At 65.4% G+C, this 115,343-nt stretch carries 86 protein-coding genes; 37 read left to right on the top strand and 49 right to left on the bottom strand.

The window, feature by feature from the left end:
• Positions 1–69: 69 nt before the first annotated feature.
• The 7 genes from C8J47_RS06560 to C8J47_RS06530 all read right to left on the bottom strand — a co-directional run bounded on the left by C8J47_RS06560 (position 70) and on the right by C8J47_RS06530 (position 11,999).
• Entirely contained in the window at positions 70–1,008 is a 939-nt protein-coding gene (locus C8J47_RS06560; RefSeq protein WP_259467409.1) for a glycoside hydrolase family 43 protein, read from the bottom strand.
• 77 nt (positions 1,009–1,085) lie between these two features.
• The gene (locus C8J47_RS06555; protein ID WP_121884974.1) at positions 1,086–2,450 is read right to left on the bottom strand and encodes a family 43 glycosylhydrolase; all 1,365 of its coding nucleotides are present in this window, start codon (positions 2,448–2,450) and stop codon (positions 1,086–1,088) included.
• Positions 2,447–3,556: a glycoside hydrolase family 43 protein gene (locus C8J47_RS06550; protein ID WP_220683353.1), complete on the bottom strand. Its 1,110-nt coding sequence runs from the start codon at positions 3,554–3,556 to the stop codon at positions 2,447–2,449. Before C8J47_RS06550 ends, C8J47_RS06555 begins: the two co-directional genes overlap by 4 nt.
• Entirely contained in the window at positions 3,557–6,757 is a 3,201-nt protein-coding gene (locus C8J47_RS06545; protein WP_121885369.1) for a glycoside hydrolase family 2 TIM barrel-domain containing protein, read from the bottom strand.
• Between the two features lie 84 nt (positions 6,758–6,841).
• A complete protein-coding gene (locus C8J47_RS06540; RefSeq protein WP_121884972.1) occupies positions 6,842–8,365 on the bottom strand; it encodes a tryptophan halogenase family protein in 1,524 nt (507 codons plus the stop codon).
• Positions 8,362–9,084 (bottom strand): DUF6445 family protein, encoded by a 723-nt coding sequence (locus C8J47_RS06535; protein WP_147454293.1) that lies wholly within the window; start codon positions 9,082–9,084, stop codon positions 8,362–8,364. The genes C8J47_RS06540 and C8J47_RS06535 overlap by 4 nt, the downstream gene beginning before the upstream one ends.
• A gap of 71 nt (positions 9,085–9,155) precedes the next feature.
• Complete coding sequence (locus tag C8J47_RS06530; RefSeq protein WP_259467408.1) at positions 9,156–11,999, bottom strand: TonB-dependent receptor; 2,844 nt, start codon at positions 11,997–11,999, stop codon at positions 9,156–9,158.
• A gap of 203 nt (positions 12,000–12,202) precedes the next feature.
• On the opposite strand from C8J47_RS06530, the gene C8J47_RS06525 reads away from it, so the two are divergent.
• The 5 genes from C8J47_RS06525 to C8J47_RS06505 all read left to right on the top strand — a co-directional run bounded on the left by C8J47_RS06525 (position 12,203) and on the right by C8J47_RS06505 (position 19,543).
• Positions 12,203–12,910, top strand: a complete 708-nt coding sequence (locus tag C8J47_RS06525; protein WP_056050470.1) for a FadR/GntR family transcriptional regulator — start codon at positions 12,203–12,205, stop codon at positions 12,908–12,910.
• Between the two features lie 168 nt (positions 12,911–13,078).
• The gene (locus C8J47_RS06520) at positions 13,079–14,425 is read left to right on the top strand and encodes a glycoside hydrolase family 27 protein (protein ID WP_121884970.1); all 1,347 of its coding nucleotides are present in this window, start codon (positions 13,079–13,081) and stop codon (positions 14,423–14,425) included.
• Positions 14,422–15,906, top strand: a complete 1,485-nt coding sequence (locus C8J47_RS06515) for a glycoside hydrolase (protein ID WP_121884969.1) — start codon at positions 14,422–14,424, stop codon at positions 15,904–15,906. Before C8J47_RS06520 ends, C8J47_RS06515 begins: the two co-directional genes overlap by 4 nt.
• 355 nt (positions 15,907–16,261) lie before the next feature.
• Positions 16,262–18,655 (top strand): TonB-dependent receptor, encoded by a 2,394-nt coding sequence (locus C8J47_RS06510; RefSeq protein WP_183129040.1) that lies wholly within the window; start codon positions 16,262–16,264, stop codon positions 18,653–18,655.
• A gap of 231 nt (positions 18,656–18,886) precedes the next feature.
• Positions 18,887–19,543, top strand: a complete 657-nt coding sequence (locus C8J47_RS06505) for a hypothetical protein (RefSeq protein ID WP_121884968.1) — start codon at positions 18,887–18,889, stop codon at positions 19,541–19,543.
• 13 nt (positions 19,544–19,556) lie between these two features.
• Here C8J47_RS06505 and C8J47_RS06500 read toward each other — a convergent pair whose 3' ends face one another.
• Genes C8J47_RS06500 through C8J47_RS06490 form a run of 3 tightly spaced genes read right to left on the bottom strand, consistent with a single transcriptional unit; the run spans position 19,557 to position 25,422 of the window.
• On the bottom strand, positions 19,557–20,978 hold the full coding sequence (locus C8J47_RS06500) for an efflux transporter outer membrane subunit (RefSeq protein ID WP_121884967.1): 1,422 nt from the start codon (positions 20,976–20,978) through the stop codon (positions 19,557–19,559).
• On the bottom strand, positions 20,975–24,163 hold the full coding sequence (locus tag C8J47_RS06495) for an efflux RND transporter permease subunit (RefSeq protein WP_121884966.1): 3,189 nt from the start codon (positions 24,161–24,163) through the stop codon (positions 20,975–20,977). The genes C8J47_RS06500 and C8J47_RS06495 overlap by 4 nt, the downstream gene beginning before the upstream one ends.
• Positions 24,160–25,422, bottom strand: a complete 1,263-nt coding sequence (locus C8J47_RS06490; RefSeq protein WP_121884965.1) for an efflux RND transporter periplasmic adaptor subunit — start codon at positions 25,420–25,422, stop codon at positions 24,160–24,162. The genes C8J47_RS06495 and C8J47_RS06490 overlap by 4 nt, the downstream gene beginning before the upstream one ends.
• A gap of 116 nt (positions 25,423–25,538) precedes the next feature.
• Between C8J47_RS06490 and C8J47_RS06485 the strand changes: the two genes are divergently transcribed.
• Positions 25,539–26,213, top strand: a complete 675-nt coding sequence (locus tag C8J47_RS06485) for a response regulator (RefSeq protein WP_121884964.1) — start codon at positions 25,539–25,541, stop codon at positions 26,211–26,213.
• Between the two features lie 35 nt (positions 26,214–26,248).
• A complete protein-coding gene (locus C8J47_RS06480; protein ID WP_259467407.1) occupies positions 26,249–27,556 on the top strand; it encodes a cell wall metabolism sensor histidine kinase WalK in 1,308 nt (435 codons plus the stop codon).
• Positions 27,557–27,733: 177 nt separating this feature from the next.
• Here C8J47_RS06480 and C8J47_RS06475 read toward each other — a convergent pair whose 3' ends face one another.
• The 4 genes from C8J47_RS06475 to C8J47_RS06460 form a co-directional block, all read right to left on the bottom strand.
• Positions 27,734–29,932 (bottom strand): TonB-dependent receptor, encoded by a 2,199-nt coding sequence (locus C8J47_RS06475; RefSeq protein WP_121884962.1) that lies wholly within the window; start codon positions 29,930–29,932, stop codon positions 27,734–27,736.
• A 100-nt stretch (positions 29,933–30,032) separates the two neighbouring features.
• A complete protein-coding gene (locus C8J47_RS06470; RefSeq protein ID WP_121884961.1) occupies positions 30,033–30,455 on the bottom strand; it encodes a DUF2946 family protein in 423 nt (140 codons plus the stop codon).
• 257 nt (positions 30,456–30,712) lie between these two features.
• Positions 30,713–31,957, bottom strand: a complete 1,245-nt coding sequence (locus C8J47_RS06465) for a histidine-type phosphatase (RefSeq protein WP_121884960.1) — start codon at positions 31,955–31,957, stop codon at positions 30,713–30,715.
• A gap of 9 nt (positions 31,958–31,966) precedes the next feature.
• A complete protein-coding gene (locus tag C8J47_RS06460; RefSeq protein WP_121884959.1) occupies positions 31,967–34,552 on the bottom strand; it encodes a TonB-dependent receptor in 2,586 nt (861 codons plus the stop codon).
• Positions 34,553–34,786: 234 nt separating this feature from the next.
• Here C8J47_RS06460 and C8J47_RS19715 point away from each other — a divergent pair, with 234 nt between their 5' ends.
• Together C8J47_RS19715 and C8J47_RS06450 are read left to right on the top strand one after the other, a co-directional pair.
• Positions 34,787–35,959, top strand: coding sequence for a methyl-accepting chemotaxis protein (locus C8J47_RS19715; protein ID WP_121884958.1), 1,173 nt, complete (start codon positions 34,787–34,789; stop codon positions 35,957–35,959).
• A 108-nt stretch (positions 35,960–36,067) separates the two neighbouring features.
• Complete coding sequence (locus C8J47_RS06450; protein ID WP_231420445.1) at positions 36,068–36,448, top strand: hypothetical protein; 381 nt, start codon at positions 36,068–36,070, stop codon at positions 36,446–36,448.
• 150 nt (positions 36,449–36,598) lie between these two features.
• Here C8J47_RS06450 and C8J47_RS06445 read toward each other — a convergent pair whose 3' ends face one another.
• Both C8J47_RS06445 and C8J47_RS19155 read right to left on the bottom strand, forming a co-directional pair.
• Complete coding sequence (locus C8J47_RS06445) at positions 36,599–38,686, bottom strand: catalase (RefSeq protein ID WP_121884957.1); 2,088 nt, start codon at positions 38,684–38,686, stop codon at positions 36,599–36,601.
• A 76-nt stretch (positions 38,687–38,762) separates the two neighbouring features.
• On the bottom strand, positions 38,763–38,918 hold the full coding sequence (locus C8J47_RS19155) for a hypothetical protein (protein ID WP_183129039.1): 156 nt from the start codon (positions 38,916–38,918) through the stop codon (positions 38,763–38,765).
• Between the two features lie 384 nt (positions 38,919–39,302).
• On the opposite strand from C8J47_RS19155, the gene C8J47_RS06440 reads away from it, so the two are divergent.
• A complete protein-coding gene (locus C8J47_RS06440) occupies positions 39,303–40,031 on the top strand; it encodes a hypothetical protein (RefSeq protein ID WP_121884956.1) in 729 nt (242 codons plus the stop codon).
• A gap of 43 nt (positions 40,032–40,074) precedes the next feature.
• Here C8J47_RS06440 and C8J47_RS06435 read toward each other — a convergent pair whose 3' ends face one another.
• Positions 40,075–40,863 carry a DeoR/GlpR family DNA-binding transcription regulator gene (locus C8J47_RS06435; protein WP_121884955.1) on the bottom strand — a complete coding sequence of 263 codons (789 nt, stop codon included), beginning with the start codon at positions 40,861–40,863 and terminating at the stop codon, positions 40,075–40,077.
• Positions 40,860–42,374 (bottom strand): glycerol-3-phosphate dehydrogenase, encoded by a 1,515-nt coding sequence (locus C8J47_RS06430; RefSeq protein ID WP_121884954.1) that lies wholly within the window; start codon positions 42,372–42,374, stop codon positions 40,860–40,862. The genes C8J47_RS06435 and C8J47_RS06430 overlap by 4 nt, the downstream gene beginning before the upstream one ends.
• Before the next feature lie 112 nt (positions 42,375–42,486).
• On the opposite strand from C8J47_RS06430, the gene glpK reads away from it, so the two are divergent.
• Entirely contained in the window at positions 42,487–43,971 is a 1,485-nt protein-coding gene (gene glpK / locus C8J47_RS06425) for a glycerol kinase GlpK (RefSeq protein WP_121884953.1), read from the top strand.
• A 448-nt stretch (positions 43,972–44,419) separates the two neighbouring features.
• On the opposite strand, the gene C8J47_RS06420 is transcribed toward glpK, so the two are convergent.
• From C8J47_RS06420 to C8J47_RS06405, 4 genes are all read right to left on the bottom strand, one after another.
• The gene (locus tag C8J47_RS06420; RefSeq protein ID WP_060525355.1) at positions 44,420–44,704 is read right to left on the bottom strand and encodes a CsbD family protein; all 285 of its coding nucleotides are present in this window, start codon (positions 44,702–44,704) and stop codon (positions 44,420–44,422) included.
• Positions 44,705–44,830: 126 nt separating this feature from the next.
• Complete coding sequence (locus C8J47_RS06415; protein WP_259467406.1) at positions 44,831–45,199, bottom strand: hypothetical protein; 369 nt, start codon at positions 45,197–45,199, stop codon at positions 44,831–44,833.
• Positions 45,200–45,382: 183 nt separating this feature from the next.
• Positions 45,383–45,604 carry a hypothetical protein gene (locus C8J47_RS06410; protein ID WP_060525353.1) on the bottom strand — a complete coding sequence of 74 codons (222 nt, stop codon included), beginning with the start codon at positions 45,602–45,604 and terminating at the stop codon, positions 45,383–45,385.
• A 200-nt stretch (positions 45,605–45,804) separates the two neighbouring features.
• The gene (locus C8J47_RS06405) at positions 45,805–48,492 is read right to left on the bottom strand and encodes a TonB-dependent receptor domain-containing protein (protein WP_220683352.1); all 2,688 of its coding nucleotides are present in this window, start codon (positions 48,490–48,492) and stop codon (positions 45,805–45,807) included.
• Between the two features lie 184 nt (positions 48,493–48,676).
• Between C8J47_RS06405 and C8J47_RS06400 the strand changes: the two genes are divergently transcribed.
• Positions 48,677–49,702 (top strand): LacI family DNA-binding transcriptional regulator, encoded by a 1,026-nt coding sequence (locus C8J47_RS06400; protein ID WP_121884952.1) that lies wholly within the window; start codon positions 48,677–48,679, stop codon positions 49,700–49,702.
• Here the strand turns inward: C8J47_RS06400 and C8J47_RS06395 are convergent.
• The 3 genes from C8J47_RS06395 to C8J47_RS06385 are packed head-to-tail and all read right to left on the bottom strand — an operon-like array spanning position 49,627 to position 54,307.
• Complete coding sequence (locus C8J47_RS06395; protein WP_121884951.1) at positions 49,627–50,805, bottom strand: glycoside hydrolase family 68 protein; 1,179 nt, start codon at positions 50,803–50,805, stop codon at positions 49,627–49,629. The genes C8J47_RS06400 and C8J47_RS06395 overlap by 76 nt on opposite strands.
• Before the next feature lie 48 nt (positions 50,806–50,853).
• The gene (locus tag C8J47_RS06390) at positions 50,854–52,971 is read right to left on the bottom strand and encodes an alpha-galactosidase (RefSeq protein ID WP_259467405.1); all 2,118 of its coding nucleotides are present in this window, start codon (positions 52,969–52,971) and stop codon (positions 50,854–50,856) included.
• Positions 52,964–54,307: an MFS transporter gene (locus C8J47_RS06385; protein ID WP_121884949.1), complete on the bottom strand. Its 1,344-nt coding sequence runs from the start codon at positions 54,305–54,307 to the stop codon at positions 52,964–52,966. Before C8J47_RS06385 ends, C8J47_RS06390 begins: the two co-directional genes overlap by 8 nt.
• 467 nt (positions 54,308–54,774) lie before the next feature.
• On the opposite strand from C8J47_RS06385, the gene C8J47_RS06380 reads away from it, so the two are divergent.
• Together C8J47_RS06380 and C8J47_RS06375 are read left to right on the top strand one after the other, a co-directional pair.
• On the top strand, positions 54,775–57,432 hold the full coding sequence (locus C8J47_RS06380; protein WP_121884948.1) for a TonB-dependent siderophore receptor: 2,658 nt from the start codon (positions 54,775–54,777) through the stop codon (positions 57,430–57,432).
• Positions 57,433–57,556: 124 nt separating this feature from the next.
• Complete coding sequence (locus C8J47_RS06375) at positions 57,557–58,234, top strand: nitroreductase (protein ID WP_121884947.1); 678 nt, start codon at positions 57,557–57,559, stop codon at positions 58,232–58,234.
• A gap of 220 nt (positions 58,235–58,454) precedes the next feature.
• On the opposite strand, the gene C8J47_RS06370 is transcribed toward C8J47_RS06375, so the two are convergent.
• Genes C8J47_RS06370 through C8J47_RS06350 form a run of 5 tightly spaced genes read right to left on the bottom strand, consistent with a single transcriptional unit; the run spans position 58,455 to position 64,375 of the window.
• A complete protein-coding gene (locus C8J47_RS06370) occupies positions 58,455–60,887 on the bottom strand; it encodes a TonB-dependent siderophore receptor (RefSeq protein WP_121884946.1) in 2,433 nt (810 codons plus the stop codon).
• A gap of 55 nt (positions 60,888–60,942) precedes the next feature.
• Positions 60,943–61,713 carry a gamma-glutamyl-gamma-aminobutyrate hydrolase family protein gene (locus tag C8J47_RS06365; RefSeq protein WP_183129038.1) on the bottom strand — a complete coding sequence of 257 codons (771 nt, stop codon included), beginning with the start codon at positions 61,711–61,713 and terminating at the stop codon, positions 60,943–60,945.
• Positions 61,710–62,657 (bottom strand): serine O-acetyltransferase EpsC, encoded by a 948-nt coding sequence (gene epsC, locus C8J47_RS06360; RefSeq protein WP_121884945.1) that lies wholly within the window; start codon positions 62,655–62,657, stop codon positions 61,710–61,712. The genes C8J47_RS06365 and epsC overlap by 4 nt, the downstream gene beginning before the upstream one ends.
• 15 nt (positions 62,658–62,672) lie before the next feature.
• Positions 62,673–63,485, bottom strand: coding sequence for a phosphate/phosphite/phosphonate ABC transporter substrate-binding protein (locus tag C8J47_RS06355; RefSeq protein ID WP_121884944.1), 813 nt, complete (start codon positions 63,483–63,485; stop codon positions 62,673–62,675).
• On the bottom strand, positions 63,482–64,375 hold the full coding sequence (locus C8J47_RS06350) for a fatty acid desaturase (protein WP_121884943.1): 894 nt from the start codon (positions 64,373–64,375) through the stop codon (positions 63,482–63,484). The genes C8J47_RS06355 and C8J47_RS06350 overlap by 4 nt, the downstream gene beginning before the upstream one ends.
• A 254-nt stretch (positions 64,376–64,629) precedes the next feature.
• On the opposite strand from C8J47_RS06350, the gene C8J47_RS06345 reads away from it, so the two are divergent.
• The 3 genes from C8J47_RS06345 to C8J47_RS06335 all read left to right on the top strand — a co-directional run bounded on the left by C8J47_RS06345 (position 64,630) and on the right by C8J47_RS06335 (position 70,240).
• The gene (locus C8J47_RS06345; protein WP_183129037.1) at positions 64,630–67,062 is read left to right on the top strand and encodes a TonB-dependent receptor; all 2,433 of its coding nucleotides are present in this window, start codon (positions 64,630–64,632) and stop codon (positions 67,060–67,062) included.
• 129 nt (positions 67,063–67,191) lie between these two features.
• The gene (locus tag C8J47_RS06340) at positions 67,192–68,784 is read left to right on the top strand and encodes a glycosyltransferase family 39 protein (RefSeq protein ID WP_121884942.1); all 1,593 of its coding nucleotides are present in this window, start codon (positions 67,192–67,194) and stop codon (positions 68,782–68,784) included.
• A gap of 190 nt (positions 68,785–68,974) precedes the next feature.
• Positions 68,975–70,240 (top strand): MFS transporter, encoded by a 1,266-nt coding sequence (locus tag C8J47_RS06335; protein ID WP_259467404.1) that lies wholly within the window; start codon positions 68,975–68,977, stop codon positions 70,238–70,240.
• Between the two features lie 17 nt (positions 70,241–70,257).
• Here the strand turns inward: C8J47_RS06335 and C8J47_RS06330 are convergent, their stop codons facing one another.
• Genes C8J47_RS06330 through C8J47_RS06320 form a run of 3 tightly spaced genes read right to left on the bottom strand, consistent with a single transcriptional unit; the run spans position 70,258 to position 74,074 of the window.
• Positions 70,258–72,591 carry a xanthine dehydrogenase family protein molybdopterin-binding subunit gene (locus tag C8J47_RS06330; protein ID WP_121884940.1) on the bottom strand — a complete coding sequence of 778 codons (2,334 nt, stop codon included), beginning with the start codon at positions 72,589–72,591 and terminating at the stop codon, positions 70,258–70,260.
• The gene (locus tag C8J47_RS06325; RefSeq protein WP_121884939.1) at positions 72,588–73,571 is read right to left on the bottom strand and encodes a xanthine dehydrogenase family protein subunit M; all 984 of its coding nucleotides are present in this window, start codon (positions 73,569–73,571) and stop codon (positions 72,588–72,590) included. Before C8J47_RS06325 ends, C8J47_RS06330 begins: the two co-directional genes overlap by 4 nt.
• On the bottom strand, positions 73,568–74,074 hold the full coding sequence (locus C8J47_RS06320) for a 2Fe-2S iron-sulfur cluster-binding protein (protein ID WP_121884938.1): 507 nt from the start codon (positions 74,072–74,074) through the stop codon (positions 73,568–73,570). The genes C8J47_RS06325 and C8J47_RS06320 overlap by 4 nt, the downstream gene beginning before the upstream one ends.
• 211 nt (positions 74,075–74,285) lie before the next feature.
• Between C8J47_RS06320 and C8J47_RS06315 the strand changes: the two genes are divergently transcribed.
• Positions 74,286–74,648: a hypothetical protein gene (locus C8J47_RS06315; protein WP_121884937.1), complete on the top strand. Its 363-nt coding sequence runs from the start codon at positions 74,286–74,288 to the stop codon at positions 74,646–74,648.
• Between the two features lie 16 nt (positions 74,649–74,664).
• Here C8J47_RS06315 and poxB read toward each other — a convergent pair whose 3' ends face one another.
• The gene (gene poxB / locus C8J47_RS06310; protein WP_121884936.1) at positions 74,665–76,413 is read right to left on the bottom strand and encodes a ubiquinone-dependent pyruvate dehydrogenase; all 1,749 of its coding nucleotides are present in this window, start codon (positions 76,411–76,413) and stop codon (positions 74,665–74,667) included.
• Positions 76,414–76,598: 185 nt separating this feature from the next.
• Between poxB and C8J47_RS06305 the strand changes: the two genes are divergently transcribed.
• The 5 genes from C8J47_RS06305 (at position 76,599) to C8J47_RS06285 (ending at position 79,162) form a co-directional block, all read left to right on the top strand.
• Entirely contained in the window at positions 76,599–76,940 is a 342-nt protein-coding gene (locus C8J47_RS06305) for a hypothetical protein (protein ID WP_121884935.1), read from the top strand.
• Between the two features lie 3 nt (positions 76,941–76,943).
• Positions 76,944–77,279, top strand: coding sequence for a hypothetical protein (locus C8J47_RS06300; protein WP_121884934.1), 336 nt, complete (start codon positions 76,944–76,946; stop codon positions 77,277–77,279).
• A 284-nt stretch (positions 77,280–77,563) separates the two neighbouring features.
• Positions 77,564–77,875 carry a hypothetical protein gene (locus C8J47_RS06295; protein ID WP_259467403.1) on the top strand — a complete coding sequence of 104 codons (312 nt, stop codon included), beginning with the start codon at positions 77,564–77,566 and terminating at the stop codon, positions 77,873–77,875.
• A gap of 317 nt (positions 77,876–78,192) precedes the next feature.
• A complete protein-coding gene (locus C8J47_RS06290) occupies positions 78,193–78,783 on the top strand; it encodes a L,D-transpeptidase (protein WP_259467402.1) in 591 nt (196 codons plus the stop codon).
• A gap of 34 nt (positions 78,784–78,817) precedes the next feature.
• Entirely contained in the window at positions 78,818–79,162 is a 345-nt protein-coding gene (locus tag C8J47_RS06285; protein WP_121884932.1) for a Rap1a/Tai family immunity protein, read from the top strand.
• Between the two features lie 5 nt (positions 79,163–79,167).
• On the opposite strand, the gene C8J47_RS06280 is transcribed toward C8J47_RS06285, so the two are convergent.
• Positions 79,168–79,413, bottom strand: a complete 246-nt coding sequence (locus C8J47_RS06280) for a hypothetical protein (RefSeq protein ID WP_259467401.1) — start codon at positions 79,411–79,413, stop codon at positions 79,168–79,170.
• 58 nt (positions 79,414–79,471) lie between these two features.
• Positions 79,472–80,467 carry a ribosome small subunit-dependent GTPase A gene (gene rsgA, locus C8J47_RS06275; RefSeq protein WP_121884931.1) on the bottom strand — a complete coding sequence of 332 codons (996 nt, stop codon included), beginning with the start codon at positions 80,465–80,467 and terminating at the stop codon, positions 79,472–79,474.
• A gap of 225 nt (positions 80,468–80,692) precedes the next feature.
• Between rsgA and C8J47_RS06270 the strand changes: the two genes are divergently transcribed.
• Positions 80,693–83,515, top strand: coding sequence for a TonB-dependent receptor (locus tag C8J47_RS06270; RefSeq protein WP_121884930.1), 2,823 nt, complete (start codon positions 80,693–80,695; stop codon positions 83,513–83,515).
• A gap of 341 nt (positions 83,516–83,856) precedes the next feature.
• Here C8J47_RS06270 and C8J47_RS06265 read toward each other — a convergent pair whose 3' ends face one another.
• Positions 83,857–85,026: a CehA/McbA family metallohydrolase gene (locus C8J47_RS06265; RefSeq protein WP_121884929.1), complete on the bottom strand. Its 1,170-nt coding sequence runs from the start codon at positions 85,024–85,026 to the stop codon at positions 83,857–83,859.
• Between the two features lie 17 nt (positions 85,027–85,043).
• A complete protein-coding gene (locus C8J47_RS06260) occupies positions 85,044–87,551 on the bottom strand; it encodes a TonB-dependent receptor (RefSeq protein WP_121884928.1) in 2,508 nt (835 codons plus the stop codon).
• A gap of 269 nt (positions 87,552–87,820) precedes the next feature.
• Here C8J47_RS06260 and C8J47_RS06255 point away from each other — a divergent pair, with 269 nt between their 5' ends.
• From C8J47_RS06255 to C8J47_RS06240, 4 genes are all read left to right on the top strand, one after another.
• Complete coding sequence (locus C8J47_RS06255; protein WP_121884927.1) at positions 87,821–88,378, top strand: sterol desaturase family protein; 558 nt, start codon at positions 87,821–87,823, stop codon at positions 88,376–88,378.
• Complete coding sequence (locus tag C8J47_RS06250; protein ID WP_259467400.1) at positions 88,375–89,172, top strand: fatty acid desaturase; 798 nt, start codon at positions 88,375–88,377, stop codon at positions 89,170–89,172. The genes C8J47_RS06255 and C8J47_RS06250 overlap by 4 nt, the downstream gene beginning before the upstream one ends.
• The gene (locus C8J47_RS06245; protein WP_121884926.1) at positions 89,169–89,981 is read left to right on the top strand and encodes a sterol desaturase family protein; all 813 of its coding nucleotides are present in this window, start codon (positions 89,169–89,171) and stop codon (positions 89,979–89,981) included. The genes C8J47_RS06250 and C8J47_RS06245 overlap by 4 nt, the downstream gene beginning before the upstream one ends.
• Before the next feature lie 107 nt (positions 89,982–90,088).
• On the top strand, positions 90,089–90,319 hold the full coding sequence (locus C8J47_RS06240; protein ID WP_060525327.1) for a hypothetical protein: 231 nt from the start codon (positions 90,089–90,091) through the stop codon (positions 90,317–90,319).
• 132 nt (positions 90,320–90,451) lie between these two features.
• Here the strand turns inward: C8J47_RS06240 and C8J47_RS06235 are convergent, their stop codons facing one another.
• From C8J47_RS06235 to C8J47_RS06225, 3 genes are all read right to left on the bottom strand, one after another.
• Positions 90,452–93,508 carry a TonB-dependent receptor domain-containing protein gene (locus C8J47_RS06235; protein ID WP_121884925.1) on the bottom strand — a complete coding sequence of 1,019 codons (3,057 nt, stop codon included), beginning with the start codon at positions 93,506–93,508 and terminating at the stop codon, positions 90,452–90,454.
• 480 nt (positions 93,509–93,988) lie between these two features.
• On the bottom strand, positions 93,989–94,801 hold the full coding sequence (locus C8J47_RS06230; RefSeq protein ID WP_121884924.1) for a phosphatase PAP2 family protein: 813 nt from the start codon (positions 94,799–94,801) through the stop codon (positions 93,989–93,991).
• A 74-nt stretch (positions 94,802–94,875) separates the two neighbouring features.
• The gene (locus C8J47_RS06225; RefSeq protein WP_121884923.1) at positions 94,876–97,689 is read right to left on the bottom strand and encodes a TonB-dependent receptor; all 2,814 of its coding nucleotides are present in this window, start codon (positions 97,687–97,689) and stop codon (positions 94,876–94,878) included.
• A 232-nt stretch (positions 97,690–97,921) separates the two neighbouring features.
• On the opposite strand from C8J47_RS06225, the gene C8J47_RS06220 reads away from it, so the two are divergent.
• Positions 97,922–98,764, top strand: a complete 843-nt coding sequence (locus C8J47_RS06220) for an endonuclease/exonuclease/phosphatase family protein (protein WP_259467399.1) — start codon at positions 97,922–97,924, stop codon at positions 98,762–98,764.
• Positions 98,765–98,782: 18 nt separating this feature from the next.
• Here C8J47_RS06220 and C8J47_RS06215 read toward each other — a convergent pair whose 3' ends face one another.
• From C8J47_RS06215 to C8J47_RS06200, 4 genes are all read right to left on the bottom strand, one after another.
• Positions 98,783–100,273, bottom strand: a complete 1,491-nt coding sequence (locus C8J47_RS06215; RefSeq protein WP_121884921.1) for a hypothetical protein — start codon at positions 100,271–100,273, stop codon at positions 98,783–98,785.
• Positions 100,273–101,271 carry an iron-containing redox enzyme family protein gene (locus C8J47_RS06210; protein ID WP_121884920.1) on the bottom strand — a complete coding sequence of 333 codons (999 nt, stop codon included), beginning with the start codon at positions 101,269–101,271 and terminating at the stop codon, positions 100,273–100,275. Before C8J47_RS06210 ends, C8J47_RS06215 begins: the two co-directional genes overlap by 1 nt.
• A 12-nt stretch (positions 101,272–101,283) precedes the next feature.
• A complete protein-coding gene (locus C8J47_RS06205; RefSeq protein ID WP_220683351.1) occupies positions 101,284–102,273 on the bottom strand; it encodes an iron-containing redox enzyme family protein in 990 nt (329 codons plus the stop codon).
• Positions 102,274–102,353: 80 nt separating this feature from the next.
• Complete coding sequence (locus C8J47_RS06200; protein ID WP_220683350.1) at positions 102,354–102,587, bottom strand: hypothetical protein; 234 nt, start codon at positions 102,585–102,587, stop codon at positions 102,354–102,356.
• Between the two features lie 172 nt (positions 102,588–102,759).
• On the opposite strand from C8J47_RS06200, the gene C8J47_RS19150 reads away from it, so the two are divergent.
• A complete protein-coding gene (locus C8J47_RS19150; RefSeq protein WP_183129036.1) occupies positions 102,760–102,936 on the top strand; it encodes a hypothetical protein in 177 nt (58 codons plus the stop codon).
• Positions 102,937–103,041: 105 nt separating this feature from the next.
• On the opposite strand, the gene yghU is transcribed toward C8J47_RS19150, so the two are convergent.
• Together yghU and C8J47_RS06190 are read right to left on the bottom strand one after the other, a co-directional pair.
• Positions 103,042–103,935: a glutathione-dependent disulfide-bond oxidoreductase gene (gene yghU, locus C8J47_RS06195; protein ID WP_121884919.1), complete on the bottom strand. Its 894-nt coding sequence runs from the start codon at positions 103,933–103,935 to the stop codon at positions 103,042–103,044.
• Positions 103,936–104,114: 179 nt separating this feature from the next.
• Positions 104,115–104,972, bottom strand: coding sequence for a serine hydrolase (locus tag C8J47_RS06190; RefSeq protein ID WP_121884918.1), 858 nt, complete (start codon positions 104,970–104,972; stop codon positions 104,115–104,117).
• 453 nt (positions 104,973–105,425) lie between these two features.
• Here C8J47_RS06190 and hpnA point away from each other — a divergent pair, with 453 nt between their 5' ends.
• Genes hpnA through C8J47_RS06155 form a run of 7 tightly spaced genes read left to right on the top strand, consistent with a single transcriptional unit; the run spans position 105,426 to position 113,071 of the window.
• Positions 105,426–106,427, top strand: a complete 1,002-nt coding sequence (gene hpnA / locus C8J47_RS06185) for a hopanoid-associated sugar epimerase (protein WP_259467398.1) — start codon at positions 105,426–105,428, stop codon at positions 106,425–106,427.
• A complete protein-coding gene (locus tag C8J47_RS06180; RefSeq protein WP_121884917.1) occupies positions 106,424–107,551 on the top strand; it encodes a glycosyltransferase in 1,128 nt (375 codons plus the stop codon). Before hpnA ends, C8J47_RS06180 begins: the two co-directional genes overlap by 4 nt.
• The gene (gene hpnC, locus C8J47_RS06175) at positions 107,548–108,408 is read left to right on the top strand and encodes a squalene synthase HpnC (protein ID WP_404969250.1); all 861 of its coding nucleotides are present in this window, start codon (positions 107,548–107,550) and stop codon (positions 108,406–108,408) included. The genes C8J47_RS06180 and hpnC overlap by 4 nt, the downstream gene beginning before the upstream one ends.
• On the top strand, positions 108,405–109,244 hold the full coding sequence (hpnD, locus tag C8J47_RS06170) for a presqualene diphosphate synthase HpnD (protein WP_121884915.1): 840 nt from the start codon (positions 108,405–108,407) through the stop codon (positions 109,242–109,244). Before hpnC ends, hpnD begins: the two co-directional genes overlap by 4 nt.
• A gap of 11 nt (positions 109,245–109,255) precedes the next feature.
• Positions 109,256–110,491, top strand: a complete 1,236-nt coding sequence (gene hpnE / locus C8J47_RS06165; RefSeq protein ID WP_259467397.1) for a hydroxysqualene dehydroxylase HpnE — start codon at positions 109,256–109,258, stop codon at positions 110,489–110,491.
• On the top strand, positions 110,484–112,421 hold the full coding sequence (gene shc / locus C8J47_RS06160) for a squalene--hopene cyclase (protein ID WP_121884913.1): 1,938 nt from the start codon (positions 110,484–110,486) through the stop codon (positions 112,419–112,421). Before hpnE ends, shc begins: the two co-directional genes overlap by 8 nt.
• Positions 112,418–113,071, top strand: a complete 654-nt coding sequence (locus C8J47_RS06155) for a phosphorylase (RefSeq protein ID WP_183129035.1) — start codon at positions 112,418–112,420, stop codon at positions 113,069–113,071. The genes shc and C8J47_RS06155 overlap by 4 nt, the downstream gene beginning before the upstream one ends.
• On the opposite strand, the gene hpnH is transcribed toward C8J47_RS06155, so the two are convergent.
• Together hpnH and ispH are read right to left on the bottom strand one after the other, a co-directional pair.
• Entirely contained in the window at positions 112,994–114,139 is a 1,146-nt protein-coding gene (gene hpnH, locus C8J47_RS06150; RefSeq protein WP_121884912.1) for an adenosyl-hopene transferase HpnH, read from the bottom strand. The two genes, C8J47_RS06155 and hpnH, sit on opposite strands and share 78 nt — an antisense overlap.
• 8 nt (positions 114,140–114,147) lie before the next feature.
• Positions 114,148–115,110: a 4-hydroxy-3-methylbut-2-enyl diphosphate reductase gene (ispH, locus tag C8J47_RS06145; protein ID WP_259467396.1), complete on the bottom strand. Its 963-nt coding sequence runs from the start codon at positions 115,108–115,110 to the stop codon at positions 114,148–114,150.
• Between the last annotated feature and the right edge of the window lie 233 nt (positions 115,111–115,343).

The raw sequence follows: 115,343 nt of genomic DNA, 5'->3' as shown, positions 1-115,343 counted from the left end.
CGCGGCGCGAAAGCATCCGGGATCTATTCCGTCGACGTAGCGCCCGTTGGTCCTGAAACGGCGACCGGCTCAGCGGTGCGTCGGAGCGGTCTCGCCATCGAGATCGGTGGCCTCGCGGACGATCGCCACGCGGTCGCCGGTGTCGCGCATGACGTAGAGCTTGCCGCGCGCGTTCTTGAACGGGCGGTGCAGCACCATCATCAGCGTCCCGTCGAACCGACGGAAGAGCATCCCGTGGCCGCTGTCGCGCCGGACCAGAGGTTCGAGTTGCTGCCACGGCCCCGCCAGCGTCCCGCTGCGCGATCGGGCGAGCCCTTGGACATAGCCGGTGCGGTCGTAGCTCGACCACAGCATCAACAGGCGCCCGGTGCGCGTACGGAACAGTTCGGGCCCATCGGTGACGCGGATCACATCGCCCTCGGCCTGCGGCTTGCCGTCCGCCCAAGGCGCCGCCGACGCGTGGAACAGCACGCGTGGCGGTCCGCTGGCGGCGAGCCGATCGTTCAGCGGCACCGCCTCGATCGTGCCGTCTCCGGTCTGCACCCACTCGTGCGCGTAGACCAGCCACGGACGCTTCGCAGGGTCGACGTACAGCGTGCCGTCGAGCGTCATCGTCTCGGGATCGACCACCGGCTCGGCATCGCGAACCGGCAGGAACGGGCCGTCGAGCCGGTCCGCCACTGCCAGCGTCGTGCCGCGGCGATGCAGCTTGCGCACGCCCTGCGTCTTCAGCGCGGCGGACTCATTGTGGTAGGTCGCGAACAGATACCAGCGCCCGCGCCACCAATGCACCTCGGGCGCCCACGCGCCATCGTTCGCCCAGCCGCCGGGCGGGATCACCGACACGATACGCGGCCGCGACCAGTCGCGCAGGTTGCGGCTGGTATAGGCCATGATGCCGATCCGCGGGTCGCCCGACATCTTCGGCTCATTGCGCGTATAGAGATGATAGGTCCGCGTCGCCCGATCCGCGACGATCCACGGATCGTGGAGCGGCATATCGGGCATCCGCAGCATCGTCGGCTGTGCCCTAGCGAGGGGTGCGCTCGATGCGAGTGCGGGCAACGCGAGCGCGAGAACCAGCGCTAATGGCCGGTATCTCGTAATCGAATCGTCCACTCCCAGACGCCCGCACCGGTTGGCACGGTCAGCCGCAGATAGCGGGTCGGTGCGGCGTGGTGGAGCACGATCGGCGATCCGCTTGCCGTCGCCTGCGCCACGCGGCGCCAGGTCCGCCCATCCGCGGAGGCCTCGATCGACAGCGCGTAGCGACGGATCGGATATTCCATCCGCACCAGGCTCTCGCGCACCGTCCGCACCGACCCGAGATCGGCGACCAGCGTCGCGGGCGCACCCGGCTTGGCGCGCCACAGCGTCGCGTAATTGTCGTCTGCCGCGCGCGCCGGACCGTGCAGCGCATCGGCCCCCTCGCCGCCCGCGGTCCAGTGCAGCCCCGCATCGCGACGTGCCGCGAACCCCTCGACGATCCCGCCGTGGCTCGGCACGACGGTCGCGATCGTCCCGTCGTCGCGGATCGTCAGCGGATCGACCGCGACCTGCCGCAATACCGCGTCGCCGGGTGGCGGGAACGGCAGGCCCTGGCGGTGATACAGGATGTACGCTTGGCCGCCCGACCGGAAGATCGCATGATGCCCCGGACTGATCACGTCGCGCGCGCGATCGGTCGACAGGATCGGGCTGTTGGCGGCCTCGCGGAACGGCCCGAACGGCGTGTCGCCGATCGCGTACCGCACCTTGTACGTGTCCTCGGTCGTCTTCCCGTCGCTATAGGTCAGCGCATAATGTTTCCCCGCGCGGACCATGAACGGGGCTTCGAAATAATGCGGCGGCGTCACGTCCTTCGGCGTGCCGTCGAACGTCACCATGTCGGGCTTGAGCTTGACGACGAAGCAATGCCCGTTGGTCCAGTTCCACCCCGATCCCCAATAGAGATAGGCCTGGCCGTCGTCGTCGACGAACGCTTCGGCATCGATCATGTGGTACCGGGGGTCGAACGCCTTGGCGATCAGCGGCTTGCCGCCGTGCGCGTCGCGCCACGGTCCGGCCGGCGACGGCGCGGTACCGACCCAGACTTCGCTGCCGACCGAGACGTACATGAACCAGCGGCCATCGCGCGTCTTCACCACCGACGGCGCCCAGACCTTCGAGTCCCCCGAACTCGGGCTCGTCGCCGCGGCCTTGGTCGGCCAGGCGGGGGTCGAGAAGGTCCAGTCGCGACCGTTGGTCGAGGTCCAGAGCGCGAGCCGGTCGTCGCCCCACGGGTCGATCGTCGCGAAGATGTACCAGCGGCCCTTGTCGTGGACGATCGAGGGATCCGCGAAATAGCCGGGCAGCAAGGGATTGCGGTCGCCGGCCGTGTCCCAGCACGGCGGCGGCGCATCGGCCGCGACGAGCAGCGCGGCGGCAGCGAGCAGAGCGATCCGGATCATAAATCCTCCAGTGTCCAGCGATCGCGCCAGCGCAGGATCGGCCGGTCGCCCTCCCACTCGATCGGCAGCCAGACATAGCGACCGTCGATCGCGTTCTTCGGACGCCAGATATCCGCCATGAACACGAACCGCTCACGCCCGCTCCTGCCGGTGAGCGGCAGGACGAAGGTACTTTGCCCGCCGAATGTCGTCGCGACCTGCTCGGGTGTGCCACGCACGGGGTTACCGAGCGAGGTCCACGGTCCCTCGATCCGGTCGGCGACGAACGACCGGGCGGGATTTGGTGCCCAACCGGTCAGTCCCGAGGTGATCATGTAATAGCGCCCGCGCGCGCGAAAAATCGTCGGCGCCTCGTTCGCGCCGCCGGGCAGCAACCGCCAATGGCGTCCGTCATGCGCGGTCAGGTCGGGTCGCAGCCGCGCCGCCTGCAGGGTGCGGTTTTCCTCCGACGCATAGACGTGCCACGCGGTGCCCTCGGCGTCGACGAACAGCGTCATGTCGCGCGCCATCTGCCCGCCAGGCCGATCGCGGACGAGATGGCTGTCGGTGTCCGCCTTGTCCGCCGCAGTGACGTTGACCGGCCACTGCCCCGGATCGACGCGGCCCGAACGCAGGAAGCGATACGGCCCGGTCACACGGTCGGCGACCGCGACGCCGGCGCGCGCGGCGGCATAGCCCTGCCCCTTGAGTTCGAGGTGGAACCACATCACGAACCGCCCCGACACCGGATCGCGCAACACCTTGGGCCGCTCGATCACGCAACCGCGGACGATATCGCTCTTCGGATCGTCCGAGACGGCGAGCGCGATACCCTCGTCGCGCCAGTCGTAGAGGTTCGCCGAACTGTAGACGTGAACGCCGACCTGCGCGACGTTGCCGCCTTCGCCCGCCGTCTTGTGTTCGCCGAACCAGTACCAGCGATCACCCTGCCGCAGCAGTCCGCCGCCATGCGCGTTGATGTGGACGCCGCGGTTGTCCGGCCACAGCGCGCCCGGCGTGAACGCGTGCCCGCGCGCGCGCGCTAAGGCCGGAACCGAGGCCGCTACCAGCGTGGCGGCCCCGCCAACGATCAAACTACGCCGGGTCGGCTCCATCCTGGTCCTCACCTATTCCTCAGAAGTCGCGGTGGCGGGGCGCGCCTTGGCGGGCGTCGTCCCCTCGCCGGCAAACGGCGCAAGGCGGAAGGCGACGCGCGTCGGCGCCAGCGGCAGGCGGTATTTGGGCAGCGGCTTGCCGACCTCGCTCCACTGCGTATCGCCGCCGACGCCCCATTGCGCGCCATCGATCAGCAGAGTCACCTGACCATGCGGGACGACGTCGGTGCTCTTCCACGTCCCCGGCACGTGACGATCGAGATCGGCATAGGGGAAGGCGAGCGCATTGATCATCAACGGCGTTTCGCCGCTGACGCGAAGCCCGCGCCCCGCGCCGCTCAGTTCCATCCAGCGGACGTCGACCTTGTTGCCGGTCTCCTGCGGGCGGATATAGTCGTGGTTCTGCGCCGCGATCGCACCGCGCCACAGCCCGATCGGCGCCGAGGTCTTGCGGTCGACATAGCTCTCGTGTGGCCCCCGCCCATACCATTCGACGGTCTTGATGTCGGTCGGCATCGCGAACGCCAGCCCGACTCGAAACGGCGGCGGCAGGTCGGTCTTGATCGGGGTAAGCTGGCCCTCGACCGAGACGCTGCCATCGCGCGCCATCGCATAGGTCGTCACGAACCCGGCCGCGCCGTCGCCCAGGCCATACTCGATCCGCACCGTGGCGGCACCATCCGCAGCCTTGCCGCGCGTGACGCTGTGCACCGTCCGCGTCTCGCTCATGCTCTTCCAGACCGCCAGCTGCTTGTCGGTGCCGATGCCGATATCGTTGTCGGTTACCGCGCGCCAGAAATGCGGCGCGCCCCCGCTCGCGAGCAGGACGCCGTCGCGCGCGTAGCTGCGGACGAGGCCGGTCTTGCGGTCGATCGCGAGCGTGGCGCTCCCCGCCGAAAGCGTGATCGCGCCGCCTGCGTCCTTCACCCCGACGTCGGAGCCTGCGGCCGGTGCAGCGGCAATTACGGCCGCACCGCCGATCGGAAACTGCTCCCAGCTTACCACATGCCCGGCCGGCACGAGCGGGACCGCATCCGGCTTTGCCGTCGCGCGCACCGTCACGAAATATTCCGAGCCCGGCTTGCGCACGATCGTCCCGAGCGGGAGCGCGACTGCCTGCGTCGCATGCGCCGCGGTGGTCATCGGCGGCAGCGCACCGTGCGCGATCGGCACGCCGTCCTCCTCGACCTCCCAGTCGAACGCGAAGCCCGACAGGTCGCGGAAGTCATGCCGGTTGCGCACCGTGACCGTCCCGGTCGCAGCGTCGAACGCCTCGAACCGGATCGGCGCGTATACCTTGTCGATCTCGTAGAGCGCCGGGTTGGGCGTCCGATCGGACTGGAGCAGGCCGTCGCCGAACTCGATCTCGCCGCCGGGGTTCGGGCCATATTCGCTGCCGTCGCCCCAATAGCGGCGACCGTCCTTGGTATGCCGGTACATCGACTGATCGACCCAGTCCCACACGAACCCGCCCTGCAGCTTGTCGGGATGCGCGTAGATCGTGTCCCAATATTCGGCGAGATCGCCGCCCGAATTGCCCATCATGTGCCCGTATTCGCACTGGATCATCGGCTGTTTGAAGTTCCAGTTGGTCGCGTAATCGGCCATCTTCTCGGCGCTGTCGTACATCGGCGCATAGATGTCGGCGTACCAGTTGGGGCGGTGGTCGCTGACCCCGTCCCAGGTGCCCCAACCGAGATAGCTGATCAGCCGGCCCGGATCGCGCGTCTTCGCGGCGGTCGCGGCGGCGGCGAAGTTGGGCCCGATCCCGGCCTCGTTGCCCATCGACCAGAAGATGATCGACGGATGGTTCTTGTCGCGCTCGACCATGTTGGCGACGCGGCTGACATGCGCGTCCTTCCACGCCGGATCGAACCCGACCTGCATCGCGGCGCGCTGTTCAGGATGCTTGTTCGCGTAATCCATGTACGCGTGGCTCTCGATATTGGCCTCGTCCATCACGTACAGGCCGTATTCGTCCGCCAGCGCATACCAGCGCGGATCGTTCGGATAATGCGACGTCCGCACCGCGTTGATGTTGTTGCGCTTCATCAGTTCGATATCGCGGCGCATCGACGCTTCGGAGATCACGTGGAACGTCTCGGGATCGTGCTCGTGGCGGTTGACGCCGCGAATGATGATCGGCTTGCCGTTGACGCTGACCAGCCCGTTCTTCATCTCGACCGTGCGGAAACCGATCCGCTGCGGCGTCGCCTGGACGACCTTGCCGTCGGCACCGACCAGTTCGACCAGCAGCGTGTAGAGATTGGGCGTCTCCGCCGACCACGGCTTTACGCCCGGTATCGTCCCACCCAGCGTCACGGTCCGTTCCGTCGTCCCCGGCGCGACCCGCACGGCCTTTGTCAGCAGCGTGCGATTGCCGTCCATCAGCGTCATCCGCGCGGTCAGTGCGGTCGTCGCGGGCGTGACCGCGATCTCGGTCGACAGCACGCCGTCGCGGTACGCCGCATCGAGCCCGGCATGGACGAACAGGTCGCGGATGCGCGCCTTGGGCGCCGCCATCAGATAGACCTCGCGCTCGATCCCCGACACGCGCCAGAAATCCTGATCCTCCAGATAGGACCCGTCGGACCAGCGATGAATCTGGATCGCGACGACGTTGCGGCCCGCGGTCATGAATTTCGTGACGTCGAACTCGCTCGGCAGCTTCGAATCCTCCGAATAGCCGACCTTCTTGCCGTTCACCCACACGTCGTACGCCGAGCCCGCCGCGCCGATGTGAAGGATCACGTCCTGCCCCGCCCAGCCCGCGGGCAGCGTCACGTCGCGCCGGTACGACCCGACCGGGTTGGTCGCGTGCGGGATCAGCGGGCGATTGGCCGGAAACGGATAGGTGATGTTGAAATACCGTGCCTGATCATGGCCCTCGGCCTGCCAGTCCGCCGGCACCTTGATATCGACCCAGCGCGACACGTCGTAGGTCGGTTGTTCGAACCCGGCAGGCACGGCATCCGACGATGGCGACAGCGCGAACTTCCACAGTCCGTCGAGGCTCAGGAACCGCGCGGATTTAGCCGGATCGCCCGCCATTGCCGCCGCACGCGTCTCGAACGGAAAGCTGGTGGCGGACGCGGGCATCTTGTTGCGCGCGAACACGGCGGGATTTTCCCAGTCGGGACGCGCCGGATCGATCTGCACCGGCTGGACCCGCGGCGCATCCTGCGCGGCGACACCGGCGGTCAACGCCAGCATGCTCGCGCCGATCACTATGCTCGAAACCTTCACCCGTTCCTCCTGTATGATGCGTTCGCACCTTATTTGTCGGACATTATCGCTTTACGTCCGCGACGCAATCGCGCCGGCGCAATGACGCGCGATAAAGTGTGCGTGCGGCGGCATCCGCGCCGCCGCCGCCGCGGTCACCGCGGCGATCCGCGCCAGTCGGGCCTGTGCGTCGTCGATCGACAGGCTCGCCGCGAGCGGATCGAACCCCTCGGCGCGCAGCCCCTGCCCGTCCATCACCGCCAACCAGCTCGTCTTGCTGAACAGGTCGTCGGACTCGCGGAACACGCGTCCGGTCGCCTGGTAGATCCGGATACGTTCGGCGAGCGTCTCCGGGACCGCCATCGTCCGGACGTGATCCCAATAGGGCGTGTCGGCACGCTCGGTCGCGTGGAAATGGAGGATGATGAAGTCGCGGATGCTGTCATATTCCGCGGTCATCAGCCGGTTGTAACGGCGGATGTCGGCCGCCTCGAAATCGCGGTTCGGCAGCATCTCCAGCAACCGCGCGATCCCAGCCTGGATCAGATGGATGCTGGTCGATTCGAGCGGCTCGAGGAACCCGCTCGACAGGCCGAGCCCGACGCAGTTCTTGACCCAGAACGCATCGCGCCGCCCGGTGCGAAACCGCAGCGTCCGCGGATCGGCAAGCGGTTCGCCGTCGAGGCTGGCGAGCAAGGTCGCGGTCGCCTCGTCCTCCGACAGATGATCGCTGGAGAACACATAGCCATTGCCGGTGCGGTGTTGCAGCGGGATCCGCCACTGCCAGCCCGCGGCGCGCGCGGTCGACCGGGTAAACGGCGTCGGTGGCCCGTTCGACGCGGTCGGCACGGCGATGGCGCGATCGTTGGGCAGCCAGTGCGACCAGTCCTCGAAGCCGGTGCCGAGCGTCTCGCCCAACAGCAGCGATCGAAACCCCGAGCAGTCGACGAACAGGTCCGCCTCGATCCGCTCGCCCGACGCCAGCGTGACGGCCTCGATGAATCCGTCGACCGCCCTGAGCGCGACGTCGACGACGCGCCCTTCGCGCCGCACGACGCCGGCCGCTTCGGCATGCGTGCGGAGAAACCGCGCATACAGCGACGCGTCGAAGTGGAATGCATAGCCGATCCGGTGCAGCGGCGTGTTCCCGCCATCGGTCAGCGGCCGCATGAACCGCCCGTCCTTCGCCGCCTGTGCGCAGATCGAGTACGCCTCCAGCGGATCGGCCAGGCCTTGCGCGCGCAGCCGGTGCCACAATCCCTCGAACGGCACCGCGCCGATATCGGTGCCGTAGACGCCGAACGGATGAAAATAGCGCGTGCCCGGCCGCAGCCAGTCGACGAACTCGATCCCGAGCTTGAAGCTGCCCATCGTCGCCTTGACGAAGGCATCCTCGTCGATCCCGAGCAGCGCGTTGAACGCCTGGATCGGCGGGATCGTCGCCTCGCCGACCCCGACGGTGCCGATCTCCTCGGATTCGACCAGCGTGACCGCGACATTGTGCGTGCCAAGCACCCGCGCCACCGCTGCCGCCGCCATCCATCCCGCGGTACCGCCCCCGATGATCGCGATGCTGCGCAAGGCCCGATCGCTCATGCCGCGGTCCGGCCCGTGAGAAAGAGATTGCCGGTGAGGCGCCCGCGTCGCGGATCCGCCGCGGCGGCATCGACCGTGTCGATCAGCCCCGAATGCAGCAACGCGGCGCGGTAGAGGATCAGCCGGTCTGGCATTGCCGCGACTTCGTGGATCCGCGCGAACAACGGATCGTCGATCGCGCCGGGATAGCCGGTGGGGAGGTTGGCCGGGTCGGTCATCTCGTCGTCGAGCGCGGCCTGATACCCCGCCGCCCGCGCCGCATCGACGGTTTCGAACCCAGTGGCGCGGTGGCGAAAGAAGCCCGTACCGCCGTGCCGTTCGCCGCACAGATAATGCACCGTCGCGAACTGAAGCCGGTCGACAGCATCGACGTGCGGCACGCGCTGGTCCGGCGTCAACGCGGTCGGATCGGTCGTCACGAGCGAGAAATTGCCGCGCGCCCGCACCGGCATCACAGCGCCGACAGCGAAATACTCCGCGATCAACGGTAGTACGAGGCGGACCATCCGATCGATATAGTCGGCGGGCGCTGGCCCGAGCAGCCCCGGATAGCCGATACCGACCGACGCCGCGCCCGCGAATGTCGAGCGTGTCGCGGCATAATCGACCATGCCGTCGACGTTTCCCAACGCGCGATCGACGACGACCACGGGTTCGCGCTCGTTTCCGATATACTGGACCGACACATTGTGGTCCGCGGTCCTTTGCTGGATCGTCATGACCGAATTCATATCCGAAAAAATACCGGCGTGGCAGGGGAACGCCACGCCGGCAGAGGAGGACGGGAAGGTCAGTAGGTGGCGCGCAACGAGAAGCCGAAGCGGCGATCGTTGAGCGTGTACTGCAGCGGTTGGCTGGTCGTGCCGATATATGTCACGTTCATCCGGTTGGTCAGGTTCACTGCATCCACCGAGAAGGCGAAATGTTCGTTGATGTTGTAGCTGATCGAGCTGTCGAGCGAGGCATAGGGCTTCTGATACTGCGGGATACCGTTCGCGCCGCTGCCCGACGTCGTGTCAAGATACTTGCCGCGCCAGCTCCACGCCAGACGCGCAGTGATCGGACCCTTTTCGTACAGTCCGACCAGATTGTAGCTGTGCTTCGACAGCTTCTCGAGCGGCACCTGCGTCGGGATCGCCGACCCGGTGGTTGCGAACGGGTTCGAAACGCTGCTGTCGACGAAGGTGTAGTTGGCCTGGATTCCGAGGCCCTTCAACGCGCCCGGCAGGAAGTCGAAGAACTGCTGATAGGCGGTCTCGAAGCCCTTAATGTTACCCTTGCCCGTGTTGACCGTCGTGCCGATGTCGTAGGCGGTGCCGTTGAACGTCTGGACGACCGTACCGCCCGCCAGGAACCCGTCGACCTTCTTGTAGAACGCCCCGAACGTGAACGAGCCGGTCGGCGCGAAATACCATTCGAGCGTGCCGTCGAAATTGGTCGAGGTGATCGGCTTCAGATACGGATTGCCCGAGCCACCGCTGGGTCGGCCCGTGATCGGGCTCACGACCGTCGCCGCGTTGAGCGTGACGTTGGTCGACAGCTGATCGAAATTCGGCCGCGCGAACGATTTGCTGAACGCGAAGCGCGCCTGAAGCTTCTCGGTCAGATGCGCGCGCAAATTGAAGCTCGGCAGCGCCTTGGTGTATTGGCGGTTCACTTCGAGCGGCGCGAGCGTCCCGTCGCTGTTGAAGACCGTCCCCTGCGATCCGGTCTTGGTCTGCACCACACGCACACCTGCCGTGCCGTCGATCTTGAGCCCGGCGATCGCGGTCTCGTAGTCCGCCATCACGTAACCGGCGACGGTGCGCTCGGTCTGGTGATTGAGGTCGCCCGGGGTGAACGCGGTCTTCGACGTGCCGCCGAACAGCGCTTCGGTCTTGGTGATACTGTCGAACAATCCGCTGCCCGCGGCAAAGCTCGGATAGACGATCCCACCCGGCAGCGTCTTGCCATCGAAGAAGTTTTTCGAAGGCCCGCCCATCGTCAGTTCGGGATGCGCGGAAACCGGAACGAAGGGAATGCCAGCAGCTGACGAGCAGCTTGGATTGGGACCGGTCGGCAGCAGGCAATAGGCATTCCACGTGCCACGCAGATCGACGGTGCTGTCGGCATACCGCGCACCGATGCGCAGCTTTTGCAGTACGCTGCCTTCGACATCATATTCGAGGTCGTATTGCAGCGCGAGTTGGTCCGCATCGTTCCGCGTGATCGAATCCGCGATGTAGGTGAAGGCATAGTTGTTCGGATCCGCCAGCAGGCCCGGGTTGCGCACGTTCCACACCGGACGAGATCCGCGCAGATCGAAATCGACGATGCTCTGGTTCTTGGCCGAATACGGGGTCTGCCCGGTCTGGTCGTACAGCGAGACGACGAAGCCATTGCGATCGGCATCATAGGACGACTTCAGATACTGCGCATCGAACTTCATGTGCAGCCGGTCGGTGACATCCCACTTCGCATTCAGCGTATAGTTACCCGTCGTGTTCGTCAGATCCTGATCGTACCGCGCGGATTCGAACACTTGGTTCGACAGCGAACCCGACGTCGCATAGCCGGCCGAATCGAACGTGAACGCCGCGCCGTCGGTCGGCGTCGTTGCCGCGTTGCCGTTGTTGTTGAAGTAATAATATTTGCCCTGACGGGCGAACTTGTACCGCGAATAGAGCGCCTGCGCCGTCAACAGGAAGTTGGGCGCGGCCTGCCACTGGAACGCGCCGGCGATGCCCAGTCGATTGCGGTTGCCGCCATCGTCGTAGATCTGCTCGCCGAACGGCACCTGCGCATTGGCGGGGGCGCCGGGAATATTGCTGGTCTTCGGGGCGGGGCCGAACTGGCCGATCAGCAACGCGTCCTGGCGATAGGCGCTCTTTGCGTAACTGGCGTTGAGCAGGATGCCCATCTCGCCGACGCCGGTCTGGAAGCGGTTGCTGTATAGCGCCGATCCCGACCCGCCGAACTTGTCTGCACGGTCGTAATAATTGCCCTTCAGCGTGGCGCTGACCAACTGGCCCGGCGAATCGAACGGCAGGCGCGTGCGGATGTTGACGACACCCGCGACGTCACCCTCGATCGTCGACGAGGGCGGGTTCTTGAACACGTCGATACCCGACAGCAATTCGGGCGGCACCGCTTCGAGATCGAGCGTGCGACCGCCCGACGCGGAGATGGCAGCGCGACCATCGATGAAGTTGCTGACCTGGGTCAGGCCGCGGACGGTGATCGCCGGTTGCGTCCGGTGATCGAAATCGGTCGCGCCTTCGCCGTAGCGGCGCTGGATCTGGACGCCCGTGATCCGCTGCAACGCCTCGACCGTGTTGGCATCGGGAAGCTTGCCGATATCCTGCGCGTTGACCGAGTCGACGATCTGGTCGGATTTGCGCTTGATCGCCTGCGCGGACCGAAGGCTCTCGCGAACGCCGGTCACGACGATGTCGTCGTTCGAGACGCCCTGCGCGGCGGCCTGGTCGGCATTCAGCGTGCCACGCTGCTGGTCGGGGGAGGTCTGCGCGGGAACCGGCGGCGGCACGGGCGAAGGGGCAGTCTGCGCGAACGCCGGCGTGGCGGCAGGCATCGCGATGCCCGCGATTACGACCAGTGATCCGCCAATCAGCATGCGCGTACGAAACGGAACCATGTACGATCCTCCCCATCAATATACTGCCGTCACGTCGAGGGCCGAAACCCTGCTTGTCGGTCTGTTGTCTGACTTATTACCAACTTGGTATTGTAGGACAAGTGCTATTTTTTGTACGATGCGTGATCGCAGTTGCGGCACGGTACCAACGGTGGCTGTGTCGTGACGAAGCGTGCGACACAGCGTAACGGGGATGGATGGACATGGTTGACGCACCACGGGGACGGCCCTCGCACACGCAATTGGCGCGCGAGCTCGGCATTGCGATCGTCACCGGCGTGCACCCGGTCGGGTCGGTGCTTCCCGGCGAGCACGAGATCGCGATACAGCGCGGCGTCTCGCGCAGCCTCGTCCGCGAGGCGTTGCGGATGCTCAGCGCCAAGGGCCTGCTCGAAAGCAAGCCGAAGGCCGGCACCCGGATCCGCGAGCGTGCCTCGTGGAATCTGCTCGATCCCGACGTGCTCGCCTGGATGTTCGAGGGCGAGCCCGCGGTCGGCTTCGTCCACAGCCTGTTCCAGCTCCGCCTGATCGTCGAACCCGCCGCAGCCGAGTTCGCCGCCGCGCTGCGGACCTCGCGCCACGTATCTCGGATGGGGCACGCGTTGGAGCAGATGCAGGAACACGGTCTCGCCAGCCCGATCGGCCAGGCGGCGGACCAGACCTTCCACCACGTCATCCTCGAGGCGACGCAGAACGAACTGCTGGTCAGTCTGGCGGGCAGTATCGGCGCCGCCGTGCGGTGGACGACGATCTTCAAGCATCGCCAGACCCGCAAGCCAAGCGACTCGATGCCGCAGCACCGTGCGCTGTTCGACGCCATCGCCGAAAGCGATCCCGCGGGCGCGCGTGCCGCAACGATGGCACTGATCGCCCAGGCCCAAGCGGATACAGAATTGTCTTTGCGCAGCTGACTCCGTGCGAGTCGCCTGAAGAGCCATTCCCAGCTTCAGACCTGCCTCAAGCCCTGGCCCTCCATATACGCGCGACCACGTTGACCTTCCCGATCGACGCACTAGTCTGACAAGTCATGAAAAGGATCGCAGCCTCGAGCGCGCGACCTGCGAACGGGAGACGAGAGCATGACGATTACGCGCCGCACGATGCTGTCCGGCAGCGCTGGACTTGGACTCGCCTCGCTCGCTCCAGCCCCCATCGCCGCCAGGACCGCAGGGCCGACGCTCGCGCCGACCCCGCCGATGGGCTGGAACAGCTGGAACAGTTTCGCGACCACGATCACCGAGGCACAGGCGATCGAGACGGCGCGGATCATGGCGCGAACCCTGCTCCCGTCCGGCTACGACATCTTCACCGTCGACATCCAGTGGTACGAGCCCGACGCCAAGAGCTACACGTACAACGCCGCCCCAAAACCAAGCCTCGACGCCTATGGCCGCCTGATCCCCGCCCCCAACCGCTTTCCGTCGAGTGCCGACGGCACGGGGTTCCGCAAACTTGCCGACACGGTGCACACGCTGGGACTGCGGTTCGGCGTCCACCTGATGCGCGGCATTCCCCGCCTGGCAGTCGAGCGCGACCTGCCCGTACTCGGCACGAAGACCACCGCGCGCGCGATCGCCGACACGTCGAGCACCTGCCCGTGGAACCCCGACATGTACGGCGTCGACATGACCAGGCCTGGCGCGCAGGCCTACTACGACAGCGTGTTCGCGCTGTTCGCATCCTGGGGCGTCGATTTCGTCAAGATGGATGACATGAGCCGCCCCTATGATGCACACGCCCCCGAAATCGAGGCCGCCGCCGCCGCGATCCGCAAGACCGGCCGTCCGATCATACTCAGCCTGTCGCCCGGCGAAACCCCCGTACCGCGCGCCGATCACGTCGCCCGACATGCCCAGATGTGGCGGATATCGGACGATTTCTGGGACAGCTGGCCGATGCTGGAAGCGCAGTTCACCCGGCTCGAAAACTGGAACGCGCACCGGCGGATCGGCGGCTGGCCAGATGCCGACATGCTGCCGCTCGGTCGTCTGTCGCTCGGCGAACGCGATACCAAGTTCACGCCCGACGAACAGCGGACGCTGATGACGCTCTGGTCGATCGCCCGCTCGCCGCTGATCATGGGCGGCGATCTGCGTCATCTCGACGCGCCCACCCTCGCGTTGCTGACCAATCCCGAAGTGATCGCGGTGAATCAGGCGAGCCGCGACAACCAGCCGCATTTCGTCGCGGACGACACGCGCGTCTGGTCGGCGCGTCCTACCGCCGGTGCGGGCACCTATCTCGCGCTGTTCAATACCGGCAAGGCCGCACGCGACGTCTCGGTCGATCTCACGATGCTCGGGATCGACGGCGCCGCCAAGGTCCGCGATCTCTGGACCCGCACGGATACGGGTGTCGCCAAAACGCGCATCACGCGACGACTGCCGTCCCACGGTGCCGGGCTGTACCGGTTGACCGCGGCATGATCCGCCACCTGATCGCAAGCCTCGCGCTGGTCGCGACGCCTCTTGCCGCCCAAACCGTATCGTCCCCACCATCCGCCGAGCCGAGCGTCGCGCTGACGATCCGGCCGGCGGTCGATCGTCCCGGCACCGTGTTCGAAGGCTGGGGCACCGCGCTCGCCTGGTTCGCCAACGTCACCGGCGGCTATCCCGATGCAACGCGCGCGCGGCTTGCCGACCTGTTCTACGGCAAGGACGGCCTCGGCTGGACGATCGCACGCTACAACATCGGTGGCGGCGGTGCCGCAACAACTACGCCCTATCTCCGCACTGGCGCGGCAGTGCCGGGGTTCTGGCGCCAACCGGCAGGCGCGGTCGGGGCCGACTGGTGGCGACCCGACGATCCGGCGATGTGGAACTGGTCCGCGGATGCCAACCAGCGCTGGTGGCTCGACGCGATCCGCCGCCGCGTGCGGTCGCCGATCTTCGAGGCGTTCTCCAACTCGCCCCCCTGGTTCATGACCGTCAGCGGCAAAGTCTCCGGCGCAGTCAAAGGCACCGACGACAACCTCCGCGCCGGACAGGAGCGCCCGTTCGCCCAGTATCTCGCGCGCGTCGTCGGCGAGCTCGAGCGGCGCCATCACATCCGCTTCCGGACGCTGTCGCCGGTCAACGAGCCCAACACCGACTATTGGTTCGCGGCGAACACGCAGGAGGGCGCGCACTGGTCGCCCGCGCGCCAGGCGGCGATGATCGATGCCTCCGACGACGCGCTGAAGGCGGCGGGGTTGAAGACCCGGATCGCCGCCCCGGACGAGACCAATTCGCACCTCTTCGTGACCGATTGGGCCGGATATCCAGCCGCAACCCGCGCCCGGATCGGCCAACTCAACGTCCACAGCTACGGCACCGTCCACCAGACCGCGGTGCGCGATATCGCCCGCGCGTCGGGTATCCGGTTGTGGATGAGCGAAGACGACACACCGCTCGACAAGGACCCCGAATCCTTCTCCGACATGGCCTCGGCTCTGGCCTTTGCCGAGCATGTCGTCGGCGATCTCAAACGACTGGAGCCCGCGGCCTGGGTGTTCTGGCAGGCGGTCGAAAATCTCAGTGCGAAGGACGGCAAGCCCGGGTCGAACTGGGGGCTCGTCAAGATGGACCTCGCGGCCGCACCGTCCGCGCCGCATCCGATCCGGATCTCGCCAAAATACTGGGCGATGGCCTCGTTCAGCCGCTACATCCGGCCCGGCTATCGTCTGGTTCCGGTCGACGATCCCGATACGGTCGGCGCGATGTCGGCAGACGGGCGCAAGATCGTGCTCGTGCATGTGAATGGCGGATCAATCATGCGGCGTTTGTCCGTCGCGCTTCCGCACGCGACCCTGCGTGACATCGTCGTCACCGACGCGCGCCATCAGGCGGTCAGCGTCGGCGTTCCCCGCGACGGCAGGATCGATGCAGCGCCGAGATCGGTGACGACCCTGCTGTTCGACGCCGGCTGATCGAGCACGGATCGAGCTTCGGTTCGGACCGCTAAAATCCGCTCTGTTCTCCGTCATGCCGGACGGCTTCGACGACTATCCCTTTCGAGCAAGCAAGACGTGTGTCCCCGCGAAGGCGGGGATCCAGCCTGGACTCCCGCCTTCGCGGGAGAACAAGGAAGGGCATTGGCATGACGAAGAAAAGTGCTCTCAAACTGAACGTCGATCCGAACTAGGCGCCGCCGACACCCCCCGCCGCGGCCCTTCCAGGATAAAATACGATTGTCGCCGAAGCGTCATCGAAGCGTCGCGAGCCCGTAACGTCCGACGGCAATGGCGAACGCGAAGCTGCACTAGAGCGGCTTGGGGACACACCATGAACCGTCTTTCCAGCCTGCTCGCGGGCGCCGCCCCATATGCCGTCGCAGCGTGTGCGTTCGCCGCACCACTCTCGGCACAGACCGCCACCGATCCATCGGCCACGCTGGCGACCGACGCGTCGGCGACGGCAACGGCACCTGGAACGGACGGCGCGGGTGGCGACATCGTCGTGCTCGGGTTCGGCCAGAGCCGCCAGGTCCAGAGCGTCAGCGCCGCCGACATCGCGCGCCTGACGCCGGGATCTAGCCCACTGAAGGCGATCGAGAAGCTTCCCGGCGTCAATTTGCAGGCGTCCGACCCGTTCGGCGCGTATGAATGGGCGGTCCGCATCTCGTTGCGCGGGTTCAACCAGAACCAGCTCGGCTTCACGCTCGACGGCGTGCCGCTCGGCGACATGAGCTACGGCAACGTCAACGGCCTGCACATCAGCCGCGCGATCATCTCCGAGAACGTCGCGCGGACCGACGTCGCACAGGGTGCCGGCGCTCTCGGCACCGCCTCGACCAGCAATCTCGGCGGCACGATCGAGTTCTTCAGCGACAAGCCGCGCGACGTCATGAACGTCACCGGCGGCGGCACCTATGGGTCGGACAACACCTACCGCGCGTTCGCCCGGGTCGACAGCGGTGATCTCGGCGGCGGGCTCAAGGGCTATCTGAGCTACGGCTTTCTCTCGACCGACAAGTGGAAGGGCGACGGCGTCCAGCGTCAGCATCAGGCTAACGGCAAGATCGTCAAGGATCTGGGCAGCCTCGGCTCGCTGACGGCGTTCCTGAACTTCTCGGATCGCCGCGAGCAGGATTATCAGGATCTCAGCCTCGACATCATCCGCCGCCGCGGGCTGCGCAACGACAACATCGCCGACAACTACCCGTTGGCGCTGCAGATCGCGAAGGTCGCACAGAACCAGGCGGCAGTCGCAGGGGGCACCGCGCAACCCTGGGCTGGCGTCGGCACCACCTTCCCGGCCGGCTTCGGTACGGTCGATGATGCCTATTACGATGCCGGCGGTCTGCGCCGCGATTATCTCGGCGGCGTCACGTTCGACGCCAACCTGACGCCCGAACTCACGCTGACCACGACCGGCTATTATCACGACAACAAGGGTCAGGGGTCGTGGATCACGCCCTATTCGCCGACCCCCGCGGGCGCGGCGAACGCCGACGGCACGCCGATCACCGCAGCCAGCCCGCTCGGCTTCCGCACCACCGAATATGCGATGAAGCGCGGCGGTGCGCTCACCAACCTCGCCTACGTCCACGGCGCCAACACGCTCGAACTGGGCGGCTGGTATGAGACGAACACCTTTACGCAGGCGCGCCGGTTCTACGGGATGACCGACAGCGCCACGCCGAACCGCGATACGCTGGAGTTCCAGAGCAACCCGTATGCCACGCAGTGGGACGGCAAATACACCACCGACACGATCCAGTATCATGTCGGCGACACGATCCGACTTGCCGACGACCGTCTGGTCCTCAACGCCGGCTGGAAAGGGTTCTACGTCACCAATCGCGCGATCATGCTGCCCGCAACCGCCTCGCCACTGGCGGTCGGCAAGATCAGTGCGAAGGACTGGTTCCAGCCACAGGCCGGGATCCTGTTCAAGCTGACCCCGGGTGCCGAGCTGTTCGCGGACTATAAGGAGAACGTCCGCGCCTATGTCTCGTCAGCGACGACCGGTCCGTTCTCGACGACTCAGGCCGGGTTCGACGCGATCCGGGGCCAGCTGAAGCCCGAGCGGTCGAAGACGGCCGAGGGCGGGCTTCGCTTCCGCGAAGGCCCGTTCCAGGCGTCGGCGGTCGGCTATTACATCGACTTCTCGAACCGCCTGCTCGGCTTCTCCAACGGCGCCGGGATCATCGGCAATCCGGCGACGCTGAACAACGTCGGCAGCGTCCACACCTATGGCGCCGAGGTCGCGGTCAACTACCGCATCTTCACGCCACTCTCGCTGTTCGCCAGCTACTCGTACAACAAGTCGAAATACGCCGACGACGTGCTGTCGGCGAGCGGCGCGGTCCTCGTCGCGACCGATGGCAAGATGGCGGTCGACAGCCCCGAGCACATGCTCAAGGGCGAGATCGTCGTCGAACAGTCCGGCTTCACCGGTCGGGTCGGCGCGGATTACATGAGCAAGCGCTACTTCACCTATCTCAACGATCAGTCGGTGCCGGGCCGCGTGCTGGTCGATGCCAGCATCGGCTACCGCTTCGAGGGTGAGGGTGCGCTACACGGCGTGTCGATCCTCGGCAGCGTCACCAACCTGACCGACAAGAAGTATATCTCGACGGTCGGCACGAACGGGTTCACCGCCAGCGGCGACAACCAGACGCTGCTGGCCGGCACGCCGCGTCAGGTGTTCATCTCGTTGAAGAAGGGCTTCTGAGAACCGGGCGGATCACGTGTTCGCCGCGTGATCCGCCCGCTTTTATGGTAGGATGATAGGACGTTCGCGCGCCGCGTAAGGCGCTTGTAAGACGATCGCGGCATCGGGTGGCATCGTCGCGACGCGTCGTCGTCTGGCTCCTCGGCAAACCGGGATCCAACCGGCGGCGTATCCTCTTCGGAAGGCGAAAGACCTCGCCCCGTCGCGACATCCGTACCGAGGATGTTGTCCATGCCCGTCTGGCATACTCTGCAATCCGACCAGATCCTGGTCACGCAATCGGGTCTTCACGTCGCCGCGATGGTCCGGACGATCGCCGTGAAGGCCGTCCTAGATCCCGATGCCGCGACGACCATGATCGCCGAGCCGCTCGCCAAGCGTCTGCCGCATATGCCCGATCACGCCGCGCGGACCGCGACGACCGACGCGCTCCCGTTGCGCCCCACCATCGACGTCAAGCTGCGCGCGACGTATCGGCCGATCTCGCAGGCGAAGTTCGGCGCGGTCGCACCGGACGGCACGATGCTGGACGTCGGCCGCGATGTGCTGACGCAGGAAATGCTGCGGCTCGATTTTGGTACGGGCCGGATCGCTGCGGTAGGCAAATCCGACATGGCGTCGCTGGGCAACCGCTCCGTTCCACTCCGCCTCACGCTCACGACCGACGGCTACAGTGCGGCATGGGGTGATAGCCCGATCCCGTTCCATGCGGACGCGGCGCGCCAACCCTCGAGCGTCGTTCGTACCGTGACATACGGCGCGCTGACGCTTCCCGTCCATGACGATGGTCGAGGCGGGCGCTGGATCGGCTGGGATGCGTTTGCCGGCAAGCGGATCGTTCTCGACCTGCCGCACGCCACGATCTGGATCGAAAAGCCGGGCGGCTGACGAAGACGGGCGATCATCCGCCGACTACGCCGCCCCCGGCCGCTTGAAACAACGCCACCGTATCGGAGAGCCGGGCGGCACGTGCCTGCACCGCCTGCGATCGCGCCTGCGCGTCGGTCGCGGTCGCGTTGAGCAAGGCGGGCGTACCGACGTCGCCGAGCGCCAGCTGACGCCGCACGAAACCAAGCGCACGACCCGACGCATCGGTCGCGCGCGTCGCGGAGTCGAGCGCATCGGCATCGGTCCGCAGCCCGGTCAGCGCATCGGCCACGTCGCCGAACGCATCGAGCACCGCCGCCCGATACTGCGCCTTCGCCCCCTCCAGCGCCGCTTCGGCAGCACGCTGTTGATGACGAAGCGCGCCCGCATGAAAGATCGGCTGCGTAATTCCGCCGATCAGAGTCCAGAACGGGTTGCCACTCTTGAACATGTCGCCGAACCGTTCCGACGTCCCGCCCGCCGATCCGCTGAGCGAGATCGCCGGCAGGCGCGCGGCGATCGCGGTGCCGACGTCGGCCCCTGCCCCTTCGAGCTGCGCGCGTGCCGCCAGCACGTCGGGCCGACGCGCGACGAGATCGGAGGGCACGACCATCGGCAGGTCACGCGGCAGGGTCAACGAAGCTAGCGTCGGCAACGGCGGCAAGTCCGATCCCGCCGAGCGTCCGATCAACGTGCCGATCACCACACGCTGATGCGCTTCGGCGCGCACCAGCGGTGGCAGCGCACCCTCCGCGGTCGCCAGTGCGGCCTGCTGCGTCGAGACGTCGGCGGCACCGACGGCGCCGAGTTGCTGGCGCCTGACCAACGTCTGCAGGATGTCGCGATTGACCGCGATCCCGGTCTGCGCCGCGGCGATCTGATCGGCGAGCGAGGCGCGCTGGATCACCGCCTCAACCAGATTGGCGATGACCGTCGTCTTCGCCGCCGCCAGCCGCTGGCGCTGCGTCTCGGTCGCGGCGCGCGCGGAACGGATCTTCGAGCGGGTACCGCCGAACAGGTCGGGCGCGTAGCTCACCGTCACCTGCGCGGTATGCAGCGTGTAGAGCTGCTGGTTCTGGTCCGCGACCGCGGGCGACAGCGCGTTCGAGATCCGCGTGCGCTCCGCCTGATAGTTCACGTCGGCCTGAGGCAGCGCCGAGCCCGCCGTGGCGGAACCCTGCTCGCGGTACTGGCGGAGCGTGGCTTCGGCCACGGCGATATCGGTCGCATGCGCCTGCGCCTCGCTCACCAGCGTGTCGAGCTGCGCGCTGCCGAAGGTTCGCCACCACTCAGCCGGCACTGCCGCGAGCGTAGTAGCCTGCGCCGCGCCGCTGGACGGTGCGAAGGTCTGTGCGGCGAGGGTCGGCGGCACGCTGGCATGCGCGTCGAGATTGCGCGGGCCCATCGTGCAGGCGCTGGTGACGCCCGCAAGCAGGAGAATAGCGAAGCGCTTCATGCCGTGGCCTCCGTATGGCCGTCAGTATTGGGATGGTGCCCAACATCGCGCCCGTGTGCGCCACGATCCTCGGGCGGCACGCGTTTCGAAAAGCGCGCGATCAGCACCGGCAGCACCAGCAGGATCAGGATCGGCGCGAGCGTCATGCCCCCGACAACGACCAGCGCGAGCGGCTTCTGCACCTGGCTGCCGATCCCGCTCGACAGCGCGGCGGGGAGCAGGCCGATCGCCGCCACCAGGCACGTCATCACCACCGGGCGAAGGCTGTGGCGCACCGTGGTCGCGAGCGCATTCTCACGCGCGAACCCTTCGTCGACGGCGTGGTTATAGGTCGTGACCACCAGGATTCCGTCCATCACCGCGATCCCGAACAGCGCGACGAAGCCGATCGCCGACGAGATGCTGAACGCGGTCCCGGTCAGCGCGAGTGCGAGCACGCCGCCGATGATCGCCATTGGGATCGCCGAGAACGCCAGCAGGCTGTCGCGGATCGAGCCGAAGTTCGCATAGAGCAGCAGCAGGATCACCAGCAGGCTGATCGGCACCACCACTTCCAATCGCGCGACCGCGTTGTTGAGGTTGTCGAGCTCGCCCGCCCATTCGAGGTGATAGCCGGGTGGCAGGTGCACGGTCTGGCTGATCCGCGCATGCGCCTCGTCGACCGCACCGCCGAGATCGCGACCGCGGACCGAGAACTTGATCGGGATGTAGCGCTCCTGATGCTCGCGGTAGATGAACGAGGCACCCGTCGTCAGCTTGACCTCGGCGACTTCAGACAGCGGCACCTGGATCGTGCCCGCGCCATCGGGCGACGGCGCACCGATCGTGATCCGGCGGATCGCGTCGATCGTATCGCGCTGTTCGGGTTTCAGGCGGACGACGATCGGGAAGTGGCGATCGGTGCCCTTCTCGTACAAATCGACGTTCGACTGCCCGCCGATCGCCGCGGCGACGGTCGCGTTGATGTCGTCGGGGGTCAGGCCGTAGCGTGAGGCACGCGCGCGATCGACGTCGATCCGCACGGTAGGTTGGCCAAGCGACTGGAACACGCCAAGGTCCTCGATCCCGCGGACCTTGCCCATCTGAGCCTTGATCTGGTTGGCATATTTCTCGAGCGTGGTCAGGTCGGGGCCGAACAGCTTGATCGAGTTCGCGCCCTTCACGCCCGACGCCGCCTCCTCGACGTTATCCTCGATGATCTGCGAGAACGAGAAGTCGACGCCCGGATATTTGGCGCTAAGCCGCTTCGACAGTTCCTCGGTCAGCGTTTCCTTGGTGACGCCGCTCGGCCAGGTGTCGAACGGCTTTAGTGGCACGAAGAACTCGGCGTTGAAGAACCCGGTGGAGTCGGTCCCGTCGTCGGGGCGGCCATGCGCGGACAGGACCGCCTGCACCTCGGGATATTGCGTCAGGATGCGGCGGACGCCGTTGACCACCGGCTGCCCCGCCTCGAGGCTGACCGACGCGGGCAGCGTCGCGCGGATATACATGTTGCCCTCTTCGAGATGCGGCAGGAACTCGATCCCGAGCGAACGCACGCCCACCATAGCAACCAGCATCAACAGCAGCGCGCCACCGATCGCGACGACCCGGTTGCCCAGCGCGAACGCCGCCGCCGGCTCGTAGACGCGGCGCAGCTTGCCGACGATCCACGTTTCCACTTCCGACAATTTGTCGGGCAGCAGCATCGTCGCCAGCACTGGCGCAACCGTGAAGGTCGCGATCAGGCCGCCGGTGATCGCATAGGCATAGGTCTTCGCCATCGGCCCGAAGATGTGGCCCTCGACACCGGTGAGCGTGAACAGCGGCAGGAAGCTGGCGATGATGATCGCGGCGGCGAAGAAGATCCCGCGGCTGACCTCCGAGCTGGCGCCCAGCACCGCCGAAAAGCGGTTGGCCAAGGTATAATGGCCCTTGCCGCTTTCGACATGCGCGGACCGCTCGACCATGTGGCGGAAGATGTTCTCGACCATGATCACGCAGGCATCGACCACGAGCCCGAAATCGAGCGCGCCGACCGAAAGCAGGTTCGCGCTTTCCCCCTGTAACACCAGGATCAGGATCGCGAAGGCGAGTGCGAACGGGATCGTCGCCGAGACGATGATCGCGCTGCGCAGATTGCCCAGGAATATCCACTGGAGCGCGAAGATCAGCAGGATGCCGACCACCATGTTCTCCAGCACGGTGTGGATCGTCAGGTGAATCAGGTCGGAGCGATCGTAGATCCGGTCGAGATGCACGCCTGGCGGCAGGATTCCCGACGCGTTGATGTCGGACACTTCCTTCTGCACGGCGAGGATCGTCGGCATCGACTGCGCGCCACGCTGCATCAGGACGATGCCCTGGACGATGTCGTCCTGGTCGTTGTAGCCGGCGATGCCGAGCCGTGGCGCGTTGCCGATGCGGACGTGCGCGACGTCCTTCAACAACACCGGCTGGCCGCCGCCGGTGCCGACGAGCACGTTCTCGATGCCGCCGACCGACTGGATCAGGCCGATGCCGCGGACGATCGCCGCCTGCGCACCGAAGTTGATCGTCTGGCCGCCGACATTGCCGTCGCTCTTGGCGAGCGCCGCCAGCACCTGCGACACGGTCACGTTGTGCGCGGCAAGGCGATCATTGTCGATCACCACGTCGTAGGTGCGCAGCTTGCCGCCCCAGCCGGTGACGTCGATCACGCCCGGGATCCGCTTGAACCGGCGCTGGAGGACCCAGTCCTGCAACGTCTTGAGGTCCATCACCGAATAGCCCTTGGGCGCGGTGATCTTGTAGCGGAAGATCTCGCCGACCGGGCTGGTCGGGGACAAAGTTGGCTGTGCACCACCCTGCAGCGGAGGTAGCTGCGAGAGGCGGTTGATGACCTGCTGCTTGGCCTGATCGTTGGTCAGGTCGTAGCTGAACTGGATCTTGATGTCCGACAGCCCGAACAGCGAGATCGCGCGGATCGCGGTCAGATGCGGGATGCCCGCCATGCCGACCTCGATCGGGATGGTGACGTTGCGCTCCATCTCCTCGGCCGACAGACCCTGGGTCTGGGTGATGATTTCGACCATCGGCGGGACCGGGTCGGGATACGCCTCGATGTTGAGATTGTAGAAGCCGACGCCTCCCGCCACCAGCACGGCGACGAAGATGCCGACGATCAGCAGCCGCTGACGCAGCGCGAATTCGACGATCCGGTTCATTCGCCGAGACCGGCTTCGTTGACGAACAGCGCGCCAGCGGTGACGATACGCTCACCGGACTTAAGGCCCGCAGTGATCGTGACCTTGCCATCCTGCTCCTCGCCCGCGGTGACTTTCCGCGCAACCAGCAAGCCGTCGGGCCGGACCACCCACACGCGCGCATCGTCGCCTTCATGGATCACGGCCGCCGCAGGTACCAGCAACGCGTCGCCGCTGTGCGGGCGCTGGATCGAGAAGCTCGCGAACATCTGTGGTTTCAGCGCGCCGTCCGGGTTGGCGATGGTCGCGCGCACCGGTAGGCGGTGGCTCTGCGGATCGAGCGCGGCGCCGACCAGATCGATCGTCGCGTGGAAGCTGCGCCCCGGCAACGCGGGCGTCGTCACCGTGACGCTGTCGCCGAGATGCACAGCGCTGGCATCGCCCTCGGCGAGCTGCGCGATCAGCCAGACGCGCGACGGATCGGTGATCGTCATCACCGGCTTGTCGCCGCCCTGCGACAGATACTGCCCCGCCGATACGTCGCGCGACGCGATCAGACCGGAGATCGGTGCATGCAGCGTCGTCACGTCGTGGATGCCCGAAACTTCGCCAACATTCTCCAGGCGCGCGATCTCGCCCTGCGACTTGCCGAGGATCGCCAACTTGTCGCGGGCGGCACCGAGCGACGCGGCGGCCGTGCGTGCGGTCGCCTGCGCGGCGGCGAGATCGGTCTTGGCCTGCTGATAATCCTTCAGCGCGCCGCCCGCTGTCTCGTAGATCTGCCGCTGGCGGTCCGCGGTACGCTCCGCAGTGGCGAGTTGCGCCTGCGCGTTCTGCGCGGCGGCACGCGCCGCGAACAACCCGCTGCGTGCATCGACAAAATCGCTCGTCTTCACCAGCATCAGCGGCTGGCCTTGCGTCACGCGCTGCCCGGCATCCGCGAGCACGCGCACCACCTGCCCCGAATAGGGCATCAAAACCGGCGTGCTGCGATCGCCATCGACCGTGATCGCGCCGCTCGCCAACGTCCGCGCATCGGATGCGCCATAGCCGACGCGCATCGTCGTCAGCCCGGCCATCTGATCCTTGGTCGGCCGGAACGTGCCGGCAGGCGACACGGGCGCAGGCGCCGGCTCGTGATGCGTAAGCTTGCCGATCAGCACGACGATCAACACTAGCCCGACGATCACGCCGGCCGCGATCCCCAGCCAGCGCATCTGCGCGGATCGCGAGAGCGAGCGAGTCGGGGGGAGCGTTTCAGGTGTCGTCGATGCGTGCATAATCAGCCCCTTGGGGATTAGACTGGAGCCGGTAGCGTCGCTGGCTTACAGCGCGCTTACGGATGCTGCACTGCACCGAAACAGGCGCGACATGGGCACCGGACAGGGGGGCATCGATGCGGATATTGCTGATCGAGGACGACCGCGCGCTCGCCGACGCCCTCACGGCCGCGTTGTGTCCGCGCGGCCTGTCGGTCGATCTGGCCCGCAGCGCCGACGAAGCCGACGCCTTTCTGCAACAAGCCGATTATGCCGCAATCCTGCTCGACCTCGGCCTGCCGGACGAGGATGGGCTGGCGCTACTCCACCGGATGCGCGCACGAGGCGATACCCGCCCGGTGCTGATCCTCACCGCACGTGGCACGATAGACGCACGGATCCGCGGGTTGAACGAGGGCGCCGACGACTATCTGGTCAAACCATTCGACGTTGACGAATTGCATGCCCGTCTGCTCGCCGTGCTGCGCCGCCAGGGTGGGTATCTCGGCCGGTCGCTGACGTGCGGACGGCTGACGTTCGATCTCGAAATCCGTGTCGCGCATGTCGAAGGCACAACGATCGCGCTATCGGTGCGCGAGACCGAGTTGCTCGAACTGCTGCTGCGGCGCGCGGGCAACGTCGTGCCCAAGCGGATCGCCGAGGACCATCTGTTCGGGCTCGGCGGAGACCTCGGCTCGAATGCGGTCGAAGTCTATGTTCACCGCCTGCGGAAAAAGCTCGACGAGGCGGCGAGCGGCACGCTGATCGAGACGGTGCGCGGCGTCGGCTACATCATCGTCGCCAAGCCATGAGCCTGCGCCTGCCGCGATCAATGCCCCACTCGCTTTTGGGCCAGTTCATAGCGCTCCACATCGTCACCGCGCTGGTGGCGACGATCGCGCTGTCGCTCGGTGTCGCGATGCTGCTCCACAGCACCGCCGACCATTACCAGCGGCGGCTGCTCCGCCAGCAGGCCGCGATCGTCGCGAACGCGCTGCCCGCGTCCACCGCCCTGCGCAGCGATGCCCTGACCGACGGCATGGCGGTCGCGCTCATCGACCGCAATCGCGCGGTCATCATGGCCAAGGGGCCCGCCCGTCCGCGGATCATCGCGGCGGCACCGATGGACCACGGCGCGCATTTCTTCCGCCGCGGCGTGATCAAGGCGTACAGCGTGCCGATCGCCGGGGGGCGCTGGATCGTCGCGTCGCAGGACGGCGCGGCACCCGAGGTCATTACCGACGATATCGTCAGCGCCTTCCTCAAACGCTTTGCGCTCCTGGTGCTGCCGATCGCCGCGCTGGTGCCGTTGATCGGCGCGCTGCTGACCCGACGCCTGACGCGACGCATGGCGGCGGTATCGGCCACCGCCGCGGCGATCGGTCCACGGACCTTGGGGACACGGTTGCCGCTTGGAACGCTGCCATCCGAAGTCGAACCGCTAGCCGCGGCGACCAACGAGGCACTCGATCGCCTGGAACAGGGCTTCAAGGCACAGACCGCGTTTGCAGCGGACGTCGCGCACGAACTTCGCACGCCGCTGGCGATCGTCAGGCTGCGCGCGGATGCGATCGATGACGATGCCATCAGAGGCGGCATCCTTGCCTCGGTCGATCGCGCGGCGCGGGTCGTCGGCCAGCTTCTTGCGCTGGCGGATCTCGAACGGCCGATCGAGGACAGCGGCGAACCGCTCGATCTGGCTGCGTTGGCCATCGCCGTCGTCACCGACCGCGCCGCCGCGATCATCGCCGGCGGCCGCAGCATCGCGCTCGACGATCGCTGGACGGGTAGTACGACCCGCATGTTCGGCTATCCCGGCGCGGTCACGCTCGCGCTCGAAAACCTCGTCGACAACGCCGCGCGCCACACGCCGATCGGCACGACCATCACCGTGCGTATCGGACCAGATCGGTGTCTGTGCGTGTCGGATGACGGCGACGGCGTGCCGCCCGAGCACCTCGCGCGATTGAAGGACCGGTTCTGGCGCGCTGATGGCGCTCTTGCGGAAGGCTCCGGCATCGGCCTTTCGATCGTCGATAGGGTCGCGCGCGCGCACTGCGGCGTATTTGAAATTTCGCCCGGACACTGTGGCAAAGGGCTGAGTTTCGCGATGATTTTCGATCGACCAGGCTTACCGAAAGACGCCGACGCCTGACTGGTAGGCGGTCAGCACTACCCGTGCCTATCGTGCCGCCGCCGCCAATTCATGCCGTGCGACGTCGATAGTTTCCTCGCGGTAATGGTGGCTACCGACGACCGGGATTCGTCGAACCCCGGTCGTCGAGCGCCAGGTCGGCGACACGGTCCACATGGAACCGTATCGCCGCGGGTATCAGAAGCTCTTGCGAATGCCTCCGAAGAAGCCCCGCCGCGCGCCATATTGCGGGGCACCGACCCCGACCCCCGATCCGTCGCGCAGCAGATAGGTCTTGTCGGCGATGTTGGTGACGTTGAAGCTGATCGCGACGCCCTTCAGCACACCCGGCCCGTCGATGTTCTGCGTGATGCCGAAATCTGCCGTGAAATACGACGGAAGCTTGCCGCCATTGGGCACGATCCCGGCCGGGTCGTCCGCGCGCAGGCCGTCGCCGTAGAGCATCGTCACCGACGGGACGAGCTTGCCGAGGCCATCCTGGATCGACACGCTGCCGCCCGCCGAGCCGGTCCAGCGCTGCGAATGGTCGGTGAAGATATAGTGATTGGCGATGTAGGCGATTTCGTCGGGCTGGAAGAAATACTGGCTGGAGACGATGTTCCGGCCCTTCTCCTGCCCGCGCGCGACGTTGGCATACAGGTCGAGCGGCCCTTTGGTGTAGCTGGCCGTAACCTCGGTCCCCCACGCATAGCCCTTGGCGTAGTTGAACGGCGACAGCACCAGCGACGGCCCGAACTGGCCCTCATCGAGCAGGTTGCGCTTGATCTTGTAATAGGCGTCGACGCCGAGCTTGAACGCCGACCCGAAGGTGTGCTGGACCCCACCGTCGAAATAATGCTCGCGTTCGGCGCGCACCGGGTCCGCCGTCGTGATTGCGGTCGCCTTGGTCGTGCCGGTGAACAGCGCGAGCGTAGGCGACGCGATCAGCTCCTGCGGTGGTGGCGTGAAGTTACGCGCATAGCCGACATGGAACACGGTGCTGCCGTCCGCCTTCCACACTAGATTGGCGCGCGGGCTCAGCTGCTGCTCGTCGGAATAGGCGCGAACCGCGTCGAACCGCGCGCCATAGTTGAGAGTCAGCGTCGGGGTCAGCGACCATTCGTCCTGCAGATACACGCCGTAGAGCTGCCCGGTCCGGCCGCCGCGATCGTTGATCGTCAGCGGCACGTCCGACGTCTGGGCCCCGGAGTCATCGACCGTGAAGACCCGCGAGGTGACGTTCGATCGCGTCCGCTCGTTCTGGAAGAACAGGCCGAAGCGCAGGGTATGGCTGTCGGACAGCTTGTAGCTGCCGTCGGCCTGCACGCCCGCCGTCAGGCTCGACAGACGCGACGTGTCCGCAACCCCCGCAAGGATCAGGTCGCCACCCTGCGGATCGGGGGTGAACCGGGTCTGCGAATAGCGAATGAATGGCGCGATTTGGAAATTGAACGCATCGCCGGCATATTGATAGGCCAGCACGCCATAATGCGTGATCTCGCGCTGGTTCTGGTCGAGCTTGGCGGAGTCGTACGTCGACTGACCGTTGAGCGTGTACGCCGGCGCCTGCCCCGGATTGTTGGGAATCTGGAAATACCCGATCGACGTGCCGCCGAACGCGGTCAGCCGGCTCGTTTCGGACAGGATGTCGGACACATAGCCGAACCCACGATACTGGCGCGTATGATCGTGGATCGCATCGCGCGAAGCGGTCGGGTTCTCGACGCCGAGGTCGTTCTCGAGATAACTGCCCGACGCGAAATAATTGAGCCCGCCGCTCGATCCGTGGACACTTGCAGTCGGCTGGACCGTACCGCGACTGCCGCCGTAGAAACCGAGATCGCCACCATTCTCGAACGCGCCGTTCTCGGTCTTCAGATCGATCACGCCCGATGTCCGATAGCCGTATTGCGCGGGCAGCGTGCCGGTCAGCAGGTCGATCGACTTGGCGATGTGCGGATCGAACGTCGAGCCGAAGCCCGAGATGCTCTCCGGCACGATCACGCCGTTCAGCCGGTATTGGAGATTGGCGTGCTCGTTGCGGACGTGGATCGCCCCGTAGCTGTCGAGCGTCACGCCCGGTGCCTGGAGGAGAACCTGCGCCAGGCTGCGATTGAGCCCGCCCGGCTGGCGCTCAAGGAGCGCGCGATCGAGCGTATAGTCGCTCGACCCCAGCGAGGGAAGGATTGCGTCGCGGGCGGCATCGAGCCGCCGCGCGGTCACGACGATATCGCCGCCGACAGCCGGAGCAGGAGTCGCATCGGCGGGCGGGACCGGGGTATCGGCCTGCGGTGCGGCGGTCGTGTCGGCGGACGCGGTCTGTGCCGACACGCTGGCGGGAACGAGCAGGGCGAAAGGCGCAGCCGTGGCCACGCCCAGCAGAAGAAGATGTCGCATTTTTGAAGAGCTCCAAGAACCTAGAGCGACGGATCGCGCTTGCGCGACGCCGACGCAGTACGGACCGGCGTTCGTCGACGCCGCACCCGCGAAAACAGTGTCAGGCTTGGAGGGGGAGCGGTGGCGCGCGGCTGCGCCAGGCGTGGGAGCGCACGTTGCGGACGGATACCGATTGCAACAGCGCGGCGAGCCAGATCTTGCTGGTCACGGGGGGGAGAAAAACAGTGTCTTCGGGCAGAAGGAAGGCGTCGGCGTGCGCCTGCTCCCAGCATAACGGGCAATCCGAGTCGTCCTGCTGCGTCGAGCCGTCATCGGCTGCACCGGTAATGGCCTGCGCCCCGGCGGCGTGGACGATCGGCGCCATGTTCCGGTGAACATGCGTATGCGCCTGGATGACGAGACCCTGGACGAGGATCGCAAACAGCGCAGCGACGAGCATGGCGATGCGGAACACGCGACTGTTCGCCTGCCGAAGCAGCGTGCCCTCAGGCCGCTGCCCGATCTCGCATCCGCCCGCCGTCACGGTCAGTGCGTACGTGTGATGTTGTAGTGTAACATTCGAGCGGCCCGTATACGCCAATCCGCTGGTCCGCAAGCGCGCTCGCGGATCTGGAGTGTCGGGCCCCTAAACCGATATTGCGTTGCGGTACAGGATCGATGCGGCAGGGTGGCGATTAGCTGGCCCAGCGGATCATCACTGGCGCCCGCTACTCTTCCTCCATGCCGGAAATGGAGGTGGAAGGGCCAACAGGATTTCGCGCCGTTCCGAGTCTGCCCGCCTTACCCGACCTGCCCGACCAGCCGCTCGTTCATCAGCGTCTCGAAGGCCGCCAGCGTACAGAGCCCGCGAACCCCGCGCGCGGAACAGCCGACGATCGGCATCACGGTGCGATACGGTTTCGCCGCACTACCCAAAGGCGTGAGGTTGCGGATCTGATCGAGCGTCTGCGAGCGATAGACCGCACGGACGTAAAGCTTTCCCCGCTGATCGGCGAGCCGCTCGAATAGGATCGCACCACCCGGCGAAGGATCGTCAGCGGCCAGCCCCGGCACACGCCAGTGCAGGTCGAGCAGACCGCCCAGATTGGAGACATTGGTGTCATGACCCGACAGCATCGTGATCGCCGGCGCATCCTTGCGCGGATCGCTGATCGCCTGCCGCATCAGACCGCCGATCCCCGACAACCCCCGCGCAGCAACATATTGCGGTCTGGCGACCAGGCGGAATTCGACCGCGTGCAATTCGGACGCGCGGGCGATGTCGGCAGCGGTGGCACGCCCCCAGCCGACCTCGCGCATCGGCTTGCCGTCCGCATATTCGAGCAACAGGATCTGAGCGACGGTCGAGGCGCGGTCGAGCGCCCCGGTGAGCTTCGGCCGTGCGCCGGACTTGAGTGGCGCCAGCGTCGACGGCTCGCGGGTGACGCCGCACGCCGATTTCGCCGCGCCGCATAGGATCGCATCGATCCGCGACAACACCGGCCGCAGGCGACGCTCCTCGCCCGCGATACCCGCCGGGCCGATATCGTCGAGCACCGCCGCGCGCGCCTGCGCCGCATCGAACGGCACCGCGCCTTCGTCGATCGGCGAGAACACGGGATCGCCGACATCTTGTGGGCGATGCGCGATATCGAGCGTGCATCCGGGCGCGAACGCGGCGCCCCAAGTTTGGGCGGTCGCGATCGTCCGCTGGTCGCTGTCCGCGATGATCCGCATCGTGCCACATCCGGTCCGCGAGAGCACACCGTCTGCGATAAAGGCGGCGCGATCGGCGGCCGCCAGCAGGCGCAATGCGTCGGCGCCGTGCGGGGTCAGATAGCCCGGCTCGACCGGCCAGGCGGGCCACGCTTCGGCGGCCGTCCCCGCGGGCATCGGCGGCGACTTGGTCGGCGGACGAACCCCGTGACGCATCAGCATCACGACCCGGTCGACATGCAACCCGGCGGGCACCGCCGCCTGCGCAAACGCGGCAGATCCGGTCGAAGCCAGCAGGATCGCCGCGGCGGCGGAAAGGATCGATCGCATGGCAGAATCCTAGAAGTGGAGTTGCGCGCCCCAGCGGACCGACATGTCGTAGCGCTCGCGCTCGACCAGTAACGCCTTGCTGCCAATATAGCGACGCCACGGCGCGTCGGTCAGGTTCGTCGCGCTCGCGAAGAAGGTGAGTTCCGGCGAGACCTGATAGCTGGCGTTGACGTCGAGCTGGCCGTTATTGTCGGTATATTGGTCGAGCGCGGCGGTCGCGCCGAGCGTATCGAGATAGGCCGAGCGATAGGAATAGGCCGCGCGTACCGCGAACCCGTATTTCTCGTAGAAGATCTGCGCGGTGCCGACATGCTTCGACTGCTGGAACAGCGGGATATCGCCGGTCCGCGACGGCGCGCCGAGGATCGTGCCGTTCCCATTGCCCCAGATCCGCGTGTAGTTCGCCGCCACACCAAAACCATCGAGCGGCGACGGCAGGAAGGTGAAGCGCGTCTGCAGATTGGCCTCGATACCGTAGACCTTGGCCTTGTCGATGTTGAGCGGCGTCGTGACGGCCGCGTTGGTCAGCGCCTGCCCGGCGAAACTGCCTGTCTGGCCGAGGAGCGACTGGGCGTAGATCGGATCATCGAGCTTCTTGTAGAAGCCGCCGAGCGAGATCAGCCCATGCCCCGGCAAATAATATTCGACCGCGCCGTCGAAATTGAGCGCCTTGTACGGCTTCAGGTTCGGATTGCCTTGCGCGACCGAGTTGGGCGACGTCGTCTGATCGACCGAGACATAGGGGGCGAGCTGCGCATAGTTCGGCCGGCCGATCGCGGTCGTCACCGCGCCGCGCACGACGAGCGCGTCGGTCAGGTCGTAGCGCGCGTTAAGACCGGGAAACACGTCGGTATATTGCTTCGATCCGAAGCTGTTATACCCCGAGGTCAGCGACGAGGTGGCAGTGATCAGCTTGGCCTGGCTACGATCGCGGGTCTGTTCGACGCGGACGCCGGGCACGAGCGTCAGCTTGTCGAACTTCAGCGTCGCCATCGCATAGCCCGCGATGATCCGCTCCTTCACGTCGTAATCGTTCGCCAGGCTGTTGGCGATCGACCCCGCGGTGTTGAGCGTGACCGTACCGGGGTTGGCGGCGAGGTACGCCTGCGCGGTGTTGTAATCGATCCGCGGACCATAGGTGTAGTCGCTCCCGTAGAAGCTGGTGTCGCCGAGATACGAGACGTTGGCGAGCGTGAACGTCCGCCCGCTGGCAAGCCCATAGGTGACGTAGTTGCGGTTGTTGGTCTTGTGCCGGTCGAGATATTTCGCGCCGATCTTGACGACCGATTCGGACCCGATCCCCAGCGGGATCGCATAGTCGATCCGGCCCTGCGCTAGCTTCTCGACGGCGAGGCGCTGGTCGTAGTTGACGCTGTTGAGCGCATAGGCGGTCTGCGCCAAAGTGCTGGTCGGCACGAAATCATACGGCGTATCGGCGACGTCGTAATCGACCGTCAGCGCAGTACCCCCGGTCCGGAAGTTATATTCCGAGCGGAGCGGATCGCGCTTTTCGGCCCGCGCATAGCCTCCCGACAGCGACAAATGACCCGGTCCGAGATCGAACTCGCCCCCGCCCTGCACCGACTTGGTATTGTCCTTCTCCTCGCGCCGCCGGACGCGGACGCTGCCGCGGCCGCGGAAGCGTCCGGTGGTTGCGGTCTGGTTGGAGAAGGCGGACTCGTTGTCGATAATGAACTGGTCGCGCGTCTCGTTGTCGTCGAACGCCGAATACGTCCCGCGCAGGAAGAATTTGGTCGTGTCGCTCGGCCGCCAGTCGAGATTGAGCACCGCGCCCTTGCGCGTCCGCGTCAGGTTATAGTCGCGCAGACCATACTGATCGGGCACGACGAACCCGTTCGCCGCCACCGGCACGCGCCAGTTGGTCGAGCCCTGGAAATTCTCGGATTCGATCGGCCGCTTCGAATAGTTGACCGACAGGACCGCGCCGAACTGGCGGTCGGGGCCGAACAGCCCGCCGACCTGGATATCACCCTCATACGGATGCTTGCCGTTGAGCCGCGACCAGCCATAGGCGGCGCGCGCATCGGCGAAATAGGGCTTGTTCCGATCGAACGCCGACAGCGTCCGGACATCGACCGACCCACCGATCGCATTGGCATCCTGATCCGCGGTCAGCGACTTGGTGACGACCACCGCGCTGATGAGCGCTGAGGGAATGTCGTCGAGCTTGACCTGCCGACCCTCGGGCTCGGGCGCGGGCAAGGTCATGCCGTTCAACGTGACGTTGACGAGATCCGGGTTGATCCCGCGAACGATGACGTAGCGCCCCTCGCCCTGATCGTTGGCGACCGACACGCCCGGCAGCCGGCGGACCGCTTCGGCGACGTTCTGGTCGGGCAGCTTGCCGACATCGTTCGCGAACACCGCCTCGACGAAATTGTTCGCGGTGCGCTTTTCCTCGATCGCCTTGCGTTCGCCGGCGCGGGTGCCAGTCACGACGATGTCGTCGGACGGGGTGTCCTGCTTGGGGGCTGCCGGGGGCGCGACCGGGGCAGTCTGCGCTTGGAGCGGTCCCGTCAGGATCGCGCACAGCGACGCGCTCGCTGCCAGCGCAGCTTTCGAAAACCCGTTCATCTGCAATCGTCCCCGGCCCAATTGGGGATCGCCTACCGGTCGCCTGCGACAGTTCCGCGACGATATCGTGACAGACCCAAGTCACCCAGCGGGGCTGCTCGTCGATGAGCTCCGACGGTTAGCTTGCAGCGCAACCATAAGAAACTGCTCGTTCCCAAAAAGGCTCTATTTGTGCGTTGGTTAACACCATTTTGACTGTATCGTGCGAGGCAGGCGCCGCGAAACGAGGCCGAGATGACGATCACCAAGACTTCAAATTTCAACGAGGACGACGTTCGGGACCTTCGTCTGGCCTTCGATCCCGACGGAACCCTCGAAAGCGATCTGCGTGAAATCTGGACGGTCATCAAGGACGGCGTCGATGAGGACGTGCGCCGGTTCTGGCGGCCGTTCGCCGGTGACGCCACGCCGTATCATCTGGGGCAGGACCGGATCGACGACCTCGTTCGTCGCGACATCGACTACACCGAACTCAAATTCACCGGCGGCCTGAGCCAGAAGCTGGTCGGCAAGATGGTCCGTCGTGGTCGGGCGAGCAGCATGGACCGGGCGACGGAAATAGCCTTCTCGGCCGGTCTGCTTCGCAGCTATCACGCGCGTCATGCCCGTCTGTCGGCGGCGCTGACGGGCGATCCGGCGACGCTGAGCCGGCTGACGCATTCGCTCTATACACTCTATGCGCTTGAGACCTCGGTCCTGTTGAACGGGGCTTCGCTGCAAAGGGCCGACCAGGAGCTCGCCGACAGCGCCGAACATCGCAGCAAGCTGGAGGCGATCGACCGGTCGCAATGCTGGCTCGAGATGACGATTGACGGGACGATCGTGACTGCAAACCGCAACCTCCTGTCGCTCATGGGCTACACCATGACCGAAGTGGCAGGGCGTCATCACAGCATGTTGTGCTCGCCGGAAGACCGAGCGTCCCAGGATTATTTGGATTTGTGGGCCAACCTGCGTGCTGGACGGTTCGTGCAACGCGAATATCGCCGGCGGACCAAAGGCGGCGCCTACGTCCATTTGCAGGCAACCTACAATCCGATCTTCGATCAGCACGGTAGCGTGGTGAAGATCGTCAAATGGGCGACCGACGTGACTGCGATGCGTCAAGCGGAGCAGACAGAATCGGCACGCGCGCAACAATTCCACCAGGAAGCCGAGACGCGTCGCAAGGCGCACGAAGACACGCTGTCGAAACTGGCGGAGATCGTCGATGACATCGGTGCGGTCACGCGGCAGACGTCGATGCTGGCGCTCAACGCCTCGATCGAGGCCGCGCGTGCCGGCGAGCGCGGCAAGAGTTTTGCAGTGGTGGCGAACGAAGTGAAACTCCTCTCCAGTCGAATCAGGGACGCTACCGCCACGGCGGCAAATGTCCTGACCTATGGCCAGCAATCGATCCGTCTCTGAGCCGGTAAAAATCCGCCGATACTGATCTAGATTACTGCAATAAAACGGACATTTCCCCGGACTCGCTTCGTTCTCAATTCGCCAAATCATGGCTTCGGAGAGCGAAACATGGCCGTTAAATTTGCAGGAACGATGAACGCGATCAATCGCGGACTCGACGCCACCAAGCCGACCAAGGGTGCCGACATGGTGGAGGACTGGGAGTCGGCGCTCGCCGAGATCGACACGCCGGGCGCCAAAGGAATCTTGCGGGATCTTGCCGCGCTGCGCAAGCAGCTCGAGAAGGGTGAGCCCGATGCCGATCGCATCCACGCGCTGCTGCACCGTCTCGGTACGGCGACGACCAAGATCGCCGACAAGGCCGACAAGTCGCAGGAGAAGCTGAAGGCGCTCGGCGAGGCACTGACCGAAGCCGGCGAGGATTCGCCCGACGAAGCCGAGGACGTCGAAGCCGCCGCGAGCCCCAAGCGCGCGCGCAAGAAGAGCTGACTTACAACCGGGCCGGTCCGCCGGCCCAGTATTATCGACGACGTAAAAAAACCACGCTTGGCCAAGCCGAGCGTGGTTTTTTACTGTCTACCGAATGCCGAAATCGCGGCGCCGCTTCGACCCGAGAGATCGAAACGGCGCCTGGACTGATTACGCCAGCGTACGAACGTTGGCCTCGCGATCCCAATAGCGCTTCTTGGCCGCGTCGACGAACGCACCTAGTTCGACGACACCGTCATCCGCCTCGACCCCGGCCTTGTCGAGCAACGGCTTGGCCGCGGCGTTGTGGCCGATAGCCTTGAGATGCCCGAACGCATCCATGACCCACTGTACCGCCGCGCCTTCCTTGACGAGCTTCGCACAGGCGTCCTTGCTCAGGATGACCGCGCACGCGTCGACCGTCACCGACGGCTGACCGAACAGCTGCGCATCCGCCGCGATCGACGATCCGTCCGACAGCGGGACCTTGCCGACCTTGGGCGCGATCGTCTTCGCCTGGCCACCGGCCTTCTTGATCCCGTCCTTCAGCGTGTTCAGCTCGCCGGCATCGGTGCCGTCGGCGATCAGGATGCCGACCGTACGACCTTCCAGCGTATGCTTCTCCAGCGGGCCGCGAATGATCCGCAGCGCTGGCGACAGGTCCATGTCGAGCACCGGTGCCGCGGTCGGCGATGCCTCGGGCAGGTCCATGGCGAGGCCGGCAGCGACGCGCTTGGCCAGATCCTCGTCGACGTTGCGCAGGTTCGCCATCATCTGGATGCGGATGTGATCGAGCGAAACCTTCGACAGCTCGAACACGATCGCCGACGCGATATGCGCCTGCTCGGCCGGGTCCATCGAGCGGAAGAACAGCCGCGCCTGGCTGTAATGGTCGGCAAAGCTCTCCGGACGGATCCGCAGCTTCTGGCCTTCTTCGTCCGACGGGAAGGTCTTGTAGCCCTTGTCCGGATCCTCGCGCGCGCCAGCTTCCTCACCTGCCTTGGCGAGGCTGTTGGGCTCGTAGCTGGCGCGGCCCTTCGGCACCGCCATCTGCATGTGACCGTCACGCTGCTGATTGTTGAACGGGCTGCCAGCCGCGGCAGCACGACCCTTGGCGGCATTGATCGGCAACTGGTGAAAGTTGACCGACCCGAGACGCGACAACTGCGTGTCGGTGTAGCTGAACAACCGCCCCTGCAGCAGCGGATCGTTCGAAAAGCCGATGCCGGGAACGACATGGCTGGGAACGAATGCAGCCTGCTCGGTCTCGGCGAAGAAATTGTCGGGATACCGGTCGAGCACCATCCGACCGACGATCTTCACCGGCAGGACTTCTTCCGGAATGATCTTGGTTGAATCGAGCACGTCGTACGGCTGGCTGTTGGCGAATTCCTCGTCGAACAGCTGGAGACCCAGCTCCCACTCGGGATAATCGCCGCGCTCGATCCGCTCGAACAGGTCGCGACGCTGGAAGTCGGGATCGGCACCCGCGATCTTGACGGTCTCGTCCCAGATCGTCGACGCGAGCCCGGCCTTGGGCTTCCAGTGGAACTTCACGAAGGTCGACTTGCCGTCCTTGTTGATCAGGCGGAAAGTGTGGACCCCGAACCCTTCCATGTTCGCGAAAGTGCGCGGCAACGTGCGGTCCGACATCGCCCACATGATCATGTGGGTGGATTCGGGCATCAGGCTGATGAAGTCCCAGAACGTGTCGTGCGCGGTCGCCGCCTGCGGGTAACCGCGATCGGCCTCCATCTTGGCGGCATGGATCAGGTCTGGGAACTTGATCGCGTCCTGGATGAAGAACACCGGGATGTTGTTGCCGACCAGATCCCAGTTGCCTTCGCGCGTGTAAAACTTGACCGCGAAGCCGCGCACGTCGCGCGGCGTATCAATCGAACCCGCGCCGCCGGCCACGGTCGAGAAGCGCGTGAACACCTCGGTGCGCTGTCCCTTCTTCTGGAACATATCGGCGACGGTGATGTCCGACAGGCTCTCGGTGCACTCGAAATAGCCATGCGCTGCGCTGCCGCGCGCATGGACGATCCGCTCGGGGATACGCTCATGGTCGAAGTGGTTGATCTTCTCGCGGTAGCTCTCGTCCTCTAGGAGGACGGGCCCGCGCGCACCAACCTTGAGCTGGTTCTGGTTGTCGGAAATCGGCGTACCGTGGTTGGTCGTCAGTACCGGATGATCGGCATCGGTGACCTGATGCGTCTCGCCGCCGGCCCCTGCATTGAGATCTGAAAAGTCGGTCATGGGAATCCTCGTGTCATGCCGACGGGGAACGGTTCGGAAACCATAAAGGTTGCGCGTCCGTGCTACGCGACAGCGGTTAAAAAGCTGCAATTTCAACATCGATCAGCCCAGCGTTCAAATCGCCGCTGCCAACGCTCATGACGAAAACGGCCTGATACGAGGCATCGACCATATAAAATCGCATAAACGCGGCGTGTTCCAGCGGCCCTGCCAGTCTGGCGAGATCGAACATTGATCTTGCTCAGTGTCTTTATCTTTGCCGTATCTCCATCGAAGGTTTGAATTTATTTTCGTTTAGATCCGAACTGGTTCTATAAGATTCTTCTGCGTTACTTATCGTCTGGGTGCTCGATCGATATACCTTGATAAAAGCACGTTTCAGCTGGTAGCGGCCTTCTGGTAGATGTGTGGAAAATCTCAGGAGGAGATCACCCCTATCTATTTGGGAGAGTGCTTTGACCGGACTATCAATCGAGGCCGGTGTTGCCGCGTTCACTGCGATCGATTCGCACGCGGGAGTGAGAAAAATATGTTCGGTGCGGGGAAGACTATCCGAGTCGAGCAATCGCGACTGGAATATTATACGAAATTGCTTTCGTGATCCGGCGTCGCGGCTGTGAGCAACAGTCGGCTTTCGTCGATCTGGCTGATCGGCGTCGCGATACCGGCGGGTCTGCTGTTGGCGCCGTCGATCAAGGCCGATCCACAGATCGAGAGCCGATCAGGGCCGGTCCTGACGCTGGACGGGCATCGCTTTCGCGATCTGAACCGCAATGGCAGGCTTGATGCGTATGAGGATTGGCGGCTTTCACCAGAGCGACGGACGGACGACTTGCTCGGTCGCATGACCCTGACGGAAAAGGCGGGGACGATGCTGCACGTGGCGCTGCCGACGATCGAGACCGCTGCCCGCCGAGGGATCGGCGGGACCTTCGAGCGCTATGACGCGGCGCGCGTTACGACAATGGTGCGACTGCATGGCATCACAAGCTTCGGCAGCCGGATCGCTCTTTCCCCGCGACACTTAGCCGAGCAGAACGCTGCGCTCCAGGCGATCGGCGAGACATCGCGGCTCGGGATACCGATCACCATCACCACCGATCCGGACAAGGCAATGCGCGTGGCCCCCCGAGGCCAAACGAACGGTCGTGGCCGGATCGACGATGGCGACACGCCGGCACCGATCATCGCCGCAGGACGCGCCAGCCGCGTTGCGCAGGCAAGGATCGACGCGTCGGTCCGGCCGATCATGATCGCCAAGTTCGTCAGCGGGCTTTTCGAGAACCCCTACGCCGCTCCGGTCGCGGCGCAGGCAACCCGCTGCCGTTCGAACTGCGGCACGTGATGGCGGCGGTGACGCAACGTCCAACAGTTCGCCAAGCTTCGGATCAGTCGCCGGGCGCGGCCTCCACCACCTCGGCATTCGCCGATCGGCAGGCCGCGAGGATGGCGGGATCGCCAAGACGGTCAGTCACGAAATAATCGATCGCATCGAGGCTGGTGATCCGGATCGGAGCAGGCCGATGGAGCTTGGAGCGATCGGCGACGAGGATCACTTTCCGCGCCTGCGCGATGATCGTCTGCGACACGCGGACCTCGTCGACATCGAAATCGAGCAACGTACCGTCGCGATCGATCCCGGACGCACCGACGATCGCGAAATCGGTCTTGAAACCACGGATGAAATCCATCGCCAGCGCGCCGACGACCGCCCGGTCTGCGGCACGGACGCGGCCGCCTGCGGTCAGAATCTCGATCGACGGCGAGCCGCGCAGGATGTCGACAACGTTGAGGTTGTTGGTGATCACCAGCAGGTTGCGATGGCCGGTCAGCGCCCGAGCGACCGCCTCAGTGGTCGTGCCGATATTGATGAACAGGCTGGCACCATCGGGGATAAGCCGCGCCGCCGCCGCGCCGATCGCGGCCTTCGCATCCGACGCAACCGCTCGTCGCGCGCCGTGATCGAGGTTATCGACGCCCGACGTCGTCACCGCACCGCCATGCACGCGCGACACCATCGCCGTTTTCGACAGTTGGTTCAGATCCTTGCGGATCGTCTGCGACGAGACGCCGAACTCCGCCGCCAGCGCTTCGACGGTGACGCTGCCGGTCTGGCGCGCGAGCTCGAGGATCCGACGGTGGCGGAGCACGGCGTGTTCGAGCGGCGCCGGGGTCATGCTCGGGTCAACGGTCGGGCTTCGAGATAGGCGGTCAGTCGGTCGGCGGTTCCCGACGGGACGTGGAGTCCGAGCTTGCTGCGTCGGTACAGGATGTCGTCGGAAGTTTGCGCCCATTCGCGCGCGATCAGATAGTCGACCTCGCGCTTGGTCAACCCGCCGCCGAAATCCTCGCCGAGCGCCGCAATATCGACGGCATCGCCGAGCAACACATCGACATCGGTACCATAGGCACGCGCCAGTCGACGGAGCAACTCCGAAGGCAGTCCGGGCCGCGCGGCCGTCAGCCTGCCAAGGAACCGATCGAAATCCGCCTCCGGCATATCGCCGCCCGGCAGCGCGACGCCGGCGGTCCAGGCCGGGCCGATCCCGGGCATCACCTTCGCCAGTTCGGCCATCGCGTGTTCGGCGAGCTTGCGATAGGTGGTGATCTTGCCGCCGAAGATACTGAGCATCGGCGCCTTGTCCTCGCCCGCGTCCAGGTCGAGCACGTAATCACGCGTCACGGCGGAGGCGTTTCCGGCATGATCGTCATGCAAAGGACGGATCCCGGCATAGCTCCACGCGACATCGTGCGGCGTCAGTTTGCGCGTGAAATAGCGGTTTACCGTCGCGATGAGGTACGCCGTTTCCGCGTCGCTGATGACGGGCGTGCCGGGCGCGGCGTCCCATGGCTGGTCGGTTGTGCCGATCAGCGTGAACTTGCCCTCATAGGGGATCGCGAAGACGATCCGGCGGTCTTCGTTCTGCAGCATGAAAGCATGCGCGCCCTCGTAGAGTTGCGGCACGACGATATGGCTGCCCTTGACGAGCCGCACCTTGCTCTCGCTGCGGATACCCTCCGCGCGACCGATCACGTCGCTGACCCACGGGCCCGCGGCATTCACCAGCGCTTTTGCGCGTATCCGATGCTCGCCCGTCGCATCGACGATCGTCGCCGTCCATTCACCACCCTCCCGGCGGGCGTCGAGCAGCCGGGTGCGCGTGCGTATCTCGGCCCCGCGATCGGCGGCATCGCGCGCGTTCAACACGACGAGGCGGCTATCTTCGACCCAGCAGTCCGAATAGACGAACGCCCTGCCCTGCCGATCCGCAAGCCCGTTGCCGACCGGCGATCGATCGAGCGCGATCGTTTCGGTCCCCGGCAGCCGCTTCCGCCCGCCAAGATGGTCGTAGAGAAACAGGCCGAGCCGCACCATCCAGGCGGGACGCGGCGATTGCGTTTGCGGCAGCACGAAGCGCAGCGGCCAGATGATATGCGGCGCCATGCCCCACAGCCGCTCGCGCTCGATCAACGATTCCCGCACCAGCCTGAACTCGCCATATTCGAGATAGCGCAGCCCGCCATGGATGAGCTTGGTCGAGGCGGACGATGTGTGGCTGGCGAGATCGTCCTGCTCGACCAACAGCACGCGCAGGCCGCGTCCCGCCGCATCGCGCGCGATCCCCGCGCCGTTGATGCCACCACCGACGATCAGCAGGTCGTAGTCTGGAGCCGATGATGCACGCACGGGATAGCCTTCCGCTTTCGGTTGCGCTCGCTTTAGCGAAGTTCGAAGCCAAACGAAAGGATTGACCGTCGTTTCAAAGCGGCACAAGTCACGCGCAAGCGGAGAGGATCACATGACCGGCAAGCACATCCTCGCGATCGACCAGGGGACCACGTCGACGCGAAGCATCGTCTTCGATTCCAAAGCCAAGCGTGTCGCGACGGCGCAGGTCGAGTTCGCGCAGCATTATCCGGCGCCGGGATGGGTGGAGCATGACCCCGAAGACATCTGGCGCGATGTCCTGTCGACGGCGCGCGAGGCGATCGCCAGGAGCGGCGTCGCCGCACGCGACATCGCGGCGATCGGCATCACCAATCAACGCGAGACGACGGTTGTCTGGGATCGCGCGACGGGCACCCCGATCCATCCCGCGATCGTGTGGCAGGATCGCCGGACTGCGGCCCGCTGCGCCGAACTGCGCGCGGCGGGCGCCGAGGACGAGGTTCGCGAGCGCACCGGGTTGCTGCTCGATCCCTATTTCTCGGGAACCAAGGTCGCGTGGATTCTCGATCATGTCGAAGGCGCCCGCGATCGTGCCGAGCGCGGCCTGCTCGCATTCGGGACGATCGACAGCTTCCTGTTGTGGCGGCTGACCGGTGGCACCGTCCACGCGACCGACGTCACCAACGCGTCGCGCACGCTGCTCTGGAACATCCGCGAAGACCGCTGGGACACCGCGATGTGCGACCTGTTCGGCGTACCGATCGCGATGCTGCCCGAGGTCCACGACAACGCCCATCACTACGGCGTGACCGCCCTCGGTCTGTTCGATGCGCAGATCCCCGTCGCGGGCATCGCCGGCGATCAGCAGGCAGCGCTGTTCGGTCAGGCGTGCTTCGCGCGCGGCATGACCAAGTCGACCTATGGTACGGGCTGCTTCATGCTGCTCAACACCGGGGCCGAGGCGATCCGCTCGAAACATCGGCTGCTGACGACTCCCGCCTACCGACTGGCGGGAAAAACCACCTTTGCGCTGGAGGGATCGATCTTCGTGGCGGGCGCGGCGGTGAAGTGGCTGCGCGACGGGATCGGGGTCATCACGCATGCGCGCGACACCGACGACATGGCAACACAGGTGCCCGACAATCACGGCGTCTACATGGTGCCCGCGTTCGTCGGGCTGGGCGCGCCGCACTGGGATGCCGACGCACGCGCCGCGATCTTCGGGCTGACGCTGGGCGCGACACAGGCGCATCTTGCGCGCGCGGCACTGGAGGCGGTCGGCTACCAGACGCTCGACCTCGTGGCGGCGATGATCGCGGACGGCGGCGGAAGGCCCGCCAGCGTGCGCGTCGATGGTGGCATGGCGGCCAATGACTGGCTTTGCGGCTTCCTCGCCGACCTTCTCGAAGTTCCGATCGAACGCCCGGAGAATTTGGAGACGACCGCACGGGGAGCGGCCTTTCACGCGGGGCTCGCAACCGGTGTGTGGTCGGGTCTAGACGAGCTGGAAACGCTTTGGTCGCGTGACCGCTGTTTCGAGCCCGCCATGCCAGACGATCGACGCAATACGTTGGTCGCCGGTTGGCACGATGCGCTGCAACGGACGCTCAGGTAGTGGCAACCCGACACGCCGGAATTCGAGAAGGCGGGAAACCGTCTGTCGGGTGCTCTGCTTAACGCGGTGGCGGCATCCGGACATGGATGTCGGCCGCGGACGGTACGAACCGCTTTACGGGTGTCGAGACGCGACGCCATCCGCGTTGAACGACAAGCAACGCGACGACGGCTCCCAAAGCGCCGATACAGAGTTCAACCATACGACCGGAACGGGCGCCGTGGTCGTTGGCATGCCACAACCCCTCCCACTCTTCGTCCGACCGAATTTTCCTGGGGGCGTGATTATGTCGCGTATCGTACCGGGCATTGAAGTCGGTGTGGCCCGTCATATCAGGCTGCTTCCACTAAGTGTGTCGCCACCGGCAAGGCTTGAGTTCACCGGACGCGAGGTCGTTCGTCATGGTTCGAGATTACGGCGGGGGCGACTGGCGCCCCCGCCGGACAGCTTACTTGCCGCGCAGCGTGTTGATCAGCGCGATGCCCAGAACGCCGGCTACGGCAGCAGCGGTGAACGGACGCTCCTTGGAGAACTGGCGGACATAGTCGATCACCGGACGAATATTGTCTTCCACGGCGTCCTTGGCCTGGCCATAGGTCTTCTGGACCGTGCCACTCAGCTGGTCGGCGGCACCTTCGGTCTGCAGCGACTTGTCGCCGATCGCGTTGCCGAGGCCTTCCTTGAGCTTGCCGCCAAGATCCGAGGTCGTGCCGGTGATGGTGTCGCTGTTCATGATGTATCTCCTTGGTTGTGTGTAAGAATGAACCGGATGCGAAACGTCTGAAAATCGGTCCGTATCCCGACCATATGATTTGGCGATGATCGCGCCCGCGTATCCGCCGCGCCAATGACGGAAGGCTTAAAGCGGGGACGCCGGGTCTGTCATAAGCCTGCAAGCCGCAGCGGCCTTGCCGACTTCGAGCGGCACCTTCGCATCCTTCACCTGCCCCGACACGCGAACGAAATCATCGATCGTCAAGCGACCGGGCGTCGTGTCGCCCTGGCGCGATGCCTTGGCGGCGCGGCCGAGTTGCTGGAGCTGCCCGATCGACAGATTGGCTTCGAGGCGGTCGCCGACGCACTGCGATTGCGCAGGCTGAAAACCATAGCCCTCGAGCGACGTGGCGATCTTGGCCGAGGGATTGACGCATGCGGCCAGCAAAAGTGCGCCGGTGCTAACGTTCGCGAGGCGAAATGTCGTCCGGAAATCGATCATGATAAGCCCCATGTTGTGGGGATATGACGCTCAAACTCCGCCGAGACTGAAGCACATACTCCCTGGACATGAACTCACAGGGCCGAAGATATATTCAGGTATTTCGATACTATAACCTGTGTTTTATGCACCCGCCGCGTGCGGGGGATACGCTTCGCTGAACGGCGAGTCGTCAGCGAAGCGTAGCGGCGGGGTTCAGCCGTGCGTGCGCGCCGCCGCCTTCTGGGCACGGGCCTGCTTGGCGTAGTGATGGTGCGCGATCACGCAGCCGGCGGCGGCACCCATCACGGCATGGCCCTTGCCGACGAAGTGTCCGCCGACGCCGCCAGCCGCCGCGCCGCGGATGCAACCCTTGGCCAGCGCGGGCGAGACCGACAGCATCATCATAGGCAGAATGAACAGAGCACTGCGACGCATACGGACTTCCTTTTCGTTGAAACAGACCCGCAAAATACCGATGAAGATTGCGCAACGTTCCATGTGATTTTTGTCACATTCCCCGTCATCTGTTCGCGCGTACTTCGTAGAGTCGTGCCACGACACCCGGCAGCATTCCGCCGCCGACCTCGCAGCCGGCGGCGGTGATAGTTCGCTCGGTCAGACCCGGGGTTCGACGATCAGAACGCGTAGCTCGCCGACAGCGAGAAGGTCCGCCCGAAGCCCGCACGGTTGGTCCCGGCATAGGCGACGCCGTACAGCGAACCCGTCGTGGCAAGGTCGCCGACCGAGGCCTGATCGAGACGGCCGGACTGATCCCAGCTGTTGAACAGATTGGCGACGTTCAGGCTGATCGTCAGCGGCTCGACCGGCTTGACGTACACGAACGCGTTGAAGATCCCCTGCCCGCGCTGCTTCAGCAGATTGCTCGAGTCCGTATAGGTCTTGGTCTGACCGAGATACGTGAAGCCGATCGAGCCGAGCGGCAGGTTGAACGACGGCGAGATCGTGAACATGAAGTCCGGCGTCGCCGCTGGCGTGTTACCCGAATTGTTGCCGATCAGATCCTGCGCGATCCGCGAATGCGTGTAGACGATGTTCGCGTTGAGCGCGAAATGCTCGTACGACATCTGCGATTCCAGCTCGGCGCCGTAGGTCTTGTAGCGCTGGAAGATCTGCCGCTGGCCCACCGGGCGCGTGAGGTCGTAATTGTATTCGGTCGCCTGGCTGCGGAAGCCGGTCAGGAACGCACCGTAGCTGAACCCGCCGACATTGCCGCGCTGCTTGATACCCAGTTCCTGCTGAGTCACCGGATTGACCGCGACCGAACGGCCGATGTCGGTCAGCCTACCCGCCGCGGTGAACGCGCCGGGGAAGTCCGAGACGATCCGGTCGGCATTGGCGCGGTGGCCCTGGCTGACGCGGATGAACGCGCTGGTGTTGCCGTTGAACCGATAGTTCGCACCGAGCGACCAGTTGAAGTAATCGACGCTGTAATCGATCTTCTGCGCCACGCCGCTGTTCAGATACGTGTTCTGCTCGGCGACCGACAGCGCGCCGTCGCCATTGACGTCGAGCGCGGACTTGGTCGCCGCGGTCTGGAAGAAATCGCCCGATGCGTGGAGGAACTCATACCGCCCGCTCGCGTCCAGGCTGACATGGTCGTCCTCATAGTTCAGCGTCGCATAGGGCGCGTTGCCGGCATAGTTCAGGTCGTAATGGCGATTGAACGCGCCGAAGCCGGTATTGTAGCCGGTGATGCCGTTGTCGGTCAGGCGCACGCCTGCCGCATTGTACAGGTCGATCATCGCCGGGTCGTTCGCGGTCGCGGCGGTCAGGCTGCCGTTCCACTGCCAGTCCATGTTGATCGTCTGGTTGTAATGGTAATAGGCGGCGCGCGCGGTGACCTTCCCGGCGCCGACGTCGAACTTGCCGGTCACGCCGAAGTCGTTGGCCCAATGGTTCATGTTGTTCATCGCCGTGCGCAGCGTCGGGTTGCCGTTGACGACCGCGTTGCCCGCGACGGTCTGCCCCGCGTTGGGCCCATTGGCATAGCGCGCGCTGGCGGCGGTGTAGGTCGTGCCGTTCGCGGTGGTGACGGTGTAGGGATTGGCGCCCGAGGTGAGCGCGCTGACGTTGGTCAGGCTGCCGAAGAACGGCACCGAGAAGACACCGTTGTTCCAGGTATAGGCGAAGCGGTTGTCTATCGCGAGATTCTTGCCGAAGTCGTAGTGGAGTTCGCCACCCGCGGTGGTCGAGCGGACCGAGATGCCATCCTTGTTGTTGCCCTGCGACACCGAGCCATCAGAATTGACGACCGGGAAGGTCAGGTTGTTCTTCGAGAACGACGTGTCCTTGCGCGCATCATAACCGTCGAGCGGGTAATAGCCGGTGATCGTGTCGCCCTTGACGCGGACGCCGAACGGCATCGATGTGTAGGTCGGCGCACGATCGTCGAGCCGCTTGAAGTTGAGGCGGATATAGCCGGCGTTGTTGTCGAACGACTTGGTGACGTTGGCCTTCACCTGATAGCCGTTCTCCGCGGTATAGCTGAGATCGCGCGGGCCTTCGCCGTTGCGGTAGAAGCCGCCGACGTTGAAGCGCAGCGTATCGCTGATCGGCGCACCGTAATCGAAGTCGACCCGCTTGTCGTTGTAGCCGAGGCCGGTCGACACGCCGACGCGCCCGCCCGCGGTCTCGCCGGTCTTGGACACATAGTTGATGACCGCGCCTGGGGCCTGCGATGCGCCGGTCGACGAGGTGCCGCCACGGACCGCCTGCAACCGGTCGACGGTATAGTCGTAGCGCTGCCAGAAGTCGTTGTTGCCGAACGCGATGTCGCCGAACTCAACGTTCGGCAGGCCATCTTCCTGCAGCTGGACGTACTTCGAGCCACCCGATGCGAGCGGCAGGCCGCGTACGGTGATGTTCGAGTTGCCACCTGCGCCCGCCGTCGATTCGACGCGGATGCCGGGGATGAGGTGGAGGACATCGGCTTCGGAGCGCGGCGTGAACTGCGTGATCTGTGCGGCGGTGACGTCGCTGACCGAGGTCGAGCTGCGGAACTTGGTCTGGCCCTGGCGCGAACCGGTCACGACGATGTCGTTGAGAAACTGGCCCGATGCGCCGCTGTCATCCGCGGTCGTCGCTGCCGCCACGGGCGAACCGTCGATCGCGGTGTTGGTGGTCGCGGTCGCCGAGTTGTTCGCGGCCTGGCCGGGCTGCGGCGTGGTCGCCTGCACCGAAGGCGCGCCGGGCTGACCAGACGCTGGCGTCGGGACCGTTGCGATCTGGGCGAACGAGGGCGTGGCCCCCAAGGCTACGGCGAGTGCAGCAAGCGAAACCAGTGACGTCGATGGCAGGCGCATGATCGGTCCCCTCCTTGGGATAATGACGCGACCTTCTCCGAGCCGCTCGATAATCGCCCTCTAAAACCAATTACAATCGATTGCAACAGTCATTCCGCAATCGATTGTTGAGGTTTTTGGGATGATGTTGACGGAACATGGTACGCGCCCGACAAGGCACGCGATCAATCGAGCGGAACTAGCGATGGACGAGGGACTGGGCAGGACCGGACGGCGGGTGCGCAACATTGCCGAACTTGCGAAGTTGGCGGGTGTATCGGCGGGGACGGTATCGCGCGCGCTGGCGGGCAAATCACTGGTCAATGCCGAGACGCGGGCACGGATCCAGGCGCTGGCCGCGGAACACGACTTCCGTCCGAACCAGATGGCGCGCCGCCTCAGGACTCAGCGAACCGGCGTGATCGGCGTGGTCGTCCCGCTCGGCCACGAACGTCGCCAGCACATCTCCGACCCATTCTTCATGACGATGCTCGGCCATCTCGCCGATGCGCTGACCGAAAACGGCTATGACGTGATGCTGTCGCGGATCATTCCGGATGCCGAGGACTGGCTGGAGGCGATCGTCGATTCCGGGATGCTCGACGGCGTTCTGGTGATCGGTCAGTCGACGCAGTTCGACGCGATCGAGCGCGTAGCCGGGCAATATCGCCCGCTGGTCGCGTGGGGCAGCCACTGGGACGGTCAGGTGCACTGCGCGATCGGCACCGACAATGTCGGCGGCGGGCGCATGGCAGGCGAGCATCTGATCGCGCGCGGCAAACGTCGCCTCGCGTTCCTCGGTGAAGTGCGCACGCCTGAAATTCGTCAGCGCTATGAGGGTGTCGTTGCCGCGACCGCCGCCGCCGGGCTGCCCCCTCCCCTCCAACTCGACACGCATCTCGCTTCGGACGTGATGGAGCACGAGATCGCCGCGCATGTCGCGCGGATCGGCCGCGATATCGACGGGCTGGCCTGCGCGTCGGACGTGATCGCGATGAACGCGTTGCGCGTGCTCGCCGATCACGGCCTGTCGGTCCCCGACGCGATCGGCGTGGTCGGCTTCGACGACCTGCCGCTCGCGGGGCAGACGGTGCCTCGGCTGACGACGATCCGTCAGGACATCGCTGCCGGCGCGAAGGCGATGGTCGCCGCGCTCTATGCCCGGCTTGCGGGCGAGGACTCGCCATCGGTCGAGATGGTCCCGGTGCTCGTGGAGCGCGACTCTACCTGAACAGATGCATGGTCGCCGTCGAGCAGGAGGCGGAACCACGGCGCGGCGGTGCCGCCGAAATGCGCGCGGCGACGCTCGGGCGTGTCCGGCGCGTCGCCGTCGAGTCCCCAGAAATCGACGAAGCTGATGACGTCGAGCTCGCCCGTCACCCACCAGCAATACGCCTGGAACGGCTCGGCTGCCGGGTTTGCTGCGACCAGTCCCGATCCGTTGAGCGGACGCCACGGCCCAGCCATCGTGTCGGCGACCATGCCATACAGCCCGGTCGGCGCGGCGATGCCTGGCGCGAACCGCTTCGCCTGAGTCGACCAGAACAGGTAATAGCGGCCGTCATGCAGAACGATATGCGGTCGCTCGAGTTCGCTGTTCATGCCGATCGATTCGACCAGCGGCGGAGCGATCACCCAGTGCGCATCACCGGCGGGGCGCACCGCCACCCCGATCACGCCGTCGTCGACCGCATCGACCCAGCCTGCCGAACCAGCGAATAGCAGATATTCGGTACCGTCGACGGGATCGCGGAAATAGCCCGGGTCGCGAAAGCCCTTGATCCGGCCGTCGACGCCTTCGACCTGATCGGCGCGCAGATAGTGGGTGCCATCGGCGGCGACGGATTCGACCGGTTCGCTCCAGTCGAGCGTCCTGCCGTCGACGAACCGACCCTGCGTTTCGAACAGGCGCTGCTCGAAAGTGCGCGGACCGCCGCGTCGCCCGGACGCGGTGAAATACATCGTCAGCGTCGTGTCGTCGTCGCCGAGCACCGCCGATCCCGACCATTCGCGACTGCCGGGCGTAAACCCGTCCGGAAACGTCTCGCCGTGATCGCGCCAGCCGTCGGCGCCGTAGCTGGTCAGGCGGATCCGCGCCGCGTCATGGCGATCGTCGGGATCGTCGAACTTCGGCGTCGCGAGGAAGAACCACCAGCTGCGGCCGTCGCTCATCGCGGTGCGGCCATCGGCATAGGCGATCTGCCACATGTCCCAGACGTCGTGATCGGCGACCACCGGTACGACGTCGGCCGGGGTGATGACGGGAAGCTCGGCGTCGAACTGGTCGGCGATCCGACCGAGCATCTCGGCGGACCAATGGGTGATGGCGGGCATGGCTATCCTGGAGTCAGAGACGGAAAAGGGGAGGAATTCTTGGGAGACTCACGCGGGCTCGATCCGGAACAGCGCGGCGCTTTCGGCCTTCATCGCCGGCGTCGGCAGTCCGGCCTGGGCGAGCCAGTCGCCCGAATAGACCACGCCGCCGTCGCGCATCGCGGCGAACACAGGCGCATCGGGCGCGGGATGCCCTGCCTCGGTCGCGACGTCGAGCAGGTGGACGCGGAGCGCACCACGCCCGGCGAGCATCGGCAAGACGATCGCAGGCGGTCGGCGCACGGTGGTCGGCTCGACGCGCGTGACCTGAAGGATCAGATCGTCGGGCTTGCCGTGCGCCTGCCAGACGAGGCCGTCCGGCCCCTCCCCCAGCCAGACGCGACCGTGGTGGAGCCGATCGCGTAACGCCTTGTACCGCGCAATCCCACCCGCAAGCGTAGCAGCGTCCGTCTCCGCCATCGTCGCGGGATCGAGCTCGACGCCAAAATGTCCCGGCAGCGCGACCGCGGCGCGGAATGCCATGCCCTGGCTGCGACCGGTCGAGTGCGCGGGGCTGGCGCCGACATGCGCGCCCATCATCTCGGGCGGCATGAAATGCAGGAAGCCGCGCTGCATCCGCACCCGGCTGACCGCGTCGATGCAGTCGCTGGTCCAGAACCGGTGCGTGCGAGCCGCGATACCCGCGTCGATCCGCCCGCCGCCACCCGCACACGCCTCGATCTCCAGCGCCGGATGCGCCGCCCCGAGCCGGTCGAACAAGGCATAGGCGCCGCGAACCTGCGCGTGATAGCCGGCACGACCATCGGCGCCGCCGGCCACCGCGAGGTCCCGGTTGTGATCCCATTTCAGATACGCGATCGGCAGTTCGGTCAGCAACGCATGGAGCCGCGCGAACAGATAGTCGCGGACTTCCGATCGGCCGAGATCGAGCACGAGCTGGTTACGCGAAGTGTGCTGTGGCACGCCGTTGACATGCAGCGCCCAGTCGGGATGCGCGCGCGCGAGATCGCTGTCGGGATTGATCATTTCGGGTTCGACCCACAGCCCGAATTCCATACCGAGCCCGACGATATGCGCCGCTAACGGCCTCAGCCCGCGCGGGTATTTTACCGGGTCCGGCACCCAGTCGCCGAGCGCGGCGGTGTCGTCGTCGCGGCCCTTGAACCAGCCATCGTCGAGCACGAACCGCTCCACACCAAGCGCGGCGGAGCGGTCCGCGAGCGCCATCAGCGCGGCCTCATCGTGATCGAAATAGAACCCTTCCCAGCTATTCACGTGAACCGGGCGCGAACGCATGCCCCCCGCGGGCCAAGGCGCGCGCGCACGGATCGCGGCATGGAACGCCTGCATCGCGCAGTTCAGCCCCTCGCCCGAACAGGTCGCCAGCATCTCGGGCGTCGCATAGCGATCGCCGGGCGCCAGCCGGATCTCACCCGGTGCGAGCGCCTCACCCATCTGCAAGACCCAGACGCCATCGTCGTCGCGCTCGACCGCGAGACGGTGATTGCCCGACCAGGCAAGTTGCGCGGCATGAACGCGTCCGGCGTGCCAGCCGCTCGCCGGACCGCTGACGAACAGTCCGGGTGGCCCGGCATGCCCGGTCAGCCCGCGGCGGTTCTCGCGCACCCAGCCATGCGCAGGCATCGGCTCGGCCTGCGGCACGAACTCGGCATTGTGCCGCCCAGTGAAGCTGTGGATCTGCGCGCAATCGCCCGGCAGCGGCAGCGTACCCGCGGCGAGCCATTCGATCTCGAGCACGTCCTCGCCGTCGTTGACCACCTCGCCCGACAGCGTCAGCAGGTCGCCAGCGACGGCAATCCGCTGGACCAGCGTCAGTCGCGCAGCACGGTCGACCAGCGTGATCGTCAGGCCATCGTCGCCAGTTTCGATCGACACGGTCTCGAACCACTGCGCGGAATGCCGGCCATCGCGGTGCGCGCGAAGAGCGGGCGGGCCGAACCACCCAGTGCCGAACGCCGGCACGACCGCCAAGGGCTGGTCGATATCGAGCGAGAAGGACGCCGCCGGGCGCGTATCGGCAAGCGAGGGCAGACCGCGTGCATCGACCGTGCCCCCCCACCAGCGCCAGACCGGCGGGGCATCGCCGCGCGGCTCGATCACCGCACTCATGGTGCGGCCGGTCAGCGTGATCATCGGCTCAATCATGCTGCGTCGCCCCGACCGAAAGCCCTTCGGCATTGCGTTCGCGCACGGTCCACACCGCCGCCGCCGCGCAGAACATCAGGATCCCGCACAGCGTCAGCACGTTGCGGGGATCGGCGTGCATCAACGGCCCATAATAGAACGGCAAGGTCGCCGCGATCAGCAGCATCGGGATGACGATCATCATGTTGAAGATGCCCATGTAGACACCGGTCCGCTCTGGCGGGATCGCGCCGGCCAGGATCACGTACGGATTGCCCATGATGCTGGCCCAGCCGATGCCGATGCCGATCGCGGGCACGAACAGCAGCGCCTTGCTCTCGATATGCGGCAGCCACAGCATCCCGATCCCGGCAAGAACGAGGCACAGCGCGTGCAAGCTCGCCGCGCCCAGCCGCTTCGCCAGCGGCACCATCGCGAACGCCGCGACGAACGCGACGCCGTTGTAGAACGCCGCCATCTCGCCGTTGGTCAGCACCGCCGAGTGGAAACCCGACGAGGTCGGTACGTCGGTCCCGTACACCGACCGGCCGATCGAATAGATCACATACCCCCAATACGCCGCCATCGCGTACCACTGGAACAGGCTCATCAGCGCGAGCTTGCGCATCGCCGGCGGCATGTCGCGGATCGCCGAACCGATCTCCTTCAGCGTTGCGGCGAACCCCTTGGGCTTGGCGGCGATCGCCGCGCGCTCGGCAGGCGACAGCGGCAGCTCGGGAACACGCTTGATCGACCAGAGAATGGTCGAGAACGACAGCACCGCGCCGACCATGAACGCGATCCGCGCGGTGTACGGGATGTTATGCGTGTCGACCCAATCCTGGTTCATCCCCGCCCACACCAGCAGCGACGGCGTCAGGAACGCGAGCATCTGCGCGAGCCCGGTGAACGCGCTCTGCGTCAGGAAGCCGATCTCGTGCTGGTCCTCGTTCAGGCGGTCCGACACGTACGCGCGGTACGGCTCCATCGTGATGTTGTTGCCCGCATCGAGGATCCACAACATCGATACCGCCATCAGGATCGAATGGCTGAGCGGCATGAAGAACAGCCCGAGCGCGCACAGCACCGCCCCGAACAGGAAATACGGCGTCCGCCGCCCCCAGCGTGAATCCGTCCGATCGCTCAGTGCCCCGATCAACGGCTGGATCAGCAACCCGGTCATCGGCCCGGCGAGCTGGAGCAACGGCAGCGACGCCTCCGACGCGCCGAGATAGCTGTAGATCGGCGCCATGTTGCCCTGCTGCAGGCCAAAGCTGAACTGCAGTCCGAGGAACCCCAGATTCATCTCGAGAATGCGCGGCAGCGATAGATGCGGCTTGCTGTCGGGTAGTCGCATGACGGGCCATCCTCATTGGCGAAAAGCCCGTCTGCGCGGGATCGGAGACGACCCTACAACGGTCGCCTCGAAAAGCAACAATCGATTGCAATGGCTGCACAGATTGCGCCCCATCGACCGAATTGCGCCCGCGTGGCCTGGTCAAATCGATTGCGGCAATTTTACAACAAAACGACAAAACTGTTTCAGTTTTTGAAATTTTGCATTGCCAGAGCGCGAACGATGTGGCGACTTGTCGGCGGGGAGTGACAAGCATCGTCAAGATTCGCCGATGGATCGGCGCGGGATGGTGCGTCGAAATCAGATATACAGGAATCACCGACACGTAATGTGAAGCAGCTCACCCAACATCGCCGTCGATCATCGCACCGATAATAGCGCGTCTCGTAAACACGTCTTCAAAAGACGGCCCGATACGCGAGTTTAGGGGAAGGATCCTGAGAGTCTCACTTTGAAAGGGGCCTAGGATGATCAACTATACGAGTTCGACTTTGGCGTTGGCGGCGGCATTCCTCTCAGGAACTGCCGCGGCGGCCGCGCAGACCAATCCCGAAGCATCTGCCCAGACAGCATCAGTAATCGAGACTGCGCCACAAGAAGCCGGTAGCGATATCGTCATTCTCGGCACCCGCCGTACCGATCGAACATTAGCGGACTCGGCATCACCGGTCGACGTCATCAGTTCGGCCGAACTGGCCGCGCAGCCCTCAGCCAACATGCTCGACACGTTGAAGAGCATCGTACCGTCCTTCTACGTCGGCCAGAACTCGATATCCGACGCTTCGACCTTCGTCCGTTCGCCGTCTCTCCGCGGCCTGCCCGCCGATCAGGTGCTCGTGATGATCAACGGCAAGCGCTACAATCGCTCCGCACTCGTCCAGGTCTATGGCGGCAGCGATACCGGGCTCGGCCGCGGCTCGCAGGGCGCCGACATCTCGGCGATCCCCTCGCTCGCGATCGGCAGCCTCCAGATCCTGCGCGAAGGCGCCACCGCGCAATATGGCTCGGATGCGATCGCGGGCGTGTTGAACTACGGCCTGAAGGAAGTGTCGGGACTCGAAATGGTCGCGCGCTACGGCGAATATTATGCCGGCGACGGCAAGAGCTATCAGATCGCCGCGAATGCCGGCGTCGCGCTAGGGACGCTCGGGTTCATCAACGTCACCGGCGAGTATAACGACGACGGTCAGACCAGCCGCGGTGCGCAGCGACCCTCCGCCGCCAACTATGCAATCAACAATCCGGGCTCCGCGTCGCAGCTTCCCAATTACCCGCTCCCCGCGCAGATCTGGGGTTCGTCGCCGTCGCATGGCTATAAATTCGTCGTCAATTCCGCGATCGACGTCACGAGCGACAGCAAGCTCTATTTCTTCGGCAACTTCGCGCGCAGCAAGGCCGACCAGAGCTTCAACTATCGCGCCTCGGTGACCAGCACCGCAGTCGACACCGATGGGGTTACCCGCACGCAGAGCGCCAACGCGCTGTTCAACAACACCTTCTTCCTGACCGCCTGCCCGACCGGCAGCGCGACCTGCCCAGCCGGCGGCTTCGTCCGCGACGGCAACACGTTCCGCTACAGCTCACTCTACCCGGCGGGCTTCACGCCGCGCTTCGTCGGCGTGACCAAGGAGCTTTACGGGACGCTCGGCTACAAGGGCGAAATCGCGGGTGGCCTGAAATACGACCTGTCAGGCTCGCTCAGCCGCAACACGCTGACGCTGTCGATGTACGACTCGCTCAACGCCTCCTACGGCCCGCAGACGCAGACGAGCTTCACGTTCGGCGAGCTGATCCAGGAAGAGGCCGACGCCAACCTCGATCTCAGCTACCCGTTGGAAGTCGGGTTGCCGAGCCCGCTGACGATCGCGGGCGGCGCCGAATTCCGCAAGGAAACCTACGAACAGACCGTCGGCGATTTGCAATCCTACGCCGCCGGCCCCTATTCGGTCGCGCAGCAACTCTACACGCAGACCGCACCCGGCGTTTACAGCTTTTCCGGAACGACCAGCGCGCAAGGCGTCGGCGCCAGCGGCTATGCCGGGACGAGCCCCGAAGCCGCCGGCCGTTACAGCCAGAAGAGCTATGGCGCCTACCTCAACGTCGAGACCGATCTGACCACCGCGCTCAGCGTCGGCGCGGCCGGACGCTACGAACATTACGACTCGTTCGGGGGCGCGGTGGTCGGCAAGTTCAACGCGATCTACAAGTTCGCCGACGCGTTCTCGCTGCGCGGCACGGTCGGTACCGGGTTCCACGCACCGTCACCGGGCCAGTCGAACAACGCGATCATCACCACCGCGTTTGTCGGCGGCAATGCCGTCCAGAGTGGCACCTACCCGGTCAGCACCGCGATCGCGCAATATTTCGGGGCCGATGCGCTCAAGCCCGAGAAGTCGACCAACTACGGCATCGGCTTCATCCTCAATCCGGTGAAGAACCTGACTCTGACCGTCGACGGCTACAGTATCAGCGTGCGCAACCGGATCGGCATCACGCAGAACTTCATCGTTTCGGCCGCCGATCTCGCCGCCCAGCCGGCATTGCTGGCGGTCGGCGTCAACGGGCAGGTCAACTACTTCACCAACGGCTTCAATACGCGCACGCGCGGTGTCGATGTGGTCGGCACCTACCGCACGACGCTCGACGAAGCGGCGGTCAACCTGACGCTCGCCTACAACTACAACAAGAGCACCGTCACCAAATACGATCCGCAGGTCATCGGGCCGAACCAGATCCTCGACGCCGAGCATCTGGCGCCGAACCACCGCGTGGTCTTCACCACCAACTGGTCGCTCGACGGCGTCAGCATCAACGTGCGCGAGAACTATTACAGCTGGTGGCTGAGCGCGCAGGATTACGTATCGACCTCCAACCCCGTGGCGCAGCGTTTCGGCGGCAAGTTCACCACCGATCTCGACGTCAGCTATACCTTCGCCAAGAACTACACGCTGACGCTCGGCGCGCAGAACCTGCTCGACGAACGTCCCGATAAGCTGACCTCGAAGTCCACGCCGATCTACCCGCTGACCGGAGGATCCTCCGACGGCCAGGTCTATGCGCGTAACGGTGGACCGTTCGGCTTCAACGGTGGCCTCTATTACGCCCGTCTCCGCGTGAAATACTGAGATCGTCGGGGGCGCTTCGGCGTCCCCGACCCTCGCGGATCGTCCATACCAGAGCGATCGCCAGGGTTTTCGTCACCGGAGAAGTCTGTATCCAGTACGGACAATCACTGTGACGGGGCCCTGCATGCACTATGACGACGTGATCCTCGGCCGGCGCAGCATTCGCGGCTATCTGCCCAAGCCGGTGCCGCGCGCGCTGATCGAGGATGTCCTCACGCTGGCGATGCGCGCACCGTCGTCGATGAACACCCAGCCCTATCATTTTCACGTCGTCGGCGGCGCCGCGCTCGACGCGATCCGCTCGGGCAACACGCAGCGGATGGCGGCCGGCATCCCGCAGTCGCGCGAGTTTCGAACCGGCGAGGCCTTTGCTGGCGCGCACCGCGAGCGGCAGGTCGGCGTGGCCAGACAGCTCTTCTCAGCGATGGGCATCGCTCGGGACGATAAGGACGCCCGCCAGGACTGGGTGATGCGCGGCTTCCGCCAGTTCGACGCACCCGTCTGCGTCATCATCACCTATGATCGCGCCGTCGCAGGCAGCGACGACACCGCGTTCGATTGCGGCGCGGTAGCCACTGCGCTCGTCAACGCGGCCTGGTCGCGCGGGCTCGGGACGGTCATCAATAGCCAGGGGATCATGCAGTCCCCCGTCGTTCGCGAACACGCCCGGATCCCCGATGATCAGGTCATCATGAAAAGCATCGCGCTCGGTTGGCCTGACGAGGATTTCCCCGCCAACGCCGTCGTGTCCGAGCGGCGCCCGGTCGCCGAGGCCGCAATGTTCGTCGGCTTCGATGATTAGCGGCGTAGGTGCATTTACGCGGTCGTTCCTAGGAAGAACTAATCTTCCCCCCTCCCTGAAAGGGAGGGGTTGGGGGTGGGTAGGCCCGCTCGTGTCGCCGACGTTCCATGATACGGAACCCGACCCACCCCCGCCCCCTCCCTTCCAGGGAGGGGAGAAAAGTCTTCAGCAAGCCAAGGTCGATCCTCGTCAGAGGAGTCGATCAACCCTCAACCCGACCCTACCAGCTAAGCCCGGCCCGCGCGTAGAGGTACCGCCCGTTGAACCCGAAAGGCGAGTAATACGGGAAGCCGATCACGCCGGTGGTGTTGTTCGCCGGGATCGTCGCATCGGGATACACGTCGAACAGGTTGCTTACCCCCAGTCCAAGCTGCGCGCCCTTGGTCGCCTGATAGCGCAGCTCGACATCGGTGATGACGTGCTTGCCGCTATGGACGTCGGCAGCAGGCGTGGTGCCCGGCTGGTTGACGTCGCCATAGTAGGTCACGCGCGCCAGCGCCCCGAGCCGATCGAGCGACCAGTCGACCGATCCTGTCACCTTCGCGCCCGGCGTACCGTCCTCCAGCGTCAGGATGCGGCTGCGCGCGAACAGCGTCGGCGCTGGGTTCAGCGTCGAGGTCGAGGTCGGCACGCGCGTCACGTCGCTGTCGTTGATGTTGCCCGCGATCGTCAGGTCGAAGGTCCCGGCCGCATCGGTCGGCATCCGGTAATGCGCGACCGCGTCGATACCCTTGGTAGTCGAGGCGAGGCCGTTGATGAAGAACCGCGCCGCGGTCGCACCCGATCCGGCGAGCAGGCTGGCGATCTGCGCGTTGACCGCAGCCGACTGGCTGGTCGATGTCGTGATGTTCTCCGACAGGCCGATCTGGTTGCGGATGTGGATCCGGTACGCATCGACGGTCAGGTCGAACCGACCGAACCGCACCACCGTGCCGAACGACAGATTGGTCGACTTCTCGGGTTCGAGCGGCAGGCCGCCCAGCCGCGTCGCGACGGGGCTGACCGACGGGAAGGTGCCGGTCTGGATCGGCACCCCGTTCTGGATGACCGTAGCGATCGAGGTGAAATATTGCTGCTGGAGCGCGGGTGCGCGGAACCCGGTCGAGGCGGTACCGCGCAACGCGAACCACGGTGCGACATCATAGCGCGCGGAGATCTTGCCGGTGCCGGTCTTGCCGAAGTCGGAATAATCCTCGCCGCGCCCCGCCAGTCCGATTAGCAGCTTGTCGGTCACCTGCGCCTCGAGATCGAGGTAGACGCTGCCGTTGCGACGATGGCGATCGACTTCGTTGGCGGGCGCGAAGCCGCCGAACCCCTGCGCGCCCGGCGAGGCGCCCGCGACCGCGCCGCTGGTCGGATAGCCATAGGAGGCGAGTTCGCCCGCCTGGATCTCGAACCCCTCGCGGCGTCCTTCGACACCGAACGCGACGTTCAGGCCCTGCAACACGTCGAGCTTGCGGCTGACGTCGAGCCCGGCGACGAGCTGGTCGTAGACCAACGCGCCATCGGAGAAGTCCTTGGGCGTTGCCGCACCATATGCGTAGTTGGCGGAATTGAGCGTGCGAAAGCCGATCTTGTTGCGGCCATAACTGACGTTCAGATCGACGTTCCAGTCGGCGACCTCGCCCTTGATCCCGACCGCCGAATTGAGATCGCGCGACTTGGTGTTGATCAGCGGCAGGAACCCGCCGGTATACCCGGCCAGCTGGGTGGTCGCGCTGTCGAGCCGCGGGAAGGCGGCGCTGCGCGTGTCGCGATCCTGATAGCCGAGCCAGCCATACAGCTTCCACGTGCCGGTCAGCGTCGTGCCGGCATTGGCGAAGATGCTGTATTGTTCGACCTGCGGATCGCCGAACCGGCCGGTGACGCGGGTCGGCGTGATGCGGGGGTCGAAGTCCGCGCGGTTGGTCGCCTGACGATCGAGATACTCGCCCGACACGGTCAGGAACCCGTCCTCGCCAAAGCCGATGCCCTGCCAGCCCGATACCGTGACGGCATGCTCGCCGTTCGTGGGGCGGCTGCCGCGCGCGGTATCGATATCGGTGTTGTAGAACCCGTAATTGACCGTCGCGCCGCCGCCCGAGCGTGCCTCGCGCAGCCGCAGGTTGACGACGCCGGCGATCGCGTCGGAGCCATATTGCGCCGATGCGCCGTCGCGCAGCACTTCGATCCTGTCGAGCGCGACGGTCGGGATCGTGTTGAGGTCGACCGCGGCAGAGCCACGCCCGACCGAGCCGCCGACGTTGAGCAGTGCCGCGGTATGCCCGCGCACGCCGTTGATCAGCACCAGCGTCTGGTCGGGCGACAAGCCGCGCAGGGTCGCGGGACGGATCGCGTCGGTGCCGTCGACCGCGGAGGGCCGCGGAAAGTCGATCGACGGCGCGATCGCCGACAGCGCCGCACCGAGCTCGGTCGTCCCCTGCCGCTGGAGCGCCGCCGAACTCAGCACGTCGACCGGCGACGCGCTATCAAGCCGCGACCGGCCGACCGCGCGCGTTCCGGTGACGATGATGTCGTCCTGCGTATCGGGCAGCGCCGCGGCGGCTTGGTCGGTGGCGGCCGGCGGCGGCGCATCCTGCGCAAACGCAGGGTACGCGGTGGTGAAGGCGAAGGCCGAGGCGGTGAGCGCCAGCGCCATACGATAAGCAGTCATGACAATGTCCCTGTTAAACGATCGTTCTGCGACGATCTCGATGCGTGTTATGCACTCAGCCGCCCCGATAGGCGCCAAGCGCCTGTCCGATAAATGTAAAGAACGCCTGACCGGATGCACTGGCCGCAACGTCCCACTCCGGATGCCATTGCACCCCCAGCACATCCCCCCCGCACGGTCGCGCGGAGAACGCCTCGACCAGCCCGTCGGATACCGCATGCGCCTCGACGGTCAGGCCCTCGCCCAGCCGATCGATGCCTTGGCGATGCACCGACGTGACCGAGATGCTCGGTTGCGCGATCGCAGAGGCTAACACCCCGCCAGCGCTGAGCGCGACGTCGTGCACGTGATCGAACAGCGTTTCATACGCGGTGGCGTCGTCGGTCGACCGATGATGCCCCTCGTCGAGCGTATCGGTCAGCGTACCCCCGAACAGCACGTTCAGTTCCTGCAGGCCCCGACAGATCCCGAACACCGGCCGACCCGCCTCGATCATCCGCCCTGCCAAGTCCAGCGCAACGGCATCGCGGTCAAGATCGAGAGCGTCGTCGGACGCATCCGTGTTGCCGTAGCGCCCACCAGCCACGTTCGACCGCGATCCCGTCAGCAACAGCCCGTCGAGCCGCCCGGCAAGCGACCGCGTATCCATTGCATCCGCCACCGCGGGCACCAGCAAGACAGTGGCACCCGCATAGCGCACCAGCGGCTCGACAAAGCGCGTGGCGACCGCCTGGATCGGTCGATTGGCGATCTCGTTGCAGCACAACACGCCGATCACCGGTTTCGGCGGACCATCGATCTCGCGGCAACAGGCGAACCGCCTCATGCGGTGCGCCCCCGCAGCGTCTCGTGCAGATGGTCCGCGGCCTCGCCCGCCAGGATCACCGCGGTGGGCTGCGCGACGACGCTGCCCGCGGGGACGTCCTCCAGTAGCCAGACATTGCCGCCGATCGTCGCGCCCTGCCCGATCGTCACGCGCCCCAGAATCGTCGCCCCCGCATAGATCACCACGTCGTCCTCGACGATCGGATGGCGGGCAAGGCGTTCGCGCGGCGAGACATCGGTGACGCCGAGCGGGCTGCGCGCGCCGAGCGTCACATGCTGATAGAGCTGCACGCGGTCGCCGATGATCGCGGTCTCGCCGATCACGACGCCGGTGCCGTGATCGATGAAGAAGCGCCGGCCGATCGTCGCCCCCGGATGGATATCGATCCCGGTGCGGCCGTTCGCCAGTTCGGACACGATCCGCGCTACGATCGGTGCGCCGAGACCATACAGCGCGTGCGCGATCCGGTGGTACAGGATCGCGGTGATGCCGGGATAGCAGACCAGGATCTCATCGGCGCTGCGGGCCGCAGGGTCGCCGAGGAACGCCGCGCGGACGTCATCGTCGACCAGCTCGCGGATTGGTCCCAGCTCGGCGGCGAAGAGATCGACGATCATCGCCGCCTGGCTCGCATCGAACGCCAGCACCGCCTCTTCCTGCCAATAGCCGAACTCGCGTTCGATCTGCCGCCGGAATTCCGTTAGCGCCGCCCGAAGCCGCGCCTCGACGAACGCATCCTCGAGGTCCGCCGGGCCGGCGAACGCGCCGAGCCGCCCGGGGAACAGCGCCGCGACCAGATCGTCCATCGCCGCCGAGACCGCATCGCGCGACGGAAATCGCGCGACCGTATGGCGGCCATCCGCATCGTGACGCCACGCCGTGCGCGCCGCGCGCAGTTCGGCGATCGTCGATGCGAGATCGAGGGTGTCGGGTACGTGCATCATGATCGGATCCTCATGTCATCGCAGTTCGGCATAACCGGCGCGGATCGCCGCGGCTTCGAGTGCCGCGATCGGCGCGAGCGCGGCACGGTCCGCCGCTATCGCGCCGGTCAGGAACAGGTGCGCGCGATCCTCGGCGAGATCGGAATCGACCATGACCCGATCTAGCGCCATCCTAAGCGCCGTCACGGTAGCCGCACTCGTCGAAGCGGCGGTCACGAACGGGAGCGTCGGCGACGCCGGGCTGTGCGCGACGATCCGCAACGCCGCGGTCACTGCCGGTTCGAAGCGTTCGATCGCCGGATAGGTCACGCAATCGATCGCGGCGATATCCGCTTGGCCTGCGCCGACCGCGATCATGCTCGCACGGTGCGATCCCGTTTCGATCACGCTGGCGAAGAATGCCCCCTCGCCCGCGACCGGTGCGATCGTCGCCCGCAACAGGTTCATCCCCGTGTTCGATCGTCGATCGTTGATCGCCGCGCGGCGCTGTCGGAAACCGTCGAGTGACGTCCCGATATCATCGGCGCGCGCCACGATCACGCTCGTATGGGTCGCGCCGACGCAACCCGGTGTAGCGTACACCGGCAGCGCCAGCACGCGGAGCGCCAGCGACGAATCGGCGATCAGCGGGTATCCGCAGGCCTGCCCGAACAGAAGCGAAGGGTCTCGCCACAGCGCATGGATGTCGCGCGACCGATCAAGCGTATTCGGTACGTCGGCAACGCCCTCCGACCGCAGGATCCCCGCCATAGCCGCCCACAAGCGATCGTTCGCCGCCCGCTGCGCCGGATGATCGTACATGCCGAGCGATGCGCAGTGCCTCGTCAAGACGGCGTGCCCCTGTGCCGCGGATGGATCATGTCGTCATGCGACCGCAACGCGAACCGCCGAACGATCTCGCCATAGCCGCGGTAGATCGGCGCCCCCAGATCGACGAAGCGCGCCCGGTTACGCGCATGATACTCCGGCAACCGATACCAGGCGAGCGACGGCGATTCGTGGTGTGCAGCGTGCAGGTTGTTGTTGAGAAACAGCAGCCCCAGCACACCGCCGCGTTCGACGCTCGCCGCACGGCCGGGGCTCGCCAGATCCGCGCGATGCTCGGCGTAGGACCGCAGCATCGTCAGCGCCATCCCGGGATAGACGAACGTCAGGATATAGCGCGCAAGCCCCAGCCCGACATGATCGAGCCAAGCGATCAGGATCGCGACCGCAGCCAGATGCGGCACCCAGTCGCGCAGGACACGCGCCGGGTCGCGGGCCACCCGCCGGGCCTCGCCGGACAGAAACCGTACGACCGAGATCGGCGGCCCGAAGATCATCTGCCCCGCCAGCGTCGATTGCAGCCAGCCGAGCAACGCCGCCACGCCGTCGGTATGCGCGCGATACCGCGATTCCGGATCGTGCGACGGGTCGGTGATGACCGCGGCGGCGTGATGCGCGCGGTGGCTTCGGTGGTAGGATCCGTATGGCAGCCACAGCGACAACGGCACGAACCCGATCACCGCGTTGATCGCGGAGTATCGCGTCGGATGGCCGTGGATCGTCTCGTGCTGCAACGACCCATGCCACGCGATCAGCCACCCTCCGATCGCCACCAGCACGGGCCAGGGAACCGCGTCATGCCACGCGGTCGCGGCGAGCCAGCCGCCATAGATCGCAACCGCGACGGCAACCGTCGGCCACTGGATATTCGAACGCTCGATCGATCGTGGCATCGCCACCTCCTGGTTACGCGAGCAATGTCCCCCAGATCGATAGGCGTTGGAAAGTCTTTGTCCTTTGTGCCACCAAAGCTTTTGTTGGCGGGGCCAAAACGACGGCTGATCGGGAACGTCGCACGGCCGATCCCACCATGCGGCCCTCCGTCACGACTGTATAATATATGTAACCGAACCGACACCGACGTGTCGCGGACCCTGCCTAGTCGCCGCCCTCACGCCGCGTTTGGGCGGCGACAAGGGGATCTGCAATGTTCGAGTTCCGGGGCGTGCATCGCGCTTCGCTTTTTCTGTCGTCGGCGGCGATCGGGATCATGGCATGCGCAACGCCGTCGATCGCGCAGGCCGCACCGGCACAAGCAAACGGTGAGGCCAGCGCCGATGCCGCGCCCGCCAACGCGACCCAGGATACGCCACCCGAGGCGACCGCGGACGGCACGATCATGGTGACCGCCAGCCGCACGACGCGGTCGTCGGTCGCGCTGTCGGGCGTCGAGATGCAGAAGACCATGCCAGGCGTCAGTCCGGTCAAGGCGATCCAGACGCTGCCCGGCGTCCAGTTCGAAACCGCCGACCCGTGGGGCAACAACGAACAGAACATTTCGCTGGTCGTCCACGGGTTCAACCAGAACCAGCTTGGCTTCACGCTCGACGGCGTGCCGCTAGGCGATCAATCCTACGGCAATTTCAACGGCCTCTCGCCACAGCGCGCGGTGATCAGCGAGAATGTCGGCCAGGTTCGCCTGTCGTCGGGTGCCGCCGATCTCGGCACGGCGTCGGCCAGCAATCTCGGTGGCGCGGTCGAGACGTTCACCAGCGATCCCGCGCGCGATCTCGGCCTCCGGTTCGCGCAGACGCTCGGCAGCTACGATGCGCAACGCAGCTATCTGCGGGTCGACAGCGGCGAATTCGAAGGTCTTGGCGGCACCAACAGCGGCTATGTGTCCGCCGTCCGCCAGAAGGCGCGCGCGTGGGAGTTCGACGCGAAACAGGGCGGCTATCAGGTCAACTCGAAGTTCATCCACAAAGACAGCCACGTCACGCTGACCGGCTATTTCGCCTTTTCCGACAAGCAGGAACCGAACCAGGATTCGGTCGCGCACAATGCCGGCGGGATCGAGCCCTATTATCGCAGCCTGCTCTATCCGAACTTCGGCGCGGCGCTCGCCTATCTCGATGCCAACGGCAACGTCCCCGCCAACGCACCGGTCAATTACCTGAACTACTACGGCGATGCGCAGCGCAAGGACTATCTGGGCTATGTGAAGCTCGATTACCGCTTTTCGGACGCGGTGACGTTCTCGAACCAGGTCTATTACCATCACGACGATGGCGAAGGGCAGATCGCCGGACCGATCACGGTGGCGGGTCTGCCCGCGCTGTTCCGGATCTATTATCCCGGCCAGAACCTGAAGCAGGTGTTCGGCAATTCAGGCTATGCGCTGCGGACCACCGAGTACACCGTCGACCGCGAGGGCCTGTTGTCGCGGCTCGCGGTCGAGGCGGGCAGTCACGAGATCGAGCTTGGCGGCTGGTACGAGCACAACGCGAACACAGTCCGGCGCCGCTGGTACGCGTTCCCGATCGACAATCCCTCGACGCCCTATGTCCGCGCCGACCCGGCACTGCGTCGCCTGACCCAATATGGCAGCGACGTCGATGTCGATATCGTCCAGTTCCACCTTCAGGATCGCTGGCACGTCACGCCCGCGGTCACGCTGGAGGCCGGCTTCAAGTCCAGCCTGCAGTTCGCCAATGGCGCAGTACCGGTCCAGCCGCTACCGGGCGCGTTGTCGGGGGCCTCGACCGGCCTGCCCGAAGGCAAGATCAGCACCAAGAAATGGTTCCTGCCCGCGGTCGGTGGGACCTGGGATGTGACCTCGTCGGAGCAGCTGTTCGCCAACGTGCAGAAGAACGTCCGCCAGTTCCAGACGTCGGTTGCTGCCGGGCTGTCGCCGTATAATCTCGGCAGTCAGCAGGCGTTCGACCAGCTGAAGGCCGAGACGTCGCCCGAAAGCTCGTGGACCTACGAGGCGGGCCTCCGGTCGCATCGCCAGGTATCGCTCGGCCCGATCACCGCGATCGAAGGCCAGGTGAACTATTACCACGTCGATTTCAGCAACCGCCTGTTGCAGATCAGCGCGACGCCGGTGATCGCGTCGGTCGTCGGCGGCGTATCGATCCTGCAGAACGTCGGCGGGGTCACGACCAACGGCGTCGATTTCGCCACGACGTTGCGGTTCGGGCCGCATTTCTCGCTGTACGATGCGCTGTCGTACAACAGCTCGAAATACGACGACAATTACACGAGCGGGACCGCAACGGTCCCGACCGCGGGCAAATACGTGCCAAACACCGCGAAATGGCTCAACAAGGTCGTCGCCAGCGCGAACGACGGCCCGTTCGACGTCCAGGTGATCGGTGACTTCGTCGGCCGCCGCTTCGCCACCTACACCAACGACCATTCGGTATCGGGTCGCGTCCTGCTCAGCGCGCAGGCCGGCTACGCGCTGCCACCGATCGGCGGTCTCGGCCTGAAGAACACGCGGTTTTCGGTCAACGTCACCAATCTCACCAACCGCAAGGGCATCTACGAAGTCGTCGTCGGCGCGGCGAGCACGACCTACAACAGCTATGCGACGCCGCCGCGGCAGGTGTTCTTCACGCTGTCCGGCGCGTTCTGACCCGCCGTTAGCCCCTCGGACCGAAGTCCTTTGCCTCTCAAGGCATCGGCTTCGGTCCACCCGGGCCCGTCCGCGCGATGGTACCGAATGATCATGGTTTTCGGGCGCCCGGTCGGCTAGTTTTGCGCGATGACCAACCGGGGGGCCGTCACGCGAACGATCGCACTCGCGCCACTGCTCGGGCTGGCGGCGCTGGCGCTCGCCGCGCTCACGGGCGGGCTCTCGGCGAGCTTCATCGATCCCGATGAGTCCTCGCATTACATCAACACGCTGTTCATTGGGGACTGGCTGCGCGCCGGGCTACCCTCGCCGATGACGTTCGCGCAGGATTTCTACGCGCACTTTCCAAAGCTCTCGATCGGCCACTGGCCCCCCGGCTGGTACGCGCTGCTCGCGCCGCTGTTCGCGGTACTACGCCCCTCTCCTTTTGCCGCCGCGATCCTCAGTGCGTTCATCGCCGGGCTGCCGGCGTCGCTCGTGGGCTGGGGCCTGTTCCGCGCCGGCGCGTCACGCCTGGCGATTGCCGCCGCATTCGTCGTGCTGCTCCTACCGCTGGAGGTCGAGAGCGCGCGCTACTTCCTGCTCGACCAGCCGGTGACGCTGGTCGTCGGACTCGCTGGCATCGCTTGGCTCGCCGCCGCCGACCGTCCGTCCTGGTGGCGCTACGCGCTATTCGCGGCGCTCGCGGTCTTCGCGACGCTCGTGAAGGGCAACGGCGTGCTCGTCATCCTCGTGCCCCTGATCGAGATCGTGCTCTCGCGCCGCTGGGCTCTGTTGGCCGATCGCAGCCTCTGGATCGCAGGCGTGGCGACCGGTCTGCTGGTCCTGCCGTGGTACTTGATCTCGTTCAGGATATCGGCTGGCGGGTTCAACTACGCACCGGGGTTCGCCTACGCGTGGGACTCGCTCGTCACCAACCTTAAGGCCGTACACGCCAATATTGGCCTGAGCGGGATGTTCCTGGTGGCGGTCGGTGCGATCCATCACTGGCGCGATGCCCGTTCGGGGCCGGTCGTCAGGCTATCAGTCGCGGTGATCCTCGCGACGCTGATCTTCCAGGCGATCGTGCCCGTGGCGCTAGTCGACCGGTACATCCTGCCGCTGCTGCCGTGGTGCATCATTCTCGCCACATTGGGGATCCGTTCGTTGTGGAGCTTCGGCGCAGTGTTCCGGGCGGCTGCGGTCGCCTGCTCCGTCGGGATGCTCGTTCCCCCCGCGATCGCCCTCGCGCACGAAACCGCGAAGCCCGATCTCGGCGCGCCGGCGATCGCGCAGACGATGATCGACACGCCCGGTATCTGGCTGGTCGACGGCCGGGCCGGCGGCGAGGGCGCCGTGATCGCCGCCGCCGCCTTTGCGGATCGCGGTCGGCGGCAAATCTGGACCGCCCGCGCGTCGCAGTGGCTATCGACCAGCGACTTCATGGGCCGCGGCTATGTCCTGACCGCGCGAACCCCAGGTGAGGCTGCGGCCACGCTGGACCGCCTCGGTATTCGCGGCGTGGTCGTCGTCGGCGAACGACTGCGGCCGGCCTACCCACACAGCGTCGTCCTGACACAGGCGGTCGAGACACCTGGATATCTCCAGCGCAGAACCCGGTTCGCGATCGGTCCCGGTGTGACCCTGGTCGCGGTTCGCGCGACTCCGGTCACCGCCCGCCCGGACCTACTCGCAACCGGTAGCGGCTCGCACAATTTCGCGGCGATGACCGGCACGCAATAATTGGTCCCGGTGCGCCCCTAAGGCGACGGCGCCGTTCAGTTTCAGTTTAGGTCATGAGATCATTACCTAAATTACACGCTCGATATTATACAATCGTCGAAACTTTCCAGGCATCGGTCGAGTTAACGATCCGACGACGGCCGGTTCGCGGACAATGTCGGGCGCTCGACAGCAAGTTTCAGGAATTCTCATGGCTATGACGGATGCGCCTTCCGCAACGGACACGCGGGACGAACAAGGCGGCACATCCGTCCAGACTAGGACGCTCGATGCGCTGAACTTCTTCCTCGCCGACGTACGCGATGGGCTGGGGCCATATCTCGCCATCTACCTGCTGGCGGTGCGCGGGCCGGCGCATGGCTGGAACGAGGCGACCGTCGGCGCAGTCCTGACGATCGCCGGCATCGTCGGTCTGATCTCTCAGACGCCCGCGGGCAGCCTGATCGATCGCGCCAGGAACAAGCCGCGGATCGTGATGATCGCCGCGTTGCTGGTCACGCTCAGCAGCATCTCGCTGCCGATCGTCACGGGTTTTACGGTCGTGGCGATCACCCAATCGGTCGCCGCGGTCGCGGGTGCCGTGTTCGCACCGGCGATCTCGGCGATCACGCTCGGGCTGGTCGGACCAAAGCTCTTCGCCAAGCGCGTCGGGCGGAACGAAGCCTTCAATCATGCGGGCAACGCGGTATCCGCCGCTCTGGCCGGCGTGCTGGCATGGAAGTTCGGCCCCGTCGTCGTATTCTGGTTGATGGGCGGACTGACCGTCGCGAGCATCGTCACCGCGTCGCGGATCGACAACGGCGCGATCGACAACGCGGTCGCGCGGGGTCTCGACTGCGAACCGGACGACGATTGCGAGGAACCGAGCGGCTGGAAGGCACTGATCGAGAACAAGCCGCTGATGATCTTCGCGGTGACCGCATTCCTGTTCCACCTCGCCAATGCCGCGATGCTGACGTCGGTCAGCCAGCTTCTCTCGCGCACGGTCGGCAAGGACCAGGCGACATCGCTGACCGCCGCCTGCATCGTCGCCGCGCAATTGATGATGGTGCCGGTCGCGATCGTCGTCGGTCGCAACACCGAGAAATGGGGCACAAAGCCGCTCTTCCTCGTCGCCTTCGCGTTCCTCGCTGCACGCGGTGCGCTCTACACCGTGTCGAACGACCCGTGGTGGCTGGTCGGGGTCCAGGCGCTAGACGGCATTGGCGCGGGCATCTTCGGCGCGCTGTTCCCGGTGGTGATCGCCGACTTGACCAAGCGCACCGGGCGCTTCAACGTCAGCCAGGGCGCGGTCGCGAGCGCACAAGGCCTGGGCGCAGCGCTGTCGGCCTCACTAGCTGGCGCGATCATCGTCAGCGCCGGTTATACCGCCGGTTTCCTAACGCTTGCGGTCGTCGCCGGACTAGGCCTCGCGCTCTATTTCTTCGCGATGCCGGAGACCAAACACCGGCATTGAGTTCAGGCCGCGTCGCTTCAGACCAGCAATTTGTCTAGCGTGATCGGCAGATCGCGAACCCGCGTTCCGGTCGCGTTATAGACCGCGTTCGCGACCGCTGCGGCTACCCCGGTGATGCCGATCTCGCCGATTCCGTGCGCACCCATCGGCGTGTGCGGGTCGGCGATGTCGGTCCAGATCACCTCGATCTCGGGGACGTCGAGATGCACCGGCATGTGGTACTCGGCGAGACTGGGGTTCATGATCCGGCCGTTGCGTTCGTCGAAATCGGTCTCTTCCATCAGCGCTAGGCCGAGGCCCATGATCATGCCGCCGCGGAACTGGCTGCGCGCGGTCTTCGGATTGAGGATCCGGCCGCAATCGAACGACCCGAGGAAGCGAGTGACGCGCACCTCCCCCGTCACCGCGTTGACGTGGACCTCGCAGAAGATCGCGCTATGCGAGTGCATCGACCAGTGCATCTGTTCGAGTGGCGGCGATCCCTCGGCCGAAACGGTCACCGCATCGCGCTGCGCCCGGCCGAGGATCGAGGCGTAGGACTCGCGTCGCGCCGGATCGTCGAGCTTGGCGAGCCCGCCATCCTCGCTGCCGACCTCGTCCGGCGACAGCCCGGCAAGCGGTGAATCGTTGCCGGCGAGTTTCAACAACTCCGCCACCAGCGCGTTATGCGCGGCGATCACCGCGCCGCCGATCGCGGCCGTCTGCTGCGATCCACCCGCGAGGATCGACCCGGGAATGATCGAATCGCCATAGCGAACCTCGACCGCATCGAGCGGCAGCCCGAGCCGTTCCGCGGCGACCATCGTCGTGGTCGTCGACGTCCCCATCCCCATTTCGTGCGCAGCGACTTCGACCAGCGCCTTGCCCGCGCGGTCGAGCGTGATCCGCGCTGCCGCCCCCGGCATCCGGTAATAGGGATAGGTCCCGGTCGCGCAGCCCATTCCGATCAGCCATTCGCCCTCGCGTCGCGCGCCGGGCAGCGCACGGTCGGCCCAGCCGAACGCATCCGCCCCAGCACGCCACGCCTCGACAATGTGCCGCGACGAGAACGGCAGGCCCGACGTCGGATCCATCTCCGGCTCGTTGCGGAGACGCAAATCGATCGGATCGATGCCGAGGTCGACCGCGAGTTCGTCGATCGCTGATTCCAGCGCGAACGTCCCGACCGACTCGCCGGGCGCGCGCATGAACGTGTTGGCGAGCATGTCGATCTTCACGACGTCGACCGACAGCTTGATACTGTCGGCGGCATAGCCCGCGCGCGTACCGAGGATGAACGGTTCGGGCATGTGGTTGTGCGGCGTATCCGCGGTCGTCCCGGCGTGGATCAGCGCCTGGAAATGGCCATCCGCATCCGCACCGATCGCGACGCGCTGCTCGGTCAGCGTACGTCCGCCAACGCCCCGGTAGACGCCCTCTCGGGTCAGCACGATACGGACCGGGCGTCCGACCAGCCTGGCGGCCGCGGCGCCGAGGATCTGGTGATCCCACAGGCACTTGCCGCCAAATCCTCCACCGACATACGGCGAAGTCACGCGGACCTGCTCGGCGTTCAGGTCGAATACGTCGGCGATCGTTGCCGCCGCCATCGTCACTAGCTGGCTGGCGTCGTGGATAATCAGCTCGTCCCCCACCCAAGCGATCGTCGCGGCGTGCGGCTCGATCGCGTTGTGGTTGTGCCGCGGCGTCCGATAGATGTGGTCGACCTTGTGCGAGGCGGCCGCCAGCATGGCGTCGGCATCGCCGATCGTGTTCGACAGCGGTTGGCCCATGAAGGTTGCCGGCTCGGCGCCCTTGGCCTTCGCCGCCGCAAACGACGTGATCGATGGCTCTACGTCGTAGGTCGCGACGATCAGCGACGCGGCGTGGTCGGCCTGTTCCTGCGTTTCGGCCAGGACCACCGCGATCGGCTGCCCGTTCCAGGCGACGCGATCGTCCTGCATGATCGGCAGGTCGGCGGGCGCCGCCGCGGTCGGTCCGGACCCGAACACTGCGGGCTGGTTCATCCGCGGCGCATTGCGATACGTCATCACCGCGACGACGCCAGCCGAAGCCTCCGCCGCCGCCACGTCGAGCGTCGCGATCCGCCCGCGCGGGATCGTCGCGAACGCCAGCGCCGCATAGACCATGTCGTCGAGCGCGAATTCGGCCGCGAACCGCGCCGCGCCCTTAACCTTCAACGGACCATCCAGTCGCGACACCGATGTACCGATCAGGCCGTGCTGACGCGCGATCAGCGGATCGGGAACGCCGCCGGGAACCCAGCTGTCCGGCGCGAGCGGGACCAATTTGCTGACCGCACCCTGCACCAGACCCTGCGCGGTCTGCTTGACGGTATCGACGATGCTCATGCGGATACTCCCAGGTCGCCAAGGACGGCGACGATCGTCCGTTTCGCGAGTTCGATCTTGAAGCCGTTGTCGTGGAGCGGCCTGGCGTCGGCGAGTTCGGCGATCGCGGCTGCACGAAACGCCGCCTCGGTCGCCGGGCCACCACGCAGCAGCGCCTCCGCCTTGGTCGCGCGCCACGGCTTGTGCGCCACGCCGCCGAGCGCGATACGCACGTCCCTCACCTGCCCGTCGACCACGTCGAGCGCCGCCGCGACCGAGATCAATGCGAAGGCATAGCTCGCCCGATCGCGAACCTTGCGATAGGTCGAGGTCGCCGCGAACGGCATCGCGGGCAGTTCGATCGCGGTGATCAGGTCGCCCGCCGCGAGCACCGTGTCGAGATCGGGACGATCGCCCGGCAGGCGGTGCAGTTCGACGAACGGAAGCGTACGCGCGCCACCGCGGCCCTTGACATGGACGACCGCATTGAGTGCGGCGAGCGCAACGCACAGGTCGGACGGATGCGTCGCGACGCAGGCCTCAGATGCACCCAGAATTGCATGGATACGCGTGAAGCCCCCGACCGCATCGCAGCCCTCGCCGGGCACGCGCTTGTTACAACGCGAACCGTCGGTGTCGTAGAAATAGGTGCAGCGGGTGCGCTGGAGCAGATTGCCGCCGACCGTCGCCATGTTGCGGATCTGCGCCGACGCCCCTGCCAGGATCGCCCGCGACAGCATCGGATAGCGCGCGCGTACCCCAGCATGCTCGGCGAGCGCGGTATTGCGCACCGCCGCGCCGATCAGCAGCCCACCATCCGCCGTCTCGGTGATCGCGTCGGACAGCCCGGTGACGTCGACAAGCGTGTCGGGCTTGGCGACCGTCTCGCGCATCAGGTCGACCAGATTGGTCCCGCCGCCAAGATAGGCCGCAGTTTCCGCATGGCCGAGACGGAGCGCTTCGGCGGTATTGCCGGCCCGCGCATAGGAAAAGGGGGTCATGCCGCCATCTCCGCCGCCACGGTTTCGCGGATCGCATCGATGATCCCGTTATGCGCGCCGCATCGGCACAGATTGCCGCTCATCCGCTCCTGCAATTCCTCGCGCGTCAGTTGCACATCCGCGGTGAGATCCGCGCTGACGTTGCTCGGTACGCCGCGCTTCGCCTCCGCTGCCATGCCGATCGCCGAACATATCTGGCCAGGCGTGCAATAGCCGCACTGGAACCCGTCATGGTCGATGAACGCCTGTTGCAACGGGTGCAGCGCATTCCCGTCCGACAACCCCTCGATCGTCGTGACCCGACGCCCGTCATACTGGACCGCCAGCGCGAGGCACGACAGGATACGCTCACCGTCGACCAGCACCGTGCACGCGCCACATGCGCCCTGGTTGCAGCCCTTCTTCGTGCCGGAGAGGTGCAGCCTCTCGCGCAACAGATCGAGCAGCGAGACGCGGGGATCGTCGGGCAGAGCGACCGCCGATCCATTGACGAGTATCGGCATCGCACTCTCCTACCTGCAACCCATGCGCACGCTTCGAACGCGGCCAGGTCAATTTCATACCGAGCGGTATAGGCGAGTTTCATACGATCCACCAGCGTCTTGGCACGCAATGTACGACGCTATCTTACAAAGCGCGTCGCACGCGGTATGCAGCCCGCACATAAGAAGAGACCGACGGTCTCGCGAGCGGCACCGCAATCAGGAACGAGCAATGGCAGACACGAATCCGACCGACTGGGACGCGGCACAGGTGCGCAAATGGCTCGACGCCCGGATTGCCGCGGCGCGGTCCGATCAGGTCGTCGCCGAACGCGGCGGCTATGGCCAGCAGGACGACTGCGACAAGGCAACCGCCGAGGAGATGGTCTGCACGCTGATGCAGGCGAAGGACTCGGCGGCCGACCAGAAGCGCTTTGCCGCCGACCTGAAGGCACTGCTCAACCGTGACGAGTTCATCTGGCGCGGCGTGTATGACGATACGCGGTTCGACCGCCACGTCCGGTCCTACGTCCGCAAGCTCGTCAAGATGGCCAAGACGAACAGCGGCTTCGACCGGACCGCGCGCTACCAGTGACGCGCGTCCCGTCCGATCAGAACAGGCGCTTCAGTAGACCGACGTTGGTCTTGCCGAGTTCGACGACCGAATCGCCGCGACCGCTGATGATCGCCTTGGCCATGTAGAGCGTGAAGCCCTTCATCTGCTCGAGCGTGATCTTTGGCGGCATCGATAGTTCGGTGCGCGCCGTCACCGCATCGAGCAGCGCAGGGCCCGGATGCGCCAGCACGTCGCGGACGCCGGCCTCCACCTCGCCCGGATCGGTGATCCGTACGCCGTGGATCCCGATCGCGCGCGCCATCGCCGCGAAATCGGGATTGTCGAGCGCGACGCCTGTCTCGACCAGCCCCGCCGCCTTCATCTCCATCTCGACGAAGCCCAAAGTACCATTGTTGAAGACGATGATCTTCACCGGCAGCCCGAGCTGACGGACGGTCAGCAATTCGCCCATCAGCATCGCCAGACCGCCATCACCCGACAGCGTGACGACCTGACGATCCGGGAAGCTGGCCTGCACGCCGACCGCCTGCGGCAGAGCGTTGGCCATCGATCCGTGGTTGAACGATCCGATCAGCCGGCGCCGCCCGTTCATCTTCAGATAGCGCGCCGCCCAGATCGTCGGCGTGCCGACGTCGCAGGCGAACACCGCATCGTCCGCCGCGACCTCACTGACGACGCGGGCGACGTGCTGGGGATGGATCACGCCGCTGCCGGGCGTTCCGTCGGCGAGTTCGTCGAGCCCCTTGCGCGCGTCGGCGTAATTGTCGCGCGCGGATTTCAGGAACGCGCCGTCGCGGGCGCCGGTCAGGTGCGGCATCAGCGCCGCGAGCGTCGCGCCGACATCGCCGACCAGCCCGATATCGATCGCGGTCCGCCGTCCGAGATTTTCGGGAAGCAGGTCGATCTGCGCGACCTTGGCGTCGACCGGATAGAATTGGCGGTAGGGAAAGTCGGTGCCGAGCATCAGCAACACGTCGCAGCCCATCATCGCATCGTACCCGCTCGAAAAGCCGATCAACCCGGTCATGCCGACATCATAGGGGTTGTCGTATTCGACGAACTCCTTGCCGCCGAGCGCGTGGACGATCGGCGCCTGGAGCCGCTCGGCGACTTCGAGCAGTTCGGCGTGCGCGGTCCGACACCCGCGGCCGGCGAGGATCGTCACCTTGCCGGCGCCGTTCAGGAGCGTGGCCAGTTCGGCGATATCGGCGTCCGCGGGGACCGTCGTCGCGCGCGACGGCAACAAGGCGCCCGCCGACCGCGCCAGCGTTCCGGTGGTGGAGCGCAACGCGACATCGCCCGGCATTGCGACGACCGAGACACCGCGATGGCCGACGGCGGCGCGGATCGCGGTTTCGAGCGTGCGCGGCATCTGGTCGGCGTCGGAGATCGTCTCGCAATACACGCTGCATTCGCGGAAGAGCGCCTCGGGACGCGTTTCCTGGAAATAGTTCGAGCCGATCTCGCCGCTCGGGATCTGTGCGGCGATCGCCAGCACCGGCACCCGGGTCCGGTTGCAGTCGTACAGGCCGTTGATCAGATGCATGTTGCCGGGGCCGCACGACCCGGCGCAGACCGCTAGCCGACCGGTCAATTGCGCCTCGGCACCCGCGGCGAACGCGGCCGCCTCCTCGTTGCGCATATGGATCCACTCGATCTTGCCCTGGCGCCGCAAGCTGTCGCTCAGCCCGTTGAGGCTGTCGCCGACCACCCCGTAGATGCGCTCGACCCCGGCCAGATGCAGCGTTTCGGCGAACAGGTCGGCGATGACGGTCTTCGGCATATGACGGCTCCAGGCAATTTGAATGATCGCTGTCGATCGAACGACGGACAGGACGCAAACGCGTTTCACGTCGGTAGAGATGCAGCGCGCGCAACCTTTCACGCAAAGCCTGCTTGCGCGACACGAACGGAACGGCTTTGAACCACACCCGTCGGAAGCGCCCGTCGAGACAGTTCAGGTACACAATGGCCCGCAAGCATTCGAAACACATGCCCTATGAAGATCCGCAGGCAGCGGAGGAGCAGGACGTTCCGCCAGCGGTGCCATGCTGGTTGTGCGGCCGCCCGACCGGGACGACGATCGTCTGGCATCACCCGGTGCCGAAAAGCCGCGGTGGACGCGACGTCGTGCCGATGCATCCGGTCTGTCAGCAGACGCTGACCACCAATTTCTCCAATTCGGAACTGCAGCGCGCCGGGATGGATGTCGACAGCCTGCTCGCCAACCCGACCATCCGCAAGTTCGTCGACTGGGTCGCGAAGAAGGATCCCGATTTCACCGCGTCGCCCGCCAAGAAGACCCGCTGAGGCGTGCCCGCGGACGTTCATCCGGTAACCCCGGACGGCCGCTACTTCGTCGTCCGCGGCAGGCTATGGCGTCGCGCCGATCCCTCACTGTCCGAGGATCGCCGTACCGCGCTGGTCGCCGAGCTGATGCAGGCCAGACGCGCGGTGGGGTTCGCGTTGCGCAAGGCCGACAAGGCGGCGTTGGCGGAGGCGCGGGCGAACGTCGATCGTGCGAAGGTCGCGCTCGGCGAACGCGGACCGGTCTGGTGGCAGGACGGCACGCCGGATCTCAACCGCCGCATGGTCGCCAACACGCCCTATGCGGAGTGGTTCGAAAACGGCGCAAACGATCAGGGGTAAACGCCCCGACCCGGGTCGAAGGCGGCGGATGGACGCCGTGACGATGCACACCCTACGACCGCGGCCCATGGAAAACGATGCGGTGCCAATGAGATACGGCCTGACGAAGTATTCGCTGCCACGACGCCGGAACCGCGAAACCGCCGTCGGACGCGCCGCGTTTTGTGCAAAATCGCTCCTTCGATTGGACCCGTAACGGACACATTTCAGCCAAAACGAATTGCCAAACGGATCGGGCCGGGACCTTGGTCGCCGGGAAATACCACTACAGATGAGGTGAGGGAATGAATTCTAACTTTGCAAAGCGTTCGGCAGTTGCGATGATCCTGCTCGGTTCGGTCGGCCTCGGCGGCTGCGCGACCAAGGGCTATGTCAACGATCAGATCGCCACGGTGAACACCCGCATCGACGGCATCGACGGACGTCTGCGCACGGTCGAGGGCGTATCCGGCCAGGCGCTGACCCAGGCCCAGGCTGCAGCCGGCCAGGCACAGCAGAATGGTCAGCGGATCGACCAGCTCAACGGCCGCGTCGATGGCGTCGACCAGCAGATGCAGCAGCTCCAGAAGCAGCGGGCGCGCAAGCCGCGCGGCTGATCGCCGAACACCTAATGCCGGGTAACCGGCACTTGTAACGGAAAACGGCTCTGCTAAATCGTCGAATGATCAATCTTCGAACGATGGCGTCAGAGCCGTTTTCTTGTGCGTTTCGGGTCGCCGTCTTGGTGTCGCTTGCGGCGGCACCTTGCCTCGCGAATGCCCAGACTGCCGACGCCAGCACTCGACCTGCCAAGAAAGCGGCGAACGCGAAAACCGGGCCTGCCAAGCGCCCGTCGGTAAAAGGCGCGTCTGCAAAAGGCGCATCTGCAAAACGCCCACCTTCAAAACGGAAGGTCGCGAGCGTTGCTCCCCCGGTGCCCGTGCCTATTCCGACCGGATCGGCATCTCGGGTGATGGCGTGGGTCAAGGCCGCACAGGACAACGCCGCCCTCCCCTATATCGTCATCGATAAGCCCGCCGCTTTGCTCTATTTGTTCAAGGCAGACGGCACGTTGCTCGGACAGACGCCCGTCCTGCTCGGCATCGGAATCGGCGACGATTCGACCCCGGGGGTCGGGGCCAAGAAGCTCGAAGACATCGGCCCCGCCGAACGGACGACGCCCGCTGGTCGGTATGTCGCCAAGTTCGGTCGCGCGTTCGGCCATGAGCGCGTGCTCTGGGTGGACTACGCCAATTCCGTCGCGATCCACGCGGTCATCACCACGAACAAGAAAGAGAAGCGCGTCCAGCGACTCCTGTCGCCGTCGCCCGACGACAACCGGATCTCGTTCGGCTGCGTCAACGTCGGCACGCCCTTCTATACGCGCAAGCTCAGCCCGCTGTTCAAGAAGGCGGGCGGCGTCGTCTACATCCTGCCGGACACGAAGACGCTGGACGAGGTATTCCCCCGCCTCCGCCTGCTGCCGTATCTCGACGGCGCGGCGCAAAGCGACCCCGCTGCATGACCGTCATACCCGCTCGATCGAAGAGAAGAACCGCATGCTCCTGTTGATGATTGCCGCACTCGCCGCATCGAAAGCGCCGGTCGTGGTCAGTTCGCTGACGACCGAGCAACTGGTCAGCGACTGTCGCGGCAAGGACACCGATCCTGCCGCCACCTTCTGCACCGGCTATATCATCGGTGCGTTCGACACCCTGTCGCAGGCGCGCCAGATATGTCCGAAACCCGCGAGCGCCTCGACGCTGGAGACCGTCGCGTCGGTCCGTCGATACCTGCGGATGCACGACGAGCAATGGACCGATGCGCCATCCTTCGTCGTGCGTAACGCGTTGCGGGCGAAATTTCCGTGCGGAAGCACCGCGGTCAAGCGGAAGCGCAAGTAAGCCTGTCAGGCGGACGCGTCGTCTGGCGCTTCGTAGATATCCGGGAAACTGTAGGCGGACGGCGGATCGTCGAACGTGCCGCGTGCGAACACTACGATGTCGCCGGCCGCCACGTCCAGCTTAGCCCAGCTGTCCCATCCGACATGGATGAAGTCCGGCGGCCCGAAGACACGGATCGCACGCGAATATTCGTCACCGCGAAAGCCCACGAAATGCAGCGCGGGACGGCGCGAAGGGTTGGCATCGTTCAACACGGTATCGACGTAGCGGCAGAGACCGGAACACGCCGAACCTTGGCATGACGCACGCTTAGGATCGCCGCCGACCGCCGGTCGACACGGGTCCCTTTTCCTCCGCCGCGAGCCTGCGCCAGCGGTCGAACCGCTCCGGGGTCAGCGTCCCCGCAGCAATCGCCGCCTGGATCGCGCAGCCCGGTTCCACCCGGTGCGAACAGTCCGAGAAGCGGCACTCCTGCGCGACCAGGGTGAAATCGTCGAAGACCTCGGCAATGCCCGAGGCTGCCTCGGACAGTTGCAGCTCGCGCATACCCGGCAGGTCGAGCAGCCACCCTCCCTGTTCGAGCCGATGCATCTCGCGCACCGTCGTGGTGTGGCGCCCGGTGCCGTCGATGGCGCGTATCGCCTGCGTCGCAATGCTGTCGGAGCCGCGCAACGTATTGACGAGCGTGGACTTGCCGACGCCCGACGATCCGAGAAACGCCACCGTCTTGCCCGGACCGCACCACGCCGCGAGACGCGCGACGTCGGCCGGGTCGCGGCCGTTGACCGTCTCGACCAGCAGACCCGGTTCGATCGCACGCGCCGCCGCCGCGAACGTCTCCGGCGTATCGGTCAGGTCGGACTTGGTCAGCACCACGACCGGCTGCACGCCGACCTCGCGCGCCAGCACCAGATACCGCTCCAGCCGCGCAACGCTGAAATCCTGGTTGCACGACGCGACGATGAACACCGTATCGACGTTGGCCGCGATCATCTGGTCCTTGCGCGGATCGGCAGGCGAGCGTCGCTTGAACAGGTTTACCCGTTGCAGCACGCGGATTGGATGCCGCATCGCATCGTCGAACAGCAGCCAGTCGCCGACCGTCGGGTGGTCGTCGGTCGGCTGCGCGCCGGGGATATAGGGCGAGACGAAGTCGCGCGACCCCTCGCCCGCCACCGCGATCTTGCCGCGGTGGACCGCCATCACGCGGACCGGATGGCAGTGCTGTGCCTCCTCTTCGGAAATCTGCTCGCTGAAATGCGCGGTCCAACCAAGGTCTGCCAAGGTGTCGGTCGTCGGTGTCATCGGGTCACTATAACCGCTTTCGATCGGGCGGCATCGGATATTGCAGTGTTCGATCAGCGGCGGATAAGCGCGACTGATCGCAGGCGCGCATCCGCTCGTTCCGTAGCGTAAAATATAACCAAACACGTACAATTATACGATCCTGTCATAAAACGGTATCGAATCGGTCCTAGCTGCCCGGTCAACGGACGTGCCAGTCCGCCCAACCATCCCAGGGGGGAAACCATGAACACGACACTCCCGATGCCGGTACGCCGGCAGCGATCGCGCGCGCTTGCCCTTTTGACCCACGTCGCCGGCGGGGCGCTGGCTGCTGCGATCGTCGCCCTCCCCGGCACGGCTGCGTTCGCGCAGACCAGCCCGGCCGCCACGACGACCGACGACACACTGCCGAAGGAGACCGTCAGCGAGGCGATAACGGGCGACATCGTCGTCAACGGCCGCCGTCAGCAAACCGCGCTCGCCGAGGAGCATGACGCGGTCGGCGTCATCGACATCGTCACCACCGGCGACGTCGCGATCCATTCGCAGACCGGGATCGCGGATCTCGCCAAGCAGCTGCCCGGCATCTCGGTAAGCCGCGACCAGGGCCGCAACCAGAGCGCCACCGGCGAAGCGCAATATGTCTCGATCCGCGGGTTCGACACCGGTTACAACGCCTACACGCTCGACGGCCTGCGCCTGCCGCAGGTCGCTGGCAGCTCGCGCGCGATCTCGCTCAACCTGTTCTCGCCGTTCGCGGTCGGCGCGATCGCGGTCGACAAGACTCCTGGGGCAGCCAAGGATTCGGACTCGATCGCCGGCATCATCGACCTGCGGACACCGACTGCGTTCGACTTCTCGACCGACTTCACGCGCGCTCGCGTCCTCGCCCAAGGCGCACAGCTCGCGCTCGACCGCAAGCAGAAGGGGTTCGGAGGCGCGGTCGGCATCGACGCCGCGCGGCGTTTCGGCAGCGACCACCAGTTCGGCGTCTATGTCGCGGGCTATTACGAGGAGCGCGCCAACGCCGCGGAATCGACTGCGGTGCAGAACGACTACAAGACCACCGCCTTCAACGTCGGCACGCCCCGCGCCAACGGGAACGCGCTGTCGGCCGACGGCGTCCAGTGGAATTTCTACAACAACGAGATCAAGCGCTACGGCGCGACCGGCTCGCTCGACTATCACGGCGACCCGGTCGAGCTATTCGCGCGGGTGAATTACGCGACCTATCTCAACACCAACACGATGAACCAGACGGGGCTGCGCAACGAACTGACGCGCGGCCAGACCAACTCCAACCCGGTCCGTACCCTGACCGGCGGCGGCACGACGCAGGCGTACAACGCCGCGGGAATCTACACACCGCTCGGTATCAACCCGGCCAGCTATTTCCGTACCGAGGACGTCGAGCAGGAGCTGTTCTCCGCGCAGCTGGGTGGCAAGGCTCACTGGAACGGCTTCACCGCCTCGCTCGAAGGCGCGTATGCCGACGGTCGCTTCGATCAGCCGCAGCGGATCGAGGCGGCGTTCCGCGGGATCGCTTATAATGGCGCGGCGAACAACACCGGCGCCGCGACGCAGGGCGTCGTCGTCGACCTGTCCAATCCCAAATCGCCGCGGCCGGTGCTGTCGTCAGGAGCGAGCGCCTATGTCGCGTCGCTCGACCGGCCGAGCCAGCTCTACATCCAGCAGGGTTACGACTATCTGTCGGAGATCAAGAAGACCGTGAAGGGCAGCATCGGCTGGGACAGCACCGGCGTGCTGACCAACATCGCGATCGGCGGGCTGTACGAGGATTCGGATCGCGACGGTCGCTCGCTGGCGCCCGACGTCACGCGCTACCGGTTCCTGACGCCGCTCCAGAACGGCACCGTGCAGGGGCCGACAATCAACCAGTATAACGGCTATGTGCTGACCGACTTCCTCGATTATTATCCGTCGCGCGGGATCAAGGTCCTCGACCGCAGCCAGCTCGATTCCCAGGTCAGCCAGTATGTGAACCAGTCGCTCGTATCACCGACGGTGATCAACCAGGGACTGCTGAAGGGCAACGAAAAGCGCGAGGCGGCCTATGCGACGGCGACGCTGACGATCGGGACGCTGGAAGTGATTCCGGGGCTGCGGTACGAGGACAACAGCTTCCGGGCGCGGTATTTCTCGACAAATGCGAACGGCGTCGGCGGCACTTTCGTCAATGCCGGACGCGACTACGATCATCTCGACCCCAGCCTGCTGGCGGCATGGAAGCCCGACGCGCGGTTCGTCGTGCGCGGTGCGGTGCGATCGAGCTATGCGCGCCCGGCCTTCGACCAGCTCGCCGGCCCGACCCAGCGGAGCGAGGCCGATTCCAGCGGCAACATCACCGTCACCCGGCCCAACCCGAACCTGAAACCGGTCGAGGCGTGGAGCTATGACGCGGGCGTGGAATATTATGGCGGCGTCGGCCGCTACCTCCAGGTCGCGCTCTATTACAAGACGCTCAAGAACATCCTCGTGCCGACCGGGACGCGCTCGATCGGCGACACCGTCGGATCGGTGACGACGATCCAGCCCGCCAACGGCCGCGACGGCAACGCGCGGGGTATCGAAGCGTCGGGTCGCTTCACGATCGGCGACATACTTGCCTCGAACTTCCTCGGCAATTTCGGGGTCGGCGGCAACATCACGTACCAGCACACCGAAGCGAACTATCAGATCTCGGCGACCGACATCCGGAAATCGACCCTGCCGCAGGCACCCAACCTGATCTACAACGCCGAGATCTTCTACGCCGCCGGCCAGTTCCGCACCAACCTGTCGTACAACTACACGGGGCGTTTTCTCGCGACCGTGCAGGACAGCCAGCCCGACATCTACGTCCAGCCGATCGGCGAGATGAACTTCGGCCTCGCCTTCGCCGCCACCGAAAACCTCGAAATCGGCGTGGCGGCGCGCAACCTGCTCGACCAGCACACCTATTGGGCGACGGTGGGCAAGTCGGAACGCTACATCTCGAACGACCGCAACGGCGGCTACATGAACACCGGCCGCGTGTTCCAGTTCAGCCTGACGATGAAGATGTAACAGCCGGGAATACCGCCGGTCGCCTGTAAATGGTGACCGGCGGCGACAAACTGGTCGCTGTTCGCCTCTTCAGAATATCGACGACACGCCGACGTACCGAAACGCCCGGGAATTGTTAAATCGACGCTCTTGATGACGGCGGCGCTTACGGTCGGACGGCTAGGAGCGGTAACCGCTGGCTCGCCGCTATCGCCGCGACATCTGCGTCGGCGGCGCGAACCTGTGAGGTTCTACACACGGCCTACACCGCTGCGACCCACGCCCAGCCGACCTGCATGCAGAACTGGATCGCCTGATCGTGGGCGCTTCTTCCCCGATCGGGTTGCGGGCCTCACCCCGCGCTAGAATTTCGGGTCGAAGTTGAAGAAGATCGGGTTCGACAGCGCGACCATGTTGCCGCTGAGCGCCATCGAATTGGGCACCTGCGGATAGGGCGTCTGCGGCCCTTCGACGGTGACGCGATAATAGGCGCGGCCGTGGATCGGCGGGGTGTCGGTGAAGGTCGCCGATCCGGTCGCGGGATCGCTGGTATAGGCGCCGAAATCCTCGCCGTCCTTGACCACCTTGATCTTGTACGCCGCGCCCTTGATGCCGCCACCGACAAGCTTGACCTGAAACGTCACCGGCTTGCCGGTCGGCACCGCATTGTCGCCCATCATCATGTCCATCCTGCCGTCGCCATCGCGATCGGCCATCAGCTCGACGCGCGGATCGTCGGGGTTGGCGCTGACCGAAACGCGCCCGTTGCCCAGTGCATCGATCACGCCCTGCGCGGTGCGCGTCTTCGCAAACACCCAGGTCGTCGGCGTACCGACATAATTGGCGGTCGCCTGGACGCTGTTGGGCACGGTCTGTGCGGCGGTATCGGGGATACCGTGGTGCGAATCGCTCCCGCCGCGCCCGGTGAGCTTGCGACCCGATCGGAGCATATCGTCCCAGATCATCATCGCGTTGAGGTTGGTCGGCCAGACCGCCGAATTCCAGACCTCGATCGAATCGACCATGTCGTAGGAGAAGCCGAAATGATCCTTGCCGCTCGGGTGGTTGGCCGACAGATGGATATCGAGCGATTTCTTGACCGCGAGGATCTTTGCATCGCGCTCGTCCTCGACGTCGAACAGGCGCTGGTGATCATAGGGCTTGGCCGAGAAGACGTTGCCGTGGCCGCGCACCGTCGTCCATTCCGCACCGTACAGCAGGATCACCGACTTCGACGTGAACTCGGGGTCTGACCAGGTGTTGTGCGCGACGTCGCCGTGGACGTGATTGTCGTGATCGGTGATCGCGAGATAATCGAACCCGGCGTTTTCGGCGAAACGGATGATCTTCACCTCTGGGTTGTTGCTCGAATCCTTGCTGTGGCGCGAATGGAGATGGAGATCGCCCTTCAGCCATACCCCCTCGGCCAGGCTTGCCACCGGCGGGATCTTCGGATCGACGGCAACAGGAGCAGCCGCGTCTGCCGAGGAGGATACAAACAGGAGCGCGACGAGCGCGAGACGATCGAGCATGGTGGGGTCCTTCCGTCTTAGAAGCGGTAGCTGACGGCGGCGCGGACGTTGCGCTGGTAGAGCGAGCTGCCGATGAAGACCGCCTGCCCCGCTTCGCTGCTGTCGATCGTCCCCGCGCGCGGATTGCCGTTGGTCAGGCCGAGCGTGTTGGTGATGTTCTGCGCGATCAGCTGAAGCTGGAGCTTCGGCGTGACGTTGACCTGCGCCTGCAGGTCGACGCTGACATAGGACGGCAGGCTGATCTTGTTGGCGACGTCGGTATAGAGCTGGCCGGAATAATTGACGTCGGCCTGCACGCGGAGCGTGTCGCCGAACAGCGTTACACCAGGGGTCACGCGAAAAATGTTCTCGGGGATGCCGTTCAGACGGTGGTGCGAATAGTCGGTGAGCACGCCTGCGCTGTTGGTGTAGATGAAATCGGAGAAGCGTGAGTCTTGGTAGGTCCAGGATCCGTGCAGGTCGAACCACGCGACCGGGCGGATCGTCGCTTCCAGCTCGATGCCCTTGGTGATCGTGTCGCCGTACACCGTCACCGGCGACAACAGGCCGTTGGCAAGCGTGCGGAAATCGCTGATCTGGTAGCTGTTGTAGACGGTGCGGAAGCCGGTCGCGTAGAAATCGACCGGGCCGCGCGAGTATTTGATCCCGCCCTCCAGCATGTTGAGCGTCTGCACCACCGGCGTCGCGCCCGCATTGGTGATGAAGTTGGAGACTGCCGGCAGCCGGAACGTGTCGGTATAGCGGACGAACGCGCCGACATAGGGCTGGAACTGGTAATTGGCGCCCGCCGTCCAGGCGAACCCGTCATATTTGCGGGAAAACGGCGTGAAGACGCCTGTGCCTGTCCCGACCGAGTCATCGGCAAGCGTCGGGCTCTGCCCCAGATTGACCTTTTGCGCGCCCTCGACCGCACCGCTTGTCTTGATCCGTTCATAGCGGACGCCGCCGTCGAACCGCAGTTTCGGCGTGATCTGCCACTCGTCGCTCGCATAGACCGCGACGTTGTCCGAAATGCCGTTGGCGTTGGCGAACTCGGCGCCGTAGCCGACGATGCCGCCTTCGGTCAGCGACGCGAGCTTGTTGCCGCTGGCGTCGAGCCGGTAGACGTCGAGCAGGTCGGCATGGTTCTTGACGTCGGTCAGCACCGACGCTGTGTTCGCGCCATATCGCTCGTTCTCGCGCGCATAATAGAAGCCGATGGCGAGATCGTGATGGCCAAGCAGGTCGAGCTTGCCGACGATGCGCGTGTCGTTGATGAACTCGCTCAGCGGCACGGTATGCGTCCGCGCGAGATCGACCAGCGCGAGCCCGTTGCCGTTCTGGTTAGCAATATCGAACGCATTGCCACTGTCGCGGTAGAACAGCCCGAGCGTCTGCCCCGCCGAGGCGTTGATCGCCTTGCCGTAATTCGCGTTCAGGAAGGTTTTCGCCGGCGATACATTGTACGGCGTGATGCTGTTGCGCTGCGTGAAGCTGTCACGGTAGCGCGTGTTCTGCTGGAGCTTGATCGTGTCGGTCAGCTGGTATTCGGCTTGCGCGCTGAGCTGTGTCAGCCGGACCGTGCTGCCGACCGCATTGTCGAATGCGATCGGGCCATTGGGATTCCGAAACGTCAGATGCCGCGTGTCCGGGCCGGCGATATTGTCCTTACGGTTGTCGAGGCCGGGAACGCTGACGACGTCGCCATCGGCGTTGCTGGTGTAGATGCCGCCGCCCCAATAGCCGACGCGTTCGTCGATGCGCTTGACGCCGAACGACACCGACCCGCGATCGAAATCGCGCGACAGCGTGGCGCGGATCTGCCCGCCTTGGTCCTGCCTGAAACCCGAATGGTGCTGGCCGTCGGACAGCCGGTAATAACCCCCGGTGAAGAAATGCCAGCCGGTGTTGCCGATCGGGCCACCAAGCCAGCCGTCGACGCGGTTCGAATTGTAGCTCGATCCTTCGTAGCGGATCAGCCCCTCGAGCGTATCGCCGCCGCGCCGCGAAATGAAGTTGATCGCCGCGCCGGGGGCGTTGGAATAGAAGATCGCCGACGGTCCGCCGCGCACGACTTCGATCCGCTCGACGGTCTGGTCGACCCGCAGCGACTGGTCGCCGTTGAGCCAGCCGAGCCCGGGATCGCCCTGGATCGGGATCCCATCTTCCAGCAGCGCGACGGTCTGGAACCCGTCGCTCGGGATGCCGCGGACGCGGACGCCCGCGCTGACTTCGCCCGAGGTCGGCGTGGTGTAGAACCCCGGCACCTGCTTGAGCGCTTCGGCCACCCCGACCGGCGCGCGCAGTCGGAGATCGCGGTCGGAGATCGTCGAGATGGCGTAGCTCGTCTCGACCTTGCGCTGGCCTTCGGTACCGGCGCGGCCCGTAACAACGATGTCGTCACCGTTCGTATCTCCGCCACCTTGGCCGGCTGCGGGAACCGTGGGAGTTGTCGCAGTCTGCGCAAAAGCGGGCTGTGCGACGAGCACGCTAGTAGAGAGCGCGGTGGCCAAGGCCACGCGCGACACGAGAATACGGGTCATCATTATTTCCCACCCAGCCAAAAGCTGGGCCAACCTATGATAGTCTTTGGTATCGTTTTTGTGACAAGGCGGTAGCAATACCAAATGCCGGCAACGGTGCGCCGAGCACGGAACTCAACTTGTGTCTTGCCGCTTCAAAGACGACCGCTCGCCGACCTCAGCGAGCAACCGATATTCTGGGCGCAATGCCTCGCATCGCAACGCCTTAGCGCGTATATGGAGCGGATGATGAAATCGTCGCATCGATCGGCCGATCACGGGGCCAGACGCTGATGTCGTGGGTCGAGAAGCTCGCGATCGTCGCCGGCATGGTGCTGTTCATGGAGTGCTTCGCCTGGGCAGCGCACAAATACGTGATGCACGGCTGGGGTTGGGGCTGGCATAAATCGCATCACGAAGAGCATGACGGGTGGTTCGAGAAGAACGACTATTACGCCATCGTGTTCGCGATCGTCCCGATCATGCTGTTCGTCGTCGGCCTGTGGTGGGAGCCGCTCTGGTGGGGCGCGCTCGGCATCACCGTCTATGGCGGGATCTACGCGTTCGTCCACGACATGCTGGTGCATCAGCGCGGCGGGTTTCGCTGGGTGCCCAAACAGGGCTATTTCAAGCGACTGCTCCAGGCGCACCGGCTTCACCACGCGGTTGAGGGCAAAGACGGCACGGTCAGCCACGGGTTCCTGTTCGCGCGCAAGCCGGCCGTGCTGAAGGCGCAGTTGCGCGCCAATGCCGATCCCCAGCGACGCGTCGCACGGTCGCAGCCGGCGGCACCGTCGGTGCAGTCGGCAACACCGTCGGTCGCCCCCCGCTCGGTTGCGGCGGATCAGTGAGCGTCGCATCGCCCCTACCCGCGTCCTCGCCCGGCGCTGCGGCTCGGCATCAGGCGTGGATCGGCCTGTCGCTCGCCGCGGCGATCGTTGCGGTGTGGCTCGCGATCCACATCACCGGAATCTTCTTTTGGCGGTGGAGTCTGGCCACCGTGCCGATCGCCGTCGTGATGGTGGTCGTGCAGACTTGGCTCAGCACCGGCCTGTTCATCGTAGCGCATGATTCGATGCACGGCGCGTTGGCGCCTGGCTATCCGCGGCTGAACCGCCTGACCGGCGCAACCTGTCTCTCGCTGTACGCCTGCCTTTCCTACGCGACCTTGCTGCCGCAGCATCACCTCCATCATCGCCATGCCGGCACCGCGAGCGATCCCGATTTCCATGGCGGCGATCCGAGTTTGCTGGGGTGGTTCCGGCAGTTCTTCCGCACCTATTATTCGCACGGGCAGATCGTCCGCATCACGCTCGTCGCATTGGTCTACACGCTCGTACTGGGCGCACCGCTGGGAAATATCGTGGTGTTCTGGGCGGTGCCCGCACTCGGTGCGGTGTTGCAGTTGTTCGTGTTCGGCACCTGGCTGCCGCACCGCGAGCGCGACGAGCCGTTTGCCGACCACCATCACGCGCACAGCGCTAAAATCCCGCCGCTGCTGTCGCTGCTGACGTGCTTTCATTTCGGCGGCTATCACCACGAACATCATCTGTCGCCCGGTACGCCGTGGTGGGGCCTGCCCGCCCGACGTCGCGCCCTGACGGTGCGCACCGGCCACCCCGAACCGGCACGACGCGCGCTATGATGCTGGCCATTCTACTGTCCGCGATCGCGATGACCGTGATCGTCGGTGTCCGCTATCTCGCCGTCTCGGGCGCCTTCGCCTGGGCGACGCGCCGGAAACATCCGGGTCTGTATCTCGGCCTCGACCCGCAGGTCCGACGCGAGATCGTCTGGAGCCTCGCCTCGGCGGCGATCTACGGCATCCCGGCCGGCGTGGTTGCCTGGGGCTGGCAGCATCGCGGCTGGACCCGCGTCTATTCCAACATCCACGCGTACCCGCTCTGGTACTGGCCGGTCTCGGTGCTGCTCTATCTGCTGCTCCACGACGCGTGGTTCTACTGGACGCATCGCTGGATGCACCGGCCCGCGCCGTTCAAGCTCGCGCATGCGCTGCATCATGCCAGCCGACCGCCCACCGCCTGGGCGGCGATGGCGTTCCATCCGATCGAGGCGCTGACCGGCGCGGTAGTGATCCCGTTGCTGGTCTTCTTCGTACCAATCCATATCAGCGCCCTCGCTGTGATCCTGACGATCATGACGGTGATGGGCGTCACCAACCACATGGGGTGGGAGATTTTCCCGAAGTTCATGTGGTCGGGACGGCTTGGCGGCTGGCTGATCACCGCCAGCCATCACCAGCGGCATCATGAGCTCTACGCGTGCAACTACGGCCTGTATTTCCGGCATTGGGACCGTCTGTGCAGCACCGATCGCGGCGTCGGCGACTTCCTCCGCGAACACGCGCGTGCCGAACGCCGCGCGGCCGCGGCCGATGCGGCTGGCGCGCCGGCTACCGCCGATGGACCGGGTTCGCGTCGTTCGGGACGGTAAGCCCGGTCGACTGTTCGACTGTTCGACCGTTCGGGGCCACGTCTCGTCGACCGTCCGGCTCCTTATCGTACCGGGCACGTTTTCGCTTCCATCTGAGGGAGATGACAATGACCGACGCCACTGCCGTAAGCGCCCGCCAGCGCGAGATCGCGACCGAGCACCTGCTGTTCAAGCTGATGGAATATGTCGAGGCACAGCATCCCGGGCTGCTCGACTTCATGGAAGACAGTCTGGATCACCTCGGCGATCCTGCCACCGACGATACCAAGGATGACGAAGGTGTTCGCCGGATCGCACGCCGGATGATTGTCGGCGCCCGCAAGGAGACTGCGAACTGATCGTGCGCCTCCGCCTGTAGCGCTAAGGCTGGGTGTATCGGCGGCGATCCGTCGCCACGCGACGTGCCCCCATCCAACAGAAAAGGCGGCCCTCGCGAGAAGGCCGCCTTTCTTGTTCTCGACAAGCGAGGGTTAGAACTTGAAGTTCGCCCCAGCGCGGAACGTACGACCGATGACACCGGCATAATGCCAGGTCGGCAGGTAGTTGGTCCCCGAATACGACGCCGGCGCGACCGGTGCCTTCTCGTTAGTGAAATTGCCGACGTTGAAGTTGAACGAGAACTTGTCGTTCACTTCGACCGACATGTTCAGATCGGCATAGATGAAGCGCTTGATGTAGCAGAACTTGTCGCCCGTTCCGTACAGGTTGTTCGCGCAGCTCAAGTCGATGTTGCCGGCGTCGTCGGGAGCGACCTCATCTGCGGCCACCGCCTTGATCCGCGACACGTAATAGGTCGTCGCGGTCAGCGAGAATGCACCGAACTGCAGCGTGTTCTGCCAGTTGCCACGGATACGCGGCGTGCCTGCACCCGACGACAGCTCGTATGGTCCAAGCGTACCGGCATATTTCTGGACGACCCCGTCGCCATTGTCGACGTTGTACTTGAACAGGCGAGTCACATCGATGCGGCTGATGAAACGCGCTTCGCCGCCGAGCGGGACATTGACGTTCGCGCCCAGATCGATGCCCGACACCGACTGGCTCGCCGCGTTGACGTACGGCGCGTTGATGATGAGCACGCGGGGCAGCGCGGCCGGAAAGAGCGGATCGATCGCGTCGACCGCCGATACCGTGTAGCCGGCGGGCAGCGGCGTACCGGCGAAATAGGCGGCCCGGGCATCGGAAGACTGCGGCCCCGTGACGATCACGTTGGTCTTCTTGATGTTGTAGTAGTCGACCGTGAAGCTGAACCAGGGGGTCGGCTCGATCACGACGCCGCCGGTGAAGCTGCGCGACTTCTCAGGCTTCAGGTCGGGGTTGCCGGTGAAACCCGAACCCAGGCTGTAGGCCAGATTGTACGGGTTGCCGTTGGCCTGGCACGACGTCAGCGTTCCGGTGCCGCCATGGGCGAGGATGAAGCTGCACGGCGGCGTTACCGTCACGAACCCGGCGTAGCTCGAGCGTGCGTTGTTCTCGGCGAACGTCGGTGCGCGGAAGCCCTTCGAATAGGTGCCGCGGACCGCGATCTGCTTGATCGGCGTGAACTTCGCACCGATCTTCGGCGAGAAATTGCTGAAGCCTTCCGAATAATGATCGTAGCGGCCCGACCCGTTGATCTCCAGCGTGCTGAGGACCGGAGCGTTGATCTCGAAATAGCCTGCGGACACGGTGTGCGACCCGAACGCCGCCGAGGTGTTGGCGTAGCGATCGAGGTTGGCGTTGAGGCTGTTGTTCTCCTCGACCTCGTGACGGATCTGACCACCGACGGCGACCTGAAGCGGGCCACCCGGCAGGTCGAACAGCTGCTTGCTGATCGACGCGTCGAGCGAGGCGAGCGAGGTGTGCGACCCGACCGAGAAGCGCGGCGCGACGAGATCGCGCGTTGCCTGGCTGTTCGCCGACGGATTGACGAAGTTGTAGGCGCCGGTGTTGATCGCCTGCTTAAGCCCCGCGATGTTGATCACGCCGAGCGAGTCGATGTTCAGATTGTCCTTCGCGCCGACCGCATCGACCTGCCAGTTCCAGCCGCCCTCGAAGGTGCCGCGCAGGCCGGCGGCCCCACGGATGACTTCGTTGGTGCGGATCTGGCTCGCGGGCAAATCGCCGAACAGATAATAGATGCGTGCCGCGCCGTTGCTCGGATCGTTGGCAAAGGCGGTCGCATACGGGTTGTTCGGGTTGAGCTGACGATCGGCGGCGGTCACGCAGTTGATGCCCGCCGAGCAGACATACACCGGCAGGACGACGCCCGGGTTGTTCGAGGCCAGGGCCGGCGACGCACCATAAGGCTGCGTCTGGCGGATAGCGCTGGGTGGGCGCGTCTTGGTGACGACCTGGTTGTGCGAATAGCTGCCCGACACATAGCCTTCGATGTTGTCGGAGATCTTCAGGCTGAGGCGGCTCGAGAACGCGTACCGCTCCTGCGCCGGCTGGATCTGGACATATTCGGTGGTGTTATCGTGTTTGCAAGCCGTACCGCGCGACCCCCCGGTCGTGACAGTGTAGCTGCCGTTGCCGCAATTGAGATTCAGCGATGTAAAATTGCTGTAGGGAACCGTCTGCCCTGCCGCATTGACGTAAGTGCCATTCGCCGCGGCCGTCCGTCCGCCAGCGTACGGGTTATTGAGATCAGTCTGACTGGTCCGCACGACAAGGGCGTTGATTGTGCTCTGAGGGAGCGCGTTATCGTTGGGGTTGCCGTCGATGCCACCGATCGAGCTCAGATCGAGCGTGTTGAAGGGGAACTTGCGATCGCTGACCGAGATCGCCGTGTCCTTCTGATACTCACCGTTGACGTAGAAGTTGAACCCCTGGCGGTCATAGTCGCCGATACCGGCGGTCAGGTTGGCGCGGTAGCGGCCACCGTCGCCGAGTTCCGAAATGCCGCCCTCGGCAGTGCCCGACACGCCGACGACGTGCTTCTTCATGATGATGTTGACGACGCCGCCGATCGCGTCGGCGCCATAGCTCGACGACGCGCCGTCCTTCAGCACTTCGATCCGCTCGACCGCGCTGAACGGGATCGAGTTCAGATCGACATAGGCGTTGTGGCCGTCATCGTTGAGCGGGAAGTTGGTCGAGCGCAGCCCGTCGATAAGCACCAGCGTCGACGACACGCCGAGACCGCGCAACGACACGGCGGCACCACCGGCCGAGAAGCCGTTCTGGAAGCCGGTCGAGATCGAGCCGGCGCCATCCGCGGAGATCGAACGCACCGCGTCGTTGATGTTGGTGATACCCGCGCGCTGCAGCGTCTGCGTGGTCAGCACGGTGACCGGCGACGGCGTCTCGGTATCGGTCCGGCGGAACAGCGAACCGGTGACGACGATCTCCTGACCGGTCGCATCGGCCGGCTCGGCCTTGGTATCCTGCGGTGCGATCGTGGCTGGAGCCGGCGCGGTTGCCGAAGCGTCGGTGGTGGTGGTCGCATCCTGTGCGAAACCGGTGGCCGTCGAAAGAATGAATGCCAGCGGCGTAGCGGCCGCGAGCAGGATCGCCTTCGAGGTCGAACGAGATGTCGAGATCATGAAATAATTTCCCCCCAGTGGCCCCGAACGGTCGCTTTGACGATCCGTCCGAAACGATGTGTCCCGACCGCCGCGGCGCGGCTGATCAGGACTATGGGGAGAGAAGTGAGGTAACGTATCTGTCATGTAAAGCAGCAAAGCTGGCGTGTAACGAACAGCGCACCATAGTGATGGAAATGACACAATCGGTGGCATGAACACCGGTGAATTTGTACTATTTTCACTGGGTAGCGGCAGAGCGCACGAAAATTACATAAGGCTGTCGCCTCGTGACGCCGGTCAGCGGGCTGCGTCCGAGCCGCTGGAATTATAACGGGGACTACGAAACGCCCTACCCAGCGTGCGCGCAGTTTGCGCGAGGCGAGCGTTCAGATGGTCTTACTGCGTGCTGCCCTCGCACTCGATTGTTCTCGCAATTCGACTGCCGCCACATGCCTTTACCCGGTGAACCACGGGGACTCACCCGACCCGAATAGGCGTCTAACCTAAAATAGGCCGAGCGATCAGCGCCCGTTCTGCGGCACAGCCGGCAGCCGCCGGACGGGCAGCGGCTGGGGATTGTCGTAGCGCCGATAGCTCGGTCCGCGCCGCCGCGAGATCCGCCTGGAACGCGGGCGACGACGACAGCGCGGTCAGCGTGGCGCTCGCCGACAATCGGCCGGCTTCCACCGCACTGGCGTTATGCGCGCCACAGACGATGCGGCTTTGCCCGAACGCGCGACCGCGTGCGAGGATGGAGGTCGCGCGGTCGGGTGCGAGTTCTGCCAGCAAGGTCGCCCATGTCCACCCCGCCGTGGTATGTCCCGACGGATAGTCGTAACTTCCCTGCAATTCGCCGACCGGCTGGCATACCGCGCCTTTGTCGATCAGATAGGGGCGCTGTCGCTTGTAGAATGACTTCGCGATGCCGGTGTTGCGCGCGGTGTCGGAACCGGCTTTCTCGATCAGGCGCGCGGTCAGCGGTGCGTTGGCGGGCGTGAGCTCGACCCCCATGGCGCAACTGAAATCGCGCATCATGTCGCCCGTGCCGAGCTTTACGTCGTTGGTCGCCAGTCGCCAGCGCGGCGAGCCGACCAACGCGCGCGTCTGGCGGAAGATCGCGCGGTCCGCCTGCCAGCGCGGGTCGTCCCGCTGCGGCGCGGGCGGAAGCACTGCGAGGATATCGAACGCGCCTTTCGCCAGATAGACGAGCGGCTCCTCGCCTTCGGGGCGTTCGACGACGCCTTGCGCCAGGGCAATTGCGGAAAGACCGAGTATCGCGGTCGCTGCAAGAATGGCTGAGGGCACCCGCATTTCGGCGTCTCCTGAGGTGGTCGTGTGAAGTAACCTTGCCTATCGATGAGATCGGCGGCTGTCGGGAAACGCCGCTAGAAGCCTGCCGTGAGCGTCATCGTGAAGGTCCGGCCCCAGCGGACGATCTGCGGAACCTGATAGCTGTCCGGGCCGACCGTGCGGTAATAGCTGATATTGTCGAAGATGTTCGACACCGCGCCGGCGATTTTCAGATCGCTGTTGACGCTGTAGCCGACCGTCGTGTCGACGCTGCTGGTCGCGCGCTGCGTGTCGTTCAGCTCCTTGCCGCCGAAATCGCCGAACCGGTACGCGGCGATCAGCGGGCCGTTGTAGCGGTACGACACGTTCGCGGAGAGGCCGCCCTTTTCGTAGAATAGCGACGCATTGTAGAGCCGTTCGGGCGCCCCCTGCATCGGCTGGGTCTTATCGGTCGACGCGTCGTTCAGATGCGCCCACGAATGCTGCAGCGTCATGTTACCGGATATGCCGAATCCGGATTCCCAACCCGGCAACTCCACCAGTTGGTACCGTGCAGCGATTTCCACGCCGTAAAGGCCTGCGGTTCCGCCGTTGACCGGCTTGGACACCGATTGAAGACCATCGACCGCGATCTGCGTCGCGCGGAAGTTCGTGCCACGATCGTAGAGATAGTCGCTCAGCGCCTTGTAGTACCCGGCGACGGAGGCGCTGAAACCGCGATGCTGGTGTTCGATGCTGGCGTCGAAATTCCAGGATTTCACGGCCTTCAGGTCCGGGTTGCCTTCGGTCACGCTGATCGTGCCGTCCGAGTTCACGCTCGTCTGGCTCCCGCCGGCAAGCTGGAAGAATGCCGGGCGCGTGTAGCTCCGCCAGACCGCACCGCGAATGACATTCTCCTCGCCCGAACGGTAGTTAGCATGAAGGCTCGGGAGGAGAATGTCGTAGTGGGTCCGGCTGGACTTGAAGCCTTCCTGTAGCGCCGATCCCGAGATGCCGTCGACGCTGACGGAATTCCAGAAGATGTTGTCGATATCCGTATGCTCGAACCGCAGGCCCGGCTGGACCTCGAGCGCGTTGCTGACGATCTTGGCGAGCGCGTACCCCGCATAGACGTTTTCATGCCCCGACAGCGTGTTCCGATTGAAGTCGTTGGCCGACAGCGTCGTGGCCGCTGCGGCGTTGCGCGCCGCGGCGGTAAGCGCGGCGCCATCTCCTCGTACGAAGCTATAGGGGTAGTATTCCCGATCTATCGACGACTCCTCGCCGCGCGCGAACGGGCTGGCGTTCAGTGCTTGGCCGGCGGGCAGGAAGTTCAGATTGCTGTAGTCGCGCGAGAAGCTGTCGCGCGTACTGTGCACGACCTTGACGCCGGCGGTCAGCGATTCCAGCCACGACCCGATCTTGTAGGTCGCATCGAAGCGTCCGCCGAGCTTGGAGGCGGTGCTGCGCGAGTTGGTGAACTCACCGCTGTCCTGTTCGACGCCGTACAGCGCATTGTTGTTGAAACGGGCCAGCTGCGCGGTGCTGAGCAGGGGCAGAGGATAGCCGTTACGATAGGAGAGCGCGAAAGGGCCGTTTAACTGGTTGCCCGCGAACGTCTGGTAGGTCACCTCCGAATGGTCCGGTGCCGCGCTCTTGCCCCAGCTCCAGAAGCCGCTGTAGCCGAGCGTCAGGCGACCGGCATCGGTCGTACCGCCGAGCACGCCCGATGCCAGCGTCGACTCCGCCGGGGCCGTTTCGAACCATGCGTGATATTCGCCGTCGCTCTCGGCATTCTGGTAAAGACCATCGGGGCGGACGACCGCGGCCGAATAGCGGTCGGCCTGGATGCTTTTCTGATAGATTTTCTGTTCGATGTTCGAGACCGCATAGGTGCCGCGTGCGTAGAGTTTCGTCGCACCCAGATGCCAGTCGAAGCCGAGCGCGCCGCCATAGCGCACCTGATTGCCCTCGCTGAACTGGGCATTGGTGCTCGTCAGCAGCAGATTGTCCTTCTTGGCGAAGCCATCGGGATTGCTACCCTGCTCGCCTTGCGAGACCGCGAACTCCCATTGGCCAGCCTGGAAGTCGACCATCGTCGAGGCGAAATACCGCTTGCCGTAATAACCCGAGGCGTAAACGCCGAACTGCTCGTCGTTGCCGAAGCGGTGCGAGACTTCGGCCTGCACCATCCCCGTCCCCGCCGGCGTGTGGTAATCGAGCGCGTATTGGCTCAGGCCACCCTGCAGATAGAGACCGACATGCGTCTTTTTGTCGAAGTCGAAGGCGGACGGCGTGCGGAAGTCGATCGTGCCACCGATCGCGTCGCCGTCCATGTCCGCGGTCGACGTTTTGTTGACGACGACTGCGGCGATGCCAACCGGAGGCAGCAGATCGAGCTGGATCTGGCGCGAATACGGCATGCCCTGCGCCGCGTTCGCGCCGTTGACGAGATTGACGTTGTACGAACCGCTCAGCCCACGAAGATAGACGAAGCTCGCGCCACCCCGCGCCGCGCCGTCGAGGCCGCCGTGATTGCCCGACGAGGGCGTGCCGAAAAAGTCGGTCGGTGCGACCGAAATACCCGGCAGTCGTGCCATCGCATCGACGACGCTGACATTGGGTTGGCGCTGGAGGTCGGCGCTCGACAGCACGCTGGTCGTACCAGTCGACTCGATCTCCGCTTTCTTCGAGGCGTGGCCCGTGACGACGATCTCCTCACCCGCGGCATTTTTGACCTCGTCGGACTTACCCACGACGACACCCTGCGCCTGGGCTTGCGCGGATGGTGCGTCGGCACCCTTCGCATAGGCGGCAGACGGCATGGCCAGCGTGGCAATTGCGATCGCCAGACAGGCGGTACTCCCGCGTAAAGCGAGCACGCCGAACATGGGACGCACGTCCTCGGCAGAACGATCAAATCTGTTCATGCAACACCTGAAAATGGGGAATAACTTCGGTCTGCGCCGCCCCTAGTGCGAGCGTATGACGGCGATGTGACGTATCGTATAATATATGTAACGCCGTTTTAGGCGTGGTCGCACAATCGAAACTGGCAGCGATGGTGCGCTTCAGTCGATGTCATCAGACGGACACGAACCCTGATTAGCGCGGCGGAATCAGATCGGACCATCCCGTCATTCTTCGTGCAGCAGGTTATCCATGAAGCGTTATTCCCTCAAGATCCTGGCTACCCTGACATTGGCCCAGGCAATGCCGGCGGTCGCACAGGACCTGCGCGTCATGACGTTCAACGTGCGCTATCCGAACCCCGACGATGGTCCGAACGTATGGGCAAAGCGCCGCGACGTGTTCGTGAAGACGGTCCGCGCGGCCAATCCCGACGTGATCGGAACACAGGAGCTATTCCAGTCGCAAGGCCGCGATGTCGTCCGTGCGCTGCCCGAATTCCGCTGGTTCGGCCGCGACCGGTTTGGCGGCCATACCACCGAGCATATGGGCATATTCTACCGAACCGATCATCTCCGTCTCGTCAGCCAGGGGGACTTCTGGCTTTCGGAGACCCCGGCAGTGCCCGGCAGCATGGCTTGGGGTGCGACGCTCCCACGGATGGTCTCCTGGGGCATCTTCGCGACGCGCGGCACGAAGCCCTACAGGTTCCTCATGATCGATACGCATTTCGCGAACCGCGACGTCGAAGACGAGGAAGCCCGTCGTCGATCCGCAGACCTGATCGCCGCCAGGCTACCGATGCTCGCCAAGGGCCTGCCGATCGTGCTCACCGGGGATTTCAACGCGACGCCCGACAGCGAAGCGCATCGTCGGCTGGCGGCCGTCCTCACGGACGTCTGGGCGACCTCGCCGACGAAAACCGGTCCTGAAGGCACGTTCCACGACTTCACCGGCAAGCCCCAGGCAATGATCGACTACATCATGGTACGCGGTTTCGCGCCGGTCAGCGTCGCCGTGCTGACCGATCACGCCGGCGACCGCTATCCGTCCGATCATTTTCCGATCGTTGCCGTGCTGCGTCGCAAAGACTGAGCACTCCGACGTATCACCTTAACCCGAACCACCACCGGGGGCCAGCGGGCGACCGAGCGGCCCCTGCAGGTGCAGCGACGTCTGCGGTCCGTAGAAATCCGCGATCCCACCCCAGGCGCGGTGGTTGAGTTCGAGCAGGAACAGGATGCGGCGCATGACGCGCACCTGCGTCGCAGGGGGTCTTGCGACGATGTGCTCGAACGCGTCGCGCGAGATGCTGTTGTGGTTCAGATCCTCGTTCAGTTCGTCATGATCGCCCGCCAGATCGCTGAACGCGGGATTGGTACGCGCGACCGAAGCGAGCCTAAGCGACATCTTTGGCGGCTCGCCGAACACACCCTCGATGACCATGACCGACGCGCAGGACGTGACCGGATCGACCTGCGCCATGAGAGTCAGCAGGTCGACGAACGCGAAATGCAGCGGCAGCGGTACCGCGCGATCGAGCGCCGCCTGGGTGATGCCGAGCGTCTCGCAGGTCGTGCTCTCGAGCGCCTCGTGCCCGACCTCCTCGCCGAAATAGCGGAACATCATCGCCCGCAGCGGCGCGATCAGCCGGCGACTGAGATTAGGCGCGATGATCTCCACGAACCGGCAGGTCACGTGATATTGTTCGATGAACGGCCCCGCGATCAGCGGCGACCAGCGATCGCCGAGCGCATCGAGCATCGTGACATACGGGTTTTCGCCCCATTTCCCGAGCGTGCTGCGGGTCAGCATCTCGACGCGGCGCATGAATTCGAGGCCCGTCAGCGTCGGCAGATCGGGGATCGGCGGAACGGCGAAGCGCAGCGCGGCATCGTCGGTCGAGTCCGCCAGCGCCCGCGCGATCAGCCAGAGGTGCGATTCCAGATCGCGCGGATCGTAGAGCGCCAGCGCCTCGACGATCGCGTCGCTCTCCGGCAGCGCGGCGTCCTCGCCCGTGATCCGCGCGAGCATCACCCCGGCGGCGATCAGGGTCAGTGGCGCCGAGTTTCGGAAATAGGCGAACTCGGCGATGATCAGCCCAAGATGGAAATTGGGTTGGACGTCCGCGTCGAACGGGTCGCCCGTGGTGCCCAATGTCGCGCTGGCGAGCGCCATGTCCGACTCGATCCTCAGCACGGCTGCGTGGGCGACGAGGCGGTCGAGCCGGTGGGTTGGCAGGTCCGCCCGAATGGCGACGATGGTGCCGTCGATGCATGAGTCGATCGCGGCGATCCGCGCGGCAAGTGTCTGTCGGATCCCGTCGTGCCCCTCCCCGATCAGCGCGCGGCCATCGAGAAAGGCACCCAGCGCGCCCCAACCATCCGCCCCCGCTTCGCGCATCAGGTCCCAGAGCGGGGCGCCGCCGTCGCGCAGCGTCGCCAGTTCGGTCGCCATCCGTGTCGCCGACGCGGCATCGTCGAGCGCCAGGACATATCTCGCGTCGCCCTGCGTAAGCGCGATCGCGGATGCGTCGGGCGCGTGCTCGATCGCGTCGACGCACAAGCGCGGATCGGCGTAGCGGTGGAAGGTCCAGAGATCCATCAGGAATCCTCGAAGATGCGCGCGATCGCCGCACGGGGCTGGGCGTAGAACGTCAGGATCTGCTCTTCCTGGAGGATCATCGTCTCGATCATCAGCGCGACGTTGCGCTTGACCACCACCGCGGCCTCGCGGTCGACCACCCCTTCGAGCGCCATCAGGTCGCGCGAGATGTCGGCATGCTCGTAATCCGCGTTGAGGTCGGCATGATCGCGCAGCGGCAGGTAGAAGGCGGCGGGAAGATCGAGTTCGCGACAGCGGTCGTCGAACGCGTCGACGAACGCTACCTGCGCCACCTCGAACAGGAACAGCACGGCCTTGAACGACAGCGGGTGCTGGCGCGCATAGACGCCGAGCGCGGCGCATAGCGCAAACGTGGTCGGTAGCGGCTGATGCGCTTCCAGCTCCTCCGGGGTGAGACCGACCGCCTCCAGCGCGCGCGCCAGGAACGCGTCGTGGCCGAGTTCGGATTTGAGAAACCCCTGAAGCAGATCGCGTTCCCGCGAAGTCCGGGCGGTCGCGAGCGCGGGCCCGATCAGCCCCGGCGCCGCCTTGACGATGTAGAAATATTCAAGCGCATACCCGATCAGCTGTTCGCGCGTCGCGCGGTGTTCGAGCAGCGCGGTGTGGAACGCGGACCGTGCGACGCGCTGCGTGACGCGCTCGGCGATCCGGCGGATCTCGCGGTAGAGCTGCGCGCCGCTGACCAGCCCTTCTGTGCCCGGCTCGGATTCGACCAACAGCCGGACCGCGTCGAACCCCTGGAGCAGCGCCGGTACCTTGTCGGCGATCTCGGGAACGCCGGCGATCATCGCGTCGATCGAAACGCCGCCACCCACCAGCTGGGCGATCAGGCAAGCCACGGCAGGCGCCTCCGCGGTCTCGAACGCGAACGCGCACGTGGTCTTGCCGATGCGGATCGTGGCCTCGTTCGCATCGATATCCGTGGTGACGCCGAGCCGAAACTTGGGCTGGCTGAGCCCGACTATGGTGGCCTCCATGCTATCGTCCTTTCACAGATCGGAGACGCGGCGGAGCAAAGGCGCGTCGCCGGTATAGTGCCGCCAGACGCCCGAATAGAACGCGTCGTACAGGTCGACGAACAGCGGCATCTCCGCCTTCAGACGTCGCACGTCGGTCTCGGCGATCGCGGGGATCTGCTGGAAGATCAGCCGGGTAAGGTTGCCATGCCCCGCATCGATGTTGATGTTCGCATGCGTGCGCAGCGGGCCGACGAAGCCGTCGTCCATGCCGACGCGGGTACACGCCTCGATGAAACTGTCCTCCTTCATCCCCTGCCCTTCGAGCAGGCCGAGCGTCGAAAAGAAGAACAGCGGATCGTTGTGCGCCCAATAGGCAAGCGCGTTGCACAGCGCCATCGTCTCGGGCAGCGGGATCGCGTCCTGCATATCCGCATAAGTGAGGCCGACATGCGTCAGCGATCGCAGCAGGATCTCGTCATGGCCATATTCTTCGGAGAAGAACTCGTTCAGCAGGAGCCTGACCGCGGTGTTGGGCACATAGGACAGCACCGGCGCGTCGAAATAGCTTTCGCGGAACAGGAAATGCCAGTTCTCGATCACCATGCCGGTAGCAAGCCGCTGCGAGAGGTCGCCCGGCGCGTTGGCGGCGAGGCAGGTCTGCCAGAACGGGTTGCGGTAGATCGTCGTCTCGCAACGCGCCTCGACCAGTTCCTCAAGCTCCAGGATGACCTCGGACCCGGAGCGAAACGGCGGCAGTGCGGTGTCGTCGAGCAGGCCCAGCCCGTCGAGCGACACGACCAGATCGTCGGCCACCTCGCGCAGTAGAGCGGGCTCTTCGGCGACGATCCGGTCGAGCGTGGTCGCGCCGTCCATCCGTCGCAGCGTTCGTTCGAGGACGGATTGCGGCACGTCGCGCGCGACGAGCGTATGGCGGTCGCCGAGCAGCAGCGCGGTCCCGCCGACGCGGATTTCGGTATTCAGCCGGGGGCGGCCAATGGTCTGGATGTCTTCGATCTGCACGCTATCGTCCGATCTCGGTCGCGCGGTCGCGCATGGCCGGCGGTGCGGGCACGCCGCACGGCCGGCCAGCAGCGAACGCGTCAGAGGTGGATGGCGATCAAGGTCGGGCGGCCATCGGCCTTCTCGACCGTGAACAGGAAGTGCTTCCCGCCCAGGGTGCCGGTGTTGATGTACAGATCGGGCTTCTTGCCGTCGAACGTGTTGTTCGCGAGATCGGCATGCTTCACTTCGTGAACCGTCGGATGTGCGGCAGCTGCAGAGATGATGTCCTCCTTTGTCGTGGTGCCGGCTTCGTCGAGCCGGCTGGGAGGCATGCTCTGCCCGGACGCAGCGGGGATCAATCGAAGACACCTCCGTTATGGCGTCACCGCTACGCCCCTCCTCGGCAGATAGACCCGAAACGACGCAGATCGCCGCAAGGGATTATAGTCTACGAGCCGATAGCCCTACGCTCAGGGTCAGGACCCATGACGTGGGAGGCGCGATTTGATTCAGGCCAACGCGTCGGTCGCGTATGGTCCGCACAAGACGCCGTACACCCGGTGCAGCGAAAGAGGCGTCGTCGGCCGCATGATGGAGGGATTGGCTGCCGCGGATGCCGAACCAAAGACCATCATGATCAACGCGACCGTCCAAGGCAGACCGCATGGCCCGGCTGCCTAAAGAAGTGGCACCCCGACCCGCTACGACCGATGCCCCACCGTCTTCTTCGCCGCCACCGCCCTCGCTGCCACCGTCATTTTCCAGCTAGAACAGTGATTCCTGACCCTAGCGCGTCTCGCCCTCCGTCGCTGTCGCGTCGAGCTTGTCCTGCGTCCTAGTCTCGAAGTCGTCCGCGTCGTGGCGTTCGTGGAGCTGGCTGGCAGGATCGCCGATCACGCGGTTGACCATCCGCCCGCGTTTCACCGCAGGCCGCGCACCGATCAAGTCGGTCCAGCGCACGACGTTCTTGTAGTCGTTCGCCTGAAGGAACTCGGCAGCCTCATAGACCTGACCGCTCACGAGCGCGCCGTACCACGGCCACACCGCCATATCGGCGATCGAATACTCGTCTCCGCCGATATATTCGCTCTCGCCGAGCCGCCGGTCGAGGACGTCGAGCTGGCGCTTCACTTCCATCGCGAAGCGGTCGATCGCATATTCGATCTTCACGGGCGCGTAGGCATAGAAATGCCCGAACCCGCCGCCGAGCATCGGACCCGCGCCCATCTGCCAGAACAGCCACGACAGCACTTCGGCGCGCTTGGCGGGATCGGTGGGAAGGAACGCGCCGAATTTCTCGGCCAGATACAGCAGTATCGAACCGGACTCGAAGACCCGGATCGGAGTCGCGCCGCTGCGATCGACCAGCGCCGGTATCTTCGAATTGGGGTTGGCCTCGACGAAACCGCTGCCGAACTGGTCGCCGTCCATGATCCTCATCAGCCACGCGTCGTATTCGGCGCCGACATGCCCGGCAGCGAGCAGCTCCTCGAGCATCACGGTCACCTTCACGCCGTTGGGCGTCGCCAGTGAATAGAGCTGGAGCGGATGCTTGCCGATGGGGAGTGGCTTGTCATGCGTCGCGCCCGCGGTCGGACGATTGATGCTGGCGAACCGGCCTCCGCTCTCCTTGTTCCACGTCCAGATCTTGGGCGGCACATACTCTGCGGTCTCGGTCATCAGGTCTCTCCGCTAGATTCAGGACTCTCCCGTCATCGATAGGCGGTAATCCGGAATTGCTCCAGCCGTTTGGGACGCGACGGTATCGTCGTAAGCCGCACTATGCAGGCAACCAACGAGCGGAACGCACCGCCGTCTGCCTGCGCCGGTACACAGCGACCGACCCAAGGACCGGGCGACTACCGCATTTGCATGAAGATAGAGACGGCGTTGCGGACGCTATCCGCAAACCGGTCATAGATCGCCCGCGCAACCTGGGCGATGACGGGCTGGCGATCGCGTCCACCGCGCGCGAACACCGCGACGGCCACGCGGCGGCCATCGGGCATGGTAATGAACCCGACGTCGTTGGTGATACCGTCGAGCGTGCCGGTCTTGTCCTCCACGCGCGTACCGGCGGGGAGGAGTGCGCGGATCCGGCGCGTGCCGGTCGCGCATCGGCTCATCAGCTCCAACAGGAACGTGCGGCTTTGCGCCGTCAGGACGGTACCATTGTCGATCTTGTTCAACAGCGTGACCATCGCGACCGGCGTGGCGACATCCCGGCTGTCCGCAAGGTGGCCGCGCTCCCGCAGCAGCTGGGCTATGGTCCGGTCCATCCGGATACCGGTGATATTCTGCGATGACAGCCACTGCTGGATCGCGCCGGGGCCGCCGAGCGCAGCAAGCAACTGGTCGGTCGCCTGATTATCGCTGCGGATGATCATCAGCTCCATGACCTTCGCCGCGGGCCGGCCGACGATCATGTCGCCGAGGCTGCGTCGTCCCTGATCGACCTCGCCGAGATAGGCGGCTGCGATGGCGAGCTTGACCGTGCTCGCCATCGGAAACGGGGTATCGCCGTTGATCGAAACGGTCGAGCCATCGCGAAGGTCCAGCGCAGCGATGCCATAGTCGCCGGAGCGTTCCGCGATCAGCTTGCTCAGCGCATGCTCGAGCCCGATGAGGTCCGGGGAGCTTGCGGCCGCCGGTGCCGGGACGAGGACGGTCGCGGCGATAAAGGACAGAAACAGATGGGAAAGCCGGGGTGCGTGCATCGATCGTCCTTGCGTATAGCTCTTCGGCAGCCTGCTCCTGCTAAACCGAAAAACCTGAACACATCGTGTTGCCCGCCGGTGAAATACACACAACGACGCGTCGCGTGCCGTTCATCGCGAAACCGGGCACCTGTGCCTACGCATTGGCGGCTTTCCGGGCAAGCGGCACTGAGCCAAGCCGCTGCGATCGTCGCACGAGATGATGGAGACCGTGGATAGGGTGAGCGGCACTAGGCAGGTTAGTGACTCCCCGACCCTCGGGCAGACCGCGGCAACGCTATTTCCGCCGCCCGGATACGGCACCCCGGTCGAACCAGCGGCGCAACTGGAAAAAGGGGCGGCATGGACCGGTATCGCGACGGAAGCGATCCTCGGATGCGCAGGCCGGGATTGCGCGGCGCGACGATGGCCGTAAGGCATTCGGACAACTATGTTCGGTGAGAGTTCGATGCCGTGACCAGCTCCAGCGAGACGCTCCTGATTACCGGCGTCGCCGGTTTCGTGGGATCCGCGATCGCCCGGGCGGCGGCGGCGGATGGCCTGCAGGTTCGGGGGCTGGTCCGACCATCCAGTGCGCGGACCAACCTTGTCGATTTCCCCGGTGCCCTCGTCGAAGCGGATCTGCGCGATGCGGCTGCCGTGACGGCGGCGATGGCGGGCGTCCGCCACGTCATCCATACCGCGGCCGACTACCGGATCTGGGCCCGCGATCCCGAAGAGATCGTCCGCAACAATCGCACCAGCACGCTTAACGTCATGGCGGCCGCGCTGGCAGCCGGAGTAGAGCGCATCGTCTATACCAGCAGCGTCGCGACGCTGCTTCCCGACCCCACAGGGGCCGCCGACGAAACCCGACCCGCCACCGAACAGACCGTCGTCGGTGCGTACAAGCGCAGCAAGGTGGTTGCCGAACGGTTGGTAGAGGCGATGGTCCGCGAGCAGGGCCTGCCTGCGGTGATCGTCAATCCCTCGACGCCGATCGGCCCACGCGACGTGCGGCCGACACCGACCGGACGGATCATCGTCGAAGCAGCGAACGGCAAGATGCCAGCGTTCGTCGACAGCGGCCTCAACCTCGTCCATGTCGACGATGTCGCGCGCGGTCATCTGCTGGCGCTCGATCGGGGCAGGATCGGCGAGCGCTATGTGCTCGGCGGACAGGACGTTGCGCTGGCGGACATGCTCAAGGCGATCGCGACGATGGTCGGCCGTCGTGCGCCGACGGTCCGCCTGCCGCGTGCACCGCTGTTCCCGCTGGCGTGGCTCAACGAACGACTGGCCGCGGTCACCGGCAAGGACCCGTTCCTGACGCTCGACGGACTGCGGATGGCCAAGCACACGATGTTCTACAGTTCCGCCAAGGCGACGCGCGAACTCGGCTACCACGCGCGGCCGCATCGGCAGGCGCTGGCCGACGCGATTGCCTGGTTCCGGCAGGCAGGCATGATCGGGTGATCGGCATCGCCGTATCGACGGTCGCGATCTGGCTGTATCTGGTGCTGGGCAATGGCGGCTTCTGGCTGGCCCGCGAACGCGACACGCGCGACGTACCCCCTGCCCCCGCGCCCAATATTACGTCCTGGCCCGATGTCGTCGCGGTCGTGCCCGCGCGCGACGAGGCCGACGTCATCGCGCGCGCGATCGGCAGCCTGGCCGCCCAGGACTATCCCGGCGATTTCTGCATCGTGCTGGTCGACGACGGCAGCAGCGACGAGACGGCGGACATCGCGCGTGACGCCGGTGGCGATCGACTGACCATCCTGCGGGGCACACCCCTGCCCGCCGACTGGACCGGCAAGCTGTGGGCGGTATCGCAGGGTATCGTGGCCGCCGGATCACCGCGCTATCTCTGGCTGACCGACGCGGATATCGCGCATGCCCCTGATACGCTGCGGTCGCTGGTCGCCCGGGCCGAACACCATGATCTGGCCCTGGTCTCGCTGATGGCGAAGCTGCGCTGCACGCATTGGGCGGAACACGCATTGATCCCCGCATTCGTCTACTTCTTTCAGATGCTCTACCCGTTTTCGCGCGTGAACGGGCAAGGGCCGGGTGCCTCAGCGGGGGGCTGTATGCTGGTGCGCCGAGAGGCTCTGGCCGCGGTGGGCGGGATCGGCGCGATCCGCGGTGCGCTGATCGACGATTGCGCGTTCGGTGCGCTGATGAAGACGCAGGGGCCGGTCTGGCTCGGGCTGACCGAGCGGTCGCGCAGCATACGCCCGTATGACGGCATCCGCCCGATCGCGGCGATGATCTCGCGGTCCGCCTACGCACAGCTCGACTATTCGCCGCTGAAACTGATCGGCGCGGTGATCGGCCTCGCCCTGGTCTATGCCGCCCCGCCGCTGCTCACGCTGTTCGCCGACGGGCCTGCCCGCGCGCTCGGGATAGCGGCGTGGCTGCTGATGACGCTGTCGTTCCTGCCGATGCTGCGCTTCTACCACCGCTCGCCGTTATGGTCGCCGTGCCTCCCGCTCATTGCGGCTTTCTACACGGGCTGCACCTTGCTATCCGCCTGGCAGCACGGGCGAGGCCGTGGCGGCATGTGGAAAGGGCGCGCGCAGGCTGCGCGGCAATGATGGCAACGGCATCGGATCAGCAGACCGCCGACCTCGCGTCCGGCAAGGATCACACGGGCGAGAACTTCCCGGTCGCCTCGGCAATCCTGAAGCGGGAGCACCGCGCGCCGATCATGGCGTTCTATCGCTTCGCGCGCGCCGCCGACGACATCGCCGACCATCCGACCGCTACTGCCCCGGACAAGCTAGCCCGACTGCACGCCATGCGGCTGGGCGTGACCGGCCGAGGCGACGAACCGCATGCGCTGACGCTGCACCGGGTGATGGCCGAACGGCATCTGGACGCGCGCCATGCCAACGACCTGCTCGACGCGTTCGAACACGACGTCACGGTACGCCGCTATGCTGACTGGGACTCGCTCATCGCCTATTGTCGGATCTCGGCGATGCCGGTGGGACGCTATGTGCTCGACGTCCACGGCGAGGATCGCGCGACCTGGGCGGCGTCGGATGCGCTGTGCGCGGCGTTGCAGATCATCAACCATCTCCAGGATTGCGGGAAGGATTACCGCGCGATCGACCGCGTGTATCTTCCCACGAAGATACTTGCCGCACACGGCGCGCGGGTCGAGGATCTCGGAGCAGATGCCGCATCGCCCGCGCTGAGGGCTACGATCGTCACGCTCGCCGAACGCACGCGCGGTCTGCTTGCGACGAGCGCCGGTTTCTCCGCGATGATCCGCGACCGCCGGCTTGCCGCCGAGGTGGCGATCATCCAGAGACTTGCCGAGAGCCTGACCGAACGCCTGTTGACGCGCGACCCGCTGAGCGAGCGCGTCCATCACGGCAAGCTGGAGGCGGCGTGGCTCGCTGCGGGTGCTGCGCTGGGCAGCCTTGTACGGGGACGTTCGCGATGAATCCCAATGCGACACCCGCCGCGCTGCGCGCCCAGGTATCGGGCAGTTCGTTCTATGCCGGCATGCGCGTGCTGCCGAAGGCCGAGCGCGAGGCGATGTATGCGATCTACGCGTTTTGCCGGATCGTCGACGACATCGCCGACGATCAGCAGGGCATACCAGCGGAGCGCGCCGCCCAGCTCGACCAGTGGCGGACCGATATCGATGCGCTCTATGCCGGCGGCGATCCCGGACAGGCGATCATCGTCGCCGAGGCCGTCCGCCGCTTCGATCTCGATCGCGCCGATTTGCACGCGGTTATCGATGGTATGGGGATGGACGTCGCAGCCGACATCCGCTGGCCCCCCGCCGCGACGCTCGACCTGTATTGCGACCGCGTCGCCTCGGCGGTCGGGCGGCTGTCGGTGCGGATCTTCGGGATGGACCCGGCGCCCGGCATCGCGCTCGCCTTCCATCTTGGCCGCGCGCTGCAACTGACCAATATCCTGCGCGACATCGACGAGGATGCCGCGATCGGCCGGGTCTACCTGCCGTTCGAACTGCTCAGCGGTGCGGGCATCCCGATCACCGCACCGGCTGAGGTCATCGGTGATCCGCGCATCGACGCCGTTGCCCGCGCACTCGCGACCGAAGCGCATGGCCATTATGCGCAGGCCAACGCGATCCTGGCGAAGCGTCCACGCGGACACCTGATCGCGCCGAGGTTGATGGCGGCGGCCTATGCCAAGGTGCTGTCGCGGATGGAGGTTGTCGGCTGGGCGCCGCCGCGCACCCGCGTCCGCGTATCGAAGCTGGCACTGCTCTGGACGATACTGCGCCTGAGCCTGACACGGTGAGCTTTTCCTGCGTGACGATTGCCGGAGCGGGGCTGGCCGGGCTTGCCGCCGCAGTCGCTGCGCGCGAGGCGGGGCTGGCGGTCCGGGTGGTCGATGGCGCGGCGCAGGCAGGCGGACGCTGCCGGTCGTATCATGATCCGCAGCTCGGGCTGACGATCGATAACGGCAATCATCTGGTCCTGTCGGGCAACACTGCGGTCACCCGCTTCCGGGCGACGATCGGCGCGACGACCCCACTCGCCGGGCCGGACCATGCCGATTTCGCATTTTGCGATCTTGCGACGAACGAACGCTGGACGGTGCGGATCAACGATGGTCCGGTGCCCTGGTGGGTGATGGCGAAACGCCGTCGCGTGCCGGGCAGCCGTGCGCGCGACTATCTGCCGCTAGCTCGTCTGCTCGGCGATCGGGAGGAGCGGATCGACGCGCGGATCGCGACCGATGGTCCGGTGTGGACCCGGTTGCTCGAACCCGTGTTGCTCGCCGCGCTGAACACCGCACCTGCCGAAAGTTCGGCGAAGCTCGCAGGCGCAGTCCTGCGCGAGACGATCGCGAAAGGTGGCAGGGCGATGCGTCCGCGGATCGCCGAGCCGAACCTGTCCGCGGCTTTCATCGATCCGGCGCTGGCGTGGCTCGCAGACCATGCAAGCCCGGTGACGCTCGGCCGCCGCCTTCGCGCGATCGGCTTCGAGGGCGACCGTGCGACCAGCCTGGACTGGGGCGACGGACCGGAACAGATCGCAGACGACGAGGCGGTGATCCTCGCGGTGCCCGCCTGGACTGCAACCGCGCTGATTCCCGGTCTCCAGGCACCCGACGAACACCGCGCGATCGTCAACGGGCATTTCGCGTTTCCAGCGCCAACCGGCGCGCCTGCGATGCTGGGGCTGCTCGGCGGGACCGCGGAATGGGTTTTCGCGTTTCACGATCGACTTTCGGTGACCGTGAGCGCCGCCGATCATCTCGTCGACCGCGACCGCGAGACGCTAGCACAGGCGTTCTGGGCTGATATTTGCGCTGCGCTGAAGATCGACGCGCCGATGCCGCGCTGGCAGATCGTCAAGGAAAAGCGGGCGACCTTCGCCGCCACGCCCGAGCAGAATGCCAAACGCCCGCCTGCGCGTACCCGCTGGCGCAACCTGTTCCTTGCGGGCGACTGGACCAATACCGGCCTTCCCTCGACGATCGAGGGGGCGCTGCGCTCGGGCGAAACCGCCGCCCATTTGGTAAGGGGTGATCATGCCTGATAACGATCCTAGGCACGCCCCCCCTTCGCTTGCCGCGGTCGAAGTCGCGGTTGACCGCGCTACCGCCGCATTGGCCGCGCAGCAGCGCGACGACGGGCACTGGGTATTCGAACTCGAGGCCGACGCGACGATCCCAGCCGAATACGTCCTGTTGCGGCATTATCTCGGCGAGCCCGTCGCTGCGGATCTGGAAGCGAAGATCGGACGCTACCTACGCCGCATCCAGTCCGAGGCGCATGATGGCTGGGGCCTGTTCCACGAGGGCGCGTTCGATGTCAGCGCAAGCGTGAAGGCCTATTATGCGTTGAAAATGATCGGCGACACGACCGATGCCCCACATATGGTGCGCGCACGAACCGCGATCCTGGCTGAGGGCGGTGCGGCGGCCAGCAACGTCTTTACGCGGATCCAGCTTGCGCTGTTCGCCGCAGGGCCGTGGGCGACCGTGCCGACGATGCCGCCCGAACTGATCCTGACGCCGCGCTGGTTCCCGGTCCACTTGTCCAAGATGTCGTACTGGGCACGCACCGTCGTCGTGCCGTTGCTCGTGCTGGCCGCGCTCAAGCCGGTCGCCCGCAATCCGCTGGGGGTGAAGATCGACGAACTTTACACCGGCGCCGCGGTTCGGCCCGGGTCGAAGGCTGCGGATACGAAGTGGCTGTGGACGGCGGGGTTCAACGCGCTCGACCGGGTGCTGAAGGTCGGCGACCGGCTCTGGCCCAAGCGGATGCGCCGGCGTGCGATCGAGGCGTGCGTTGCGTTTGTTACCGAGCGGTTGAACGGCGAGGACGGGCTTGGCGCGATCTATCCGGCGATGGCGAACAGCGTGATGATGTTCGACGCACTCGGCTATGCGGCGGATCATCCGGTGCGGGCGATCGCGCGGCAGTCGATCGAAAATTTGCTCATCGTCGGCGATGACGAGGCATATTGCCAGCCCTGCGTCTCGCCGGTGTGGGACACCGCGCTCGCGGCACACGCGATGATGGAAGCGGGCTGCGACGACTTGGCCGCGAAGGCGCTTGCCTGGTTGAAGCCGCGCCAGGTGCTGGACGTGAAGGGCGACTGGGCGGACGAGAAGCCCGACGTGCAACCCGGCGGCTGGGCGTTCCAGTACAACAACGACCATTATCCCGATCTCGACGACACTGCCGTCGTCGTGATGGCGATGGATCGCGCGCAGGCCGGGGCAACGTACGCTACCGCGATCGAACGCGGCGTCGAATGGACCGTCGGGCTGCAAAGCCGCAACGGCGGCTGGGGCGCGTTCGATGCGGACAACAGCTACGACTATCTGAACAACCTGCCCTTCTCCGATCATGGCGCATTGCTTGACCCGCCGACCGCGGACGTCAGCGCGCGCGTCGTATCGATGCTCGCGCAGCTCGGCGAACGCGACGGGCCCCGCATGGCCCGCGCGCTCGCCTATCTGGAACGCGAGCAGATGGCGGACGGCAGCTGGTTCGGGCGCTGGGGCGTCAACTATATCTACGGCACCTGGTCGGTGCTGTGCGCGCTGAACGCGGCAGGGTTTGGACCCGAACAGCAGATGGTCGCCAAGGCGGTCGACTGGCTCGAGCGCATTCAGAATGCCGATGGCGGCTGGGGCGAGGATTGCGACAGCTATGCGCTGGATTATGCGGGCTACACGCCCGCGCCGTCGACCGCGTCGCAGACCGCCTGGGCGCTGCTGGGGCTGATGGCAGCGGGGAGCGTCGACGGCGATGCGGTCGAGCGGGGGATCAACTGGCTCGCGGTGCATCAAGATGCGGACGGTTTGTGGGGCCAGGAACACTATACCGGGGGCGGATTTCCCCGCGTGTTTTATCTGCGATACCACGGCTACCCGAAGTATTTCCCGCTCTGGGCAATGGCGCGGTATCGCAATCTGAAGCGCTCCAACACCCGCGCCGTCGGGTACGGGATGTGATCCTTGCCGCGTGCGGCCTGCAGCGCGAGGCGCGGCTGATCGCAAAGGCGGGGCTGGTCCCGGTGATCGGCGGCGGCGATGCCGAGCGGCTGGGGGACGCGCTGGAACAGCGCTGTGGCGAGGCCAGCGCAATCCTGTCGATCGGGCTATGCGGCGCGTTGGCGGCTGATCTCGACATCGGCGATGTGGTGATCGATGCCCACACTGCGGGTCTGGACGCGTGGCTGCGAGCCGCCCTCCCCCACGCTCGTACTGGCGGGATCGTTGGACAGGACAGTCCGGCAGCTACAAGCGACGACAAACGCCGCCTTCATCTCGCTACCGGTGCGCTGGCGGTCGATATGGAGTCGCATGTCGCCGCGCGCGTGGCGATGCACCGAGGCCTGCCGTTCGCGGCGATCCGCGTGGTGTCCGACGATGCGCGGCGGACCCTGCCGCCCGCCGCGCTCGTCGGCATGCGGCCGGACGGCGGGATGGCACTGGGCGCAGTGCTGAGATCACTCGCGCGGCATCCTGCCCAACTCCCCGCGCTGATTCGCACCGGAATCGACGCGGAGCGGGCGTTCCGAGCGTTAAGCGGCGCGTTGCGCGCGCTTGAAACCCACGGGATCGGCTTCCTTGATCCGCGCGAGTTCCCGCTCGACCTGTGACGCATAGGTCTCGGCAGCGGGACGCTGGTGCGACAGGTCGATATCGGGCTTCATCGGTCCGTCGGTCCGAACGCCCTTCATCGCCACCTTCATGAGCTTGAGCGGATGACGGATCGCATCGGTCGCCGCCGTGCCTTCGAAGCCGCAATGAACCATGCAGTCGGCGCACTTCTCATATTTGCCGACGCCGTATTCGTCCCAGTCGGTGCCTTCCATCAACTCGGCGAACGTCGGCACATAGCCTTCGCCGACGAGGTAGCACGGCTTCTGCCAGCCAAAGACGGTGCGCAGCGGCATCGACCAGGGCGTGCATTCATAGGTCTGGTTGCCAGCCAGGAAATCGAGGAACAGCGGCGAGTTGGTAAAGGTCCATGCCTTGCCGCCATTGCCGCGCGAGAACACGTCACGGAAGAAGTTCTTGGTCCGCTCGCGGTTGAGGAAATGCGCCTGGTCGGGTGCGCGCTCATAGGCATAGCCCGGCGAAATCGTGATCTCGACGCCGTTTGCTTCCATATCGTCGAAGAACGCCGCGGTGCGTGCCGGATCGGCACCGTCGAACACGGTGCAGTTGACCTGGACGCGGAAGCCCTTTGCCTTCGCCAGTGCGATCGCATCCTTGGCGACGTCGTACACGCCGTCCTGGCAGACCGACTTGTCGTGTGCGGCCTGATCGCCATCAAGATGGATTGACCAGGTGAAGAACGGCGACGGCGTATAATCGTTGATCTTCTTCTTCATCAGCAGCGCGTTGGTGCACAGGATGACGAACTTCTTCCGATCGATGTACCCCTTGACGATCTTCGGCATGTCGCGGTGCAGCAGCGGCTCGCCGCCGGCGATTGAGACTGCCGGCGCGCCGCAATCGTCGATCGCCGCCATGCACTCGTCATAGCTCAGCCGCTGGTTGAGGATCGCGTCGGGATAGTCGATCTTCCCACACCCAGCACACGCCAGGTTACAGCGAAGCAGCGGCTCGAGCATCAGGACGAGCGGATATTTGCCGCCCTTGATATGCTGTTTGACGGTGTAGGCGCCGATACGGGCGATCTGGCTGAGGGGAAGGCTCATGCTCGTTCCTATTCGGCCGCCGCAGCAGTAGCGCGGGGCATTCTGAGTTCGGCGGGGAGGCTGAATTCGACATTCTCCTCCACGCCGTCGAGTTGTGAAACGCGCACGGGTCGCAACAGTCGCAACGCCGCGATCACCGAATCGACGAGTTCGTCGGGTGCCGAGGCGCCTGCGGTGATACCGACCGCCGCGACGCCGTCGAGCCATACCGGATCGACCCCGTCGCCGTCATCGACCAGATAGCTCGGTATGCCCATCTCGGCACCGATCTCTCGCAGGCGGTTCGAATTCGAACTGTTGGCCGCGCCGACGACGATCAGCATATCGCTGACCCGCGCCAGATCGCGTACCGCGGTCTGGCGGTTCTGGGTGGCGTAGCAGATTTCGGACACGTCCGGCCCCTCGACATCGGCGAACCGCGCGTGGAGCGCCATGATGACGCCGCGGGTGTCGTCGACGCTCAGCGTCGTCTGCGTGACGTAGGCGATCGGCGTGTCGACCGGGATCGACAGCGCCTCGACTTCTTCGGGGGTCGAGACAAGATGCATCGGAGCATCGACCTGCCCCATCGTGCCGATCACCTCGACATGGCCGGCATGGCCGATCAGCACGATCGTCCGGCCCGACTTCGCATAGCGACGCCCCTGGATATGGACCTTGGTGACCAGCGGGCAGGTTGCGTCGAGGACGGGGAGTTCGCGCAAGCGCGCCTCCTCCTGCACGCTGCGCGCGACGCCGTGTGCGCTGAAGATCGTCACCGCACCGGGCGGGATCTCGGTCAGGTCCTCGACGAACACCGCACCCTTGCGCCGCAGCTTGTCGACGACGTGCCGGTTGTGGACGATCTCATGTCGGACATAGACGGGCGCAGAGTAGCGCTCGATCGCCTTTTCGACGATGTCGATCGCGCGAACCACGCCGGCACAAAAACCACGAGGTTGCGCGAGAATCACCTGAAGCGGTGTCGTCACTGTAGCGGGGGAACGATCGATGTTCCCATCGGTGGTTTGCAAGACCGCCATGTCCTTTCCGTCATCACCGAGGCATGGCGTCCGATTTCGAACCACCTCTGGATGTTGCGTCATAGGTAACCATTGCGCCCCCGTGGCGAAAGGTCAAAACTTCGGCTCGGCCCCAAGAGCCTCCGGATTCCGCCGCCTATTCGCTTTCTGGACCTGGCACGCGCCTGTGGGTATGCGATCAT

Origin of the sequence: Sphingomonas sp. PP-F2F-G114-C0414, from assembly GCF_003688595.1 — a bacterium.
Taxonomy (GTDB): Bacteria; Pseudomonadota; Alphaproteobacteria; order Sphingomonadales; family Sphingomonadaceae; genus Sphingomonas.
Note: the sequence above shows the minus strand (reverse complement) of the source record. Positions and strands in the feature narration are given on the sequence as shown.

Coding starts and splice junctions, on each gene's coding strand:
- C8J47_RS06560 (WP_259467409.1), bottom strand. CDS start 1,008: ATGCCCGATATGCCGCTCCACGATCCGTGGATCGTCGCGGATCGGGCG.
- C8J47_RS06555 (WP_121884974.1), bottom strand. CDS start 2,450: ATGATCCGGATCGCTCTGCTCGCTGCCGCCGCGCTGCTCGTCGCGGCC.
- C8J47_RS06545 (WP_121885369.1), bottom strand. CDS start 6,757: ATGCTGGCGTTGACCGCCGGTGTCGCCGCGCAGGATGCGCCGCGGGTC.
- C8J47_RS06540 (WP_121884972.1), bottom strand. CDS start 8,365: ATGAGCGATCGGGCCTTGCGCAGCATCGCGATCATCGGGGGCGGTACC.
- C8J47_RS06535 (WP_147454293.1), bottom strand. CDS start 9,084: ATGACGATCCAGCAAAGGACCGCGGACCACAATGTGTCGGTCCAGTAT.
- C8J47_RS06530 (WP_259467408.1), bottom strand. CDS start 11,999: ATGGTTCCGTTTCGTACGCGCATGCTGATTGGCGGATCACTGGTCGTA.
- C8J47_RS06525 (WP_056050470.1), top strand. CDS start 12,203: ATGGTTGACGCACCACGGGGACGGCCCTCGCACACGCAATTGGCGCGC.
- C8J47_RS06520 (WP_121884970.1), top strand. CDS start 13,079: ATGACGATTACGCGCCGCACGATGCTGTCCGGCAGCGCTGGACTTGGA.
- C8J47_RS06515 (WP_121884969.1), top strand. CDS start 14,422: ATGATCCGCCACCTGATCGCAAGCCTCGCGCTGGTCGCGACGCCTCTT.
- C8J47_RS06510 (WP_183129040.1), top strand. CDS start 16,262: ATGAACCGTCTTTCCAGCCTGCTCGCGGGCGCCGCCCCATATGCCGTC.
- C8J47_RS06505 (WP_121884968.1), top strand. CDS start 18,887: ATGCCCGTCTGGCATACTCTGCAATCCGACCAGATCCTGGTCACGCAA.
- C8J47_RS06500 (WP_121884967.1), bottom strand. CDS start 20,978: ATGAAGCGCTTCGCTATTCTCCTGCTTGCGGGCGTCACCAGCGCCTGC.
- C8J47_RS06495 (WP_121884966.1), bottom strand. CDS start 24,163: ATGAACCGGATCGTCGAATTCGCGCTGCGTCAGCGGCTGCTGATCGTC.
- C8J47_RS06490 (WP_121884965.1), bottom strand. CDS start 25,422: ATGCACGCATCGACGACACCTGAAACGCTCCCCCCGACTCGCTCGCTC.
- C8J47_RS06485 (WP_121884964.1), top strand. CDS start 25,539: ATGCGGATATTGCTGATCGAGGACGACCGCGCGCTCGCCGACGCCCTC.
- C8J47_RS06475 (WP_121884962.1), bottom strand. CDS start 29,932: ATGCGACATCTTCTTCTGCTGGGCGTGGCCACGGCTGCGCCTTTCGCC.
- C8J47_RS06465 (WP_121884960.1), bottom strand. CDS start 31,957: ATGCGATCGATCCTTTCCGCCGCCGCGGCGATCCTGCTGGCTTCGACC.
- C8J47_RS06460 (WP_121884959.1), bottom strand. CDS start 34,552: ATGAACGGGTTTTCGAAAGCTGCGCTGGCAGCGAGCGCGTCGCTGTGC.
- C8J47_RS19715 (WP_121884958.1), top strand. CDS start 34,787: ATGACGATCACCAAGACTTCAAATTTCAACGAGGACGACGTTCGGGAC.
- C8J47_RS06450 (WP_231420445.1), top strand. CDS start 36,068: ATGGCCGTTAAATTTGCAGGAACGATGAACGCGATCAATCGCGGACTC.
- C8J47_RS06445 (WP_121884957.1), bottom strand. CDS start 38,686: ATGACCGACTTTTCAGATCTCAATGCAGGGGCCGGCGGCGAGACGCAT.
- C8J47_RS19155 (WP_183129039.1), bottom strand. CDS start 38,918: ATGTTCGATCTCGCCAGACTGGCAGGGCCGCTGGAACACGCCGCGTTT.
- C8J47_RS06435 (WP_121884955.1), bottom strand. CDS start 40,863: ATGACCCCGGCGCCGCTCGAACACGCCGTGCTCCGCCACCGTCGGATC.
- glpK (WP_121884953.1), top strand. CDS start 42,487: ATGACCGGCAAGCACATCCTCGCGATCGACCAGGGGACCACGTCGACG.
- C8J47_RS06420 (WP_060525355.1), bottom strand. CDS start 44,704: ATGAACAGCGACACCATCACCGGCACGACCTCGGATCTTGGCGGCAAG.
- C8J47_RS06415 (WP_259467406.1), bottom strand. CDS start 45,199: ATGGGGCTTATCATGATCGATTTCCGGACGACATTTCGCCTCGCGAAC.
- C8J47_RS06410 (WP_060525353.1), bottom strand. CDS start 45,604: ATGCGTCGCAGTGCTCTGTTCATTCTGCCTATGATGATGCTGTCGGTC.
- C8J47_RS06405 (WP_220683352.1), bottom strand. CDS start 48,492: ATGCGCCTGCCATCGACGTCACTGGTTTCGCTTGCTGCACTCGCCGTA.
- C8J47_RS06400 (WP_121884952.1), top strand. CDS start 48,677: ATGGACGAGGGACTGGGCAGGACCGGACGGCGGGTGCGCAACATTGCC.
- C8J47_RS06395 (WP_121884951.1), bottom strand. CDS start 50,805: ATGCCCGCCATCACCCATTGGTCCGCCGAGATGCTCGGTCGGATCGCC.
- C8J47_RS06390 (WP_259467405.1), bottom strand. CDS start 52,971: ATGATTGAGCCGATGATCACGCTGACCGGCCGCACCATGAGTGCGGTG.
- C8J47_RS06385 (WP_121884949.1), bottom strand. CDS start 54,307: ATGCGACTACCCGACAGCAAGCCGCATCTATCGCTGCCGCGCATTCTC.
- C8J47_RS06380 (WP_121884948.1), top strand. CDS start 54,775: ATGATCAACTATACGAGTTCGACTTTGGCGTTGGCGGCGGCATTCCTC.
- C8J47_RS06375 (WP_121884947.1), top strand. CDS start 57,557: ATGCACTATGACGACGTGATCCTCGGCCGGCGCAGCATTCGCGGCTAT.
- C8J47_RS06370 (WP_121884946.1), bottom strand. CDS start 60,887: ATGACTGCTTATCGTATGGCGCTGGCGCTCACCGCCTCGGCCTTCGCC.
- C8J47_RS06365 (WP_183129038.1), bottom strand. CDS start 61,713: ATGAGGCGGTTCGCCTGTTGCCGCGAGATCGATGGTCCGCCGAAACCG.
- epsC (WP_121884945.1), bottom strand. CDS start 62,657: ATGATGCACGTACCCGACACCCTCGATCTCGCATCGACGATCGCCGAA.
- C8J47_RS06350 (WP_121884943.1), bottom strand. CDS start 64,375: ATGCCACGATCGATCGAGCGTTCGAATATCCAGTGGCCGACGGTTGCC.
- C8J47_RS06345 (WP_183129037.1), top strand. CDS start 64,630: ATGTTCGAGTTCCGGGGCGTGCATCGCGCTTCGCTTTTTCTGTCGTCG.
- C8J47_RS06340 (WP_121884942.1), top strand. CDS start 67,192: ATGACCAACCGGGGGGCCGTCACGCGAACGATCGCACTCGCGCCACTG.
- C8J47_RS06335 (WP_259467404.1), top strand. CDS start 68,975: ATGGCTATGACGGATGCGCCTTCCGCAACGGACACGCGGGACGAACAA.
- C8J47_RS06330 (WP_121884940.1), bottom strand. CDS start 72,591: ATGAGCATCGTCGATACCGTCAAGCAGACCGCGCAGGGTCTGGTGCAG.
- C8J47_RS06325 (WP_121884939.1), bottom strand. CDS start 73,571: ATGACCCCCTTTTCCTATGCGCGGGCCGGCAATACCGCCGAAGCGCTC.
- C8J47_RS06320 (WP_121884938.1), bottom strand. CDS start 74,074: ATGCCGATACTCGTCAATGGATCGGCGGTCGCTCTGCCCGACGATCCC.
- C8J47_RS06315 (WP_121884937.1), top strand. CDS start 74,286: ATGGCAGACACGAATCCGACCGACTGGGACGCGGCACAGGTGCGCAAA.
- poxB (WP_121884936.1), bottom strand. CDS start 76,413: ATGCCGAAGACCGTCATCGCCGACCTGTTCGCCGAAACGCTGCATCTG.
- C8J47_RS06305 (WP_121884935.1), top strand. CDS start 76,599: ATGGCCCGCAAGCATTCGAAACACATGCCCTATGAAGATCCGCAGGCA.
- C8J47_RS06295 (WP_259467403.1), top strand. CDS start 77,564: ATGAATTCTAACTTTGCAAAGCGTTCGGCAGTTGCGATGATCCTGCTC.
- C8J47_RS06285 (WP_121884932.1), top strand. CDS start 78,818: ATGCTCCTGTTGATGATTGCCGCACTCGCCGCATCGAAAGCGCCGGTC.
- rsgA (WP_121884931.1), bottom strand. CDS start 80,467: ATGACACCGACGACCGACACCTTGGCAGACCTTGGTTGGACCGCGCAT.
- C8J47_RS06270 (WP_121884930.1), top strand. CDS start 80,693: ATGAACACGACACTCCCGATGCCGGTACGCCGGCAGCGATCGCGCGCG.
- C8J47_RS06265 (WP_121884929.1), bottom strand. CDS start 85,026: ATGCTCGATCGTCTCGCGCTCGTCGCGCTCCTGTTTGTATCCTCCTCG.
- C8J47_RS06260 (WP_121884928.1), bottom strand. CDS start 87,551: ATGATGACCCGTATTCTCGTGTCGCGCGTGGCCTTGGCCACCGCGCTC.
- C8J47_RS06255 (WP_121884927.1), top strand. CDS start 87,821: ATGTCGTGGGTCGAGAAGCTCGCGATCGTCGCCGGCATGGTGCTGTTC.
- C8J47_RS06245 (WP_121884926.1), top strand. CDS start 89,169: ATGATGCTGGCCATTCTACTGTCCGCGATCGCGATGACCGTGATCGTC.
- C8J47_RS06240 (WP_060525327.1), top strand. CDS start 90,089: ATGACCGACGCCACTGCCGTAAGCGCCCGCCAGCGCGAGATCGCGACC.
- C8J47_RS06235 (WP_121884925.1), bottom strand. CDS start 93,508: ATGATCTCGACATCTCGTTCGACCTCGAAGGCGATCCTGCTCGCGGCC.
- C8J47_RS06230 (WP_121884924.1), bottom strand. CDS start 94,801: ATGCGGGTGCCCTCAGCCATTCTTGCAGCGACCGCGATACTCGGTCTT.
- C8J47_RS06225 (WP_121884923.1), bottom strand. CDS start 97,689: ATGAACAGATTTGATCGTTCTGCCGAGGACGTGCGTCCCATGTTCGGC.
- C8J47_RS06220 (WP_259467399.1), top strand. CDS start 97,922: ATGAAGCGTTATTCCCTCAAGATCCTGGCTACCCTGACATTGGCCCAG.
- C8J47_RS06215 (WP_121884921.1), bottom strand. CDS start 100,273: ATGGATCTCTGGACCTTCCACCGCTACGCCGATCCGCGCTTGTGCGTC.
- C8J47_RS06210 (WP_121884920.1), bottom strand. CDS start 101,271: ATGGAGGCCACCATAGTCGGGCTCAGCCAGCCCAAGTTTCGGCTCGGC.
- C8J47_RS06200 (WP_220683350.1), bottom strand. CDS start 102,587: ATGCCTCCCAGCCGGCTCGACGAAGCCGGCACCACGACAAAGGAGGAC.
- yghU (WP_121884919.1), bottom strand. CDS start 103,935: ATGACCGAGACCGCAGAGTATGTGCCGCCCAAGATCTGGACGTGGAAC.
- C8J47_RS06190 (WP_121884918.1), bottom strand. CDS start 104,972: ATGCACGCACCCCGGCTTTCCCATCTGTTTCTGTCCTTTATCGCCGCG.
- hpnC (WP_404969250.1), top strand. CDS start 107,548: ATGATGGCAACGGCATCGGATCAGCAGACCGCCGACCTCGCGTCCGGC.
- hpnD (WP_121884915.1), top strand. CDS start 108,405: ATGAATCCCAATGCGACACCCGCCGCGCTGCGCGCCCAGGTATCGGGC.
- shc (WP_121884913.1), top strand. CDS start 110,484: ATGCCTGATAACGATCCTAGGCACGCCCCCCCTTCGCTTGCCGCGGTC.
- hpnH (WP_121884912.1), bottom strand. CDS start 114,139: ATGAGCCTTCCCCTCAGCCAGATCGCCCGTATCGGCGCCTACACCGTC.